The 115,343-nt window shown below is 65.2% G+C and carries 82 protein-coding genes (1 of these 82 running past the window's edge); 24 read left to right on the top strand and 58 right to left on the bottom strand.

What is annotated here, in order from left to right; genetic code table 11:
* Positions 1–393, top strand: the end of a protein-coding gene (locus HV773_RS16980) for an NAD-dependent succinate-semialdehyde dehydrogenase (protein WP_175195729.1). Its footprint begins 1,050 nt before the window's first position; only the last 393 of its 1,443 coding nucleotides appear in the window; the start codon falls outside the window, past its left edge; its stop codon occupies positions 391–393.
* A 78-nt stretch (positions 394–471) separates the two neighbouring features.
* On the opposite strand, the gene HV773_RS16975 is transcribed toward HV773_RS16980, so the two are convergent.
* The 3 genes from HV773_RS16975 to HV773_RS16965 are packed head-to-tail and all read right to left on the bottom strand — an operon-like array spanning position 472 to position 4,693.
* On the bottom strand, positions 472–1,950 hold the full coding sequence (locus HV773_RS16975; protein ID WP_175195727.1) for an efflux transporter outer membrane subunit: 1,479 nt from the start codon (positions 1,948–1,950) through the stop codon (positions 472–474).
* Between the two features lie 18 nt (positions 1,951–1,968).
* Positions 1,969–3,564, bottom strand: a complete 1,596-nt coding sequence (locus tag HV773_RS16970) for an MDR family MFS transporter (protein ID WP_246282302.1) — start codon at positions 3,562–3,564, stop codon at positions 1,969–1,971.
* Complete coding sequence (locus HV773_RS16965; RefSeq protein WP_175195726.1) at positions 3,557–4,693, bottom strand: HlyD family secretion protein; 1,137 nt, start codon at positions 4,691–4,693, stop codon at positions 3,557–3,559. The genes HV773_RS16970 and HV773_RS16965 overlap by 8 nt, the downstream gene beginning before the upstream one ends.
* A gap of 112 nt (positions 4,694–4,805) precedes the next feature.
* Here HV773_RS16965 and HV773_RS16960 point away from each other — a divergent pair, with 112 nt between their 5' ends.
* From HV773_RS16960 to HV773_RS16945, 4 genes are all read left to right on the top strand, one after another.
* Positions 4,806–5,522 carry a CerR family C-terminal domain-containing protein gene (locus HV773_RS16960; RefSeq protein ID WP_175195724.1) on the top strand — a complete coding sequence of 239 codons (717 nt, stop codon included), beginning with the start codon at positions 4,806–4,808 and terminating at the stop codon, positions 5,520–5,522.
* Positions 5,523–5,717: 195 nt separating this feature from the next.
* Positions 5,718–6,353 carry a LysE family translocator gene (locus HV773_RS16955; RefSeq protein WP_175195722.1) on the top strand — a complete coding sequence of 212 codons (636 nt, stop codon included), beginning with the start codon at positions 5,718–5,720 and terminating at the stop codon, positions 6,351–6,353.
* 113 nt (positions 6,354–6,466) lie between these two features.
* Positions 6,467–7,033: a TetR/AcrR family transcriptional regulator gene (locus tag HV773_RS16950; RefSeq protein WP_175195720.1), complete on the top strand. Its 567-nt coding sequence runs from the start codon at positions 6,467–6,469 to the stop codon at positions 7,031–7,033.
* A gap of 257 nt (positions 7,034–7,290) precedes the next feature.
* A complete protein-coding gene (locus HV773_RS16945) occupies positions 7,291–7,716 on the top strand; it encodes an organic hydroperoxide resistance protein (protein WP_175195718.1) in 426 nt (141 codons plus the stop codon).
* Between the two features lie 127 nt (positions 7,717–7,843).
* Here the strand turns inward: HV773_RS16945 and recD are convergent, their stop codons facing one another.
* From recD to HV773_RS16915, 6 genes are all read right to left on the bottom strand, one after another.
* Positions 7,844–10,129 (bottom strand): exodeoxyribonuclease V subunit alpha, encoded by a 2,286-nt coding sequence (gene recD, locus HV773_RS16940; protein WP_246282301.1) that lies wholly within the window; start codon positions 10,127–10,129, stop codon positions 7,844–7,846.
* A complete protein-coding gene (gene recB, locus HV773_RS16935; protein WP_246282300.1) occupies positions 10,126–13,977 on the bottom strand; it encodes an exodeoxyribonuclease V subunit beta in 3,852 nt (1,283 codons plus the stop codon). Before recB ends, recD begins: the two co-directional genes overlap by 4 nt.
* Positions 13,974–17,579, bottom strand: a complete 3,606-nt coding sequence (recC, locus tag HV773_RS16930; RefSeq protein ID WP_246282299.1) for an exodeoxyribonuclease V subunit gamma — start codon at positions 17,577–17,579, stop codon at positions 13,974–13,976. The genes recB and recC overlap by 4 nt, the downstream gene beginning before the upstream one ends.
* 220 nt (positions 17,580–17,799) lie before the next feature.
* Positions 17,800–19,041, bottom strand: coding sequence for an NAD(P)/FAD-dependent oxidoreductase (locus HV773_RS16925; RefSeq protein WP_175195716.1), 1,242 nt, complete (start codon positions 19,039–19,041; stop codon positions 17,800–17,802).
* Positions 19,042–19,232: 191 nt separating this feature from the next.
* The gene (locus HV773_RS16920; protein ID WP_175195714.1) at positions 19,233–20,174 is read right to left on the bottom strand and encodes a transporter substrate-binding domain-containing protein; all 942 of its coding nucleotides are present in this window, start codon (positions 20,172–20,174) and stop codon (positions 19,233–19,235) included.
* Between the two features lie 86 nt (positions 20,175–20,260).
* Positions 20,261–21,568, bottom strand: coding sequence for an MFS transporter (locus HV773_RS16915; protein ID WP_175195713.1), 1,308 nt, complete (start codon positions 21,566–21,568; stop codon positions 20,261–20,263).
* Positions 21,569–21,835: 267 nt separating this feature from the next.
* Between HV773_RS16915 and HV773_RS16910 the strand changes: the two genes are divergently transcribed.
* Positions 21,836–22,360, top strand: a complete 525-nt coding sequence (locus tag HV773_RS16910; protein ID WP_175195711.1) for a nucleoside 2-deoxyribosyltransferase — start codon at positions 21,836–21,838, stop codon at positions 22,358–22,360.
* A gap of 30 nt (positions 22,361–22,390) precedes the next feature.
* On the opposite strand, the gene HV773_RS16905 is transcribed toward HV773_RS16910, so the two are convergent.
* The 5 genes from HV773_RS16905 to HV773_RS16885 form a co-directional block, all read right to left on the bottom strand.
* Positions 22,391–24,070, bottom strand: a complete 1,680-nt coding sequence (locus HV773_RS16905; RefSeq protein ID WP_175195709.1) for a S10 family peptidase — start codon at positions 24,068–24,070, stop codon at positions 22,391–22,393.
* A gap of 29 nt (positions 24,071–24,099) precedes the next feature.
* A complete protein-coding gene (locus tag HV773_RS16900; RefSeq protein WP_175195707.1) occupies positions 24,100–25,746 on the bottom strand; it encodes a S53 family peptidase in 1,647 nt (548 codons plus the stop codon).
* 249 nt (positions 25,747–25,995) lie between these two features.
* Entirely contained in the window at positions 25,996–27,192 is a 1,197-nt protein-coding gene (locus tag HV773_RS16895; RefSeq protein WP_175195705.1) for an NnrS family protein, read from the bottom strand.
* 193 nt (positions 27,193–27,385) lie between these two features.
* Positions 27,386–28,276, bottom strand: a complete 891-nt coding sequence (gene galU, locus HV773_RS16890; RefSeq protein ID WP_175195703.1) for a UTP--glucose-1-phosphate uridylyltransferase GalU — start codon at positions 28,274–28,276, stop codon at positions 27,386–27,388.
* A gap of 326 nt (positions 28,277–28,602) precedes the next feature.
* Entirely contained in the window at positions 28,603–28,746 is a 144-nt protein-coding gene (locus tag HV773_RS16885; protein WP_165976468.1) for a hypothetical protein, read from the bottom strand.
* A gap of 241 nt (positions 28,747–28,987) precedes the next feature.
* Here HV773_RS16885 and HV773_RS16880 point away from each other — a divergent pair, with 241 nt between their 5' ends.
* Complete coding sequence (locus HV773_RS16880) at positions 28,988–30,148, top strand: acyltransferase family protein (protein ID WP_175195700.1); 1,161 nt, start codon at positions 28,988–28,990, stop codon at positions 30,146–30,148.
* Positions 30,149–30,181: 33 nt separating this feature from the next.
* Here the strand turns inward: HV773_RS16880 and HV773_RS16875 are convergent, their stop codons facing one another.
* From HV773_RS16875 to HV773_RS16860, 4 genes are all read right to left on the bottom strand, one after another.
* Positions 30,182–30,793 (bottom strand): LysE family translocator, encoded by a 612-nt coding sequence (locus HV773_RS16875; RefSeq protein ID WP_377730181.1) that lies wholly within the window; start codon positions 30,791–30,793, stop codon positions 30,182–30,184.
* Positions 30,794–30,989: 196 nt separating this feature from the next.
* The gene (locus HV773_RS16870; RefSeq protein WP_175195698.1) at positions 30,990–33,608 is read right to left on the bottom strand and encodes a glycosyltransferase family 4 protein; all 2,619 of its coding nucleotides are present in this window, start codon (positions 33,606–33,608) and stop codon (positions 30,990–30,992) included.
* On the bottom strand, positions 33,605–35,071 hold the full coding sequence (locus tag HV773_RS16865; protein WP_175195696.1) for a flippase: 1,467 nt from the start codon (positions 35,069–35,071) through the stop codon (positions 33,605–33,607). Before HV773_RS16865 ends, HV773_RS16870 begins: the two co-directional genes overlap by 4 nt.
* A 53-nt stretch (positions 35,072–35,124) precedes the next feature.
* Positions 35,125–37,335 carry an NHL repeat-containing protein gene (locus HV773_RS16860; RefSeq protein WP_175195694.1) on the bottom strand — a complete coding sequence of 737 codons (2,211 nt, stop codon included), beginning with the start codon at positions 37,333–37,335 and terminating at the stop codon, positions 35,125–35,127.
* A gap of 75 nt (positions 37,336–37,410) precedes the next feature.
* On the opposite strand from HV773_RS16860, the gene HV773_RS16855 reads away from it, so the two are divergent.
* The 6 genes from HV773_RS16855 (at position 37,411) to HV773_RS16830 (ending at position 43,148) form a co-directional block, all read left to right on the top strand.
* Entirely contained in the window at positions 37,411–37,692 is a 282-nt protein-coding gene (locus HV773_RS16855; RefSeq protein ID WP_175195692.1) for a hypothetical protein, read from the top strand.
* 59 nt (positions 37,693–37,751) lie between these two features.
* Complete coding sequence (locus HV773_RS16850) at positions 37,752–38,849, top strand: acyltransferase family protein (RefSeq protein WP_175195690.1); 1,098 nt, start codon at positions 37,752–37,754, stop codon at positions 38,847–38,849.
* A gap of 58 nt (positions 38,850–38,907) precedes the next feature.
* Complete coding sequence (gmd, locus tag HV773_RS16845; protein ID WP_175195688.1) at positions 38,908–39,951, top strand: GDP-mannose 4,6-dehydratase; 1,044 nt, start codon at positions 38,908–38,910, stop codon at positions 39,949–39,951.
* Positions 39,938–40,894 (top strand): NAD-dependent epimerase/dehydratase family protein, encoded by a 957-nt coding sequence (locus HV773_RS16840; protein WP_175195686.1) that lies wholly within the window; start codon positions 39,938–39,940, stop codon positions 40,892–40,894. The genes gmd and HV773_RS16840 overlap by 14 nt, the downstream gene beginning before the upstream one ends.
* Positions 40,895–41,171: 277 nt before the next feature.
* The gene (locus HV773_RS16835) at positions 41,172–41,801 is read left to right on the top strand and encodes a hypothetical protein (RefSeq protein ID WP_175195684.1); all 630 of its coding nucleotides are present in this window, start codon (positions 41,172–41,174) and stop codon (positions 41,799–41,801) included.
* A 33-nt stretch (positions 41,802–41,834) separates the two neighbouring features.
* On the top strand, positions 41,835–43,148 hold the full coding sequence (locus HV773_RS16830; protein WP_175195682.1) for a hypothetical protein: 1,314 nt from the start codon (positions 41,835–41,837) through the stop codon (positions 43,146–43,148).
* A gap of 101 nt (positions 43,149–43,249) precedes the next feature.
* Here the strand turns inward: HV773_RS16830 and HV773_RS16825 are convergent, their stop codons facing one another.
* The 10 genes from HV773_RS16825 to HV773_RS16780 form a co-directional block, all read right to left on the bottom strand.
* On the bottom strand, positions 43,250–44,422 hold the full coding sequence (locus tag HV773_RS16825) for a glycosyltransferase family 4 protein (protein ID WP_175195680.1): 1,173 nt from the start codon (positions 44,420–44,422) through the stop codon (positions 43,250–43,252).
* A gap of 49 nt (positions 44,423–44,471) precedes the next feature.
* Positions 44,472–45,722, bottom strand: a complete 1,251-nt coding sequence (locus tag HV773_RS16820) for a glycosyltransferase family 4 protein (protein WP_175195678.1) — start codon at positions 45,720–45,722, stop codon at positions 44,472–44,474.
* A complete protein-coding gene (locus HV773_RS16815; RefSeq protein WP_377730176.1) occupies positions 45,719–47,257 on the bottom strand; it encodes a glucose-6-phosphate isomerase in 1,539 nt (512 codons plus the stop codon). The genes HV773_RS16820 and HV773_RS16815 overlap by 4 nt, the downstream gene beginning before the upstream one ends.
* Positions 47,258–47,259: 2 nt before the next feature.
* Entirely contained in the window at positions 47,260–48,441 is a 1,182-nt protein-coding gene (locus HV773_RS16810) for a glycosyltransferase (protein WP_175195676.1), read from the bottom strand.
* A gap of 75 nt (positions 48,442–48,516) precedes the next feature.
* Positions 48,517–49,443, bottom strand: a complete 927-nt coding sequence (locus HV773_RS16805) for a glycosyltransferase family 2 protein (RefSeq protein WP_175195675.1) — start codon at positions 49,441–49,443, stop codon at positions 48,517–48,519.
* Positions 49,444–49,477: 34 nt separating this feature from the next.
* Positions 49,478–51,712, bottom strand: a complete 2,235-nt coding sequence (locus HV773_RS16800) for a polysaccharide biosynthesis tyrosine autokinase (protein WP_377730223.1) — start codon at positions 51,710–51,712, stop codon at positions 49,478–49,480.
* 48 nt (positions 51,713–51,760) lie between these two features.
* Positions 51,761–52,933, bottom strand: a complete 1,173-nt coding sequence (locus HV773_RS16795; protein ID WP_175195674.1) for a polysaccharide biosynthesis/export family protein — start codon at positions 52,931–52,933, stop codon at positions 51,761–51,763.
* The gene (locus HV773_RS16790) at positions 52,930–53,391 is read right to left on the bottom strand and encodes an arsenate reductase/protein-tyrosine-phosphatase family protein (protein WP_175195673.1); all 462 of its coding nucleotides are present in this window, start codon (positions 53,389–53,391) and stop codon (positions 52,930–52,932) included. Before HV773_RS16790 ends, HV773_RS16795 begins: the two co-directional genes overlap by 4 nt.
* A gap of 58 nt (positions 53,392–53,449) precedes the next feature.
* Positions 53,450–54,868: a UDP-glucose dehydrogenase family protein gene (locus HV773_RS16785; protein WP_175195672.1), complete on the bottom strand. Its 1,419-nt coding sequence runs from the start codon at positions 54,866–54,868 to the stop codon at positions 53,450–53,452.
* A gap of 100 nt (positions 54,869–54,968) precedes the next feature.
* The gene (locus tag HV773_RS16780) at positions 54,969–56,348 is read right to left on the bottom strand and encodes an undecaprenyl-phosphate glucose phosphotransferase (protein ID WP_175195671.1); all 1,380 of its coding nucleotides are present in this window, start codon (positions 56,346–56,348) and stop codon (positions 54,969–54,971) included.
* Positions 56,349–56,862: 514 nt separating this feature from the next.
* Between HV773_RS16780 and HV773_RS16775 the strand changes: the two genes are divergently transcribed.
* The gene (locus HV773_RS16775) at positions 56,863–58,383 is read left to right on the top strand and encodes a mannose-1-phosphate guanylyltransferase/mannose-6-phosphate isomerase (RefSeq protein WP_175195670.1); all 1,521 of its coding nucleotides are present in this window, start codon (positions 56,863–56,865) and stop codon (positions 58,381–58,383) included.
* A 346-nt stretch (positions 58,384–58,729) separates the two neighbouring features.
* Here the strand turns inward: HV773_RS16775 and HV773_RS16770 are convergent, their stop codons facing one another.
* Positions 58,730–59,980 (bottom strand): transposase, encoded by a 1,251-nt coding sequence (locus HV773_RS16770; RefSeq protein ID WP_175195669.1) that lies wholly within the window; start codon positions 59,978–59,980, stop codon positions 58,730–58,732.
* An 844-nt stretch (positions 59,981–60,824) separates the two neighbouring features.
* On the opposite strand from HV773_RS16770, the gene HV773_RS16765 reads away from it, so the two are divergent.
* Together HV773_RS16765 and HV773_RS16760 are read left to right on the top strand one after the other, a co-directional pair.
* Positions 60,825–61,310, top strand: a complete 486-nt coding sequence (locus HV773_RS16765; protein ID WP_175195667.1) for a DUF2501 domain-containing protein — start codon at positions 60,825–60,827, stop codon at positions 61,308–61,310.
* Between the two features lie 200 nt (positions 61,311–61,510).
* On the top strand, positions 61,511–62,005 hold the full coding sequence (locus HV773_RS16760; protein ID WP_175195665.1) for a hypothetical protein: 495 nt from the start codon (positions 61,511–61,513) through the stop codon (positions 62,003–62,005).
* A gap of 37 nt (positions 62,006–62,042) precedes the next feature.
* Here the strand turns inward: HV773_RS16760 and HV773_RS16755 are convergent, their stop codons facing one another.
* The 6 genes from HV773_RS16755 to HV773_RS16730 all read right to left on the bottom strand — a co-directional run bounded on the left by HV773_RS16755 (position 62,043) and on the right by HV773_RS16730 (position 67,913).
* Entirely contained in the window at positions 62,043–62,657 is a 615-nt protein-coding gene (locus HV773_RS16755) for a DUF4337 domain-containing protein (RefSeq protein WP_175195663.1), read from the bottom strand.
* Between the two features lie 286 nt (positions 62,658–62,943).
* Entirely contained in the window at positions 62,944–63,645 is a 702-nt protein-coding gene (locus HV773_RS16750; RefSeq protein WP_175195661.1) for an ABC transporter ATP-binding protein, read from the bottom strand.
* Entirely contained in the window at positions 63,645–64,415 is a 771-nt protein-coding gene (livG, locus tag HV773_RS16745; protein WP_175195659.1) for a high-affinity branched-chain amino acid ABC transporter ATP-binding protein LivG, read from the bottom strand. The genes HV773_RS16750 and livG overlap by 1 nt, the downstream gene beginning before the upstream one ends.
* The gene (locus HV773_RS16740) at positions 64,412–65,692 is read right to left on the bottom strand and encodes a high-affinity branched-chain amino acid ABC transporter permease LivM (RefSeq protein WP_175195657.1); all 1,281 of its coding nucleotides are present in this window, start codon (positions 65,690–65,692) and stop codon (positions 64,412–64,414) included. The genes livG and HV773_RS16740 overlap by 4 nt, the downstream gene beginning before the upstream one ends.
* Before the next feature lie 11 nt (positions 65,693–65,703).
* Positions 65,704–66,630 (bottom strand): high-affinity branched-chain amino acid ABC transporter permease LivH, encoded by a 927-nt coding sequence (gene livH / locus HV773_RS16735; protein WP_175195655.1) that lies wholly within the window; start codon positions 66,628–66,630, stop codon positions 65,704–65,706.
* Positions 66,631–66,785: 155 nt separating this feature from the next.
* The gene (locus HV773_RS16730; RefSeq protein ID WP_175195653.1) at positions 66,786–67,913 is read right to left on the bottom strand and encodes a branched-chain amino acid ABC transporter substrate-binding protein; all 1,128 of its coding nucleotides are present in this window, start codon (positions 67,911–67,913) and stop codon (positions 66,786–66,788) included.
* Between the two features lie 930 nt (positions 67,914–68,843).
* Here HV773_RS16730 and HV773_RS16725 point away from each other — a divergent pair.
* The 3 genes from HV773_RS16725 (at position 68,844) to HV773_RS16715 (ending at position 71,800) form a co-directional block, all read left to right on the top strand.
* Positions 68,844–69,833, top strand: coding sequence for an ABC transporter substrate-binding protein (locus HV773_RS16725; RefSeq protein WP_175195651.1), 990 nt, complete (start codon positions 68,844–68,846; stop codon positions 69,831–69,833).
* 272 nt (positions 69,834–70,105) lie between these two features.
* A complete protein-coding gene (locus HV773_RS16720; protein ID WP_175195649.1) occupies positions 70,106–71,002 on the top strand; it encodes an ABC transporter permease in 897 nt (298 codons plus the stop codon).
* Positions 71,003–71,005: 3 nt separating this feature from the next.
* A complete protein-coding gene (locus HV773_RS16715) occupies positions 71,006–71,800 on the top strand; it encodes an ABC transporter ATP-binding protein (RefSeq protein WP_175195647.1) in 795 nt (264 codons plus the stop codon).
* Between the two features lie 128 nt (positions 71,801–71,928).
* Here the strand turns inward: HV773_RS16715 and HV773_RS16710 are convergent, their stop codons facing one another.
* Positions 71,929–72,324 (bottom strand): PaaI family thioesterase, encoded by a 396-nt coding sequence (locus tag HV773_RS16710; protein ID WP_175195645.1) that lies wholly within the window; start codon positions 72,322–72,324, stop codon positions 71,929–71,931.
* Between the two features lie 350 nt (positions 72,325–72,674).
* Here HV773_RS16710 and HV773_RS16705 point away from each other — a divergent pair, with 350 nt between their 5' ends.
* A complete protein-coding gene (locus HV773_RS16705; protein ID WP_246282309.1) occupies positions 72,675–73,811 on the top strand; it encodes a pyridoxal-phosphate-dependent aminotransferase family protein in 1,137 nt (378 codons plus the stop codon).
* An 18-nt stretch (positions 73,812–73,829) separates the two neighbouring features.
* Here HV773_RS16705 and HV773_RS16700 read toward each other — a convergent pair whose 3' ends face one another.
* The 19 genes from HV773_RS16700 to tssA all read right to left on the bottom strand — a co-directional run bounded on the left by HV773_RS16700 (position 73,830) and on the right by tssA (position 98,775).
* Positions 73,830–74,630, bottom strand: a complete 801-nt coding sequence (locus tag HV773_RS16700; protein WP_175195641.1) for a class I SAM-dependent methyltransferase — start codon at positions 74,628–74,630, stop codon at positions 73,830–73,832.
* 39 nt (positions 74,631–74,669) lie between these two features.
* Positions 74,670–75,608 carry a hypothetical protein gene (locus tag HV773_RS16695; RefSeq protein ID WP_175195639.1) on the bottom strand — a complete coding sequence of 313 codons (939 nt, stop codon included), beginning with the start codon at positions 75,606–75,608 and terminating at the stop codon, positions 74,670–74,672.
* Between the two features lie 98 nt (positions 75,609–75,706).
* A complete protein-coding gene (locus HV773_RS16690; RefSeq protein ID WP_246282297.1) occupies positions 75,707–76,315 on the bottom strand; it encodes an OmpA family protein in 609 nt (202 codons plus the stop codon).
* A gap of 43 nt (positions 76,316–76,358) precedes the next feature.
* On the bottom strand, positions 76,359–77,030 hold the full coding sequence (gene tagF, locus HV773_RS16685) for a type VI secretion system-associated protein TagF (protein ID WP_175195637.1): 672 nt from the start codon (positions 77,028–77,030) through the stop codon (positions 76,359–76,361).
* Positions 77,027–80,602 carry a type VI secretion system membrane subunit TssM gene (gene tssM, locus HV773_RS16680; protein WP_175195635.1) on the bottom strand — a complete coding sequence of 1,192 codons (3,576 nt, stop codon included), beginning with the start codon at positions 80,600–80,602 and terminating at the stop codon, positions 77,027–77,029. Before tssM ends, tagF begins: the two co-directional genes overlap by 4 nt.
* Entirely contained in the window at positions 80,599–81,885 is a 1,287-nt protein-coding gene (locus HV773_RS16675) for a DotU family type VI secretion system protein (RefSeq protein WP_217481917.1), read from the bottom strand. The genes tssM and HV773_RS16675 overlap by 4 nt, the downstream gene beginning before the upstream one ends.
* A gap of 62 nt (positions 81,886–81,947) precedes the next feature.
* Positions 81,948–83,282 carry a type VI secretion system baseplate subunit TssK gene (tssK, locus tag HV773_RS16670; RefSeq protein WP_175195633.1) on the bottom strand — a complete coding sequence of 445 codons (1,335 nt, stop codon included), beginning with the start codon at positions 83,280–83,282 and terminating at the stop codon, positions 81,948–81,950.
* A 49-nt stretch (positions 83,283–83,331) separates the two neighbouring features.
* Positions 83,332–85,227 (bottom strand): type VI secretion system-associated FHA domain protein TagH, encoded by a 1,896-nt coding sequence (gene tagH, locus HV773_RS16665; protein ID WP_246282296.1) that lies wholly within the window; start codon positions 85,225–85,227, stop codon positions 83,332–83,334.
* 68 nt (positions 85,228–85,295) lie between these two features.
* The gene (locus tag HV773_RS16660) at positions 85,296–87,296 is read right to left on the bottom strand and encodes a type VI secretion system Vgr family protein (protein WP_175195631.1); all 2,001 of its coding nucleotides are present in this window, start codon (positions 87,294–87,296) and stop codon (positions 85,296–85,298) included.
* Positions 87,297–87,322: 26 nt separating this feature from the next.
* Positions 87,323–87,712 carry a DUF4280 domain-containing protein gene (locus HV773_RS16655; RefSeq protein ID WP_175195629.1) on the bottom strand — a complete coding sequence of 130 codons (390 nt, stop codon included), beginning with the start codon at positions 87,710–87,712 and terminating at the stop codon, positions 87,323–87,325.
* Positions 87,713–87,733: 21 nt separating this feature from the next.
* Positions 87,734–90,487: a type VI secretion system ATPase TssH gene (tssH, locus tag HV773_RS16650; RefSeq protein ID WP_175195627.1), complete on the bottom strand. Its 2,754-nt coding sequence runs from the start codon at positions 90,485–90,487 to the stop codon at positions 87,734–87,736.
* A 4-nt stretch (positions 90,488–90,491) separates the two neighbouring features.
* Positions 90,492–91,586 (bottom strand): type VI secretion system baseplate subunit TssG, encoded by a 1,095-nt coding sequence (gene tssG / locus HV773_RS16645; RefSeq protein ID WP_175195625.1) that lies wholly within the window; start codon positions 91,584–91,586, stop codon positions 90,492–90,494.
* Entirely contained in the window at positions 91,571–93,448 is a 1,878-nt protein-coding gene (gene tssF / locus HV773_RS16640; RefSeq protein ID WP_175195623.1) for a type VI secretion system baseplate subunit TssF, read from the bottom strand. The genes tssG and tssF overlap by 16 nt, the downstream gene beginning before the upstream one ends.
* A gap of 56 nt (positions 93,449–93,504) precedes the next feature.
* Entirely contained in the window at positions 93,505–94,017 is a 513-nt protein-coding gene (gene tssE, locus HV773_RS16635) for a type VI secretion system baseplate subunit TssE (protein WP_175195621.1), read from the bottom strand.
* Positions 94,010–94,873 carry a type VI secretion system accessory protein TagJ gene (locus HV773_RS16630; protein WP_175195619.1) on the bottom strand — a complete coding sequence of 288 codons (864 nt, stop codon included), beginning with the start codon at positions 94,871–94,873 and terminating at the stop codon, positions 94,010–94,012. Before HV773_RS16630 ends, tssE begins: the two co-directional genes overlap by 8 nt.
* 104 nt (positions 94,874–94,977) lie before the next feature.
* Positions 94,978–95,466, bottom strand: coding sequence for an Hcp family type VI secretion system effector (locus tag HV773_RS16625; RefSeq protein WP_175195617.1), 489 nt, complete (start codon positions 95,464–95,466; stop codon positions 94,978–94,980).
* Between the two features lie 73 nt (positions 95,467–95,539).
* Positions 95,540–97,039: a type VI secretion system contractile sheath large subunit gene (tssC, locus tag HV773_RS16620; protein WP_175195615.1), complete on the bottom strand. Its 1,500-nt coding sequence runs from the start codon at positions 97,037–97,039 to the stop codon at positions 95,540–95,542.
* Between the two features lie 93 nt (positions 97,040–97,132).
* The gene (gene tssB / locus HV773_RS16615) at positions 97,133–97,633 is read right to left on the bottom strand and encodes a type VI secretion system contractile sheath small subunit (RefSeq protein ID WP_175195613.1); all 501 of its coding nucleotides are present in this window, start codon (positions 97,631–97,633) and stop codon (positions 97,133–97,135) included.
* Positions 97,634–97,728: 95 nt separating this feature from the next.
* A complete protein-coding gene (tssA, locus tag HV773_RS16610; RefSeq protein WP_175195611.1) occupies positions 97,729–98,775 on the bottom strand; it encodes a type VI secretion system protein TssA in 1,047 nt (348 codons plus the stop codon).
* 892 nt (positions 98,776–99,667) lie between these two features.
* Here tssA and HV773_RS16605 point away from each other — a divergent pair.
* The 3 genes from HV773_RS16605 (at position 99,668) to HV773_RS16595 (ending at position 102,384) form a co-directional block, all read left to right on the top strand.
* Positions 99,668–100,441: a hypothetical protein gene (locus tag HV773_RS16605; protein ID WP_377730221.1), complete on the top strand. Its 774-nt coding sequence runs from the start codon at positions 99,668–99,670 to the stop codon at positions 100,439–100,441.
* Positions 100,442–100,475: 34 nt separating this feature from the next.
* Positions 100,476–101,291, top strand: a complete 816-nt coding sequence (locus tag HV773_RS16600; protein WP_175195609.1) for a PP2C family protein-serine/threonine phosphatase — start codon at positions 100,476–100,478, stop codon at positions 101,289–101,291.
* 85 nt (positions 101,292–101,376) lie between these two features.
* Positions 101,377–102,384, top strand: a complete 1,008-nt coding sequence (locus tag HV773_RS16595) for a LirA/MavJ family T4SS effector (protein ID WP_175195607.1) — start codon at positions 101,377–101,379, stop codon at positions 102,382–102,384.
* Here the strand turns inward: HV773_RS16595 and HV773_RS16590 are convergent.
* The 3 genes from HV773_RS16590 to HV773_RS16580 all read right to left on the bottom strand — a co-directional run bounded on the left by HV773_RS16590 (position 102,381) and on the right by HV773_RS16580 (position 113,513).
* Positions 102,381–109,364, bottom strand: a complete 6,984-nt coding sequence (locus HV773_RS16590) for a two-partner secretion domain-containing protein (RefSeq protein ID WP_175195605.1) — start codon at positions 109,362–109,364, stop codon at positions 102,381–102,383. The two genes, HV773_RS16595 and HV773_RS16590, sit on opposite strands and share 4 nt — an antisense overlap.
* Positions 109,365–109,471: 107 nt before the next feature.
* Positions 109,472–111,220 carry a ShlB/FhaC/HecB family hemolysin secretion/activation protein gene (locus HV773_RS16585; protein ID WP_175195603.1) on the bottom strand — a complete coding sequence of 583 codons (1,749 nt, stop codon included), beginning with the start codon at positions 111,218–111,220 and terminating at the stop codon, positions 109,472–109,474.
* 1 nt (position 111,221) lies between these two features.
* A complete protein-coding gene (locus tag HV773_RS16580) occupies positions 111,222–113,513 on the bottom strand; it encodes a CHAT domain-containing protein (protein ID WP_246282295.1) in 2,292 nt (763 codons plus the stop codon).
* Between the two features lie 264 nt (positions 113,514–113,777).
* On the opposite strand from HV773_RS16580, the gene HV773_RS16575 reads away from it, so the two are divergent.
* Positions 113,778–115,343, top strand: a 1,566-nt coding sequence (locus tag HV773_RS16575; protein WP_246282294.1) for a serine/threonine-protein kinase, incomplete at its 3' end; no start/stop codon positions are given.

Raw genomic sequence — 115,343 nt, 5'->3', positions numbered from 1 at the left:
AAAGTGCTGACCGGCGGCGAGCGCGTGGGCCGCGAAGGTTACTTCTTCGCGCCCACCGTGCTGACCGACGTGCCGCTCTCCGCGCGCATCATGAATGAAGAGCCGTTCGGCCCGCTCGCGCCCGTGACGCGTTTCTCGCGCTACGAAGACGCCGTGGCCGAAGCGAATCGCCTGCCCTTCGGCCTCGCCGCGTATGCCTATACGCGTTCGAGCGCGACCTCGGCGGCGCTTTCGGAAGACATCGAAACGGGCATGCTGTCCATCAACCACCATGGGCTCGCCCTGCCCGAAGTGCCGTTCGGCGGCGTGAAGGACTCGGGCTACGGCTCGGAAGGCGGCACCGAGGCCATGGAAGCGTATCTCGTGACCAAGTTCGTCACCGAGCATCGTTGATAGACGAACGCGCCGCGCGCGAAAGGGTTTCGCGCGCGGCGCGCTTTGGTTGATCAGAGAAAGCGAGATTCCACGCGCTCAACTGGCGTTGCTGCGCCAGCCGAGCCCCAGGCTTTTCTGAAGCGAAACAAAGTCCTTGAGCAACTGCGCCTGCCCCGCAATCACGTCTTGCTGCGCGAGGAATTCGGCGCGCTGCGTGTCGAGCAGATCGACGAGAGTCGACGCCCCGGCGCGATAGCGCGCGCGCATTAGCGTGGCCGAACGCTGCGCCGAGTTCTGCACCTTTTGCAGCGTCAGCAGATGCTCGCGCTGATAGCCATAGCGCGAAAGCGCGCCGTTCGCGTCCTGCAGCGCCGCGAGTACAGATTTTTCGTAGCGCGCCTCCGCTTCGTCACGCGCGGCCTCGGCGCCATGCACGGCGCTCAGTGTGCGACCGAAGTCGAAGACGTTCCATTGCAGATACGGCACCCCCGCCCAGCTGAAATTGTTCTTGCGCATCAGATGGCCCGGGTCGGCCGCGGTGAAGCCCAAGCTGCCGAACAGCGTTAGCTTGGGCAAAAAGTCGGCCACATGTTCGCCAATCTGCGCATTGCTCGATGCCAGCCGGCGCTCGGCCGCGCGAATGTCGGGACGCTGCGCGAGCATCGTCGTGGGGTCGCTCACCGGCACCGAGGCCGGCAGCGTCGGCAGCGCGCGCGGTGCGGCCAGTTCGGCATCGAGCGCTCCCGGCGCCTTGCCGGTGAGCACCGCCAACTGGTCGAGCGACATTTCCACCTGTGCCGCGAGCGGCGCGAGCGTCGAGCGCGTGGTCTCTACCTGCGTGGTCAATCGCTCGACATCCACGTCCGCCGCCGTTCCGCCCGCGCGCCGCTGCTCAGTCAACGTCAGCATCTGTTGCTGCAAATCGGCATTGTGCTGCGCAATCGCGAGGCGCTGCTGTTCGTCGCGCAAATCGACGTAGGCCTGAGCCACTTCAGCGGCGAGCGAGACTTGCACATCGGCGAGATCGGCCTGAACCGCATCGGCTTCGTCGCTTGCCGCCTCGACCGCACGGCGCGTGCCGCCGAACAGATCGATCTCCCACGATGCGTCGAAGCTGGCGGTGTAAAACTGCAACGGACCGCGCCCCGCCCCGGAACTGCCGGGCTGCTGCGAGAATGCGTTGAGATTGGGCTCGCGCAAGCGCGGCGCGGCGGCGTTGGCCGAGATCTTGGGCAGCTCTGCTGCGCGCTGCTGCTGCAACTGCGCGCGCGATTGGCGCAGCCGCGCCTGGGCGGCGCGCAGATCGGGGTTGTGCTCGAATGCAGCGGCAACCAGCGCATTCAACTGCGGGTCGTCGAACGCGAGCCACCATTCACTGGGCGCGCGTTCGGGCGTCACGCCCTGCGCGGGCGTGCGAACGAAGGTCGCGGCGCTGGCCGCCTCCGGCGCGACCGCCGGTGCGCCGCGATAGTCGGGGCCCACGGTGCAGGCTACGAGCGCACATGCGGCGGCCAGCACCGTCAGTACCGTAAGCGGCGCGATTGCCGCGGATCGGAAAGAACGAATTGCCGTCATGAGTCAGAAGTCAAAGCGTCAGTGGCCGGCCGACGACGTATCCACGCCGGGCTGCGGTTTCTTGAGCAGGAGCGCCAGCGGCACGCATGCCGCCAGCGCGATGCCGAGCACCCAGAATGTTTCGGAGAACGTGATAACCAGTGCTTGCTGCTGGATCTGCAACGCGATCTGGCCAAGCGAGCGCATCTGCGAGTAAGCCATGTCGCCGGTTTGCGTGAACCAGTTCGCCGCGCCCGCCGCCAGGCGTTCCTGACCGATCAGCGAATTGGCGCTGACCGACTCGCGCAGCACGGCCACGTGATAGGTCTCGCGGCGGTCGATGAGCGTGCCGATGATCGCAAGCCCCACCGACCCGCCCAGATTGCGCGCCATGTTATAGAGCCCTGCCGCGTCGCCGGAATCTTCGCGCGAAACAGCGGCCATCGAAGCCTGATTGAGCGGCATCATCGCGAGCATCTGGGCGGTGCCGCGCACCAGTTGCGACCAGACGAAATCGTGACCCACGCTCTGTGCGGTAAGCGAAATATCGAGCATGCAACTCAGCGTGAACAGCAATAGCCCGCTTACCACCAGCACACGAAAATCCACTTTGCCCAGCAGGCGCGGCAGCACCGGCATCATCGCGAACGCGGGCAAGCCAGAAAGCAGCATGATCGCGCCCGACTGCTCCGCGTTATAGCCCGCGACCAGTGCCAGGAACTGCGGCAGCAAATAGGAAATGCCGTAAAGCCCCGCGCCCACTGCGAACACGATCACAATCACACTCGCATAGCGCGGATTGCGCATGAGCGAAAGGCGCAGAATCGGCTTTTTTGCCGTGAATTGCGAAAGCGCGATGAGCGCCATCCCCGCGATCGTCACCCACGTGAGCGTGACGATCATGTTCGATTCGAACCAGCGCTCGCGCTGCCCCTCTTCGAGCACGACCGTGAGCGAGCTCAGGCCCACGGCCAGCCCGACGATGCCTATCCAGTCAGCCTTGAAAAACGCTTCCCAATGCGGGCGATCGGGCTCGAGCCCGACGATCAGCAGCGTGATGAGCGCAAGACACACGGGCAGGTTGATGAAGAAGCACCAGCTCCAGCTGATGTTCTCCGCGAGCCAGCCGCCCACGACCGGTCCGAGCAGCGGCCCGAGCAACACGATGAGGCCAAACACCGTCATGCCGATCGGCAACTGCGAGAGCGGCAGACGCGTGCGAATGATGGTCTGACCCGTGGGGATCATCGCACCGCCCGTGAAGCCCTGGCCGATGCGCCCCGCAATCATCAGTCCAAGCGAATTCGACCAGCCGCACATCATAGAAAAACCGATGAAAAGCGCGGAGTTGACGAGCAGAAACTTTCGCAGTCCGAAGACCCGCGTGAGCCACGCAGCAAGCGGAATCATCACGATTTCGGACATCAGATAGCCCGTGGAAATCCACGTGCCCTCGGTGCCGGTCGCGCCAATTTCGCCCTGAATCTGCGGCAGCGCCGAGTTCGTGATGGAGATGTCGAGCGTCGCCATCAGCGCGCCGAGCGCGCCGGCCGCCACCGCGACCCAGTCGGCCACGCTCGCGCGCTCGCCGTGCGGATGCGCCCCGCCCGCCTGTCCCGCCGCGTGTTCAGCCACGATGATTCTCGGCGTCGATGCGGCGGTCGTCCTCGCGGGCGGAGCGCGTGTCGACGTCCACAGTCACGGACATGCCGGGCAGCAGCACGCCGCGCGTTTCGGGGCCGGTGTCGACACGGATGCGTACCGGCACACGCTGCACGATCTTCGTGAAGTTGCCAGTAGCGTTCTCGGGCGGCAGCAACGCGAACTGCGCGCCGGTGCCCGGCGAGAAGCTGTCCACCACACCATGCAGCGTATGGCCCGGCAGTGCGTCGACATGCATCTCGACGGGTTGGCCCACACGCATGCGGCCAATCTGCGTTTCCTTGAAATTCGCGGTGAGGTAAGTCTGCTGCACGGGCACCACGGTGAGCATGCGCGTACCGGGCTGCACATACTGGCCCACGCGTACCGTGCGATCGCCCACGCGGCCCGCGAGCGCGCTCTTCACCACGGTGTTATCCAGATCGAGTTGCGCCTGAGCGGCGTTGGCGCGTGCCGCCTCGAGTTGCGCGCGTGCCTGCGCGATCTGTGCGGTGAGCGCTGCAATCTGCGAGCGCGCGGCTTCCACAGCGGCGGTGTCGGCGGCCAGCTTGGCCTGGGCCTGATCGCGCTGGCTCTTGAGTTCCGCGAGACGATCTGCAGTTTCCGCGCCGATGGCAGTAAGCGGCGCATAGCGCGCAACTTCGTCTTGCGCATGGCGCAGGCTCACGCGCGCCACTTCCTGCTGCGCCTGGGTCTGGGCAATGTTGGCATGCTGCTGCGCGAGCTGCGCCTCGGCATGCTGGATGTCCGCGTTGCGTGCGTCCACAGTCGCGTTCGCCTGATCGAGCGCCACCTGATACTGGCGTGCGTCGAGCTTCACGAGCGGGTCGCCGACCTTCACCGCCTGGTTGTCGGCCACATAAACATCGGTGATGTAACCATTCACCTTCGGCGCGATCGTCACGCTATCGGCCTTCAAATAGGCGTCGTCGGTGCTCTCGATGAAGCGGCCGACCAACCACCAGTGGCCGCCCCATGCCACCGCGGCAACGAGCGCCACAAGCCCGAGCCCCACCAGCACGATGCGCTTCGTGCCGCGCTTTTCAGCCGAAACGGCATCGCTCGACGCTTCGCGCCCCGATGTCCCCGCAGTCGTAGACATGTTTGCCTGAACCTCAAATGATCGGAATTATTCCAGTTGGCAAAATTATTCCATTCGGAAAAATTGTGTCAAGTGATATATTTCCGTAAGCGTGGGCGCTAACCGGATGCTTATGAACGAACCAAAACGACTGCGCCGCCCGGCGGCGGGCGGCTATGCGCGCGGCGACGAAACGCGCCGCAAGATCATCGAAGCCGCCATCAGCCTGTTCGGGCAGCACGGCTTCGAGGGCGCCTCGACACGGGACATCGCAGCGCGTGCCGGCGTCAATGCACCGGCGCTGCAGTACTACTTCGAGAACAAGGAAGGGCTTTACCGCGCGTGCGCCGAGTCGCTCGCCGACGCTTCGTGGGAGGCCTTCGAGCCCGCCGTGCTGCGCGCCCGCGCGGCGCTGGAACAAGACGCCGACACCGCCGTGCTCATCGAAGCGTTTCTCGACATCCAGCGCACGGTAGCCGACCGCACCTTTGTGAAGCACTGCGAGCCGGACCAGCGGCTCTTTTTCGCGCGCGAGCAAGGCGGCGGTGAGCCCGAAATCGGCACCGAGGTGCTGCGCGAGCGCGTGCGCATGCCACTGAACGAAGTGAACTCGGCACTGCTGGCCCGTATCACGGGCCTGAGCGCCGACGATCCGCTCACCATCGTGCGCATGTTCAGTCTCTACGGGCAGTTTCTGCTTTTCTATGTTGCGCGCCGCTCGACGCTCTCGATGCTCGAATGGAACGACATCGACGCAGCGAAAGCCGAGTTCCTCAAGGCGAACATTGGCGAGCAAACACGTGTGCTGCTCGAACACTGGAGCCGGGAGCGCGACGCACGCGAGGCTTGAGGCCTGCTTGATCCCCGCAAAGCAGCGGGCGCTTGCGCGAGTTTCCGATCCGGTACCAAGCCGGCATTTCGATTCGCTTCGGAAACGCCGAACCGCATGGACACTTTCGCACTCGAGCATCGCCAATTGGCCCGTGCGAAGTGCCTATGTGCGTGCTAGTGTTAAAAATTCATTCCCCGCGCAACCGGCCTTGCCATGTCCCCCACTACCGCTGTCCTCAGCATTCTCGCCGCCGTCCTGCTCGGCGCGATGAGCCCCGGCCCCAGCTTCGTGATGGTCGCGCGCAACGCGATCGGCCTGTCGCGCCGGGACGGCGTGGCCACTGCTTTCGGCATGGGCATCGGCGCGATCTGCTTTGCAGGCATTGCGCTCGCGGGGCTCTATACGCTCCTCTCCACCGTCGCCTGGCTCTATGCCGGGCTCAAGATCGCAGGCGGCCTCTATCTCCTCTACATTGCCTCGCGCATCTGGCGCGGTGCGGGTCAGCCCGTGACGATGGACAAGAGCGAGGCGCAGGACGCGCGCCCGGGCAAATCGTTCTGGACCGGCCTGACGACTCAACTGAGTAATCCGAAAACGGCCGTGGCTTACGGCAGCATCTTCGTGGCGCTGCTCCCGCAGCATCCGCCGCTCTGGTGCTATTTCGCGTTGCCGCCGCTCGTGTTCGCGATCGAAACCGGCTGGTACACCGTGGTCGCGCTCTGCTTTTCGAGCCAGCGCCCGCGCGATCTCTATCTGCGCGCGAAGCACTGGATCGACCGCATTGCGGCGGGCGCGATCGCCGCACTCGGCTTGCGGCTGATCCTCAGCGCGGGCCGGCGGGGGCTCTGAAGCACGGCTGTTCACGGAGCAGCGTGGAGCGCCACAGAGCGCCGGCGAGCAAAGGAAACTAAATTTCGTTTCGGCACTTGACAATCTACCTTCCAGTAGATAAATTGAAGCCCATGGAAACGAAGTTGACAGTACGCGAGCAGGTGTTGGACCACGCCATCACGTTGATGATGCTGCGCGGCTACAACGGCTTCAGCTATCGCGACCTTTCGGAACTCGTGGGCGTGAAAACGTCGAGCATTCACTATTACTTCCCGTCGAAAGACGACCTGGTGCTCGAAGCGGTGAATCAGTACAGCGGCGAAGTCATGCGTGCCTTGCAGACCGTGGACCCAGCGCTACCCGCAAACGAGAAACTCACGAGATATACGCGGATGTTCGGCAAGACGCTTGGTGACGGCGACCAGATCTGCTTGTGCGGCATGCTGGCCGCCGACATCGGAACGCTGCCCGAGACGGTGCGTGAGGCCGTGCAAGCGTTTTTCCGCGCCAACGAATCGTGGCTCGCGAAAGTGCTGGCACAAGGCGTAGAGGAAGGCACGCTGGTCGCGCGCGGCAAGCCCGAAAGCGCGGCGCGCACATTGTTCGCGGCGCTGCAGGGCAGCGTACTGGCAAGCCGACTGTTTCATACGAAGGCGCGGCTCGAAGACGTGGAAGCAACGTGGAAAGCCGTTCCCTGATAGGGACGATCGGAAATATTTGTACGAAGGCGGCTTGCCGCCTTTTTGCAGCACCATTTGTCTATCTATTAATAGATAGCACTAAGGCGACGATGATCACGCGAACGCCACGTATGATCGTTATCGTCGCTGTAGCGCCGTAGCACGGTTCGTCGCGAAGACCGCGTCCGGTCTGGACGACTAATGATTCAGCCGATTTTCAACCGCTTCACACCCGCAGCGCTACCTGCTGCATCGCTCACCCAGGAGAGTCAGTCATGTCGATCGAACAAGTTCTCTACACCGCCGAAGCAACCGCAACCGGTGGCCGCGATGGCCGCGCCGTGGTGCCCGCAAGCAATCTCGAGTTCAAGCTCACCACGCCGCGCGAACTGGGCGGCGCGGGCGGCGACGGCGCCAACCCCGAGCAACTGTTTGCGGCTGGCTATAGCGCCTGCTTCATCGGTGCGATGAAGTTCGTCGCGGCGCGCGACAAGATCGCCATTCCGGCCGACGCTTCCATCACTGGCCGCGTGGGCATCGGCGCGATCCCCAACGGTTTCGGCATTGAAGTCGAATTGCGCATCTCCCTGCCCGGCATGGATCGTGCCGCCGCTCAGGCGCTCGTCGAAAAGGCCCATATCGTGTGCCCGTACTCGAACGCCACGCGCAACAACATCGACGTCACGCTGACGATCGTTTAACGACGCGCCGGATATTTTCTCGATTTCCGATCGGAACGGTCGAGCCGCGCAGGCCTGCGCGGCTCGACCGTTTTATTTTCTCGCTATCGGATGAGAAACTCCGGCCCGGCGATACAGCCATCCGGCCTCAGGCAGCAGCGGCATCGCGGGCAAGACCCGCCATCAAGCCGCTCGCACGCTGGACCTTCGCCTGCACCGCGCGGTCGAGCACCGAACGCCCTTCGGGAAGCGCCAGCGTGAGAAACGCGCGCGCACGGGTGATGCCGGTGTAGACGAGTTCGCGCGTGAGAATCGGACTGTAGGTATCGGGCAGCACGAGCGCCGCGTGCGTAAACTCCGAGCCCTGGGACTTGTGGACGGTCAGGGCGAATACGGTCTCGACACCCTGCAAGCGGCTCGGCGACACCCATTTCACGCCGCCCGTGCCGTCGCCGGCCGGAAACGCCACGCGCAGCACCGGGGGCGCGCCAGCCTCCACCGGCAAATCCAGCGCGATGCCGATATCGCCATTCATCAAGCCCAGTTCGTAGTCGTTATGCGTGACGAGCACCGGACGGCCCGCGTACCAGTCACCGAGCGGATCGATCAGCCCTTCTTCCTGCAGAATCCGCGCGACGCGCCGGTTGAGCCCGTCCACGCCCCATGCACCACGTCGCAGCGCGCACAGCAACTGGAACTCCGTGTGCGCCTTCAGCACCGCCGCCGCCCATTCGGACAACGCCTCGGGCGATGCACCCGGCGCGGGACGCAAAGCGCCCATCGTGACCAGGTAATGCCGGTAGCCGCGCCGCTGCGCGGTGTCCGCATGCCGCTCGCGTGCATCTTGTTCGGCGCGGGTTTCGCTCATGACGCCATCGACGATCAGCGCGCGCAGCGGCGCGTCGTCGTGCGCGGGGCAGATGAGCCGTGCAAGATCCGCGTAACCGTGTCGCCAGATTTTCGCCACGCCCGTGGCATCGCCCACATTGACGAGTTCGGCAAGCGCGCCGATCCCGCTTTCCGATGCGAAACGGTGGCTCTCGCGCAGCATCGCCACCGCCTGATCGAGCGGCGTGCCGTGCGCGTCGAGCATCCCGGCATCGATTCGTTCGCCCGTCGCGGCTTCGAGCCAGGCACACGAGGCTTGCGTATAGTGGCCTTCACGCGCGCGGTTGCAGAGCTCGCCCAGCACCGCGCCGGCCTCCACCGAGGCCAATTGGTCCTTGTCGCCGAGCAGGACGAGACGCGCCGTGGGCGGCAAGGCGTCGAGCACGGCCGCCATCATCTCGAGATCGACCATCGAGGCCTCGTCGATCACGAGCACGTCCACGGGCAGCGGATTACCGGCATCGTGACGAAAGCGCCGGCTGCCCGGCCGCGTGCCGAGCACGCGGTGCAAGGTGGTCACCGTGGTGGGAATCGCACTGCGCAGCATGGCGGCATCCACCTGCTGTGTGCCCACCTGCTGCGCAAGCGCCTCGAACGGCAGCCGTGCGACGGCCCCGGCGATCGATTCATTCAGGCGCGCCGCCGCCTTGCCGGTAGGCGCCGCGAGGCGAATCCGCAGCGGCCGCCCGCCCTCTGCCGCCTGGCCGAGCGCAAGCGTCTGCAATAGCGCGAGCAATTTCACAACCGTAGTGGTTTTGCCCGTGCCGGGGCCGCCGGTGATGATGCCGAAGGCGCTGCGCGCTGCGAGCGCACAAGCGAGCTTCTGCCAGTCCGCGCCTTTCGCATCGGCGCGGCGCGGCTCGAACAGAATGTCGAGCGCCGAGCGCGCGCGCGATGCGGGCAACCCAGCCTCGAGCCGTGCGCCCAGCGCGAGCCGCGCCTCGATGCCCGCGCGCACGTCCTGCTCGTACTGCCAGTAGCGCCGCAGATAGAGACGCGTGCCCGCCAGCACGAGCGGCGTGGTGCCGTGGTCGCGCCCGGCCAGGTCGGGTGCGTCGAGTGCGCCCAGCCACTGCGTGAGCGTCACGCCAGCCAGCACCTCGGCGGGCGGCAGCGGCGGCTCGTCGGTGGGCAACTGCGGGCCGTCGGGCGGCAAGGAAAGCGCGAACGCCGGATCGTCGAGCGTCGCCTGCAAGTCGAGACAAACATGCCCACGTCCCAATTGATGACTCGCAAGCGCAGCGGCCAGCAACAAGAGCGGCGGCGCGTCGGGCGCTTCGTCGAGCAGAAAGCGGGCAAAGGCGCCATCGAGCGTGCGCAGCCAGCCGCGCTCGACCCAACGGCCGAGCGTGCCGAGCATCTGCGCCGACGATTCGATTGATGTTGCACGCACAACCCTATCGGACTGAACAGTGCTGCCTACCGGCTCATTCGCCGTCTCGTCCTGCCCGGCATCGAGCGGCTCGTCGAACTGCGCGAACAGATCGCCAGTCACGCCTATGCCGTCCTTCGGCTCGCGCGCCCCCGTGGTACGTCGCTTCGTCATGCTGCGTTCTCCTGCGCGCCGTGATGCGCGAACAACGCATCGAGTTGCTCGATCAGTTCGCGCGGCGGGCGTTCGCAATGCAAGCCCTGGCTCGGCGAGTGGCCGCCGCGCAGGAACATATAGACCGCGCCGCCCACGTGGCGGTCGTAGTCGTAGTCAGGCAGCCGCGACTTGAGCAAGCGGTGAAGCGCAAACAGATACAACACGTATTGCAATTCATAGCGCGAGTGGAGGATTTGCGAACGCATTCTTGCAGGTGTATAGGAAGCGTCGTCGGGGCCGAGCCAGTTTGATTTGTAATCAGCCACGTAATAGCGGCCCTCGTGAATGAACACGAGGTCGATAAAGCCCTTTAGCATGCCGTTCAGCCGCGTCGCATCGAGCGGCGGGCGGGCCGCGCCGTCGAGTGTCATTTCCGTGACCAACGCATCGAGTTCCTGCGTGGCCACCTTGTGCACCGCGACCCAGAACTCCATTTCGGCCATATACGACGGCTTGTCGAGCGACGAGAGCTGGACGGGCGGCACGGCCTCGCCGTCGATCGGCGGCAAATGCAAAGGCATGCTGATGAATTCCAGCATCCACTGTGTGAGCGTGTCGATCCAGCGATCCCAGCCGCGCACGCTGCAACGGCGCGCGATCATATCGCGCAAACGCGCCGTGTCGGGCTCTAGCGCGATTTCCGCGAAGCCCTCGTTCGCGACCCACTCCATCAGTTCATGCAGGAAGCTGCCTGCATCCGCGCCACGCTCAAAGCCGTGCATCGGTGCGATCGCGCTGGCCTCAGTCACGACCAGTTCGGCATCTTCGCCAATGGGCGCGCTTGCGCCCAGCAGTTCGAGGAACACGTCTTCGCCACGCGTGTCAGGGGCCGTGCGCGCCTCCTCTTCCACGCGCGCCGCGTAGGCATCTTGTGCACCCTCCACCGTCTTCAGGCTCGAATAGCTCGCGACCCACCAGGGCGTGCGTGCGCGGCGCGGGAACATGCGGGCGCGCCCGCGCACCGCGTCCGGTCCCTGCAGGGCGAACATTTCGTTGCCAGGCTCGGGCGCGTGCGCCACGGCAATGTCCGCGCACGATCCACGCAATGTTTCGAGCAGTGTCTCGCTCTGGTCCGCCGGCAACGCCGCCCCGCCCCCCACGAGGTAGCCGAACGCGCTCGCTTCCACGCTTTGCACCGGGGCGTAGCCGATCCACGTCGCGTAACGCGCACGCGTGAGCGCGACGTACAGCTTGCGCAGATCCTCGCCAAGCCGCTCGCGGTCGGCCTGTACGAGCACGCGTGGTTCCGCTTCGAGCGTGACATGCAGATCGCCGTTTTCATCGTGCCATTTGAACGGCACGTCGTCGTCCTTTACGGCGCGATGCGCACATGCGAACGGCAAAAACACGAGCGGGTATTCAAGCCCCTTCGACTTGTGGATCGTCACCACCTGAACGAGTCCCGCATCGCTTTCGAGGCGCAGCTGGCGCGCGTCGCCTCCACCGCCTGCGCTTTCGTCGTCGCGCTGCTCGTCGAGATAGCGAATCAGTGCGTGCTCGCCATCGAGCTGCGTGCTGGCCTGCTGAAGCAGTTCGGCCAGATGCAGCAGATTCGTGAGCGCGCGTTCGCCATTGAGGCCCGAAGCCGCGCTCAGCCCAAGCAAACGCTGCGGCACATGAAAGTCGTTGAGCAAACGCCGCAGCATCGGCAGCACGCCCTTCTTGCGCCACACCTCGCGATAGCCACGGAATTGCAGCACGCGCGCTTCCCACGCGATTTCATCGCGGCCGAGCGCGTCGAGCTCGCCCCACACGAGCCCGAGCGAAGCCGTGGCGAGCGCGCTGCGCACGAGGCGGCCGTCGTCGGGTTCCGCGCAAGCGCCCAGCCAGTAGCGCAACTCCTCGGCCTGCGCCGTTTGATAAACGGAATCGCGATCGGACAGATAAACGCTGCGCACGCCACGCTGCGCGAGCGCCTCACGAATCGCGCGCGCTTCGTCGCGATTGTTCACGAGCACGGCCATGTCGGAGGGCCGCAAGGGCTTCATTCCATGCTCGCCTGCGAAGCCTGCTGCCTGCGCCTGGCCCAGATTGAGCAGACGCACCATTTCACTCGCACAGCTCGCAGCCATGCTGGCGAAATACGCGGTCTTGCTCAACGGCTTGCCGTCTTCCGGGGCCGGCAACCACCATATGTTCAGCGCCGCGAGTGCGCTGTCGCCCGCAACCAGTTCGTCGGCACGGCCATGCGCCTGAGCCGCGACGAACGGCAACGCATTCGTCTCGCCTTGCGCGCCGCGAAACAGAAACGCACCGCTGCCTTCCGGGCGTGATTCCGCGGCTTCGAAGCACCGGTTCACCGCATCGACCATCGCGCGCGTGGAGCGGAAATTCTTCTTCAACGTATAAAGACGCCCCGCGCACGCGCGCCGCGCGCGCAAGTAGGTATAAATATCGGCGCCGCGAAACGCATAGATCGCTTGCTTGGGATCGCCGATCAAGACGATGGCCGTCTCGCTGCGACTCGCTTCGATGTCGTAGACCGAATCGAAGATCTGATACTGCACCGGATCGGTGTCCTGGAACTCGTCGATCAGCGCAACCGGATATTGCTTGCGAATGATCTCGGCAAGACGCGGCCCGTTGGGCTTCTTCAACGCGGCAAGCAAACGCGTGAGCAAGTCGTCGAAACCCATTTGCGAACGACGGGCTTCTTCCTGCTCGAAGCGCTGCGCAATCCAGCGCGCGGCGTGGCACAGAATGGGCAGCTTCGCCTCGGGGCGAGCAGCGAGCGCCTCGCGCAACGTCGCCATCGCAGCGAAGCACGCGTGAGCGGGCGGCTCGCCGTCCTTCCAGATTTCGGCAAGCCCGGCTGGCGTGAGACGCGTCCACACTGCTGCATCGTCCTTGAAGCCGGGATGAGTGCTCAGCGGATCGTTCGCCCACTCACGCAGCTTTTCGAACCACATTTCGCAGTACCGGGTATTCAGCTTCTTCGCGTCGAACTGCTTCTTTGCGCGCGCTGCTGCGATCAGCGCCTGCGCTTCGTCGACGCCGGCACGCCACGGTTCCTTGAGCGCTTCAAGCGCTTGTTGGGCCCGCTCGCGGGCATCGCGCAATGCTACCTCGGGCGCCGGCGCATCGGGCAGCAGATCCGTGTGCGCAAGCAAGCCGCGAATCGCGCCATGCAAGTCATCGGGACTCGCGAACCATTCCCGCACTTCCCCCGCGCCCTGCGCATCGAGCGCCGCCATGAAAGTGCGCCAATAGTCTCGCACCACCTCGGCCCGCAATTCGGTCTGATCGGTCTCCAGCGTCTGCGAGAAAAGGCTGTCGCTATCGAACGCATGCTCACTAAGCATGCGATTGCACCAGCCGTGGATCGTAGAAACGGCGGCCTCGTCCATCCATTCGGCGGCGAGCTGGAGGCGTCGCGCGCATGCGGGCCACCGCTCGGGCGCGTACTCCACACGCAGATCGTGCAACAGATCGCTGCCGGGCGAACGCAGCCCAATGTCTTCGGGCAGCGCGCGAAAATACTCGGCCGCTTCGATCAATCGTGCGCGAATGCGTTCGCGCAGCTCCTTCGTGGCGGCGTCCGTGAAGGTCACCACAAGAATCTCGGGTGGCGTCAAAGGGCGCATGCCCTCGTGCGCGCCCGCCGTTTCGTCATGTTCAGCGTCTGCGTCTTGCCCGCTGTGACCAAGCACGAGCCGCACGTACAGCATCGCAATCGTGAACGTCTTGCCGGTGCCCGCGCTCGCTTCGATCAGGCGGCTGCCATGAAGCGGAAAGCGCAACGGCTCCAGCACGTCGGCAACCATGTCGTCCGCCGGGGTCATGTGCGGGGTCACGTGCGGGGTCATTCGGCTTCTCCAGCGGTATCGGCAACATTCGGCGCGGCACGCTCGGGCTTCGACGAGGCAAGCGGGGCCCGCTGCACCGGCATCAGCAATGAAGTTGCCAGCGCAACGAATTCATCGTCTTCCGCGAGCCGATCGAAATCGGCAAACGCCCTGCGCAGATAGGGGTTGGTATCACGCTCGCCGGTCACACGCACGGCTCCCTCATACGCCGTGCGCGCAGCATCCCACGCCTCTGGCGGCGCCGCTGAAGACGCCGGATCGAATTCCGCCGGCAGCTTGCGCAGCCACGCAAACGCGGTCTTCACCGCAAGCGGCAACGGCCTGCGCCCGCCTTCGTCCCAGGCCGCGAGCAATGCGAGCAGCCACGGGCGCGCGACTTCCGGCGCGACGGGCGCGAACTCCACCACGCCCACCTTGCTCACGATCACCGTGGTCACCGCACCCGCCGCGAGTTGCGCGGCGACATGCGCGACCCAATAAGCGACGAGACGATCGCCGCGATATTTGTTGTCCTTCACGAGCGTTCCAGCATCGAGAATGACGCGCCCCAGTGCACCGCCCTCGCCTTCGCGCACGTCGTCAATCCAGTCCTGAAGCACTATCGCGCGGCCATCGATCTGCACATCGAGACGAATTTCGTATTGGCGCGCAAGCGGCGTGGGCCAGCGCGCGAGCGCCTTGCGCCATGCGTCGAACAGGTCCTGCATCGGTGCGAGCAATTCCTCGCCGATGACCTCGCCGAAGCCGCCCGCCGCCAGATCGCCGCTGCGGTGCATGCGATCGAGCCGCGCGCGCGCCACGGCTTCGAGATCTTCCTCGCCGCGCTCCAGCGCCGTCATCTGCGCGCGAATCAATTCGTCCTGCAGTTGCCACGCCTGCAAGGCATCCACTGCAAAGGGCTCGTGATTCTCGCTCGCCTCGTCCTGCATTTCGAGCCCCACGCGCAAGCGTTGACGAAAGAAGGCGCGCACCGGATCGCGCAGAAATTCGCCGAGTTCACGCACGGAAAGCGGCTCATCGCGCTCGGACGCGGGCAATGGCGCATCCGCCTGCGCCGCGCCGGCCAGCGGTGCGGGACGGCTCCATTCGTGCGCATAGGTATAGAGCGTTGCGCTGTTCTGGTCAGCGGGGAAATAGTCCGGGCTGAATGGTTGCAGACGATGCTCGATCGTCAGCGCATCGAGCAGCGCCTGCGGTGCTTGAGACGCATCGTCCTCGTCGTGCTCGAGCCGCCAGCCAGTCTTCAGATGATCGCGCAACTGGCCGACGAGCACCGAGGGCGGACGTGGCGTGTTATCGGTCACGCTGCGGCCCACCCACGAAATATGCAGATGATCGCGTGCAGAAAGTAGCGCTTCGAGAAACAGATAACGATCGTCTTCGCGGCGCGAGCGGTCCCCGGGCCGGTAGTCGCGCCGCATCAGGTCGAAATCGAGCGGCGTGCGGCTGCGCGGGTAGTCGCCGTCGTTCATGCCGAGCAGGCAGACGTAGCGAAACGGAATCGCACGCATCGGCATGAGCGTCGCGAACGTTACCGCGCCCGCGAAAAAGCGCTGCGCGAGGCCGCCGCCGTCGAGCTGCCCGAGCCAGTTCTCCGCAACGATCGCAAGCGGCAACGCATTCGTGAGCGCGGCCTCGTCACACGCTTCGCGCCACGTATCGAGCGCGCTCGCGAGACGTTCGAGCGTATAGGCATCCTCGCCTTCGTCAGCGGCAAAGAACGTGGCCATCAATGCGCGCAGGCGCTCGCACCAGACGTCCACGCTGGCCGGATCGCGCAGCGTGCGCCATGCGTGATCGAGTGCATCGACGAGACGCGTGAGCGGCCCGAGCAGCGCGGCATCGAGCCCGCCGATTTCCGCATACGGCTCGATGCCGCGCCACGTGCCCGAGCGATCGCCCGCCGCATAGCCGAGCAGCATGCGCCGCAGCCCGAAGGCCCAGCTATTGGGCGCGCTCGCGTCTTCGCCCGGGGGCAGCCCGAGGCTCGCGCGCTGCTCGCCGTGCAGGCCCCAACGAATGTTCGCGCCATCGATCCAGTTGCGCAGCGTAGGCACATCCTCGGCCTCGATGTCGAAGCGCGCACGCACGGTCGGCACTTCTAGCAGGTCGAGCACGTCGCTGACCGTCACGCGCGCGTGCGGCAGCGAGAGCAGCATTTCCAGCGCGCCGATCAGCGGATCGAACGCGCGCTGCGCGCGGTCCGCGATGCTGAACGGGATATAGCGCGGGTCGTCGCTATCGACGAGGCCGAACACGGCCTGAATATGCGGCGTGTAGACCTCGATATCGGGCACCATGACGATCACGTCGCGCGGCCGCAAAGCCGGGTCCGACGCGAACGCCGCGAGCAGCCGGTCGTGCAGGATCTCCACTTCGCGCTGGGCGCTATGCGCGACGTGAAAACGGATCGACTCGTCCACTTGCGGATCGACGGCGGGCCAATGCTCGCGCGTTTCCGTGAGCGGCCGCAAATCGCGAATGTCGTCCTGCAATTGCTGAAGCAGCGTGTGCGCATCGCCGCCATCGAACAGATCGATGCGCTGGCCGATGCGCGTGAAATGCGGCGCGTAGGTCTCGCGCGCTTCGTCGCTGTCGTATTCATCGAGCAGGCCGATGAAGTCGCGCCCCTGCTTGCCCCACGCCGCCAGCAAAGGCTGCGCGTGCAGATGCAGTTGTGATTCGTCGAGCACCGCGGGCGCGCCCGCACGGCGGCGCTGGCGCGCGTGCCGGGCGCGCAGCAGATCCTGGTCGGCGACGATATCGGCCCAATAATGCATGCACGGGTTGTGCACGCACAGCAGCACCTGGCTCCAGCGCGCGAGCGCCGCGAGCACTTCGAGCGACTGGCGCGGCAGGCTCGAAATGCCGAACACCACGAGGCGGCGCGGCAGCCCCCGCGGGCGCGTATCGCCTTCCTGCCATGCCTGCGCGCGCTGCATGAAAAGCTCATGCACGGCGGCGCGGCCTGTGAGCGCCGCCGTGCTGCCTTGAGGCGCGCTCGCGCTCACGTCGTCGAGCAGCGCCCGCCAGAGCGCGGCCTGCCAGCGCGCATCGTCGGCCAGCGGCACACGGTTGTTGCGCGCGTCGATCACCACGTCGTCGTGCGCGGCCCACGCAGCGAGCCAGTCGGCGCGATAAACCTGGTACTGGTCGAACAAATCGGCTACGCGCTGCGCGAGCTGGAAACACTTGCGCTGCTCCTCGTCGTTCGCCATGAAGCGCTTGAGCGGCTCATAGCCGGGCGTATCGAGCAGCGCGGGCAACATGCGCATGAGACGCCAGACGAGGCGCGACTTGTCGAACGGCGAAACCGGCGGCACCGCGTCCTCGCCCAGCACGGCGCGGTAGACCGCCCAGAGAAAGCGCGACGGCAGCGACATTTCGAGCGCGGCCGCAATGCCACAGCCGCCGTCCTCGGGGTCGGCCGCAAAGGCAAGCTTGAGCCATTGCGCGATGCCGTTGCTTTGCACCAGCAACATTTCCTTTTCGAGCGGCGCGATCGGGTGCTGGTTGATCCATTGCACGATCAGGTCGCGCAACCGCTCAGGCTCGTTGCCGTGGACGAGCATCAGCCCCGCGGGCAATTCACGCGCGCTCAAACGCGGCCTCCGTGAGCCATGGTGGAAATTACAGCGGGAGAGGAGCAGGGTCCGGGGCGGAGTCGATGCGTAAGAAATGCGGCCATGTCGCCTGGTGGTGTTTGTTGCTGCTTGTTACTGCTTGTTGCCGATAGGAAACACTGTGCGGGCCGGCTCTGTGGGCCGGCCCGAAGCAACATGTTACGACATTGGCATTTCTGCCGAGGCGCAATGCCAGCGGTTATGCCAGCGCCGCCGCCGCGAACTTGCCGAGGTCCGTGGCCGGATCGCGCAGCGCGTCCACGTCGAGCGACTTGCCCGAGCCCACGAGCTTCTTGCCGAACAGGAAATCCGGCATCGAGCTCACCGCATCGACCGCCAACAGCGCGCCGTTTTTCAGGTAGTAGACCGCGAAGCGGCGCGCAGCCGGGTCGCCGCGCACGACCGTCTCGTCATAGCCTTCGATCAGGCCCACGGTTTGCAGCTTGAGGTCGTACTGATCGGACCAGAACCACGGCGCATCGCACGCGGGCCGGGCCTTGCCGACGATGGCCGAGGCGGCGAGCTTCGCCTGCTCGACGGCGTTGTGCACGCTCTCGAGACGCCCCGTGCGGCTGTAGTGCGCAAGCGGCCGGCTCGCGCAGTCGCCAATGGCGAACACGTCGGCGTCGGAGGTGCGCGCGTCCTCATCGACCTGAATGCCGTTGACGCACGCAATGCCCGCCGCCTGCGCGAGCGCGACATTCGGCGTAATGCCGATGCCGATCAGCGCGAGCGTGGCCGGCACGATCTCACCGTCTGCGAGCTTCACGCCCGTGAGCTTGCCCTGCTCGCCCACGAACGCCTCGATCTTCGCGTTCAGGCGCAGATCGACGCCTTGCGCACGATGTTCGTTCTCATAGAACGTGGAAACGGTCTCGCCGGTCACGCGTCCCAGCACGCGCGGCGCGGCCTCCAGCACGGTCACCTCGTGTCCCAGCTGGCGCGCTGCGGCGGCGGCCTCCAGGCCGATATAGCCCGCGCCGATCACCACGAGCCGCTCGCCGGGCTTCACGCGCTCGCGCAGCACGTCGGCGTCGGCGAGCGAGCGCAGCGCCATGACGCCCGTGAGCTCGTGCCCCGGCAACGGCAGCGCGCGCGGCGTCGAGCCGGTCGCAAGAATGAGTTTGCTGTAGTGCAGCGTGGTGCCGTCACTGAGTGCGAGCGTGTGGTTCGCGCAATCGAGCGACTGGGCGCTCGCGCCGAGCTTCAGCTCGATGCGCTGATCGTCGTAAAACTGGCGCGGCTTGAGCCAGAGCCGCTCGAGTTCCTGCTCGCCCTTCAGGTAGGTCTTGCTCAGCGGCGGCCGATGATACGGCGGCACCGGTTCTTCGCCCACCAGTACGATGCGCCCCTCGAAACCATACTGCCGCAGCAGCGCGGCCGCGTTGCCACCCGCATGCCCTGCCCCGACGATCACTACCGTATTGCCTGCTTCCTGCATGTCCGCTCCCGTTCATTGATTCGCCGCGCGCATGGGCCATGGTCATTGAGCACGGCGCCTTGCCAATCTGGGCTTGCCGCCGCACGCGGCCTGCGCGCCGGGACCGGAATCATCTCACGTCCGCGCGGCGAGCGGCAAAGCCCCTGTTCGCGTCTGTCGCGCAAACGGCAAGCCCGTGCGGCAGCAACGCGTCAATCGAGCGCGCGATCGTTCGGCGCCGCGTACAGCGCGCGCAGCGTGTCGCTCATCGGAAAACCGAAGTTCACGCCTTTGGGCGGCACCGGCTCGTTGAACCACTTGGTGTAGAGCGCATCGATCTCGCCGCTTTTCATGAGGGCGCTCATCGTGTCGTTCACGAGCTGCTGGAAAGCCGGATCGCCGTTGCGCAGCATGAATGCATAGGCTTCCCTGGATTGCGGCGTGCCTACAATCACCCAGTCCGATGGATGCTCGGTCAACGATCTCGTGCCCGCGAGCAGCACGTCGTCCATCATGTACGCAACCGCGCGGCCCGACTCGAGTATCGCGCGCCCCTGCCGGTAATCCTTCGCGCTGATCACCTGCATGTTCATATGCTTCTCGAGATTCATGCGACGCAGGATGCGCTCGGACGTCGTGCCCTGATTGGTGAGCACGGTCTTGCCCGCGAGGTCCGGAAAATCGTGAATGCCGGAATCCTTGCGCGTCAACAGCCGCGTGGTGGCCACGAAGAACGTATCGGAAAACGTCACCTGGCTATGGCGTGCCTGGAGATTGGTGGTGACGCCGCACTCGAGATCGACGGTGCCGTTCTGCACGAGCGGAATGCGGTTCTGCGAAGTCACGGGAACGAAGCGCACTGCCAGTTTCGGGCGATGCGTTTTCGCCTTCACGGCATCGATGACACGATTGCAGATGTCCTGCGAAAAACCGGTCACGTTGCCGTTCGCATCCACATACGAGAACGGCACGGAGGTCTCGCGATAGCCGATCGCCATCGCGTTCGCGGCCTGGATCTTTTCGAGCGTGGGTTGCGCCACCTGGGCGTGCGCCGCTTGCGCCAGCAACAACGGCAGCGCGAGCGTTGCGGCGCTGACCAGGCCGATGCGCCACACCCAACCCCACCGCTGCGCGCCACGCTTGAACCGGTTCATGACTCGCTCTCCCCTGCCCGATGCTCGTTCCGATGCGGTTTCGATGATAAGCGAAGTCAAGCGCAATGCACGGCGCATGCGCAGGTTCAGCCGTTGACGATCTCTTTCGGCTGCAACAGCGAGAGCGCCGCGCCGAGGATCATCGCCGCCACCACGCAGTACATGCCCGCGTTGGTGCTATGCGTGACGTCCTTCATCCAGCCGATGATCGTCGGGCTCACGAAGCCCGCCAGGTTGCCGATCGAATTGATCATGCCGATGGCCGCCGCAGCCGAGCCGCCTGCGAGGATCGCGCTCGGCCAGGTCCAGAAGACCGGCATGGTCGCGAGCATGCCGGCGGCGCCAACCGACAGCGCAAGCATCGCGAGCGGCACGTTGTGGCCGAACACCGTGCTGAAGTAAAGCCCGAGCGCGGAGGCAAGCGAGGCGATCGCGAAATGCCAGCGGCGTTCGCCGTGACGGTCCGCGCTTTTGGCCACCAGCAGCATGCTGGCCACGGCGCAGGCGTAGGGAATGGCGGTAAGCAGGCCCACGTCGAGCGCGTCCTTCACGCCGCTCGCCTTAATGAGCGTGGGCAGATAGAAGCTGATGCCGTAGAGGCCCATCATGCAGCAGAAATAAATGATGGACATGAGCCACACGCGGCCATTGCCGAACACCGAGGCAATCGACGCATGGCCCTTGCCGGCCTGATCGTGCTCGATGTTTTCCTCGAGCACGGCGCGCTCTTCGTTGGACAGCCATTTCGCCGCGCGAATGCTGTTGGGCAAATAGAACAGCGTGATTACGCCCAGCACGAGCGAAGGCAGTGCCTCGATGAAGAACAGCCATTGCCAGCTCGCCCAGCCGCCCTTGCCGTCGAAGGCCGCGAGGATCCACCCGGAAAGCGGGCCGCCGAACACGCCGGCAACCGGAATGCCGATCATGAAGAGCGCGTTCATGCGGCCGCGCCGCGCGGCGGGAAACCAGTAGGTGAGATAGAGCACGATGCCGGGAAAGAAGCCGGCTTCGGCCACGCCCAGCAGGAAACGCACGACGTAGAACTGGGTGGGCGTCTTCACTAGCAGCGAGGCCGCCGAGATGACCGCCCACGTGAGCATGATGCGCGCGATCCACCTGCGCGCGCCCACGCGGTGCATAAGAATATTGCTTGGGACTTCGAAGAAGAAATAGCCGATAAAAAAGATGCCCGCGCCAAGACCGTAAACCGTCTCGCTGAATTGCAGGTCGCTCAGCATTTGCAGCTTGGCGAAGCCAACGTTTACGCGGTCCAGATAGGCGGCAACGTAGCAAAGAAAAAGAAAGGGCAGCAAGCGCAGGGTGGCTTTCGCATAGGCCCGTGCTTCGATATTTTGTCGTTCGGCGCTCGCAAGGCCGCTGGTAATCGTATTCATGGTCTCCACTTCGTCGGGTGGTGTGCGCGGGCGGCTCAAACTCTTTCAAGCGGCACCGGCCGAAAATCGGGTCTTATACCCAGCGTTTCCGGTTCGAAACTTATCGGTCACGCCTCACGCCACGCAACACACGCAAGGCGCATAATCGTAGCGGCGCGCAATCGGCACTGTCAACTTTGTGTAAGCATCTCGAATCTGCAGTCTAGCCCGGCACCTGGCTAGAATCGTCAATCGAGTTTCGTATCGGACACATTGCATGGAGGAGCCATGTCTCATGCCGCCTCGCCTCGTCGCCCGCGCGTCTATCTCGCCGGCTTCGACGTGTTTCGCCCTGACGCACTCGCGCACGGCGCCCATCTCGTCGCCACGTGCAGCGAATTCGGCTTCGAAGGGCTTTATCCGCTCGACGTTCAAGTGCCCGAGAATCTCGACGGTCCGCGCCAGGCCGCGTGGATTTACCGCGCCAATATCGACGCGATCCGCAGCGCGGACATCGTGATGGCCAATGTCAACGATTTTCGCGGCCCGGGCGAGCCCGACTCGGGCACCGCATTCGAGATTGGCTTTGCCGCCGCATTGGGCAAGGAAATCTGGGCCTACACGGCCGACACCCGCACACTGATCGAGCGTGTGCCTTCGCAACCGGGCGCACAGGGCCGACTCTGCGAGCGCGGTTTTCTCGTAGAGGATTTCGGCCTGTCGAAAAACCTCATGATCGCGTGCGCGGCGCGCATCGTGCAGGGCGATGCGCGCGCGTGCCTCACTGCCATGGCGCGAGGGCGCGTGGACTAGCCACGCTGGCCCTGCCCCCTGCATCGCCCGTCAGTGGTGCATCGTGCCCATCGTCTTTACGTGCTGCAACGCACGAATGCGGGCGATCGCCGGCCGGTCTGCCGCCGCGCTCTGGTAGAGCTTCGCAAGATCGGCCTTGAGCGCCGTGCGTGAAGCGCCGTCGAGATACACCATGTGTCCCGAGGGATAAAAGCGTGCGCTCAGGTTGTTGCGCACCTTCTGGTCCACGAGCGGCATCATTTGCAGATCGATCACGGTCTGGTAGAACGGCGTGACGAAATCGTAAAAGCCGTTCGCCGACAGCACGCGCAAATCCGGATTCAGCGCCATCACCGCGGCCAGATCGCCGGCCGTGTAGAGCACGATATTGCCCTGCGCGTCGACGCCCTTTTGCGCACCCGTCGGGTCGATGTGGCTGAAGTCCCAGTTCTTGAACGCCTGGTCGTTGAGGTCCGTGAACGACGAGTTGGTGCGGAACTTGAGCGTCTCGTTCAGATAGCTGTTCCACATGGCCGTGTACACGCCGCTCACCGCCGTCATGGTGGGGTCGTTGCCGCCCGCATTCGGGTCGATGTTGCCGGCAATGCCCGTGTCGATCGCGCTCACGCGGCCGTCGTACGAGCCGAGCGCCACGCCCTTGTCCTTGAGCAGCGTGGTGAGAAACAGCGAGTTGCCCCGGCTGTCGTAGGCGGCGATGTCGAGATTCCACGCTTCGAGCGTCTGCGTGTCGATGCCCGTGAATTGCGAAAGTTTCTTGAGCGCGGCGGGAATCGCCGAGTTTTTCGGATCGGGGAATTTTTCCAGCGCCACGCGGTAGTCCGTGCGTGAGAACTGCGCGACCTGGGCCACGAACGTCTGCAGGTCCTTGGGCGCGGGCTTCACGCTCAATCGCTTGTGGTACCAGGCGTCGGCCGCCGCGGTGGGCAGCGCGCCCACCGGATTGCCGCTTTGCGTGTAGTCCAGGATGGAAGACTGCAAAGTGATGCCATTCAGGTCCACGCCGTCTTCGTGAAGGCGATACGCGAGCACGCAGCTGCGCGCCGTGCCATACGACTCTCCGAAAAGAAACTTCGGGGAATTCCAGCGGTCGTTCGCGCTCAGGTAGCGCTTGATGAACTGCTTGAGCGACTCGGCGTCCTGGTCCACGCCCCAGAAGTCGCGGTTGTGATGCGGCGCGATGGCCGCCGAATAGCCCGTGCCCACCGGATTGATGAACACCAGGTCGCTCTTGTCGAGCAGGCTGTCCGGGTTGTCTTCGAGCGTGTACGGCGCGGGCGGCGTAAAGCCCGGCATCGAGGTCTTGATGCGCTTGGGCGCGAACGAGCCGAGCAGCACGAACACCGAGGAAGAACCCGGTCCGCCGTTGTAGAAGAACGTGACGGCGCGGTCCTGCGCCTGCACGCCGTCCTTCGTGAACGCCACGTAGAAGATCTTCGCGTTGGGCTGCGAACTGCTCGGGTCGACCGTGACGAGATGGCCCGCGGTTGCGGTATAGGCAATCGCCGCGCCGCCGATCTGGATCGCATGATGCGTGATCGCGGCGTTCTCGGTCATGTCGGTCACGAAGTCGTCGGGACCGTTGCCATAGGCAGTGGGATCGAAGCACGGCTGGTCGTTCGGGCTGCGGTGCTTGCCATTGCCGCTTTTGCTTTTTTTGCCGCTCGCAGCCGGCTTGCTTTTACCGCCGTTGGACTGAGTCTTGTCGTTCATATCGTCTCCTTGCCCGTGGAACGTCGATGCTACGCCGAGCCGAGCGCAGCCGCCACCCGGATGCCCACAGGCGTGCCCAGCCCCGTGCATGCGTCCCAGCCGGGCCGTGCCGAGTAGTCGCCGTTGCTGCCGCTCGTAATGTCGTTGAACGCGCCAGGCTGCGCGTAAAGCTTCGCGTTGATGAAGCCTGCAGCCTTGCCACTACCCGCGTTGATGCGCGCGATCAGCGCGGCCCAGAGCGGCGCGACGGCGCTCGTGCCGCCGACCACGGTGTCCATCCCGCCGATATGCACCTCGTAGCCGGTGGCGGGGTCTGCGTCGGCGGCCACGTCGGGCACGCCGCGTTGCGCGAGCGCGAGTGCCGTCCCGCTGGCGCGCGCGACCGTCAAGCCCTTCTGCCACGCCGGCAGCGCGAAGGTCGCGCTCACGCCGCCGCCGGTCGCGCCATTCGAGCCACTGCTCCATACCGTCTCACGCGTGATCTGACCGTTCGCGGCAGTGAGCTGCGTGCCGCCGCAACCGAGCGCATAGGGGCTGGACGCGGGAAAGTCGACGTGGTCCGCGCCATCGGCCACGCCGTCCGAAGAGCCGCTGTCGCCCGACGCACAGCACACCGTCACGCCCAGCGCCACGGCCGTTTGCAATGCGTCGTTGAGCGCGCCCAGCGTCTGCTGCGACCAGACCGATTCAGGCGCGCCCCAACTAATCGAAATGACCGAGGCCTTGCGCTGGCTGTCGTGCAAGGCCGCGCTCACAGCATCGACGAAACCGGCTTCGCTGTTCGGCGCGAAGTAGACGGCAATCAGCGCCCCGGGTGCGAGCGCGCCGGCAATCTCCACGTCGAGCGTGACCTCGGCATCGGGTCCATTGGGGTCGCCGCTCGGCGCGTTGGTCGCCTGATCCACCGACACGGCTTCCACGCGCGGCGGCGTCAAGCCCAGCGCGCTGAAATACGCGTCGAGGTCGGATTGCGCATAGCCGCCGCCCATTTCGATCAGCGCGATGCATTGGCCCTTGCCGTCGCCGGCCGGAAAATCGTAAAGCTCGGCGAGTTGCAGCGGCGTGAACGAGCGGCTCACCGCGCGCGCGGCGCGGATCGGCGCATGCACCGCGCCGTCGGCCGGTTGCGCGGTTTTCGCGGGAGTCGTCGCGGGCGTTTGGGATTCAATGCGGAAATGCGGCTGCACCTTGGCGCGGCTGTCGAGACCGACAACGGCCGTGACCACCTCATGCAGGTCATCGGGAAGATGCACGGGGCCGGTGGGCTGGCGAAAGTGCTGCTTGAGCGCGCCGACCTGATGCTCGAAGCGCTGCAAGTCCACGCCGAACGCCGCGTTGTACTGCTGCACGGTCCCGGACAGCACGACACGGCGCGTATCGCGATCGGCCTTCACGACCGCGAGCCCATGCGTCTTCGCGAATGCCTCCACGCGCGCGACGTCGGCGGCATCGGCGCTGAAGCGCTGCTCGTATTGCTCGCGGGAAATCGGCTGCGCGCCGGGCGCACCCGCCGCGATCCGTTCGACCAGTTCGCGAAAGGCGCGCTCGGACTGGCGGCGCACGATCACGACGACGTTGAAATGTTCCGTGGGATCGCAAGCACCAACGCATTGCGCGCCGGTGGGCACCGGATGTTCATTGCCTGCGCCGGAATCTGATACGGGATGCCTGGTCATGGGTGGATCTCCTCGATGAACACGTAATCGTTCGCGTTCGGACACGCAATCGATTATGCGAGTTCCACGCGCCGCGCGCATCGCCAACGCCCATGCCGGGGTTACCGATGCATCACGCATCCTCCGGGGAGAGTCGCACGCACATGCGGCGCGCATGTGAAAGCGTTTCGCCCAGCATGCCGCGTGCCCATGCCCATCGCTCGGGATAGGCGCGCCATGATCAGTCTATTCTCGTTCAAGCGAACTTCCTTAGCCTTCCTTACCATCAAGACGCGGACTCCAGAGCCAGCCTGCGTAGCGTCCGCAATACACGGCAAACGCAGCGATCCAGCAAACACCTGAAATTTCGATAGCCACCAGCATCTGCTGCGGCCACAGCGCGGGAACCAGCACGCGCAAGATCGCGGCAAGCACGAGCAAGCCGTAACAAATGTGCTCGGCGCGTCCCGTTTTCAGCGGCCGGCCGGTATGGCCGCGCGCGGTGCGCGTGATCATCGCCACGATGGCGCAGCCGACCGCGCCCACCGTGAACGCATGAATCGCCAGCGAATGCCCGACGAGACCCAGCGCCGCGAGCGCGAGCATCGCAAAGCCGAGCGGTATCCACGCATAGGCGATGTGCAGGATGGCAAGAATGGGACGATTGCCGACGCGCCACGAACGCCAGCCAAAGATGCGCACGCCTTGCGCACACGCGGCGAGTGCGGCGGCGACTGCAATCGCGGGCCCCGGCGCGCCGAAGCCGTCGAGCACGAACGCAAGCGCGGTCAACGGCAGCACGGCTGCTTCGACAAAACGCCAGCGCCGGAAGGCATAACCAGGAACGGCGTTCACGGTAAAAGACGGAATGATGCGCCCGCCGATGATCGTGACGAACATCACCAGCAATCCGACCGCGATATACGCGCTATGCAGGGCCCAGTCGGGACGCTCCAGGATTGCAGCCAGATGAAAGGCCAGGTTGGTCAGCGCAAGCAACCCCAACGCAACGGGCAGAAAGATGTTGTGGCGGTTCTTCGCATGCACGAGCACGCGCAGCAACACCAGCGCGCAAACCGGCAAAAACGCCACATCGACAACCGTGGCAACCACCGGCGGCGCATACCCCACCGCCAAGCGCCCGGCGAGCCACAACAGCCACAACGCCGCGAGCGACTTGCCCTGCGCTGGCGTAATGGCCGTCCATGCGCGTACCGCGGTCAGCAGAAAACCGGCCACGATTGCGGCGGCGAAACCGAAGATCATTTCATGGACATGCCAGAGCATGCCCGGCAAATACGGATGTAGATTCGGCAGCGGATGCCCGCCGAGCTCCGCCAGCCAGGCCAGCATGGCCGCACTGCCGAAGAGCGCGCCGCCCAGGTAAAACGGGCGAAAGCCGAGCGCCCACAATGCGAAGCCACGCGGCGCACGCGCCGGCGGCTCTCCGATCTGGTACAGATTCATGTTCGCTCTCCGGCACAAAGATGTATTTTAATTGCATCTTATATGCGCCGGCACTCCCGTGGTGATGCGGCATTTCCTCGCAGCGGGACCGGAAAGCGTGCTAACCCGCGCAAACATGCGAAAAAAGCACGCTGTGCGCCTCGGCGCACAGCGTGCTTTTTCTAAGGATAGCTAACGTCAAGCCAGGCAGGGTTCAGGCGGCCGCGGCCAGTGCCAGCGGCAGATGATTCTGCAAATAGGCCTCGAACTCGTCCTTCACCTCGGGGTGGCGCAGCGCGAATTCAACGGTGGCCTTCAGATAGCCGATCTTGCTGCCGCAATCGAAACGCGTGCCCATGTAGCGATACGCGAGCACCTGCTCTTCCGTGAGGAGCGATTGCAGCGCATCGGTGAGCTGAAGCTCGCCGCCCGCGCCCGGCTTGAGTGCACGCAGGTGATTGAAGATCGTCGGCATCAGCACATAGCGGCCAACCACGCCGAGATTCGACGGCGCGACTTCCGGCGCGGGCTTTTCCACGATGCCCGAAAGCTTGAACACGTCTTCTTCCCACTCGCGGCCATCGACGATGCCATACGAGGCGCTGTTTTCGCGCGCGATCGATTCCACGCCCACGATCGAGCTGTGATAGTGGTTGAAGGTGTCCACAAGCTGCCTCATGACCGGCTTGGGGCTATAAAGCAAGTCGTCGGCGAGAATCACGGCGAACGGCTGGCCGCCCACGAGCTTTTCGGCGCACATGACCGCGTGGCCGAGGCCCAGCGCTTCAGCCTGGCGCACGTAGAAGCAGTCCACGTTGGCCGGCTTGATGCTGCGCACCAGATCGAGCAGCTTCTGCTTGTTGCGCGCTTCGAGCTCGGCTTCGATCTCGTACGACTTGTCGAAATGATCTTCGATCGCGCGCTTGCTGCGGCCGGTCACGAAAATCATTTCGGTGATTCCCGCAGCAATCGCCTCTTCCACCGCGTATTGAATGAGCGGCTTGTCGACGATCGGCAGCATCTCCTTGGGGCTGGCCTTGGTGGCAGGCAAGAAGCGCGTACCGAGACCCGCAACAGGAAATACCGCTTTGGTAACTTTGAGCATGATGTTCATTCCCACTTCGATCGTTTGAGTAACGGTCTCGCAGCAAGGCAAGCCGGCGTCCCCGAGGGGTCTATGGGGTAGTTTTTATTTTCAAAAGGGTCGGGTCCGTCCAGCACGAAAAAAATTGGACGAAATTCCGATTGTGAAGGTCAAGCAGACCAGCGGAAATTATTGCCTGATTGATTGCCATGCGCCCCGGATAATCGGCATGAATTTCCTGATCCGGTTTCCCATTATTTCCAAATGGCAAGCAAGCAGGTTTCAAGCTGACTTGCAATCGTGGCGCTATATGGCGACGCAATTCAGATATTGCATGGCCGCGCAGTCTACTCGACTTCGTCGGCGGGCGGCAAGCCGCCCGTTTGCGTGCGCGAACGCCGGATAGGCTCATTGCGAAGCGCCTCGCGATACGCCGACACCGCGACGAGAATCAACAGCACGGCAATGCCGGCCAGCAAATGCAGGTTCATCGAAATCTCCATCGACCTAAGGCGATCCCCATCAAATTAGCATTTCAAATCACACAAATAAATCGCTTTCGCGTTACAAGATTTTATTTTTCGATTTCGGCGAAATTACGGATTTTTTACGCCATCGCCCGCTATTGCAAATAATTGCCCTGAATACTTTTTGAAAAACTTTCGCATAATTTCCTCGCGCGAGACTCCTATGATCGCCGGGTAGCCTCCCATCATCACGCACGCCCCCCCAATGAGCGATCCCGCACTCGAAACCGTCCTGCCCCGAGCAACCGCCATGCCCGCCGCCGCGCGGCCCGCAGCGGCCAGCATCGCAAGCGATCACCTGATCGACGCGCTGCGCGGCTTCGCCGCCCTGCTGGTTGCGTATTTCCATTGCCGCCAGGTCACCTGGATCGGCATGGGCGCCTTCCACCAGATCCACGCGAGCCTCGCGAACCCCGGTACGATTGCCGCGTGGCTCACATTTCCCGTCGCATGGGGATCGGCCGGCGTGCCGATCTTTTTCGTCATCAGCGGCTATTGCATTCACCGTAGCGGCGCGGCGCGTCTGCTGAAAAACCCCGATTTCCGGCTCGACGCCGGACAATTCTGGCTGCGCCGCCTCGTGCGGATCTATCCGGTGCTGCTTGCCGCGCTCGTGCTCACCTTCGTGGCCGATTCGTTCAGCCTCACGATGACGCCCGTGAGCCACAAGATTCTCGATATCGGGCCGCGCGCGTTCCTCGTCAATCTGTTCTCGCTGCAAGGCGTGGCGGGCCCGACCTACGGCTCGAACGGCGCGCTCTGGACGCTCTCGCTCGAAGTGCAGTTTTATCTGCTCTATCCGCTGCTTTTCGCCGTGCGGCGCCGCGTCGGGTTCAATACGGTGCTCCTCGGCATTGCCGCCATCAACGTGGTTTCCGCGCTCACGCTCGCACGGCACGACATCGTTCTCTTCACGTCGTACTGGTTCTCGTGGATGCTCGGCGCGTGGATTGCCGAAGCGCGTCTGCGTGGCTCGGAGGGTTTTCGCTTCGCCTATGTGGCCTCGGCGCTTTTCGCGGTGGCCGGTTGCGTGGCGTTTCACTTCGGGCAGTACGGCGCATTTCAGCTCTGGGCCTGCTCTTTCGCGTGCTATCTCGTGAAGGCGCTCGCGCGGCCGCCCGCTACCGGCGGCGTGATCATGCAGGCGTTTTCGAAGCTCGGCGCGTTCAGCTATTCGCTCTACCTGATCCACCTGCCGCTGTTCGTGCTGCTCGGCTCGCTGCTGTTCCGTTCGACCCTGCAGACCTCGATCTGGGCTTCGTTCGGCTTCACGCTCGCCGTGCTGCCCATTGCGTGGGTGTTTTATCGGCTCTTTGAGTTGCCGGCGCTTAATGTTGCTGCGCGGTTGCGCAAGCGGGCGGCGTGAGGGGCGGAGGAAGTGTGCCTTCGGATACGACGCTTAGCGCGTGACGAGCATGCGGCTGCCAAGCGCCACCAACACCACGCCGGCCGTGGAGTCGAGCACCGCTTTGCGGCGAATCAGTGTCAGCCTGATGGCGGGGTGGGACGCGAGCAGGGCCATGGCGCAGTACCAGCCGCAGGAGATGCCAACCGCAAGGCCTACCACCGCTACGCCCAGCCATGTGGGCGCGTGCGCGGGTACCAGCAGCGCAAACACACTCCCGTAGAACGCAACGGATTTCGGGTTTGTCATGCTCACCAGATAGCCCTTTTTCGCGGCGCTCCAATCTGAAGTGGTGGACCTGTCCTGATCGGGTAACGGTTGGCGCGCGGTCCGAATCATTTTGATGCCGAGCCAGATCAGATAGACCGCACCCGCAAATCGCAGCGCCGCCTCGATCCAGGTGGTGTGCGAGAAAACAAGGCGGAGCCCGGTGATAGCGATCAATGCCCACGTGCCCGAGGCCGCAGCAAGCCCGATCCCGGTCGCCATGCCGGCACGCCGTGATACCGCAGCGCTGGATGTCACGATCACAAAGTTAGGACCTGGACTGGCCACGCTCAGCAGTAGCACCCCGGCAAGCGTAAGCAATGTCGAAATGTAGTCCATGATGAGCCGCCGAATGAAAACGCAATTGTCGACGATCTTGAGCGCCCCGTCGACCGGCCTTCCAGGGCGACCGCAGCCTGATCGCAATCGGTCTCCCTGAAATCCGCGACGCCCCCATCAAGAAAAAGCGGGGCCACTTGCATGGCCCCGCCCTCGCCGTCGTGCTTCAACGGCCCTGCACCTCTTTCGCGAAGCCCTATCGCGCGCGCATTACCACTCCATCCAGCACGCGCCCAACCGCTTCCACGTACTGCTCCTTGCCAAAGCGCTCACGCGCCACAGCAAGCCCATTTTCCGCGAGCCGTTCGCGCAATGTTTCGTCATCGCACAGAGCGGAAATGGTGCGCGCAAGCTCCTGCGCGTCGCCCGGCGTACAGAGCAAGCCGCTCTTGCCATGCTCGACGATCTCCTTCACGCCACCGTCGCGCGAAGCCACCACGGGCCGCTGCGCGAGCATGCCTTCCACCACCACGCGCCCAAACGGCTCCGGCGTGATCGAGGTATGCGCGATCACGTCCATCGCGCGCATGCAGGCCGCGATGTCGTGCCGGAAGCCGAGAAAATGGACACGGTCCGCAAGCCCGCGCGCGGCCACGAATTCGCGCAATTCCTGCGCGTAGGCGTCTTCGCCGAACAACGGCGCGCCGACGAACACGGCATGCGCGCGCGGCTCGAGCAGCAGCGCCTCGAGCAGCACGTGCTGCCCCTTCCAGCGGGCGAGCCGGCTGAACGCGCCCACCAGAAACGCGTCCTCCGGCAGACCGATCTGGGCGCGCAACTGCGCCTGCGGCACGCGCGCGAGCGCGCGGAACGGCGACTCGTCCACGCCGTTGTGCACGACGTCGATGCGCCGCGAGTCGAAGTTCGTGAGTTCCGAAAACACCTGCGCCGAAGCGTGCGAGTTCGCGATCACATGCGCGAGGCCGAGTTTCGCGCAGCCCTTGATGACGGCGCGCTGCACGCGCCCGAAATGCTCGTCGCTCACGATATCGCGCAGATGCCAGACCACCGGCTTGCGCGCGAGCTTGCCTGCCAGCACGCCGATCACCATCGCGCGCTGCGTGTTTGCGTAGAGCACGTCGGCGCCACGCGCGCGGCGACGCGTCTCGCGCACCAGCGCGGCAATGCCCGCCAGCACGCCAAGTTTCGGCACCGCGCCGCCATCGCGGCGCACGTTGCGCAGCGCGCCCGAATCGAGCACGTCCACGCGCGCGCCCGCGGCGTCCAGCGCTTCGCGAAACGGCCCGTCGTTGAACAGCAGCACTTCGATGCGCGCCCGCAGCCCCTTCACCACTTCCAGCAGCGAAAGCTCCGCGCCGCCCAGCACGCCGCTCTGGTCGATCGCCAGCACACGGGGCGCGTTTTGGGTCGCGGGGTGTCCGCCTTCGTCATCGTCACCGCCCGCACTGGACGTCCCGTGCGTATCGGAAACTTTCGGCGCGCGAGCGCGCGGCAGCCCGACCTCGGCGATAGCCGGCACGGCCCGCGCCACACGCGCGAAGAATTGCTCGCGGAAATGCGTCGCGGAAAACTGCTCGGCATTGGCGCGGCAATCCTCGGCGCGAAAGCGCTTCGGATCGCGCTCGAACGACTCGACCGCCGCGATGATGGACTCGGCGCGCTGCTCCTCGAAGAACAGCCCCGTGGGGTGCGGACCCGAATCGCGCACGGTTTCGAGCGCCCCGCCCTTGCCGTAGGCGATCACGGGTGTGCCGCACGCCTGCGCTTCCACGACCGAGATGCCGAAGTCCTCTTCAGCCGCGAATACAAATGCCTTCGCGCGGCGCATGCGATCGTGCAGCACCGAGAACGGCTGATAGCCCATCACCTCGACATTCGGGCCGGCTTTCGCACGCACCTTCTGCATGTCGGGACCGTCGCCGATCACCACGAGGCGCTTGCCCGGCATGCGCGAGAACGCCTCCACGATGAGGTCGATCTTCTTGTACGGCACGAGCCGCGAAGCGGTCAGATAAAAATCTTCCTTGCTCGTCTCGAGTTCGAACGAATCGACGTCGACGGGCGGATACACCACCTCGGCCTCGCGCTGATACACCTTGTGAATGCGCCGCGCGATGAACGACGAGTTCGCCACGAACTGATCGACCGAATTGGCCGTGCGCACGTCCCAGTTGCGGATGTAGTGAAGAATCAGGCGCGCGAGCATCGACTTCGGCCCGCGCGTGAGTTGCGACTCCTGCAGATACTGGTGCTGGAGATCCCACGCGTAGCGGATCGGCGAATGCACGTAGCTGATGTGAAACTGGTCGGGGCCGGTCAGCACGCCCTTGGCCACCGCATGCGAGCTCGAAATGACCACGTCGTAGCCCGAAACGTCGAGCTGCTCGATCGCGAGCGGCATGAATGGCAGATACGCGCGGTACTTCGTGCGCGCCTTCGGCAGGCGCTGAATGAACGAGGTGGTCGCGCGCTTGCCGCGCAGGAACTTGCGGTCCTTTTCCTCGACGAAATCGACCACCGAGAACAGGTCCGCGTCGGGGAAGCAATCGATGATCTGCTCGAGCACGCGCTCTGCGCCCGCGTAGGTAACGAGCCAGTCGTGCACGATGGCCACGCGCGGCTTGCGGTTCGCGGCACGCGTCGGATGCACGTGACGCACGGAGCTCGCTTCGTACGGCGGCCGCGGCGCGGTGGCCGTGGATTCGCTGCGGACATCGGCGTGGACATCGGCGTGGACATCGGCGTGGACATCGGCGTGGACATCGGCGTGGATATCGGTGTGGGTATTGCGCCGTTGAACGGGCGCGGCAGCGCTTTCGGACGGCGCCACTTCGTCGATCAATTCGTGACTCATGCGCTTTTCCGTAGGTTCAGACGAAACAGGAGAGAGCGGGCGTAGCCGCGCAGCAGCGGCGTGGTCGCCACCGACCACACGCAGTTGGCCAGCGCCAGCACGACGCCCGCGCCGATCGCATAGATCGCGTCGGGCAGCCACCACGCAATCGCGAGCGCGGCGGCCAGAAAGCTCAGGTGTGCGAACATGTCGACTACGATCGTGCGGCTGTGAATACGCGAGAGCCACAGCAACACGACGTAATCGAAGAGCGCGCGGAACAGCACCGCCGCAGCGGCGCCGGGCAGGCCGAAACGCGAAATGCCCAGCCACAGCAGGCCGGCGTAAAGCGGCAGTTCGACAAGACCCACGCGCGCGGCGGCGGCCGGATTGTTCTGCGACTGGATCAGGATGCGCGTGACGCCCGCCTGCCCGATCAGCCAGACGGCGACGATCAGGAAGCGGCCGACCGGCGCGCCATGCCCGGCGATAACGGGGCCCACCCACACGCGCAGGAAGGGCTCGAGCACCACGATCGCGCCAATCGCGACCGGCGTGAAAACCGCGTTGAGAAACTGCAGCGACTGCGCCGCGATTTCATCGGCATGCTCGCGGTGCAGCGCGGAAAGACGCGGAAACAGCGTGCGCCCGAGCGCGTTGGGCACCAGGTTCAGGCGCGTCACGAGGTTCTGCGGCACCGTGTAATAGGTGACGAAACGCGCGCCCATGCCCGCGCCCAGCATCATGCGGTCGAGCGAATCGGCAACCGTCATCGTGAGGCTGGAAACCAGCATCCAGCCGCCGAAATTGAACAGCGCCTTCGAGGTGTCGAAGCGCGGCCCGCGCACGTGCTTGATGCCGAGCACGCGCAGCGCGGCGCGCCCGAGCAGCAGGCCCGCCAGCAGGCGCGCCAGCACGGCGGCGGCAATCACGGTTTGCAGGTTCGGCGCAATCGCCCATGCCGCGCCGAGCGGCAGCAGCTGGAACAGGAACGTGCCCAGCGTCTGGTTCGTGTTGTAGATGCCAAAGCGTTCCGCGCCGTTGATCGCGCCCGCGAACACCCACGAGACATTCGCGATGGGAATCGCCACCGCGAGCCACGGCAGCGCGAGATAGACCTCGTGGCGCAGCTCGGGCGTCACGTGCGTGAAGTACGCGGTATAGAGCGCGCCGCCCGAGTAGATCAAGAGCCCGCCCACCGCGCCGGTGATGAAGTTGAGCCAGAACGCGCTCCAGAACACGCGCTCGCAGGCTTCGGCGTCCTTCGATGCATAGGCCTTCGAAATCTGGTTCTGCGCGGCCATGCTCATGCCCAGATCGAGCACGCTGAAATAGCCGATCAGCGTCCACACGAGCGCGATCACGCCGTAGCGGTCGACGCCGAGCATCTTGATGTACGGCGGCACCGTGACCAGCGACACGAAGGTCGGCAGCACGAGGCCAAACAAATTGATCGCGACGTTGCGCAGTATTCCCTTATCCATATGTATTCCGTAGCGTGCGGCGCGGCTTGCAATGCTCAGTCCGCGGGCGACCCTCAGGCCGGCTTCCAGCGGTACATCATCACTTTGCCGCGCGCGTCTTCTTCAACGAAGATCAGGTATTCGCCATTGGGCTGACGGTTCGCGGTAATGCCGAAGGGCACGTCCACCCAGCCCGAGGTATTGCCGACTTCCGGGCCTGGACCGAAGGTCCCGATCTCCTTCGCGCTGTCCTTGTCGAAAACGTGGACGTTGCCCGCGGGCTCAACCATGAATACGTACTGCCCTTCCACGGTGACGCCCGCCGGCGTGACCGGCGGCTTGGCCTTGGGGTCCCAGGGCAGATGCAGCAGCCAGGCCTGCTGCGGGTTGCCGCTCGACCACTTGTCGTAGCGCACCAGCACGCGGCCCGCTTCCTTCACGAAGCCCGGATCGTGCGGCGCGTCGGCGGTGTAGCCCGCCACGTAGAGCGAGTCGGTCTTCGGGTCGTAGATCGCGCGATGCACCTCGGTAAACGGCGCGGGCATCGGGTACTGATCAGCCTTGTCGTACGAGTAGATCGGGTTGCCCTTCGCGTCGATGCCGCCAAAGCGGAAGCGCGTGATGCCCTTGTTGTCGCGCGCGCGCCAGATGTCGCCGCGCGTATCGATCCACCAGCCCCAGCCGCCGGCCAGGTGACCGGGACCCGGATAGCGGGTGAATTCGTTGGCGTCGAACGCACCGTTGCCGTTGGCGTCGCGCCAGATCCAGTCGCCGCCCGGCGGTGCATTCGGCACTTTTTGCACGGGCCGCGCGCGCCCCGCGATGAAGCCCGATGGAATCGCGGTCTCGCCGTCACGCTGCGGATCGAAGCGGTAGATCTTCAGGTGATCCGCATACATGTCGGTGAGATAGAGGAACGTGTGACCGTTCAACTCGCGTGCGGTGGGCAAGCCCGGCCACATGTCGCCGTTAAACACCGGGTCCTGCGGATACTTGAAGCGATTAGACAGGAACCCTACGTATTTCCAGTCCTGCCCCGGCGGCTTCGACAGATCGAGTTCGAAGCGCTTGTTGCCGGTATAAACGCTGTTGGGCCGCGAAGGGTCCACCCATGCGCCGTCCACGAACAGCAGTCCTTCCACGTTCCAGAGGCGCTTGCCGGCAGGCGTATAGCTTTCGAGCGTCGCGCCCAACCCCGCGCCGATGGTGCCGTGGCGCGGGCCGATACCGTTGGTCGACACGTAGATGTTGCCCTTCGCATCCGTGCCCACGCCGGTCAGACCGTTGAAACGGCCCGGCCCCGGCCGGCCCACAACGTTCGACGGGCCCGAGAAAATGCCGCCGCGCTCGCCGAGCGTGCCGCTCTGCTTGTAGCCACCGCCCTCACGCGAGTAGATGAGGATCTGCTGGCGCGGGCCATTGTCCGCCACCAGAACGCGCTGCGAAGGATCCACGGCCACGTCCACGGGCACCGAATCGGCGGGCAGCTCGATCGTGTTCGAGAGCAACTTGCCCTCGGCGGAATAGTGCGCGATGCGCGGCTTCGAATCGGTCACGCTGCCCGTGATCACCCACAGCGAGCCGTCGCCCGCAATCGCGATCTTGCCCGGCTCGTGCACGTCGAATTGCGACTTGCGCTGCATGGCGTTCGCGTCGTACACCTCGATGCGATTCGCCGTGGTGTGGCTCACGTAAAGCAGCGAATCGGTGGCCGCGAGTCCGCCTACATCGGCAGGCGCGCCCAGATCGGGATGCGAAACAGCCGGCAGGTCAGCGATCTTGAGGAATGCGCCCGCGAGTTGCGCGTGCGGATTGGTCGGATCCGGCGAAGGCTGGAAGGCCGCCGCGCGCTTCGGTTCATCGATCGGACGGCGCGTGACGCCGAACCACTGGCGCCCCTTTTCGGGCCAGATACCTGGTCCGATCAGATGCCCGCGTTCATTGCCCACCGCCACGGCCGCGTACAGAAAGCGGCTATTCACGGCCACGGCGTTGCCGCCGTATCCGCCCCAACCATGGGTGCCGCCGGCAAAGCCCAGCATCTTGCCGTCCTGATACGCGCTGATTTCAGCGCCGCTCTCGTCCCAGGGGGCGTCGGTGTAGACCTTGCCCTCCGGCGTCACGGCGATGGCGGTGATGTTGATCTGCGTCCACGTCCCTTGGCCATTGCCAAACGTGTTGCCGATCCACGATGTCGTTACATTGAGTTGCGGCGCGGCGAGGGTCTGTACCGAAGAGGTGCAAACGAACGCACTGAGTGCTGCGAGCGCCAGCGTCCTGCGCATACGGCGGTCGGGAATCGGAAACGGCAAAGCAATTCCTCCGGTCGGGTGAATCCGACTGGATCATGCCGTACATTCATGAAGAAAAATCGTTCCACAAAAAGCGAAAATAATTCAAAAAAATTCAGCATTCACCAGACCCGCCTGTGCGGATGCGAAATAAATCGCCGCACCGCGCGCCAAGCCCCGTGCGGCGGGCCTCGCGTGATCTTGTCCCGTTTTCCGAAAGGAAACGGCAATGCCGCTGCAATGAAATTGTCGCCACATCGACGCGGCATTGTCGCAATAGCGCGAAATATATTCGATCAATCAAATCGCTTTCATTTTAAAAATACCCATCAATATATTTCGGCTTTTTGACCATTTAATTCTTTTTAGAATGATCCGGACTATGCATGCCTGAAACAACCGGATAGCCGATGACCGTAAACAGCCTCGCCAGCACCCCGCAGCATTCCCACCGTATCGTCCAGCTCGACGGCCTGCGCGCCTTCGCCGTACTCGCCGTGTTCGCGCAGCACGCGCTCAAAGCGCCGCTCTGGATGGGTGTCGATCTGTTCTTCGTGCTGAGCGGCTTTCTCATCACCGGCATCCTGCTCGAACGCAAGGCGCGCGGCCAGTCGTACTTCAGCTACTTCTACGCACGCCGCGTGCGCCGCATCCTGCCGCCGTACATCCTGTTGATGATCGTCTCGTCGCTGCTGTTCGGTTTCGGCTGGGCCCACTACTGGCCGTGGTACGCGTTCTTCGCGACCAATATCGGCGATGCGCTGGGCCAAAGCGGCCACGACAGTCTCAACATCCTCTGGTCGCTCGCGGTGGAAGAGCAGTTCTACATCTTCTGGCCCTTCGTGGTGCTGCTGCTGCCGCAGCGCACGCTCGCCGTGGTGGCCGGCGCGCTCGTGCTCATCGTGCCGGTGCTGCGCGCCATCGCGACGCCGTGGTTCGATTCGTTCTGGCCCATTTACTACCTCACGCCGTTCCGCATGGACCTGCTCGCGATGGGCGCGCTGCTCGCCGTGCTCGTGCGGCGCGACCGCAATGCGCTCGAGCCCTTCAAGGTGCCGGCGGCCATCTTGTTCTTTGCCGCGCTCGCCGTGCTCGCGTGGCTGCATCTGCATTACCCGCGCTTTCGCGCCGCCAACACGCCGCTCTCGAACGCCATGCTCTACAGCGTTTCGCTCGTGCTGTGCACGTCGACGGTGGTGTTCGCGCTGCAGTCCAAGGGCTTCGTCAAGCGCTTGCTCTGCAATCCGGTGCTGGTCTACATCGGCACCATCAGCTACACGATCTACCTGATTCACCTCACGATTCTCTACGCGGTGTGGCCGCTCCATTACAGCCGCCCCGTGAGCGCCGCGATCGCGCTCGCCCTCACGCTCGCCTATGCGAGCGCCAGCTGGTTTCTCTTCGAAAAACGTCTCACGCGCGGCCCGAGCCGCCAGCGACTGCCCGCTCGCACCCGCACCCATGACGACATGAGCGCCAAAGTGAGCACCCCTACCTCGCAGTCCTGAATCCCGATCAGACAAACAGGTTCCGAATTCACGTTCGCTATTTCAAAGGTACTGACACATGAACGAACGACGCAAAGCGATCATCACCGGCGTATCCGGCCAGGACGGCGCGTATCTGACCAAACTGCTGCTCGACAAGGGCTATCAGGTGGTCGGCACCTACCGGCGCACCAGTTCGGTCAACTTCTGGCGCATGAACGAACTCGGCGTCACGGATCATCCCTCGCTCGAACTCGTCGAGCACGATCTGACCGACGCGGGTTCGACGCTGCGCCTGCTCGAGCGCGCCCAGGCCAGCGAGGTCTACAACCTCGCCGCACAAAGCTTCGTGGGCGTGTCGTTCGACCAGCCCGTGACCACGGCCGAAGTAACCGGCATCGGCGCGCTGAACCTGCTCGAAGGCATTCGCGTGATCAACCCGAAAATGCGCTTCTACCAGGCTTCGACCTCCGAAATGTTCGGCAAGGTGCAGGCCGTGCCGCAGCGCGAGGACACCCCGTTCTACCCGCGCAGCCCGTATGGCATCGCCAAGCTGTTCGCGCACTGGTCCACGGTCAACTACCGCGAGTCCTATGACATCTTCGCGACCAGCGGCATTCTCTTCAATCACGAGTCGCCGCTGCGCGGCCGCGAGTTCGTGACGCGCAAGATCACCGACGCTGTCGCGAAGATCAAGCTCGGCAAGCAGAACGTGCTCGAACTGGGCAACATGGACGCCAAGCGCGACTGGGGCTATGCCTCCGAATACGTGGAAGGCATGTGGCGCATGCTGCAAGCCGACGATCCCGACACCTACGTGCTCGCCACGGGCCGCACCGAAACCGTGCGCGACTTCGTGACGATGGCGTTTGCCGCAGCGGGCTTCCAGCTCGAATGGCAAGGCCGCGCCGAGCGCGAAACCGCCGTGGACATCTCCACGGGCCGCACGCTGGTGCGCGTGAGCCCGCGCTTCTACCGCCCCGCCGAAGTCGATCTGCTGATCGGCGACGCGAGCAAGGCGCACAGCAAGCTCGGCTGGAAGCCGCAGACCTCGCTTGAGCAACTGTGCCAGATGATGGTCACCGCCGACCTCACGCGCAACGAGCGACATGACACGTTCTAACGATCGACTGCGCGCGCCACGCGCGCTCATCACGGGCGTGGGCGGCTTCACGGGCCGCTACATGGCCGCGCGCCTGGCCGCGGATGGCTACCGCATCTGGGGCACCGCGCGCGCCGGCGAAGCCGTCGACGATGCCAACGTGGCGGGCGGCATCACGCTGCTCCCCGCCGACCTGCTCGACCCCGAAGCGCTTGCGCATGCAGTGGAAACGGTGCAGCCCGACGTGGTCGTGCATCTCGCGGCCGTGGCGAACGTCGCCAACGGCGACGTTGCGCGCACCTATGTCGTCAACGTGGTCGGCACGCGCAATCTGCTCGACGTGCTCGCGCGCCAGCGTCATGTGCCGCGCGCCGTGCTGCTCGCGAGCAGCGCGAACATCTATGGCAACGCCACGTCCGGCGTCATCAACGAGGCCGTGCCGCCGCAGCCTTCGAACGACTACGCCGTGAGCAAGCTCGCGATGGAATACGTCGCGAAGCGCTGGAATGCGCAGTTGCCGCTGGTGATCGCCCGGCCGTTCAATTACACGGGCGTGGGCCAGAGCACGGACTTTCTACTGCCGAAGATCGTCGAGCATTACGCGCGCGGCGACCGGACGATCTCGCTCGGCAACACCGAGGTGAGCCGCGACTTCTCCGATGTGCGCGACGTGGTGGATGCGTACGCGAAACTCATTGCGGCGGCACCTCGCGGCGAGACCGTCAATGTCTGCTCGGGTACTGGCTGGACGCTCGACGAAGTGCTTGCGATGCTTTCGCGTATCGCGGGCTACGAGATTGAAGTCAAGGTCGATCCGCGGTTCGTGCGTGCGAACGAGGTGCGTCATCTGGTGGGATCGAACGCGAAGCTGCGCTCGATTGTGGGCGATGCGGCGCGTACGCCTATCGAGGGGACGTTGCGGTGGATGTTCGATGAAGCGCGTAAGCGGCTGAATACGGCCTGATTCCCGCCCCTGGAGCCTCCCACACTTTTGCACACTCTTGTGCTGAATGTGCGCCGCGGCTTCCTGGACGTGGCATTCAAAAAGCGCGTCGAGGCGCGCTACAAGATTCCGTTCGAGTGCAGCGAGGAGGTGCTAAGCTAATAACCAGCCGTTGCCCCTAAAGCGAATCGGCCGAGGCCATTGAGCGTGTGCGGGTCGGCGTGATGAAAGCGAACTTCCGCTACTAGTTCGATGTGGCAGGTTGATGCCGTACCGTCGGATGCGTTGGAGGAAAACCATGACGCTCCAGAAGTTCTTCGCCACGGATTTCGCCCACTCGGGGACTGACGATACCCTTCCCTCGCTATTGTCGAAAGGCTGCCCGGGCGGCCATGTGCTGTCGATCGCCAACAGCCTGGTCCTCAACCTCGTCGCGACCGAGTGGTTTCAGAAAACCCAATATCAGCTGATCGTGGTCGACAAGAATGAAGACCACCTGTACGAGATCAGGAAGCTGAGCAAGATGGCGGTCAAAAGCGAGACAGTCGAAGACTTCAAGACGAGGATCGAGGACAAATTCGGTGAGGTCTCGGTCAAGGGCCTCGAGAAAAGGAAGTTGCTCACCGACGAGGTGATGAAGGGCTTGCGACTCTTCCAGAGAATAAATCTCATCCACGAAGATCTGAGTTCTAGCACGGTGATCGAGAAGATCAACGCAGCCAAGGCGAACGGCCAGTTTTCAGTGCTGTATCTCAGCAACGTCGAGTTCTATGTCGGCACATCGTTGTTCGGGGCCTCGGCGGGCTCCAAGAGCGATTACGGGAAGAACATCAGGTCACTCATCTCGCCAGGGACTCGGGTGTTCCGCGGAGCATCGGTCGTGATGTCCGAGCACGTGGGAGAGGTTCCTGAAACCTGGTGCATTTGATCTTCGGCAAGTGGGTGAACGGCGAGGCACACCATGGCGAACGATAGTCATCCTTGGCGCGACATCTATTCTCCCCAAGCGATCGAGAAGCTGGAAACCCTCATCGGCGAGGCGAGCCTTCCGAAAACCTGGGTAACCATACGCAAACTGGTTCTCGAGTATCAGGCCTGCGACAAATCCGATTTGAGGAGTATCCCGCGGCGGCGGGAACTGCTGGGCCAGATCGCGGTGGCCTGCGCGCAGACCGACGGCATGGCGCCAGCCAAGGCATTGCGCCCGGGCGCCTTGCCCAAGAGTGGCGAGAAGGGCGCGCAATCGAAAGATGCAGGCGTGTGGATCGGCTCGCTTCACCGGCGGTGCGAGAAGAAGAGCCGCTATCTCGCGGAGCTGGAACGATTTCACGCGGGGACTGGCTCCAACCTCGCCGCCTCGTCGCCGGCAAATTTCCTGGAATTCCTGAACAAGAAGGCGGCGAAGGAGAAAAGCGCGGAGTTTCTGAAGCTCAACGTCACGAATCGGATGGAGAAGATGGATCCGTTTCACCGCGGCGCGGAGGTTCACGTCAATGCGGGGGGGATATCGGCGATCGACGGAAACCCGATGTCCGAGGCGCTGTGTTTGTGGCTTTCGGGCGCAAGCGGTACGCAAATGCCGTTTTTCATGTGGCTGGAAAAACAGCCGATATGCACCGCAACGCCCGGCCTCGACGACAACTATTCAGACCTGTTCAAGAACCGGGTTCGCAAAGTCAGTTACGACTGCCTTGTCGGGGCGGTAAGCTTCATCAACGAGACCGTCGTGGTGACGAACCTCGACAATTCCGTTGCATTGGATACGAGTGCGGCATTCGGAAAGCAGGCAGCGGAAATGGCGTATGTATGGGCCGAGGATCGGCAAGTCTATACGGCTGCTCACAAGCCACAGCAGTTTCATCATTCTTCGTTCACGGGCGGAAAGAAGGTCAGATGCGCTGGCATGTGGCGGGTCATCAAAGGCAAAGTTCACTATATCGATGACAACTCGGGGCACTATCGGCCCCAGCCGATTCATCTTCAGAACTTCGCCCGCTTCCTGGACCAGAAGGGGGTCTTCGTGGCGGAGGCGAAGGTGTGTCCTCACAGCATGAAGAGCGATCCGGTCGCCGACTATCTCACGCGCAACCTGCTACTCGAATCGCTGCCCGCGACGCCGCTGACGGTCGGGGCCGCATTTTCCAAGGCCATAAAAGAAGTGCCGGAGGCCATGAAGGTTTCCACCACTAAGGCCTGCGTTTGCGGAAAGTACACATGGTTCGGGAAGAAGCTGGGGAAGAATTGCCCGAAGTGCGGTGAGCCGGATCCGCGCTAACCGGCCGCGCCCGATTTGGAGAAACATCCTATCCGGCTTCCCTGCTCTACCTGTAACCGCCGCCCTTCCGGGCGGCGGCTTCGTTTCAGCGCTTCAACGCCTCAGTGCACGCCGCTGTTAGCAGCCGCAATCGCCTCCGCATAAACATCGGCGACACGCTTCGCAATCACAGCATTGTCGAAGTTCTCACGCGCATAGGTCTTGCACGCCTCCTCATCGGGCAGCTTGATACGCCCCGAGAACGCGGCGTCAATCCCCTCCGCAATCGCAGCCGCCCCCGTTTCCGGCAGCACGAGATCCTGCGAAAGCCCGGCCACGGCTTCAGGCAACCCGCCCACCGGCGTAACCAGCACCGGCGTGCCAGCCGAAAGCGACTCCACGGTGATCAAGCCAAAGCCTTCAAGCGCCACCGTAGGCACGATGCTCAGCGTGGCCGCACGATAAAGCGAAGGCAACTGCGCATCGGGCACGAAACCCAGCAGCCTGACGTTATCGGTCAACCCCGCTTCATCGATACGCTGTTGCAGTTCAGCTTCCAGACGCCCGCGCCCGGCAATCAGCAGCAGCACATCGGGATGACGCTGCTTCACCACTTTGATTGCATCGATCAAATCTTCCAGACCCATACGTCGCACGAGACGGCGCACCGCCAGCACGATCGGACGATTCTGCGGCAACTGCAAACGCAGACGCGCCTCGGCGCGCGTGCAAGCAGGATCGAAATGCGCGGTATCCACGCACCCCGGCACGATACGCACACGGTCCGGCGAAATCGCATAACGCTTCGTGAGAATGTCACCAAACGCTTTCGACAGCACGATAAGCCGCGACGATCGTTCGTACACCGATTGTTCGAGCGAATGCTTGATACGCTGGCTCAACGTGGCCGCGCCTTCAACGAAGCTCTCATCGGCCCAGGGTCCCTGAAAATGCGAGACCTGCGGAATACCGCGCGTCACATCGAGACCCGGAAAGGTATACAGCGCGAAGTGCGAAGAAATCACATCGGGACGATGGCTTCGAATCTCGCGACGCAGCGCACGGCGCGCGTCCATCAAGCGAAACGGCAGCGCACGCGCAGCCGACCCGAAGCCCTGGATCGCGCCGTTGCTGTCTTCGGCCACCTTGGGGGAGCCGGCCACCACGCCGCGCACCTGCACGCCCGCGCCAGGCAGCGCCCCCACGAGCGAGTAATACATGCGGTCGAGTCCGCCTGCACGCTCCGGAAACCAGTGCATGCCGATCTGTAGCGATTGGATGGAATGTTTTGTCATTTCGTGTCCTTATCGTGTCCTTGCCGTGCCCGCGTTGGGCATCAAGGCGTCAGGGATTCTCGGCGCGCTGCAGCGGCGCCGCCGCGAAGCCGCGTTCCGCGCCTCGCTGTGAGTCCCGTGCTTCGTTATGCATGTCGCTGCGCACCTCATTGCGCACTACCGCGCCCGCGTCGCCCGCCAGTTGGCGATAGAGCGCGATGTATTGCGCGGCCATGCGCGCCCAGCCGAATTCGCCCGCGAGGTTTGCGGCGGCCTCGCCCATCGCGAGACGGCGCGGCGTGTCGTCCGCGAGTTGCAGGATCGCGTTGGCGAGCGCCGGCGCGTCGTCCGGATCGTCAAGCACGATGCCGCAATCGGGTGTGATGATTTCGGCCCCGCCCGCCGTCTGCGCGGTGACCACGGGCAGGCCCGCCGCCATCGCCTCCAGCAGCGAGAGGCTCATTGCTTCGTAGCGCGAAGGAAATACATAGGCATCGACGCTGCGCATCAGCACCGGCATCTCGCGCACGAGGCCGAGAAAATGCACGCGCGAGGCAATGCCCAGTTCGCGCGCCATCTCGGGGTACGGGCTGCCGGGCAGGTAGCCCGCCACCGCCAGATGCACGCGCTCGGGGAGTTGCTTGAGCGCCTGTAGCACGGTGCCGAGGTTCTTGCGCGGCGTGCGCAGATCGCCCACGAACAGCAGGAAGAACTTGTCTTCCGGCAGCTCGAATTTCGCGCGGTCGGCGCTGGCCGAGGCGAAGCCGCGCGTGTCCACGCCGTTGTAGATCACGTCGAGCCGCTCGACCGGATTGCCGCCCGAAGCGACGATCTCGTCGGCGACCTTGCGCGAGACGGCTGCGATCACGCGCGAGCGCCGGTAGGCCCAGCGCTCGAGCACCGCATTCGCACGCGTATAGATGAACTGGTACGCCGACCACACGCCGCGCGTGAGCCCGAATGGGTAATACTTGCTGCGCCCCCAGCCGCCGTGCACGAAGTGCGCGGTGTTGACGTCGGCGTGGGCCCAGGTAATGAAGCCGTTCACATGCAGCACGTCGTATTCGCGGCGATGGCGGCGCAGCCACAGCGCGCTCTTGAGCGCGAACACCTGCTGGCGCAGCAGATTGGTGGGCCACAGGCGCGAAGGCTGCACCGGCACCCACTTCACTTTCGGATGCGCAGCCAGTTCCGGCGCGACATGCGAAGCCACCAGCGTGACCTCGAACCCTTCGTCGAGGGCCGCGCGCGCGATTTCATGATTGACGCGCCCCTGGCCGTCGTTGTGGCGCACCACATGCGTGACGATTGCGACTCTCAATCGGAGACCTCCATGTTGCGGGCCTGGAGGCGAGTCAGCTTGCTCCAGTGTCCCGCGCTGAGAATGGAAAACACACTCGAAAACAGCAGCAGACCGCCCGTGCCGACCAGCGAGTTGGTGAACACGAGCATGGCGAAGATCGACACCGTGAGGCTCAGGCACGCGCACACATAGCGGTCGTCAGGCATGCGCAGCGCGATGCGCAGCGCGCGCACAATGAGCCACAGCACGCCGGACAAGTACATCAGCGTGCCGGGCCAGCCGAGCACGAACGGAATGTTCATCACGCCGCTGTCGAAACTGCCGTACTGGCCGAGCTGGCCGTTATTGCTGGAAAGCTTGGTCGACGCGCCGGTGGCGCCGAGACCCTCGCCCGTCACATCGGTGAAGGCCTTTTTCGCGAAGTCGGCGTAGAACTGGTTACGCGCCGCGTAGCTCTGGTCGTCCTTGAGGTTCACGAGCGAATCCAGACGCTGCTGCATGCGGTCGGCCACCGGGCCGAAGGTGAGCAGCGGCACGCACACGCCCGCGAGCACCAGCGCGCTCACAATGATGCGGATGCGCACCTTGTTGCTCGACTTCGCCAGCTGGATCACCATCGCGATCGCCCAGCCGCCCCAGGTCGAGCGCACCAGCGAGAGCGCGAACGAGAAGAAGCCGAACGCCGCCGCAATCCAGCGCACGCGATGCTTCGCGGCCATCACGAGCACCATCGCGCCCATCATCGCGAAGGCGAACGGGCCCGAGGAATTCATCGTGCTGAACACGCGCACGCCGAGCGGCACCGGATCGCCCTGCGAGTTCATGTCGGAGCCGATCATCCACATGGCGTCCCACGGCGGCATGATGAAGAACTGGATGAGGCCGTAGGCGCCCATCACGAGCATGCCGTAGATGAAGGTGTTCACAATGGTGTCGCGCGTCTCGGGATACTGACGCGTGAGCACCATGATGTGAAAGCCGATCAGGATCGGATAGATCCAGTTCGCAAGGTCATAGACAGCGGCGGCCGGGCCGCTCGCGACCACGCCCACCACGAATGCATAGCCGATGCCGAGCAGCGTGAGCACGATCGGCAATCCACGGCGCTGCGCGAGCACCGGGTAGTAGCGCAGCAGCGACAGCCCGCTGATCATCGTGACCGCGAGCGGCGCGACCTGAATCAGGCTGGTGGGCGTGAAGCCGCCCTTGCCGAAGTCGGCGAGGCGGCGCACTTCGGGGCTCAGGAACCACAGCCACCACATGAAGCCGATATAGCGGACCGGATTCACGAAGTAGAGCCAAAAGCCCACGGCGATGGCGAGCACCGGAAACGCGAGCGTGAGCACCGTGCCCTGGTGCGCGAGAATCAGCAGCGTGGTGAAGGCCCACAGCGCGATCACGGGCAGCGTGTCGCGGCCCATCGCGCGGCGCAGCGCCGAACGCTGGCGCGGCGCTGGCGCAGCGGGCGCCGCCGGCATGACCGGCGCGTTGAAGCGCGGGACAGGCTGGCGCGGAGCCGGTGCGGGTGCGGGAGCAGCGGACGGAATACGCATGATTACACCCGGCCCGCAGTCTGATTCGCCGCTTGCCCAGCGGTTTGCCCCGCGGTTTGTCCCACCGGGCGCGCACCCGCATGCGCGGGCCGCGCCACGCGCGGATCGCGCTCGCGCAGCATCTCGCGCGTGAGTTGCGCATGCTGGCGCGCGAAATTCTCGGTCGTGAGATCGCGCGTGCACAGTTGCTCGCAGGCCTCGCGCGCCTGGGCGAGCGCGCGTTTGGGATCGTCGACGAGCGCGTTCACGGCTTCGCGCAGTTGCTCGGCGTTGAACGGCTCGACGTAGAACGCGGCCTGTTCGTCGAAGTAATCTTCGAGCGCGCCTACCTTCGTCACGATCATCGGCTTGCCGAGCGCCGCCGCTTCGAGCATCACGGTGATGCCCGACGCGTGCGTATTGGGCCGCAGCGGCACGACGATGATGTCCGCCCACTCATACAGCGCGTGCTGCTGCTGGATGCCGGACACGCTCACGATCTCCACGTTAGACGCGCGCACCGACGCCGGCATGCGTCTGCGCGTGGCGATGCGCACCTGATAGCGCGCGTCGTTGCCGAGCGCGCCCACCAGCGTGGTCCAGTCGCGGTCGCGATCGTTGCCGATGCCGGCCACGCGCACAGGCGTATTCGGCTTCCAGTGCGAAGGCGGACGCAGCGGAAAGTCCTTGGTGTTCAGGCCATACAGCACGTGACGCGCGCTGCGGCCGAAAAAATCACCGCACAGCGCGGCGTTCTCGCTCGCGAGCGTGGTCAGCAGGTCCGCGCGCTTGAGCAAGCGCTGATAGAGCGCGCGGCGCAGCGCGCCGTAGCCGGGCCAGCGGTCGAGCAGCCACACGCTCTGCGCAAGCAGCAGCGGACGCGCGCCGCCCTTCTTCGCGTGCATGAGCAGCACCATCGCCACGGCCAGGTGCTCTTGTTCCGTGTGCGTCCAGATCACGTCCGAATCGAGAATCGCACGGCGATTGCGCCATGCGTGAATGAAGTCGAAGCCAAGCGCTGCCTTCAGCGCGCGGCGCACGAGGCGCACGGGCGCGCCTTCGCTCGCATCCTTGGCGTAGTTGAGCGCGAATTCCTCGGACTCAGCGTGGTGATAGCCGTAAAGGGAGCCAATGTTCTCACCCTTGCGGTAACGGCGCGGATCGGCGCCATAAAAGAGGTGAACGTGGACTTGCGTACCGCTCATTCGAGGTCCTCCGTTGAATCGATTACAAAATGCGCCAGAAGCACCCCAAACTACACAAGCGGTACTTCAGATGCTTCAGGCGATTGCGCGGCGCGCCTCGCGTGCGCCGCCGCGCACCGCGCGCCAGCGCGCGAACGCAACCGCGGGCGAGCCGGCGCGCAATGCGCCGATACCCGTATGCAGCAGGCCCGGATACACCCGGGTGCCAATCAGCGCCCACCACCACCATGCGGTCTCGCGATGCATCGGCGAGAGATTGCCGCGCAGGATCAGGTGGAAATTGAAGGCGGCGTTGCGGATCGAGGCGAGCGTCTGCGCGTTGCGCGGATCTTCGCCGGGCCTCGGCGCGGGAAAATGGTCGACAGCCACGCGCGGGTCGTACACGAGCTTCCAGCCCGCGCGCTTCACGCCCATGCTGAACGCCATGTCGTTGTGCGTCTGCGCACCGGTGCCGCGCAAGCGGCGGTCGAAGCGCAGCTCGCCAATCGCGGCGCGCCGGTAGCTCATGTTCGCGCCCTTGAGCAGATCGACTTCGCGCGCTTCGCCCACGCCCAGGTGATGATTGCCGACGATGCGGCCCGTCGGTTGCACGCGCCCCACGAGTTCGCGCTCGCCGTCGAGCACGCGGCCTTCTTCATGCACCCAGTCGCGGCCGCCGAGCGCGCCCAGCGTCTCATCGGCTTCGAAATGCGCGGCGATGCGCGCGACCCAATCGGCGTGCGGCGCGGCATCGTCGTCGGTGATGGCGATCACGTCGCCCGTCGCCGCTTCGATGCCGCAGTTGAGCGCGGCCACCTGCCCCGGCTCATCCACGGTCGCGACCACCACGTTGAGCACGCGAGGCGTCACGTGCTCCGCGAGGCAGGCGTGCGTGGCTTCGTCGTCCGCGCGCGCCACCACCACGATCTCATCGGGCGTGCGCTCCTGGCGCAGCAGCGCGGAGAGGCAGCGCGCCAGATCTTCAGGACGCCGATACGTTGGCACGAGCACGGTCACTTTCATCGCGCTTTTCTCCATTGTTATCAGGCGCAAACCATCAGGCGCTCAGGTATTCCTGCACGGCATCGTAGCCGTAGGCGTACTTGCCGTGCGCGCGCGCCGACACCCCGTTGAAGACCCCGCCGGTCACGTGCACGCCCGCATTGCGCAGACGCTTGAGCGTATCGGCAATCTCGGCTTCCGTATGGATGCCCGAGCGCAGCACGAGGAACGTCGATCCCGCATGGCTGCTCAGAATCGCGGCATCGGTCACGGCGAGCACCGGCGGCGTGTCCACCAGCAAGATGTCGTAGCGCTTCGCGAGCCCTTCGAGATACTGGTTCAGGCGCGGCGACATCAGCAGCTCGGACGGGTTCGGCGGACGGCGGCCGCACGAGATGAAGTGCAGGTTGTCCACTTCGGTCGCGCGAACCGCTTCGTCCAGCGAGATCTGGCCCGAGAGCAGTTCCGAGAAACCATTGGCCTGCGAGCCGCCCAAATAGCGCTCGAGTGCGCCGCGGCGCATGTCGCCGTCGATCATCAGCACGCGCTTGCCCGAGTGAGCGAGCAGCACGGCCAGGTTCGCGGTAAGAAAGCTCTTGCCCACGCCCGGCACCGAACCGGTCAGGACAACGACGCGATTGTGCGCGTCCGCCACGCTGAACTGCAGCGAGGTGCGCAGCGAGCGCAGACTTTCGACCGTGAGGTCCTTGGGCGACGCGTTCGCGAGCACTTCACGCAGACGCGTACCGCCACGCGTCGGAGCGCGTTTTTCGAGTGCGGCCTGCTCCGCCGAGAGCGGCACGAGGCCGTAGACGGGCAGATTGAAGGTGCGCTCGATGTGGTCCGGATCGACGATGCCCTTGAACATGTTCCGGCGCATCAGCACGAAGCCGGTGCCGAGAATAAGGCCGAGCATCGTGGCAGCCGAAATGATGAGCAACTTCTTCGGCTTCGCAGGCGCGCCCGGACGCATCGCGACGTCGACAATATGGACGTTGCCGCCCGTGCCCACGCGCTGCACCGAAAGCTCCTGAATACGGTTGAGCAGCAGCACGTAGATGTCTTCCGCCACCTTCGCGTCACGCTGGAGCTGCACGGCCTTCACTTCGGTGCCCGGCAGGTCGCGGAACTTGGTGTCGTACTTCGCGCGCTCGCCTTGCAGTTGCGCGAGCTGCTGGCGCGCCGCGATCAGCACCGGGTGCTGGTCGCCAAAGCGCTGCTGGAGCGAAGCGATCTGCAGTTGCAGCGCGGAAATCTGCTGTTCGTACTGCACGCTGCCGTCGAGGTAGATCTTCGCTTCGTCGCTGGCGTTGATCGAGCCCGACTTGCTCTGATACGCGGTGAGCGCGGCTTCGGCACGCTCGAGATCAGCCTTCAGGCGCGGCTGCTCGCTGCGCAGGAAGTCGAGCATCTTGCTTGCGTCGGCTTGCTTGCTGGCCACGTGCTCGCGCAGATACGACTGTGCAATCGCGTTGGCGATATCGGCTGCAGCCTGCGGGTCCTTGCCTTCGAGCGAGATGTCGATCACGCCCGTCTGCTTGCCCTGCTCCTGCACCTTGACGGCGCTCTGGAAGGCCGCGACGGCGTCCAGATCGTTCAGGCGCATGACCTTGAAGCGCTCGCCCGGACGCGCCTTCAGTTCGTTCACGAGCAGCGTGACGCCGCCGCCCTGCACGCGCTGGCCCACCGTGCCTTCGAGCAGGCGGCCGCCGTCGGGCCCGGAAATCACGTAGCGGTTGTCGTCGAGCGCGGTCAGCGTGAGCTTCTTGCTTTCGAGCTCGGGCGCCACCTGAATCGAGTCGATGTTGAGCACCTCGCCGCCCCACGCGTAGTCCTTGAGGCCGAACCACGGATGCGCGGGCTCGCCCGGCGTCGCGAGACGCGCGGCGAGGCTGCCGATCACCGGCAGCGTGACCGGCGCGGCCGAGAAGTTCAGCTTGAACTGCTTGACGACCGGCTCGAGCACGCTGCGGCTCTGGATCATCTGGATTTCGGCGTCGGTCGGCAGGCTACCCTGCTGGCCGCTCGTGACGTTCGCGCCGGACTGCGTCTGCGTGAGCGCCTGGGACGTGTAGTCCTGCTGCTCGACGCGGACCTGCGTGTCGGCCGTATAAACCGGCTTGGCCACGAAGCAATAGAACACGGCAGCGCCAATTACCACTGCCGCGATCATGACGAGCCAGCCGATGTCGTCGAAAATGACGCGCAGCAACTGACCGAGGACGACGTCCTCTTCCTCTGTGCGGGCCGCCGGGGCCGGCTGACTGATGACTTGTTGCGTACTCACGATTCGATCCCGTTTTGATTCATGTTGCGAGAAAAGATGGCTCGCGCGCTTTTAGCGCGTGAGCTGCTTCAGGTAGAAGACCGTCTGGATGGTCGGCAATACCTGCTGCAACACACGGTTGAAGGTGGCCGAGGCGGCGGTGCCGACGTACACGACATCCAGCGGCTTGAGCTGGAATTGCGACGACAGCATGATCGCGTCGGGCTTGGTCATATCGAGTCGGTAAATCTCCGGCTGGGTTGGGTTGTCTTTCATGCCGCGCATCACGAAGATCTGGCGCGGGTTCGCATCGGTGTCGAGAATGCCGCCGGCCGTCGTGAGCGCGTCGGCAATGGTGAGCTTGCCGCGCACGAGCGTGGTCTGGGTCGGCGTCTTCACTTCGCCCATCACGAACACGCGACTGTCGTTGCGGTCCGGGATGTTGACAATGTCACCGTCCTGCAGCACCACGTTCTGGGTCGTGTCGCCGCCGTCGAGCAAGGCGTTCGCATCGAGCACGTAGAGCTTGCCGTTGCGCGTGAGGCGCACGCGGTTGATATCGGCGCCGTCAGTGGTGCCGCCCGAGCGCGTGATCGCGTCGACAAGCGTAAGCGGCACGTCGCTCATCGCGAGCGGGCCCGGCGTCTTCACGTCGCCGGTGACCTGCACTTTCTGGCTGCGGTAGGCGAGCACGCGCACGTCCACCTGCGGGTTCTTGATGTACGGCCCGAGCCCCGAAGCGAGCTGATCGCGCAGCTGGCCGGGCGTCTTGCCCGCCGCCTTCACGCGGCCCACGAACGGGAAGTAGATCGTGCCGTCCTTGGCCACGGTCTGCCCGTATGGGTCGGCCTCGCCCGGCAGCGCGTTGGTGTACGGCTGCGTGAGCGCCTGACCCACCGTCTGCGTAGTGTTGCCGCCCGACGAGAAAGTCGAGCCCTGCGGCGTCGAAAGCTCGGGGTGGTCGTAGACCGTCACGCCGAGAATGTCCTGCGGCGCGATGTGATACGTGTAGTCGGCCGTGTTTGCGTACTTGCTCGGCGGCAGCGGGGCCTTCTGGCTCATCGCGGCCTGCGCCTGATCCATGACGAGCTGCGAAGTAATCAGATGCACGTCGTACTGCTTCTGCGGCTGATTGTTCTGCTCTTCCTTCAGGTTCGAGGTGTCGAGGTAGTTGCCTGGCGCCGTGGAACACGCAGCAACGAAGGCGCTCAACGCAAGAGCAGTCATTAGATTGAGTTTTCTCATTGGCATATTCGGCTCAGCCATCCCTTAACCAGTCGATCCATCAACTCCAGACTCTCGCGATACGCGACCTCGTCGAGGCCATGCGGATCAACGACATCCGAGTTTTCCCAATTACCGAGCGCGTACACTTTGCCGCGCGCGGACGGCTCAATTCGCTCGACGGCGCTCACCTGATGGCGCTCCGTCACGAGCACGAGGTCGGCGCGGCGCACGAGGCGCGACGTGAGGCGGCGCGAGCGATGCTCACCCACTTCCACGCCGCGCTCCGTGAGCAAGCGCTGCATCACCGGGTCCATGTCGTCGCCGTTGCGAGCGCGCAGGCCCGCCGAATGAAATGCGCCCGCATGCTTTCCCGAGTGCTCGCGAATTTGTTCACGAAAGCGTGCGCGGAACAGCTGCTCCGCAGCGGGCGAACGGCAGACATTCGCATGGCAGACGATCAATACGTCCTTGATCATGACCCGGTGGCTCCTCGGTTTTGCTTATTGCTTCATCAAACGCAGGGCTTGATGCGGCTTATGCCGGAACACGCGTCTGCGTAGCGGCTTCGGCGCGTGCACGGCTCGATAGCGTGGCGCTCGCGCGGCCCACCGCGTGATATTCGATGCCGATCTCCTGCATCGCGGGCGGGTCGTAGAGGTTGCGCCCGTCGAACACGATCGGCGTCTTCAGTTGCTGCTTGAGCGTCTCGAAGTCCGGCGCCTTGAACACCTTCCATTCGGTGGCGACCACCAGCGCGTCCGCGCCGCTCGCGACTTCCATCGCGTCCTGCACGTAGACGAGGCGTTCGAGCTGCTCGGGCGTCTTCGCCAGATCGAGCGCAAGCACGCGCTGCGCTTCGGCAATGGCAACCGGGTCATGGGCCACCACGCGCGCGCCGCGCGCGAGCAGTTCAGCGATCAGCGTGCGGCTCGGCGCTTCGCGCATGTCGTCGGTATTCGGCTTGAACGCGAGGCCCCAGAGACCGAAGGTGCGGCCCGTGAGGTCGGAGCCGAAGCGCGTGACGATCTTCTGCGCGAGCACTTCCTTCTGCGTGTCGTTCACCGCTTCCACCGCGCTCAGGATCCGCAGCGGCTCGCCGAAATCCTCGGCAGTGCGCATCAATGCCTTCACGTCCTTCGGGAAGCACGAGCCGCCATAGCCGCAGCCTGCGTAGAGGAAGTCGTAGCCGATGCGCGGGTCGGAGCCGATGCCGCGGCGCACCGCTTCAATATCGGCGCCCACGCGGTCGGCCAGATTCGCGAGCTCGTTCATGAACGAGATACGCGTGGCGAGCATGGCGTTGGCCGCGTACTTCGTGAATTCGGCCGATTGCACGTCCATGTAGAGCGTGCGTTCGCGATTGCGATTGAACGGCGCGTACAGGCGCTTCATCAGCTCGCGCGCACGCTCGCCGGGCACGTCTTCATCGCAGCCCAGCACGATGCGGTCGGGGCGCGCGAAGTCTTCCACAGCGGCGCCTTCCTTCAGGAACTCGGGGTTCGAGACTACCGAGAACATATGATCTTCACCGCGCTTACGCAGCTCGGACGCAATCGCGTCGCGCACGAGCGCGGCCGTGCCCACCGGCACCGTCGACTTATCGACGATCACCTTGAAGCCCTTCATATGGCGGCCGATGTTGCGCGCGGCGGCCAGCACGTATTGCAGGTCGGCGGAGCCGTCTTCATCGGGAGGCGTGCCCACCGCGATGAACTGCACGTCGCCGTGCGCGACCGCCGCTTCCACGTCCGTCGAGAACGTGAGCCGGCGCGCGCGCCGGTTGCGCTCGATGATTTCCTGCAGGCCCGGCTCGTGAATCGGTACGACGCCTTGATTGAGCAGGTCGATCTTGCGCTGGTCGACGTCGAGACAGAACACGTCGTTGCCGATGTCGGCCAGGCACGCGCCCGTTACGAGACCCACATAACCGCTGCCAATGATCGTTATATTCATGCCCACCTCAAAAGTAATTGCCTGTTGGTGCCCACCCGGGCCGCGCTATTCATGCGAAATGCATGGGCGCGGCATGCGCACATTGCGCGCCCGGTCCGCTTCAATATGCGTTCTGGCCTGCGAAGCCTTTCCACATGGTCATCGCCACGATCCGCAGATCGAGACCGAAGCTCCAGTGCTGCATGTAGTGCAGGTCGAAGCGCACACGGTCGCGCATTTTTTCCACGCGGTCGGTTTCGCCGCGATAGCCGTTGACCTGTGCCCAGCCGGTAATACCCGGCTTGATGCGATAGCGAGCCATGTAGCCGCGCACGAGGTCCTTGTAGATGTCGTCGTGCGCAAGCGCGTGCGGGCGCGGACCCACCACCGACATCTCGCCCTTGAGCACGTTGATGAATTGCGGCAGTTCGTCGAGACTCGTGCGGCGCAGGAAAGCGCCCACGCGCGTGACACGCGGATCGTTGCGGCGCGCCTGGGTGATTTGCCCCGCCACTTCCGCATGCATCTTCATCGACCGGAACTTGTAGATCTCGAACTCGTTGCCGTCGAGCCCCTTGCGGCGCTGCTTGAAAAACACCGGGCCGTGCGAGGTCAGCTTCACGGCGAGCGAAATAGCCGCCAGCAACGGCGCGAGCGCCACCAGCACCGCGCCTGCAAACGCAATGTCGAACACGCGCTTGGGCAGCACACGCAGATCCGTGACCGGCGAAGCCGCCAGGTTGATGGCCGGCACGCCCAGCAAGTCCACCACGGGCTGACTGAAGAACGACAGGCTGCGCACGTCCGGAATGAAGCGGATGTTCACGAAATCGTTGCGCAGCGCCATGACGATGCGATGAATCGTGCGCTCCTTCGTGATCGGCAGCGCGAGCCACAGTTCGCGCACGCCGTGTTCACGCACGTATTCGAGCGTGGCCTGCAGATCGCGCTCGACCTTCACGCCATCCAGATGCGCATCGCCATCGGCATCGCTGTTCTCGTCGAACACGAGCGCGGGATGAAAGCCCGCCTCGGGGTGACTCTTCATCTGCTCGATCAGGAAACGCGAGCAGCGATGATCGCCCACCACGGCCACCGCCTTCTGGTTGTAGCCTTCGCGGCGCAGGCCGCGCAGCACCATATGCACCATCGTCTTCGAAACGATCAGGAACGCCACCGACGCCACCACCCAGTAAGCGAGCCAGATGCGTGAAAGCGAATCGGCGCGGTGCACGCTGAACGAAAGCAGAATGCCGGTGCACTCCACCGCGATCCACGCGGCGCACACGCGGGCCGCCAGCACGTAGAGCGACTTGCCGCGCCACGACTGGTAAATGCCGAATGCCGGGAACATCCAGATCGCGAGCACGCAGTTGAATGCGAGCGCCACGCTCTCCATATCGGAAAGCGCGGTGAATTTACCGTGGTGCAAGGCAGCCGCCACCAGGGCACCGGCGGCGATGGCGGCAACATCGATAATTCTCGCTAGAACGCTCAGCATGTCCGGCACCTCGGTTTAGAAAAAAAGGAATCGCAGCCACGCGCGATGCATCATGGCCGCCGCTAACAGGAAATTCAGGAATCAGGGAAAGTTGCTACCAGGCTCGCCCGGCACGGATGAAGCGTATCCGAATAAACCCTAATAAAGCACGATAAAAATTGATAGCGCAACGCCCAAAAGTATCTCCAAATGTTTCGTTGCTAACTGTCTATTTTTTGTGTGATTTTTTCGGCAACGTTTGCCGGAAATCGCGCCCGCCGGGCCATCGGCGGCGCCACCGGAGCGGCAAAATTTTCCGCATCAAACGCACCGGACCCCGATTAATTTTTATGCCTCCCGATTCGCCACGATGTCGACACCCTATTTTTATTCGATTTTTTATTCAGGCCCATTGTGACGGATTCATTATTTTCCATTTGATTAGAATATTTTTCGTTTTCTTCTTTACGATTCTATTTATATCGATTTTAAGCGTGCTACAAATCTCGTAACCGAAACCCCTTTGGAGAATGAGATGACGGATACGGGTTCCGCAACGACATCGGCACGCGCAACCGATGCGCGCGCCGAATCGCGCAATGCGCTGCAAGTCTGCCCCGTGGTGCTTGCGGGCGGCGCGGGTTCGCGGCTGTGGCCACTGTCGCGCGAACAGTACCCGAAGCAGATGATCAACCTCGTCGGCGAGCATTCGCTGCTCGCGGATACGGCAGGCCGTCTCGACGCGCTCGCCGAACGCGTCGCCCTCGCCGACAAGCTGATGATCGTCTGCAATGAGGAACACCGCTTCACCACTGCCGACCAGGTTCGCGCGGCAGGCAAGGAAGCGCGCCTCATTCTCGAACCGCTCGCGCGCGACACCGCGCCCGCGCTCACCATCGCCGCGCTGTCCGTGGTCGCCGAACGTCAGGACGGCATTATGGTGGTGATGCCCGCGGACCACGCGCTCGCCGACCTCGAAGCCTTCCAGGCCGCCGTGGCCGAAGGCGTGCATCACGCGGCCAACGGCCAGATCGTGACGATGGGCATCGTGCCCACGCGCCCCGAAACGGGCTATGGCTACATTCACGTGGGCGAGCCGCTCGCCGCCGACGACGAGGCCGGCGCACGACGCCTGAACGGTTTTGTCGAGAAACCCTACTTCGAACTCGCTCAGCAGTACGTCGCTTCGCAGCGCTACTGGTGGAACAGCGGCATCTTCATCATGCGCGCGAGCACGTGGCTCAAGGCGATTCGCCATTTCGAGCCCGAGATTTACGAAGCCTGCTCGGCCGCCGTACAGAACGGCAAGGAAGATGGCGACTTCTTCCGCGTGGACAGCGAAGCATTCGCGCGCTCGCCGTCCAACTCGATCGACTATGCCGTGATGGAGCCGCTCTCGGGCGACACGACCGTGGCCGGCGGCGTGGTGGTGCCGCTCGCGGCAGGCTGGACCGATCTCGGTTCGTGGGACACCGTGTGGCAAGTCGCTACGAAGGATGAGGCCGGCAACGTGGCCCAGGGCGAAGTCATGTTCGAAGGCGCGAACGATACCTTCGCACACTCGGATGGACGCCTGATCGCCTGCCTCGGCACCGAGAATCTGGTGGTGGTCGAAACGGCCGACGCCGTGCTCGTGGCCGACCGCTCGCGCGCCCAGGACGTGAAGAAGATTGTCCAGCGCCTGAAGTCGCAACGCCGCAGCGAAGCGGTCACGCATCGTCTCGTGCATCGCCCGTGGGGCCACTACGACAGCGTCGACAGCGGCGAGCGCTTCCAGGTGAAACGTATCGTGGTGGAACCGGGCGCACGCCTGTCGCTGCAAATGCATCATCATCGCGCCGAGCACTGGGTCGTCGTGCGCGGCACGGCACTCGTCACGCGTGGCGACGAACGCTTCATCGTGTCGGAAAACGAATCGGCCTACATTCCGCTGGGCGTCTCGCATCGACTCGAAAACCCCGGCAAGATGCCGCTCGAAATCATCGAGGTGCAGTCGGGTTCGTATCTCGGCGAAGACGATATCGTGCGTCTGGACGATCAGTACGGCCGGCAGTAACGCAGGTTAATGCAGTAAAGGCAAGTCAATGCAGGTAAAGGGGCGCCGCAGAGCGCCCCGCTGCACAAGCAGAAAACAGATGAGCAATGTGGACGGAGACAACACGAGCGGCTGTAGCGGCGATCGAAGATCCAACCGCTACGGCCGTTAGTGCATGCAAGAGTATGAGATGGCCATGCTGAACGCGGATAACGCAGCGCTGATTGCACGAGCTAATGCACGGGTATGTGCCGTGGCTTTTGCAAGGATCAATGCGCGTGCAACGAACGCGAAAACCGCTGCAAAAGCAGCGGCGGATTCAGCAATGAAGATGGCGAAGGGAATGGACGCCGGCGAGCGCCGGCTCCTAGCCCAGATGCGTTCTGTAACGCGAGATATGGTGACGGCGTTCGGCGCCCGCACCGTTTGCGGAGGACGTGTCGCGTGCCTCGCCACCATTACGCAGCACGGTGCTCGACGCGTAGCGCTGCAGCGCCGCGATACGCACGTTGTTCGCCACATTGGACGACACCTTGCCCACCGCGTTGGCCGCGACTGCGGGCATGGCGCGCGTGACCACACTGCTGGCTGCGAGATGCGTTGCGTGGCTCGGCGGCACGGCGAGAGCGGGACCATTGGCGGACGCGCTAGCGCCGCCAGCAGACGAGCCCCCTGCGGACGCAGGCACCTCACGCTCGATCCATTGGCACGCCCAGTCGAACGCGTAGTGGCGCGCCGCTTCGCAATCCTCGAACGGCGGGCCGATCAGACCCGAACGCTCGAGACGCTTGCCGTCCTTGAGAATTTCCACGGCCGCGCGATACAGGTCGTTGCGCGCGGGTTCAACGCTCAACTGGATCTCGCAGCCGCGCCACTCCACGACCTGCACGGCCGGCGGTGTGGCGCTCGTCCACGGCGCGTCGCCCTCGGGCTCCGAGGGTTCGGCCGCGACCGGCACGACCGTGCGGCCGACAACAGGCGCGCTCACGCTCGCATCGGCCGGACGCGGCACGGCGCCCGAGTGCATCGGTTGCGAACGATGCGGCACCTGCTTGTGCGTCTGATGCGTATGGGACGGCGCGCGGCCCTCATCGTCCTGGCTCACGAGTTGCCGGGTCATGCTCTCGATGGGGTCGGCCAGCGGCGTATCGGTCACCAACGCGGCCACCGACGCGGGCGCCTGCCATGCCTCAGGGCTCTTCCAGTAGACCGCGGGCAGGCCGTCGTCTTCGACGACTTCCTCGGTCACGGACGCACCGGACGCCACCGCGGCCACGGACTGCGAAGCGTGCGCGTGGTTCGCCGGCGCCTGGGCCTGCACGGGCTCAGGCACGTAGACGAAGCTGCGGCCGCGCTCAACGAGCAGCCTGACCAGTTCATTGAGTGTGCCGCTCACGTGCCATTCCTCGAAACGGCGCCGGCAGGTCGGGCCGGACGGATAGCGCGCGGGCAGACGCGACCAGGATTCACCGGTCGTCAAGATCCACAGCACGGCATTGGCCACGACACGTGGCTCCGCGCGCGGGCGACCGCGGCGGTTCAGGCGTATGGGTGGTTCATCGGATACGAGCGAGGACACTAGCACCCACTCGTCGTCGCTCAGTTCTTCGAAATTCATGCTGTTCTCCACGCAGCCGGACCGGGGCTGCTGTGACGGAGCCTTCGCTCGCGGGTCTTGCTGCCCGCGTTGGCGTGCTCGGTTGCACCATATGTTTATATGACATGTTCATTGGCATCCCCGGCTGCACATTGACAGTGCGCGTATTCACGGAAATGACGCAAGGAACGTGGTCTCACTCGTGCAAGGGAGAAATTGTGCAGGAAGCATACCACCTGAGACCAGCTGATGAGGAGGGCCGTAATAAGTGTTACGGTTAGAAACAAAGTCACGCATTTCATGGCCCGATTTATGCGCGTTCGTACTTGCAAACGCGCCTTCGAGCCCCCTTCCCGACCGCGAAAAGCCCTTGCAGCAAGGGCTTTTTCGCCCTTTCGCAAAGCCTTCGCGAGGTCCTTCGCCAAGTCCTTCGCTTTCCAGCCCCGCACTTCGATACCCATGCAAATGCATATCGAAGTGCCCGACCCCGTGACGATTCATGCGACTGACTGCTTCATTGAGCGTTTTGCAGAACGCTGCATTTATCAGCTCGATCTATCAACTCGATTTCCGGGGCCCCTATCCTCTTTCATCGATTCATCGCGGTTCGTCTTTTACTAAAGCTCAGTTGTGCCCGCAACAAATGACATGATAATGAAATCCCCCTCCGAACGGGCCTGCCCGCTGCATTTCATGCCTCGCGCATGGTAACTGTAGCGATGAACACACACCTGAACGCACCCGCTAACAGACGCGCGAAAAGCTGTTTTTATGCCGCAGCCACTCAGCATAGTTCGCACGCCGATTACGTTTATAGTACGAGAGCTTCAATCATTAAATGGCCAGTTATCCAGGAGATTCGTGTATGCATACTTCCGCATTGCGCAGCACTCGCGCCCTGATCGCCGTGGCGGGTGTCGCCGCCGCCCTGCTCGCGCCGTGGAATGCCGCGCAGGCCCAGCTCGGCAACTTGCTCAACCAGGTAGGCGGCAGTGGTTCAACCTCGGCCACGGGCGCGGCCGGCAGTCTGGGGAGCCTCGGCAACCTCGGCAGCGCACTCTCGGGTTCCTCGCTCACCTCGGGTGGCCTCGGCAATGTCACGGGCCTGATCCAGTACTGCGTCCAGAACAACTTCCTCAATGCCGATACCGCCAGCAGCGTGCAGAACTCGCTGCTCGGCAAGCTGCCCGGCGGCGCGTCGAGCACGGACCCCGGCTACAAGCAGGGCTCCAACGGCATCCTCCAGACCGGCAACGGCCAGCAGCTCGACCTTTCGAGCGCCGGCCTCCAGGAAGCCGCCAAGAAGAAGGTTTGCGACACGATCCTGACTCAGGCGAAATCCATGCTTTAACGGACGTTGCGGGACGGCCATGCGCGCGAGGTGGCCGTCTTGCGCACGCCATTATTCGGTTTGAATGTGCGGCGCGGCGCAGAACTGCGCAATTTTCATGCCGCGCCACTTGAACACCGGTGGCGTTTGGGTGTCGAATGTGATCAAGCGAAACACAAGTGATTGTCCCGTCACTCATGAAAGCGCGCCCAGTCACCGTAATGCCCTTATTCGTCGTGCTTTGCGCGCTGTGCGCGGGGCTTGCGGCTCTTGCCATGCCGCGCATCGCGAAGGCGCAATCGCAATCGCAGGGCTCGGTACACGACCAGGTGCGCGACCAGGTGCGCGACCAGGCGCGCGACCAGCAGTTCGACTGCAAGTCGAACCCGCATGAGTTCATTTCGGCGCTGATAGAAGAAAAATCCATCGACCCGAAGCCGAGCCGGGTGGAAGCGAATTCGGTCAATGCCTTTCGCCCCGTGCACGGTAGCCGCCTGAGCGCATTCGGCTTTCCCATTTACGTCGTGCTCGGCTACGCACACGACGACACCCTCTTTCATCGCGGCGCGGGCAAGGAAATCGATGCGCCTCTCTATGGCGTGGTAGTTTCCGCGCCCGCGGAATCGGTCCGCACGCGCGTGCGCGAGGCCAATAGCGACGCCACCGTGCACTCGGTCGTGCCGCTGCTGCTCACAGCCATCGTTTGCGGCGGCTGAGCCGCGCGCATGAACGGTTGCGGCCCGCGTGCCCGCGTTATGCGAAGAACGCCAGCGCGCCCAGCACCACGCCGGTCGCGCCCACGCCGAGCGATGCCCACATCAGCCATTTGCTCCGCGTGAGCAGCGTAATCGCCGTGAGCGCGATGGAAATCTGGATCAGCGTGGTCGCCTGCGCCCACCGATGGTGGCCATGCAGCAGTTCCTCCGCTTGAGCGTCGTCCTGCGCCACCTGCTTTTCCAGCGACTCCGCCTGGGTGCGAATCGGCTCCTTCTCCTTGCTATAGCGATCGGCTTCGGTGCTGAAGCGGCGCTGCGCTTGCGTCGAGCCCGGCGTGAGCGCCGCCAGCGCAGCGCCTAGTTCGGCAAGGTGCTGCTTCTCGCCCTTGGCCTGGTACCAGGCCCATTGATTCGCCGCCTCGGTCTTGCGAATGGCTGCTTCGTTCTTATAGTAGAGCGCGAGATTCTCGCTGTTGCCGCTCTGGTAGGCGAGGATCGCACCAATCGAGGCGAGAATGGCGGTCACCACCGCCATGCGCCCCGCAAACGGATCACGCGCGCCATCGCCGTGGCCACCATGGGCTCCATGGCCCGCCGCCGCGTGCTCGACCGCGTGATCGTGCGGACCGTGCACTTCATAATCTTCAGACATCCAACCACTCCCCGGTGTGACTCGAATACCCCGCGCACTGCGCATGACGTGTGCCGCCGCGCTCGCGGGACGCTCAATTATCGTGAGCGCGGCCCGCTTGTCCAGCCTTCGTAACGCCTGTCACAACCCGAAAACAACCCGAAAGAGAATCGCAGAAAACCGAAACTGAATTGAAAGTTTGCAGTGAAAGCTTGAATGAAAACGGCCCGCGCAACCGCCGCACGAGTGCGGTGGATTGCGCGGGCCGGAATACCCGATGAGCAGAAAAAGCGCTACGCGCGAACGCTTAACCGCCCAAGTAGGCGCGCTTGATATTGTCGTTCGCGAGCAGGTTCTCGGCACTATCCGCGAGCACCACGCGCCCCGTTTCGAGCACGTAGCCGCGATCGGCCACGTGCAGCGCCTTGTTGGCGTTCTGCTCGACGAGGAACACCGTCACGCCCTCCTGGCGGATCGCGCGGATGATGTCGAAGATCTGCGCGATCACGAGCGGCGCGAGGCCGAGCGTGGGCTCGTCGAGCAGCAGCAGGCGCGGCTTGCTCATCAGCGCGCGGCCGATGGCGAGCATCTGTTGCTCGCCGCCCGACATCGTGCCGGCACGCTGCTTCGCGCGCTGATTCAGACGCGGAAACAGCTTGAACACGTGCTCGATGCCCGCCTCGATCTCCTGCGGCGAGGCGAAGAAGCCGCCCATCTGCAGGTTTTCGAGCACCGTGAGGCTCGGAAACACGCGACGGCCTTCGGGCGAAATCGCCATGCCCATGCGCATGATTTCGTGCGTGGACTTGCGCGTGATGTCCTCGCCCTCGAACGTCACGCGCCCCGACGAGGCGCGCGGCGTGCCGCACACCGTCATCATGAGCGTGGTCTTGCCGGCGCCGTTGCTGCCGATCAGCGTGACGATCTCACCTTTGTTCACTTCGATCGACACGCCCGCCAGCGCTTCAACTGCGCCATAGTGGGTATGGACCTTTTCCAGCTTCAGCATCAGTCCTCTCCGAGATAGGCCTTGATCACGCGCGGGTCATTGCGCACTTCGTCGGGCAGGCCGATCATGATCGGCTTGCCATGCTCCATCACGAGGATGCGGTCCGATACGCCCATCACGAGACTCATGTCGTGTTCGATCAGGAGTACCGAGATTCCGAACTCGTTGCGCAAGCCGTCCACCATTTGCTGGAGCTCGATCTTCTCCTGCGGGTTCAGGCCCGCGGCGGGTTCGTCGAGCATCAACAGACGCGGATCGGTGATCATGCAGCGCGCGATTTCAAGGCGGCGCTGGTGACCGTACGAAAGCGTGCCCGCCTCGCGGTTGGCCACCTGCTTCAGGCCCACGCGATCGAGCCAGTACGCCGCGCGCTCGAGCGCGGCGCGTTCGGCGCGGCGATACGCGGGCGTCGCGAACAGGCCGCTCAGCATGTTGCGGTTCACCTTCAGGTGCTGCGCGACCATGAGGTTTTCCAGCACCGTGAGCTGCCTGAACAGGCGAATGTTCTGGAAGGTGCGCACGAGGCCGCGGCGCGCGACCTGATGGCTCGGCTGGCCCGTGATGGCGTGGCCGTCCAGCACGATGTCGCCCGCGGTCGGCTTGTAGAAGCCGCCGACGCAGTTGAACACCGTGGTCTTGCCCGCGCCGTTCGGCCCGATGATGGCGAACACTTCATTCGGACGCACATCGAAGTCGATGCCGTCCACGGCCAGCAGACCGCCGAAGCGCATCTGCAGGCCCGCTACTTTCAACAACGCTTGTGCGCTCATTGCGGCAACTCCACATGCGGACGGCTTGCGGGCAACAGGCCCTGCGGACGCCACATCATCATCAGCACCATCACCAGACCGAAAATCAGCATGCGATATTCGGCAAAGCCGCGCGCGACTTCAGGCAGCGCCGTGAGCAGAATCGCCGCGAGCACCACGCCCAACTGCGAGCCCATGCCGCCCAGCACCACCACGGCGAGAATCAGCGCCGACTCGATGAAGGTGAACGACTCGGGCGTGACGAGCCCCTGGCGCGCCGCGAAGAACGCACCCGCGAGGCCCGCGAACGACGCGCCCAGCGTGAACGCCGAGAGCTTGATGCGGGTGGGATTGAGGCCGAGCGAGCGGCACGCGATTTCGTCTTCGCGCAGCGCTTCCCACGCGCGCCCCATCGGCATGCGCAGCAGACGGCTCGTGACGAACAGCGTGAACGCCACCAGCACCAGCGCGAGCAGGTACAGGAAGATCACCATGTGCATGCCGCTGTACTCAATGCCGATCAGCTCGTTGAACGTCTTCGCGCCTTCCACGCTTGCGTGGCGAGCGAGTTCGAAGCCGAACACGGTGGGCTTGGCGATGCCGGAAATGCCATCCGGGCCGCCCGTGATGCTCGTGAGGTTATTGAGCAGCAGGCGGATGATCTCGCCAAAGCCAAGCGTCACGATCGCAAGATAGTCGCCGCGCAGGCGCAGCACCGGAAAGCCGAGCAGGAAACCGAACGTGGCCGAGGCGAGCGCCGCGAGCGGCAGGCATTCCCAGAACGTGAAGCCGAAGTACTGGTTGAGCAGCGCATAGGTATAGCCGCCCACCGCGTAGAAGCCCACATAGCCGAGATCGAGCAAGCCCGCGAAGCCCACCACGATATTCAGGCCCAAGCCCAGAATCACGTAGATGAGCGCGAGCGTCGCCACGTCCACCGCGCCGCGCGAGCCCATGAACGGGAACACCGCGCCGAACGCGAGCAGCACCCAGATCGCCGCGCGCTGCTGGCGCGCGCCGAGCGCAGGTGCTTTAGGCAGCCGCACCGAACTCGTTGCTCGCACAAACATCGGCTTTACGAGCTGGAATACGAACACGATAGCGGCGGCGATCCACACGGGACGCCAGTGCTGCTGCAACACGACCTGATAGCCGTCGAGCGTGAGCTGCAGGCCCAGGATGGGGGCGGTGAGGATGAACGTCGCGACGGCCGCGGCGAGCGCGCCCTTCACGGTCTGCGACGACGACGGGCTTGACGTCGCTTTTGCGGCCGCGCGAACCGAAACAGTCTGATTCATGGCAGTTGACCTCACACCTTTTCGACGTCCGGCTTGCCGAGCAGGCCGGTGGGACGGAACAGCAGTACAAGCACGAGCAGACCGAACGCCACGACGTCCTTGTACTCGGACGGCATGTAGGCCGACGCAAACGTTTCGGCGAGGCCGAGCAGCACGCCGCCGAGCATCGCGCCCGGAATGCTGCCGATGCCGCCGAGCACGGCGGCGGTGAACGCCTTGATGCCCGCGATGAAGCCGATATACGGATTGAGCTTGCCGATCGTGAGACCGATCAGCACGCCACCCACGGCCGCCAGCATCGCGCCGAGCACGAACGTGAACGAGATCACGCGGTTCGTGTCGATGCCGAGCAGGTTGGCCATCTTCATGTCCTCGGCGCAGGCGCGGCAGGCGCGGCCCATGCGCGAGCGCGAGATGAAGAGCGTGAGCGCGATCATCAGCACGACGGTCACGCCAACAATCAGCATGCGCGCGTACGGAATCGTCACTTCGAAGTTGCCGCCCATGTTGAAGTCGAGCGCGCCGGAGATCAGCTGCGGCACGGACACGTCGCGTGCGCCCTGCCCGATCTGCACGTAGTTCTGCAGAAAGATCGACATGCCGATGGCGGAAATCAACGGCACGAGGCGCGGCCCGCCGCGCAGCGGCCGATACGCCACGCGCTCGACCGCGAAACCGTAGAGCCCGGTGACCAGCACCGAAACAATGAGCGCCGCGCCCAGCACGAGCGGCAGCGGATAGCCCGCCGAGGTGCCGATCGCCGTGAGCGTGACGAGGCCCACATAGGCGCCGATCATGTAGATCTCGCCGTGAGCGAAGTTGATCATGCCGATGATGCCGTAGACCATCGTGTAGCCGATGGCGATCAGCGCATAGATCGCGCCCAGCGTGAGCCCGTTGACGAGCTGCTGGGTGAACTGCGGAAGAAAATCATTCATGCGTAAGCCCCGCGGCCGTGAAGCCGATAAGAGACCTTTAAAGCGGTGTCGACCCGAGTTTTATATTTCGTTGCGCATGCAGGCGCTGCAAGAACGCCTGCCCTCCGTGGCGGAAAGCGAGGCGTTCGCGCCGCGCCCGAAGCGCAGCGCCAGGATCAGTTCGCGGCGGTCTTGGTGGCGTCCTTGTGCCACGTGTAGACGACGAAGCGGAACGACTTCAGGTCGCCCTGAGCGTCGTACTCCACCTTGCCGATCGGCGTGTTCATGGCGTTCTTGTGCATCCAGGCCGCGACCTTGGTCGGGTCGGTGCTCTTGGCGCCCGCGATGCCGTCGGCGATCACTTCGACCGCAGCGTAAGCCGGCATCTGGAACGGACCATTCGCGTCGCGCTTGGCGTCGGCGAACGCCTTCACGAGCTTGGCGTTGGCCGGATCCGCAGCGAAGTCGGCCGGCAGCGTGACGAGCATGCCTTCCGAAGCGGCGCCGGCGATGGCCGTCACGTCCTTGTTGCCCACGCCTTCCGGTCCCATGAACATGGCCTTCACGCCCTGCTCACGCGACTGGCGCATCAAGAGACCCATTTCCGGGTGGTAGCCGCCGAAGTAGACGAAGTCCACGCCCTGCGCCTTGAGCTTGGTGACGACTGCCGAGTAGTCCGAATCGCCTGCGTTGATGCCTTCGAACACGACGACCTGGATGTGCGCCTTGTCGAGCGCGGCCTTGACCGAGGTGGCGATGCCCTGACCGTACGACTGCTTGTCGTGCAGGATCGCGACCTTCTTCGGCTTGACGTTGTTGATGATGTACGCGGCGGCGGCGGGACCTTGCTGGTCGTCGCGGCCGATGGTGCGGAAGATGTACTGGCGCTTCTTGCCTTCGGTGAGCTGGGGCGCGGTCGCCGACGGCGTGACCATCACCACGCCTTCGTTTTCATAGATGTCCGAAGCGGGGATCGTCGAGCCCGAGCACACGTGGCCGATCACATAGTGGATGTGCTGCGAAACGATCTTGTTGGCAACGGCGACAGCCTGCTTCGGCTCGCATGCGTCGTCCATCATGACGGCTTCGAGCTTGTTGCCGTTCGCGCCGCCAGCGGCGTTGATCTGCTCGATTGCGGTCAGGGCGCCTGCCTTGACCATGTCGCCGTACTGGGCGACCGGGCCGCTGAACGGGCCGGCAATGGCGATCTTCACGGTTTCGCCGTTCGCGGCGGCGCCAAAGGCCAGCAGCGCGGCGGCCACGGAAAAGGAGGTAAGGCGGTTAAGGCGGGACAACGGCGTCATCAGGAGCTCCTCGATTGTTTTCGGGTCAACCGGGCAAGCGGCATGACCTGCGCAAACGAACAGCACCCCGAGAATGTGGCCAGGGAGGACAACAAGGACGGGCCAAAAAGACAAAAGACGCAACGGGGCCCGGCATGTATCGGCCGCCTGGTAGCGGCTTCAGTTCGGAGGGGCCGTGGGTACGGCCCCTATTGCGCAAGCGATCCGCCTGCCCCGTCCGCTGCATTTCAAACCTGGAAGGTGATCCGGTCAAAATCAGCGACCCGCGGATGCTATCAATAAACCTACCCATTCCGCAACCGAGGGTTTTTTCGGATATCGATGACTATATTGATGCAAGTCAATTGATGAAAACAACCCAGAGGGCGCGGAAAACCCTTGAAATATCGGCGAACTGGGGGATCGAAAGGGGCCGAGGGCCGCCGGACGCCTGCCTGGCGGCAGTGTGGGGAAACGGGTTTCCAATCAGAAAATCTGGCTTTCTCGAAAAAATCGCCGCAGCGCCTTATCGATTATATTTATTATCTTCGCAAATTATTTTAACGGACTACCCAATCACCTCGACAGTCACTCCACATCACTAGTACAAACCCTAAATACAAATCACGGCAACTCGTTGATTTTACAAAGGAAAATTACATTTTCATTTCAATGAAAAATTACACCACTTAAGCATCAAAACCATAAATAAGCAGCACGCACCGAACCATTATTTCCAATCGGAAATCGGGAAAACTTCCGGCAATCCGCCGATTTTTCCTGAAAATCGCGTGGGTGGTTTACCACCCTTCGTCACCGCACCGTCGCATCCGGGCACCACCGGCCCCGCGCACGTTCCGGACACGTGCGGGGCGGTGGTATGCTCGCTGCCTCGCCGCACACACCCGTCCTGAATTGAAAGAACCGAGCATTCGGGGGAGATCACAGACAATGAAAAGCTTCACGCAAGCCGCCAAGGCCGCCACCTTTACCCTGATCGCCGGCGCTGCCGCGCTCACGTTCGCCACCGGCGCAGCGCACGCGGCCGAAACCGCCACTGTGGAAGTGCTGTCGATCGTCGAGCACCCCGCCCTTGACGCGATCCGCGACGGTGTGCGCGACGAACTGAAGGCTGCCGGCTACGACGCCGGCAAGAACCTCAAGTGGGAATACCAGAGCGCGCAGGGCAACACCGGCACGGCCGCGCAAATCGCCCGCAAGTTCGTGGGCGACAACCCGAGCGCGATCGTCGCGATCGCCACGCCTTCGGCACAGGCTGTTGTTGCCGCAACGAAAACGGTGCCCGTGGTCTACTCGGGCGTAACCGATCCGGTCGCCGCACAGCTCGTGAAGACGTGGGCGCCGAGCGGCACCAACGTGACCGGCGTGTCCGACAAGCTCCCGCTCGACAAGCAAATCGCGCTCATCAAGCGCGTGGTGCCGAATGCGAAGAACGTGGGCATGGTCTACAACCCTGGCGAAGCCAACTCGGTCGTGGTCGTGAAGCAGCTCAAGACCTTGCTCGCGCAGCAAGGCCTGACGCTCAAGGAAGCGGCCGCGCCGCGCACCGTGGACATCGGCCCGGCGGCGAAGAGCCTGATCGGCAAGGTCGACGTGATCTATACGAACACCGACAACAACGTGGTCTCGGCCTACGAGGCGCTGGTGAAAGTGGCCAACGACGCGAAGATTCCGCTCGTCGCCGCCGATACGGACAGCGTGAAGCGCGGCGCCGTCGCGGCGCTCGGCATCGACTACAGCGACCTTGGTCACCAGACCGGCAAGGTGGTCGTGCGCATCCTGAAGGGCGAAAATCCCGGCGCGATCGCATCGGAAACCAGCAACAAGCTGCAGTTGTACGTGAACCCGGCCGCAGCACAGAAGCAAGGCGTGAAGCTCTCCGACGATCTGCTCAAGGACGCCACCACGGTCGTGAAGTAACTTGCGGTAAGCCGCGCCGCTGCATCGGCCAACGCCATCGGCCCGCCCGCCCCGCGCGCGGCGCGTTGCTGATTGGAAACTCGCGGATATGGCGTGGAATTACCGCAAGAAAACCGCACGCAACACCGCAGTCGAGCCGTAAAAAACGTACTGGCCCAGAACGGGCCTCCGCGCCCGCCGGCGTGCCGCCTCACCCGGGCTGCGCGCCGGCGGCGACCGATCCGGCGCAGCCACCACCATCCGCGCGCCGCAGACCGCAACAGGATTTCCCCATGTCCCTCTACTCGCTACTGGGCGCGCTCGAGATCGGCCTGATCTTCAGCCTCGTCGCCCTCGGGGTGCTGATCTCGTTTCGCATCCTCAACTTCCCCGATCTCACTGTCGATGGCAGCTTTCCGCTCGGCGGCGCCGTAGCGGCGACGCTGATCGCGAGCGGCCACGATCCGTTTCTCGCCACCCTCTGCGCGATGATCGCGGGCGCGCTCGCAGGCTTCATCACCGGCTGGCTCAACGTGCGCCTGAAGATCATGGATTTGCTCGCGAGCATTCTCATGATGATCGCGCTCTATTCGATCAACCTGCGCGTGATGGGCGCGCCCAACGTGCCGCTCATCTCCGAAGCCACCGTCTTCACGATGATTCAGCCCACGTGGCTGCCCGACTACGTGCTGCGCCCGCTCGCGCTGTTCGTCGTGGTGCTCGCGGCCAAGTTCGGCGTGGACTGGTTCTTCTCCTCGCAGTACGGCCTCGCGCTGCGCGCGACCGGCGCGAACCCGCGCATGGCGCGCGCCCAGGGCATCGCCACGGGCCGCGCGACGCTCGCGGGCATGGCGCTCTCGAATGCGCTGGTGGCGCTCGCGGGCTCGCTGTTCGCGCAGACCCAGGGCGGCTCGGACATCTCGATGGGCATCGGCACCATCGTGATCGGGCTTGCGGCGGTCATCATCGGCGAAAGCATTCTGCCCGCGCGACGCCTCGTGCTCACGACGCTCGCGGCCGTGCTCGGCGCGATTCTCTACCGCTTCTTCATTGCGCTCGCGCTCAATAGCGACTTCATCGGCTTGAAGGCGCAGGACCTGAACCTCGTTACCGCCGTGCTCGTGACGATCGCGCTCGTGCTGCCGGCCACCCGCAAGAAACTATTCGCCCGCAAGAACGGGAGGGCCTAAGCGATGCTCAGCGCACAAGACCTCAGACTCACTTTCAATCCCGGCACGCCGATCGAAACGCGCGCGCTGCGCGGGCTCACGCTCGACATCCCCACCGGCGAATTCGTGGCCGTGATTGGCTCGAACGGCGCGGGCAAGTCCACCTTCCTGAACGCCATCAGCGGCGACCAGATGGTCGATGGCGGCAAGATCACCATCGACGGCCAGGACGTCACGAAGAAACAGGCGTGGGACCGCGCGCATCTCGTCGCGCGCGTGTTTCAGGACCCGATGGCGGGCACCTGCGAGGCGCTCACGATCGAAGAGAACATGGCGCTCGCGATGGCGCGCGGCAAACGCCGCGGCTTCGGCCCCGCGCTCAGGAAGCAGGACCGCGAACTCTTTCGCGCCAAGCTGAGTCTGCTGAACCTCGGCCTGGAGAATCGACTGACCGACCGCATCGGCTTGCTCTCGGGCGGCCAGCGCCAGGCGGTGAGCCTCCTGATGGCCTCGCTCCAGCCCTCGCGCATCCTGCTGCTCGACGAGCACACGGCCGCACTCGATCCGAAGACGGCCGCGTTCGTGCTGGAGTTGACCGCGCGCATCGTCGAGGAAGCAAAGCTCACGACCATGATGGTCACGCACAGCATGCGCCAGGCGCTGGACTACGGTCAGCGCACCGTGATGCTGCACCAGGGGCAAGTGGTACTGGACGTGTCCGGCGATAAGCGCCGGGGACTCGACGTGCCGGACCTGCTGCACATGTTCGAGCAGACGCGCCACGAGAAGCTCGACGACGACGCGCTGCTGCTGGGCTGAACCCCGGCTACACGCCGCGCGCGCCATAAACGCAAAAACCCGCCAGCCTCACGGTTAGCGGGTTTTTCTATCCGCGGCAATTAACACAGGAATCCGAATCAAGCGCGCTGCCGCGCCGGGGCCGCACCTCAAGCCGTTTTCGCATACTTGAACGTGCCCTGCGCGCTCGCAATCAGCAAGCGGTCGTCCACCCACGCCTCGGCGCGCGCGAAAAACACCGAACGGCCGCCACGCTCGAGAAAGCCCTTGGCCCGCACGAACTGCCCAAGCCCCTTGTCGAGGTAGTTGGTTGTGAGCGAGAGCGTGAAGCCGTGCCTCAGCGGCTGCCCCGGCTCCGCGAACAGGCCTGCGTAGCCCGCCGCCGCGTCGAGCAACGTGGCGATCGCGCCGCCTTGCAGCACGCCCTGGCGGTTGAGCTTCGATGCGTCGATCGGCATGAGCAGTTCCGCATAGCCCTCGCGCCACTGCGCGACGCTCACGCCGAGTGTTTCGAGAAATGGATTGTCGACGGCGAATTGCGGCATGCCATGGTCTCCTTCATGATGTCAATGAGTGATGCCGGGGTGCCGCGCCATTATAGGCCGCAGCCCCCGGGCCTCCCTGCGGACTCGGACAGCCGCTGTGCACTGTTCAGAAGAATTCCGCCCAACTGTATATGGTTTTATAAGCGCCCACGGAAAACACTGTACTCTTTCCAACCGCGCGCACGCGCGCGTTTCCTCCCAGCACTGCAAAGGACCTCGACATGACCGACACCACGCGCCCCACCGACACCCTGACCCAGCAACGGGCGGCGGCGGCCGCCGCCGTGTTGCCGGTCCCCTGCCCGGGCGTCGATCCGCTCACCAGCATCCTGCCCGACGAGCCGCTCCTCATGATGGGCGCGGGCCCCGTGCCCATTCCCGACGCGGTGGCAAAGGCCAACTCGGTCGTCATCAACCACCTCGGCGACACCATGGCGCGCGTGATCGACCAGGTGAAGTCGATGGCGCGCTACGTGTTCCAGACGCGCTCGAACTGGGTGCTCGGCGTGGCCGGCCCCGGCTCGGCGGCCATGGAAATGGCGGTGTCGAATCTCGCGTGGCCGGGCACGCGCGTCCTCTCCATCGTGAACGGCTTCTTCAGCGGCCGGATGGCCGAAATGGCGCGGCGCGTGGGCGCCGACGTCACGACGCTCGACGTAGCCGACCGCGAGATCGTCTCGCTCGACGCGCTCGCGCAGGTCATCGAGCGCACGCGTCCCGAGGTCGTCACCGTGGTGCACGGCGAGACCTCCAACACGGTCTGGAACCGCCAGTTGCAGGACATCGTGCGCATCGCCAAGGCCGCGGGCGCGCTGGTTGTCGTCGATGCGGTCTGCACGCTGAGCACGATGCCGCTGGAGATGGACGCATGGGGCATCGACGTGGTCATCACGGGTGGCCAGAAAGGGCTTTCGTCGATCCCCGGTGTTTCGCTGATCGCGTTCTCCAATGCCGCCTGGGAGCGCGTGCGCACGCGCACCGCGCCCAACACGCATTGGTGCCTCGATGCCATGCTCGCCGAGAACTTCTGGCACAACGCGGGCTATCACTACACCGCGCCGGTTTCGGGCGTGCTCGCGCTGCACGAGGCGCTGCGGCTCGTCTGCACGGAGACGCTCGAAAAGCGCTTCGCGCGGCATCAGCGCTGCTCGCTCGCCCTGCAGAGCGGCGTGACGGCACTTGGCCTCGAACTCTATACGCCCGAAGCGTGCCGCTTGAACTCCGTGGTCGGCATCGCGCTGCCCGCGAGCGTCACGCCGCGCGACGTGTGCAACCATATTTCGCAGCAGTACCAAGTGGAGATCGCGGGATCGTTCGGACTCCCTATCGTGCGCATCGGGCAGATGGGCGAGCAATGTCGCGAGCACCATCTGTTCCGCACCGTGCACGCGCTAGGCCGCACGATGTGCGACCTGGGCGCGAACGTCGACCTGCCTGCCGGCGTGGCCGCGCTAGAAGAGTCGCTTTCGGCGGCTGGGCGCCGCTGAAACGGGCAAGGCGCGCCACTACGCGCGCCGCGCCCGCACACACATAAACGCGGGCGCAAGCGCCAGCTCCGCATGGAGCCTCGGCGCCACCGCCTTCATCTCCGGCTGCGGCTGCGGCTCGACCAGTTGCTCGATCGTCCAGCCGCTCGCGACCAGCGCATTGACGATATCGGCCAGCGGCCGGCGATACGCCTCCACATAAGGCTTCGGCTCACCAAATCCCGCCCAGTGCAGGCCAAAGCGCGTGGTATCGAAGTACGAGCGACCGCCGCGCGTGCGCGTGTCGATCCAGTCGCGCATCGGATGCGCCATCGAGAACACCAGCAGCGCGCCGGGCCGCGCCACGCGCCGGAACTCCGCGAAAGTGGGCGCGAGATGCTCCACATAATCGAGTGCAAGCGAGCACACGATGCGGTCGAACTGCTCATCGGCGAGCCACGCGAGCGGCTGGCCCAAATCGCCTTGCGCGACCTCCACCGGCAGGCCCGCGCAATGCGATTGCGCGAGTTCGACCATGGCGGGCGTCACGTCGAATGCATGCACCTGCGCGCCCGCGCGCGCGAGTTCGGCGCTGACAATGCCTGGGCCGCAGCCCGCGTCGAGCACCCGCAGCCCCGCCACATCGCCGAGCAGCGCGGCCGTGGCCGGGCGCTCGTAGAGCGCGTTGTGCGGCTTTTCCGGGGCCATTTGCGCATAGCGCTGCGCGAACTGCGTATAGTTCGCGCGGCCCGGAAACTCGGGCGCGGCGTTCGCGTCGCGGGGCGAATCGGAGTGAGCGCCGGGTGTCGAAGCGTCGTTGGCGTGGGAGTCGTTCTGCATGCTGGCGTGACGGCGGTAGCGCCGAAATAGGCAAAAGCGCTATTGTCCCGCGTTTTGTCCAGCATTGCGCACGCTCAGTTCGAGCCCGCGCTTCACGCGCGCGATGTCCACACCGCCTGCGCCCGGCAGATCGGCGAGCGGCATGTAGCGCGCGGGCGTATGCAGCAAATAGGCCTGCAATTCGTCGATCACGATGCGGTCCGACGGGTCGTAACCCATGCCCGCTAGTTCCTCGGTCAGCGCCTCGCGTTCGGTGTACGTCAGTTGATGCCACCAGAACGCGCGGCACGCATGGGCATAGGCCGGGTCGGAGAAATAGCGCCAATGGCCGAGCTCGTGGCTCAGGATCGCCGCGCGCACCTCGGCGTCGATCATTTCGCCCGCCGGTCCCTTGCCCAAGCCCGGAATCGTCACGAGAAAATCGCGTGAGGACGCAGCGCGCCACGTCATGCCGCCCTCGCCGCCCGCTCCCGCTTCCTGGCGGATGAGCCCCCATTGCACGAGCAGCGTCTGCAACGCGCGCTCGCCCTCGGTCAGGTTCGCGTGCTGCCGCTGCGCGACCTCAAAAAACTGCGCGATCTGCGCTGCACTGAAGTTGTTGCCCGCCGTGAGCCCGGCGGGATCTTCGCCGAAGCGCCGCGCGTTCGCGGCGACGGCGCTCATCGACACCACCCGGTCGTGCGGCATGTCGCGCCGTTCGATCAACGCGACGACGCGCGAGAACATCGCGCCCTGCGCCGCGAGGCTCGGCGCGTGCAACACGTAGAGGCCGGGCTGGTCCGTGATGGCGTAGAGCCGCAGCGTTGGGCCTGGCGGCAATGCGCCGGCAAGTTGCGCGAGCGGCAGGCGCACGACCTCGGGGTTCGGCGCGAAGGCGCTGGCTAGCTCGGCGCTCAGCGTGGAGGTCGCCGCCAGTCCGCCAGCAGCGCTCGAGGTACCGGAGGCAAAAACGCCCGGTCCGGAAAAACCGGCGCACACGCACACTAACGTTGCGCACGCAACGTTAGTGATGCCGGCTCGCGCGCGCGAAGCCACGCGCCGCCGCCCGCTTGAAACGCGCAAGAACGCCACGCCGTTCAATCGGCAACGGTCACGATGGTCACGCGGCGGTTTTCCGGCGCGGCCGGATTGCGCGTGTTGAGCGGCTCGCTCGAACCCTTGCCCACCGCGGTCAAGCGCTCCGCGGCAATGCCGTCCTGCTGCGTGAGGTAGTCCACCACGGCCTGGGCGCGCCCCTGCGAGAGCGTCATATTCGCGTCAGCGTTGCCGCGCGGATCGGCGTGCCCCTCCACGCGGAATTTGTACGCTGCGAGCTTGTCGGACTGCAACGCACGCGCGACCTTGTCGAGCGCCCCGCGCGCGGTGCTCGTGAGATCGGTCGAGTTGGTGGCGAAGGTAATCAGCATTTGCGCCGATGGCGCCTTTGCGGGCCCTTTCGCCTTCGCCGACATTGCACCGGGCTGCTGGTTCGACAGCACGAAGCCGCGCGTGAGCACGTCGCCGGTGGTCTCGCTCGGCGTGAGCGCCTTGGTGACGGATTGCTCGGTGATGTCCTTCTCCTTCATCACCTGGGCGTGGGCCGGGGTTTGCATCGCCCCGGCGAGCACGATAGCGCAGCACGCCAGCGCGGCGGGCCACGCATGCCGCAGCCGCACTTGCGAAAGGTTCTTCACGATAGCCGACATGTCATCTCTCCATTGAATGCAATCTTGCGCGTGGGTGGGCATCTCAAGCGCGATGCAACGCGATGGCCGCCTTCCACGGCGCTCGCGCCGCGTCGAGCAAATCCGCGAAACGCGGCCCGTCGAGCAGTCCTGTGGCCACGCGCAGCGTGGGCTCCACCGCCGCCGACCCTTCGCTCCACCACAGGCTGTCACCCACCGCCGTGTACGTGGCCAGGCACTCGCCCAGCCCAACGCCGTTGTTTTCGCCCTCGCACGCACAAGCATAACGCCAGGGCGCGCGCCTTTCTCCATCAAGTCCGTCGAGCATGCGCACCTGATCGCCGAAACCTTCGAGATCGAACGATGGCGCAAGCGTCGACAGCGCAAGTTCCACCGCCATTTCGAACCATGGCTGCGCGCCACGGAGCCAGTTCGCGAGCAACCCGGGCGCCACCGGCCGCGCGAGCGTGAACGGGAAATAGCGGCCCACGCGGTCCACGCCCGGCATCAGCACGCCCGCCCAGGCCGCCGCGCCGCACAGCGTCTCGCCCAGCGCGAAACACCATACCGGCGCGTTCAGATAGAGCGTCAGCCACTGTGCGCCGTAACGCGCGCGCGCCTCCAGCATGCCCGCCTGGACGCTGCGGTCCCACGGCTCGATAAACGCCGCCGGCAGCCGCCGCGCGACAAAGTCGCCGTGCGTGCGCACCTTGCCGAAGAAGCCCGTCTCGCTCATAGATGATCAGGACACCGGAACTGATCGATCATGCCGCGCCGGAACGGATTCGTCACGCTGCTCGCGTCCAGTTCCAGTTGAACGTGGCGGCCGTCCGAGACGAAGTCGATCTTGAAGCGGTCGGGCTGACCCATCTGCTGCATCTGCGCCTTGTCCATCAGATGGAGCAGCGCCCACGGGCCATCGGCGCGCGGCGCGTCGCCACCGCCGGGCGGCGCGAATTCCACGTGCGCCTGCCCCGTGCCTTTGCCGCTCGGCCACTGGAAGCCCATGCCCTCGTTCGCGCCCGGCTTGACGACCCACTGCTGCCCATCCACGTCGAGCGTGAACTGCGTGATGGACGGATCGATCGAGATCGGCTTGACCGTGAAGCGCACCGAGACATCACGTCCGCCCGCGCGGAACAGGGCATCGCGAATCTGCGCGGCGCGCTGGAACTGCACCAGCACATCGTCTGGAATGCCAGGCGATTCCGTTCCTGCCCGCCAGCGCCACACCGGCCCCGACATGTCGACGAAGTTCTGCAAATTCTTCTGGAAGAAGTCGTCGATCAAGCCGCCCGGCGCGAGCAGGCGGCCGAAGTCGTCGGGCGCGGCGTCGCGCGTGGAGGAGCGCACGAGCGGGTAGCGCCCGTCGAGCGCCTGCTTGCACAGTTGCCCGACATTCGCCATCCAGAGCGCATTCAGACGCGCGCGCTCGCCGCCCGCCATCAGCGCGGTGGCGCCGTTCGACACGTCGTTCACGACTGCCGCGAGCGGCGCGGGCGCGCCCTGCGAGGCGAGCTTGAGCTTGCCGATGGCATCGCCGGGCGGCGGCGCGAGGCCCTGGCGGCGCGCGGTGTCGGCGGCCTGAAGATACGTGGCCGCGTCCTTGAGCGCCGCGAGTTGCGTATCGAGCGGCGACGGCGCACCTGGCTTGCCCACGAGGTCATGCAATGGCTGAAAATGCGCATCGACGGGATTGACCTGCGCGGGCGCTCCGTTCGCATTGTCTTCTGGGGCGTTGCCGAGCGCACTCTCCAGCTTCTTCTTCATCGCCTCGATCTTGCCGTTGATGAGCGCCCCCGCCTGCGCGCCAATCGTTCCGCCCATGCTGACCTTGCCGAGCGTGGTCTCGCGCGCCGCCGCGACCATCACCGCGCGCAGCGGCGAATCGGCATTGCCGAGCGCATAGGCCACGCGCGCGCCCTTGTCCACGCCGTCGAACGGCACCACGGCGATATCGCCGAGCAGCGCATCCCATTGACGAATGTATTCGTCGTAGTAGAGCTGCGTCATCGCGGCCTTGAGATCGCTGGCCGCCGCGGGCGTGAGCACTTGTTCGTCGCGGCCCAGCACCCAGTTGTCGCGCGCCACGTCGAGCACGGCCGCATCGCGCGCCGCGAGGAACTTCTCGTAGCCCGCGAGCGTAAACGCGCCCGGCACACCGCGCGTGAGCGGCGCGCCGCTCTTGCGCACCAGCACGAGCGCGGCGTTCGGGCCGCCTGCACCCGCCACGCTGAAATCGGGCAGATGCTGGGCGTCGAGATCGCGCCGCACGCTCTCGAACATGCGCTGCGCGAGCGGCATCTTCGCGAGATTCGTGCGCGCCTGCTGGATCAGGTTCTTGTCGAGCGGCAGCGAGGGATCGAAGAACGCGGGCTCGAACAGCGCCGCCAGATGGCCGTCGAGGTCGTTGCGCTGCGCATCGCTCGCATCGCGCAACGGGCCGCGCTGCCAGTCGACGTCTGCCCACAGACGCACCGAGTCGGCGTCGTAATGCGACGGGTCGCCGAGCATCAGATACGCGCGCAGCACTGCGTACTGGAATTCGCCGTTGTTCGCATCGCCGCGCCGCAGTTCTTCCTCCATGCGCCGCACCACGAGCGGCAGCAGCGTTTGCCCGAGCAGCCGGCGGTAGGTCGCCTGCGCTTCGAGCCCGAGCTTGTCGCCCTGGTAGAGACCGAGGCGCGAAAGCCACGGCGCGCTCGCGTTGCGCTGCGCATAGCCGCCGGGCAAGTCGCGCGCGGCGTTCAGGAGCGGCAGCAAGGCGAGCGGATTGTCGGTGGCGGGCGTGGCCTGCGCGAGCTGCTTGAGCGCATCGACCTGCTGCGCCGCGCGGGCCACGTACGCTTCGTTGCGTTGATAGCTGATGAAGAACGCGCCCAGCGCCAGCACCGTGACCAGCGCAATCGCGCCGAGCGCGATGCGCTGAATCCACGCGCGCCGCCGCTCGAGCCCGCGATTGGTGCCCGCGAGCCCGGCTTCGTGAAAGATCACGTCGCGCATGAGTCGCGTGATGAAGTACGCGCGGCCCGCCGAGGCGTCGGGCAGCAGGACCTGCTGCTGCAGGCCGAGCGCGGCGGCCACCGCGCTCATCACGCGGTCGATCGGACGCCCTTCCTGAGTGCCGCTCGTGAAATAGACCCCGCGCAGCAGCACCGGTTTTTCGTAGCGCGACGCGCTGAACGCATCGTTCAAGAACGACTGCAAGACGCCTTCGAGCCCCGCGAACTGCTGCGGGAAACCATAGACGAGCGCGCGCCGCCGCGTGTCCGTTTCCTGCTGCATGCGATGCAGCACGCGCGCCTGCAAGCGCTGCGCGAGCGCGCCGAACTCGGCCGGGAACTGGGTCGAAATCTGCGCGGCGACATCGTTCGGATTGCCTGGTTTATCCGGACTTCCAGCCTCGTCGAATGCGAACGTCATGCCCCAGACCTGCTCGCGTTCGTCGCGGCCCAGATCGTCGAAGAACTCGGCGAAGCCGGCCAGCAGATCGCACTTCGTCACCAGCACATAGACCGGAAAATGCGTGCCGAGCCGCTCATAAAGCTCCTTCAGGCGCTCATGCACGGCCTGGGCCTGCAACGCGCGCTGCGTGTCCGAGAGTTGCAGCAGATCCTGCGCCGATACCGCGACGATCACGCCATTGAGCGGGCGGCGCGGCCGGTATTTGCGCAGCAGTTGCAGGAAGCCGCCCCATGCGGCCTGGTCAGCAGCCGCGAAGCTGTCCTGGGTCGTGAAACGGCCAGCGGTGTCCAGCAGCACCGCGTCGTCGGTGAACCACCAGTCGCAGTTGCGCGTGCCGCCCACGCCGCCCACGGCCTGATCGCCGAGTTGCGCCGAAAGCGGGAATTTCAGGCCCGAATGCGTGAGCGCGGTGGTCTTGCCAGTGCCGGGCGCGCCCACGAACATGTACCACGGCAGCTGATACACGTACTGGCTGCCGAAACGCCCTTTCACGCGCGACTTGCGCAGAATGGCCATGGCCTCTTCGAAGCGCTTGCGCAGCGCATTCACGTCGGCGTCCGATTGTTCCTTGCCGGGCGGCATGTCGCCCATGCGCTCGGCCACCACGCGCGTGAACTTCACGTTGGCGAGGCGCGCGCGCAGCCAGCGCGCGAACCAGTAGAGCGCCCACAGCAGGAACAGCACCGCGATCACGATCCAGCGGCTCGTGCTCGTTTCGAGCGGCGCACTGCCCGCCCACGCGAACAGCGGCCCCTCGATCCAGACGATCAGCGCGAGCGCGAGCACGCCGAGAAACGACAGCGCGATCGTGCGCCGCAGCCAGTCCACTAGCTTCTTGATCATGGCGTGGCTCCCGGTGCCAGCACGGCAATGTCCACGCGGCGGTTGCGCGCGCGGTTGGCCGCGCTGTCGTTCGGCGCGATGGGCTCGGTGTCGCCGCGCCCTTCGGCGGTGAAGCGCGCGGGCGTGCCGGTGCGTGCGACCAGCAGGTCCTTCACGGTTTCCGCGCGCGCCTGCGAGAGGTGCCAGTTCGACGGGAACCGCGCGGAAATGAGCCGCTGATTGTCGGTATGCCCGGTGACCACGACGTTGCCCCGCACGTCCTTCAACGCATCGCCGATGCGCTGGACGATCGGCAGGTACGTCGATGTAAGCTCGGCGCTGCCCGAGGCGAAGAGGCCATCGCCATTCACCTCGACGATCGTGCGGTCGGGCTGCTCGGTCACGCGCACGAGGCCCTGCGCGATCTCAGGCGCGAGGAACTTCGACAGCTGCGGCGCGGGCTTGGGCGCGGCTTCCATTTTCGCGACCAGCACAGGCGGCGGCGCGACGCGTACGCCGTGCAGCGCCTGGAACACCGCGTCCGAGGCATCGTTGAGCCGGAAGCTCAGCACGAGATGCGCGACCACCAGCACGACGCAAGCCACCGCCGCCGCCACCCACAACGGCACCAGTTGCAATAACGGCTTGCGCTCCGCGTTCACGGGTTGCCAGTGCGGCGAGAGCTCGCGCTCGACCGCGCCGCGCTGCGCGCGGATCATCTGTTCGAGCCGCTCGCGCACCGCATCGAGTTGCGTGCGCCCGCCGTCGATGAGGCGGTAGCGCCCTTCAAAGCCCAGGCCGAGTATCACGTATATGAGTTCGAGTACGTCCACGTTCGCGCCGGGATTTTGCGCGAGCCGCTGGAGAATCAGGAAGAAGCGCTCGCCGCCCGAGGCCTCGTTATGGAAGGTCACGAGCAGGCTGCGGCTGGCCCATGCGCCCGCGCCCCAAGGCGTGCTGGAGATCGCCTCGTCGAGGAAGGTGCACAGGCAATAGCGCGATGCGCCGAGCTTTTCGTCGTCGTAGCCGCCCGCGCGCCCTTGCGTCTCGAACGCGCGCAACATCTGAATAAGTTGTGTGCGCAACTGTTCGATATCGGGGTGCGTGGGCAACTGGCGCAACGGCAGCGCGAGGTCGATCAGCGGATTGGCCGCGCGCAGCAGCGGATTCAAGCCGCCCGCACCGGCGGGAATCGGCGCGACCGAGGTGGCCGCCGCCACGAACGGCGCGCGCGCGCCGCCCGGCGTCGGGATCAGAATGGTGGCGCCCGGATCGGCGCTCATGGGTGGGTCGTCGGGTGACACGGTGCACGTCCTCCTCAATCGATGGCGCTGCTCGCGCTAGACGTCATTCGACATAAACGCCGTCAGCGGCGGATCGCCCAGAATTCCATCGCGAGGCCGGGGAATTCGCCCGCGACGTGCAATGCCATGCCCGCCGAGGCCGCGAACTGTTTCCACAGTTCGTTGCCGCGGTCGAGCTCGAAATACGTGAATCCCGCATGGAACGGCAACTGGCGCGGCGCCACCGGCAGCGCGCGCAGGCCGATGCCGGGCAATTGCAGATTCACGAGGTCGCGAATGCGCTCGATCGGCCCGATCTTCACTTGCGGCGCGAAGCCAGTGAGGATGGCCTCGGCCGGCATCTGCGCACGCACGGCCAGCACGAAAGTGGCCGAGGCGAACAGGTTCTTGTCGGGCACCAGTGCAACGCGCAGGCCGAACTTGCGCTCTTCGAGCGGAATGGGCACGGCGTGCGGGTCCATCACCATGCTCAGTGCCGCGCGCAAATCGTCGATCACGGGCGCGAAGGTTTCGCGCAAGCGGTCGTGCCGGTAAACCGGGTACGCGTTGGGGCGCTTGTTCTTCTGGCTGAACGTGGAAAGTTCGCCCGCGAGCTGCACCACCATGCAATAGAGCGACTCGGGATGCAGACCCGTCATGGTGGAGAAATGCGCCGCGAGCGGCTCCGCGCGGTTGATGAGTTCGAGCAGCAGGAAGTCGGAGACCTCGGCCACGCCCGTCACGCCCGGTTGCACGAGGCGCACGGCCAGCGCTTCGCCGCGCTGGTGCAGCAGGCCCACGAGGTCGTCGGCGAAGGCGCGCAGGCGCGGCGCCACGCGATAGTCCATGCACGGCGGGCTGTAGTCGGCTTCGAGCACGACGCGGTTGTCGGGCTGCCGCTCGATCACGCGCGCCACGCCTAGCGTGGCGTAGGCGTTCGCCACGTCGGGCTCCAGCGCGAGGCGCACGCGCAGCTTGCCGATTTCCACGAGCGCCGCGCTCGCATTCGGGTCGTTGCTGTCGGCCACTTCGGCTTCCGCGCGGCGATGGCGCGCAAAATTTTCTTCGCTATCCTCATTGCCGGTTTCCGGCACGCCGGGCCGGCGCACCGGCAACGCGAGCGTCACGAGCACGCCGCGCGTGCCCTCGGGAATATCGAGCGGTTCGGGCAGATCGTCGTCGCCGGGCAGGTTGAACGGCGTGCCGTCGGGGAACACGCCCGAGCACGACAGCAGGGCGAGCTTGCCGAGCTTGAGCAGTTGCTCGTCGATTTCCAGCGACGCGAAACCCCATGCATAAGGGCGCAGGCCGCCCGCGCGCGTTTCCAGCTGCGCCTGCAAATAGCGGTCATGCTGCTGCAGATGATGCGGCTGCAGAAACATGCCTTCCGACCAGATGACTTTGCTGTTCCAGGACACGTTGTTCTCGTCGTCGTGTGTATCGTCTAGGTTTAAAGGGGCCGCCGCTTCAGGCGGACCCCGTTTCCGATTTCTTCTTTGCGTCCTCGCGCGCGCGTTGCAGCGCGTCCACCTGCGCTTCGTACGCGTCGTTGAACGCCTTGCCGAAGAGCTTCTGGAAGTCGTCCTCCGCTTCGCGCGCGATGCCTGCGCGCAGTTCCACGAAGCGGTCCCAGAGCTTCGCCTTGCGGTTCGAGAGCACGCGGTCGAGCACGCCCTGCTCGCTCAACTGCGCTTCGAGCGTGGCCGGGTCGAAGCGCGCAAGCACATGCGCGAGCGCCGCGCGCATGCCCACGAGCACGGCCAGTTCATGCGATTCGATGTCGACGAACGCGCGCGCGACCGCCTCGGCCGGCGGCAGATAACCTTGCGCGCGTCCCGTGAGCATTTGCGCGAGCGCGCTGTCCACGTCGGGGAAGAACTTGAGCGGGTTGTTGTCGCGCGCGACGATGAGCGTGGTGTCGAGCCGCGCTTCGCGCTTGGTCATCGAACGCGCGCGCAGCACCGACATGGTCCCGCGCAGCGAGTCGCGCAGCATCGTGCCGGCGAGCCGCGCGAGATCGGCGGCGGGGAGATTCGGCACGCGGCCGGGTTCGAGGCCCAGGCCTTCGAGCAACGCGGCGAGCACGGCTTCGTCTTGCGGCGACGCGGGTGCCGTGGGCGCGGCGGGCGCGGCGGGCGCTGGAGCCGGCGCGGGAATCGGCGCGACGGCGGGCGCGGCTTGTTGCGGCTGCTGCTGTTGCGGCTGTTGTTGCGGCTGCTCTTGCGGCTCAGGCGGTTCTTCGGCCTTCGCCTGCACGGGCAGCGGCAATTCAGGCGGCGTTGTGGTGGCAGGCGTGGCGGGCGCGAAGATCTGCGTCACGGATGGCAGCATCTGGTGCGCTTGCGGCGGCTGCGACGCTTGTGGTGCGAAGCTGCCTGAAACGGCGGGATTAGCCGGAGCAGCCGGCGCAAAGAGATCGTCGAACGGCGTCGCGCCGAGCGGCCCCGCGTCGCCAAGCAGGCTCGCGGGCAGGCCGGTCGGCCCTTGCGCGCCAAGACCAAGCGGATCGGCGGCGCCAGGCATGGCGGCAAACGCCTGCGAAGGTGCAAATGCAGGCGCGGGCATCGGCGGCGCCACCGGCGTCATTGCCGGCGCAGCATGCTGGGAAAAAGCGCCGGGCGTCGCTACGCCGGGCGTCGCCGCGCCGTGCACGTCGGCTAACGGATCGTAGTCGTCGGGAATACCGCCTGCCGAGCCGAACGCAGCGGGCGCAAGCGTGGGCGGCGCGAGCGCCTGCGACTCGGGCGATACATGGTCGCCCTCCGACCCCGCAAAGCCGGGCTGCGCGGCCACGCGCTCACCCGCGCCCAAAGCCGCACCGAGCGCATCGAGCCCGCCGGCCCCCACGCCGCCCATGCCGCTCATGCTGCCCGTCCCACCCGTACCGCCCACGCCGCCCATGTAGCTGCTTGCGCCAGGCGCGAACGGATTGTCAGGCAACGCCGCGCCCTCAGCCAGCGGACCGCCGCGCAGCACCTGAACGCCCGCGAGCGGATCGTGCCCGAACGGCCGCGCTTCCTGCTGCGCCGTGGCCTCGGCCAGCTCGACCTCCAGCAGATACGCGCCGATCATCAACTGATCGCCGTGCGCAAGCCGCGCCTCGCGCGTACCGCCCAGCGCGCGCTGGTTCAGCACACTCGGATTCGCGCCGAGGTCGCACAGCAGATACTCGCCGCCCCGGCACTCCACGCGCGCATGCACGCGCGAGATCGCGCGCTGCTGGTCGGGCAGCACGAGCGTGCAAGTGGTGGCGCGGCCGATCGTGCCACCATCCGGGCCGAAGCGCACGGCGATGGGCTCGGCGAGCGGTTCCTCGTTGTACTTCGCCACGCGCAACGTGAGGATCGGATTGGTCAGTTGCATCGCATTACCCTGTATTCCCCCGTCGTTTCATCAGGATTGCAGATCACTTGCTAACGCCACCAGACGCGTCAGGACTCGACTTTCTTGGTGCCATCGTCGGCGTCCGTGGGGTCGTCGGGCGCGGTGGGCGACGACCCCGCGCCCGAGCCCGCCGAGCCGCCCGAATTAAGCTGGATCGGCATGCCCGACACCGCGACCGCGCTTGGCCCGATCACCACGAACGCGCCGCCCGCCTTCAAGGTGATGCTCATGCCCGCCTCGATCACCACATTCATGCCCGCCTTGATATGGATGTTGCTGCCCGCGTCGATGGCGTAGTCGGTGCCCACCTTCTCCTGGAGCTTCGCGCCCACATCAAGCGAGGCCGTGCCGTCGACCTTGGCGTTCTGCGCGCCGGCCACGTGGTCGTGGCGGTCGCCGCTCACCTTCACATACTCTTTGCCGGTGACCGACAAGTGGCGGTCTTTGCCCACGTTCATCAGCGCGTCGTTGATCACCCAGGTCTCGTGGTCCTTCTGCGCATGAAAGAACAGTTGCTCGGCGCCCGCCTTGTCCTGAAAGCGCACCTCGTTGCTGCCCGAGGCATTGGGCGTGGAGCTGCTCTTGATGGTGGCCACGGACGAATTGGCCGGCAACTTGTATGGCGGCATCAGGCTCGCGTTGTAGACGCTGCCCGTGACGAGCGGCCGGTCGGGGTCGCCCTCGATGAACTCGACGATCACCTCCTGACCCACGCGCGGCAAGAAGAACGAGCCCCATGTCTTGCCCGCCCAGCCCTGCGAGACGCGCGCCCAGCAGCGGTCCGTGACCGCGCCGCTCTCGTTCTGGAAAAGCTGCTCCCAGTGGAACTGCACCTTGATGCGGCCGTAGTCGTCGGTGAAGATCTCCGTGCCGCTGTCGCCTACCACCACCGCGGTCTGCAAGCCGCCCACCACCGCGCGCGGCGTGAGCCGATCGGTGCGGAACTGGTTGTCCTTGCGCAGTGCCGCAAACGCGCAGTCGAACAGGGGCAGCTTGCTTTGCCCTTGCGCCACCCGGCTCGACACATAGGCATCCGAATTGATTTCATAGGTCGCGCGCACGACCAGATAACCGTCGTTCCAGCTATCCACGGGATGCTCGCTCAGTTGCAGCAAGCCGCCCGGCCAGATGCCGCGCATCGTCGAACGGCCCTCGATGCTGTCGTTGCGCGCCTGGCGGATCTCCACGCCCACGCGCGCATAGCGGTCGCCGTCCGCCGGTGCGATATGCCCGGTCAGATGCTCCTGCATCGTGTAGCTCGGCGCGTCGTAAGGCTGCGCGCGCGTGGCGCGCGAGCGCAGGCCCCCTTGCAGGCTCGACGAGGGCTTTTCGAAATCGTAATCGTTGGTTTCGTAGTAGCCGGTCTGAAGCTCCCCGCCCGCGAACCACTCGTAGACGCACTCCATGTTCTCGCGCGCAGCCTTGTCGCGGTCGCGGTACGGCATGCCGCCGCTGTAGTTCGGGATCGGGCCGTGCACATCGCCGGCATCGGCGAGCACCAGCGTGTGGCGGCCGCGCGCGTGCTCGAAATAGTAGTAGATGCCCTCGTGCTCCATGAGCCGGCTCACGAAGTCGAAATCGGTCTCGCGGTACTGCGCGCAGTGCTCGCGCTTCGAATAGCTCGCCGTGCACTCGTTCGTCACGTCCACGCCGTAGTCGTCGAGCACGCTCATCACGATCTCGGGCACCGTCTTCTGGTAGTAGAAGCGGCAGTGCGAGCCGCGCGTGAGCAGCCACAGGCGCGGGCGCACGATGGCCTGGTAACAGGCCATGCTGCCGTACTGCTGGTTGCCCGGCGAGGTCATGCGGAACACCGTCACGATGCCGTTGAACTGGCGCTCGCCGCCAGCCGGCAGCGCAAGCGCGATCGACAGGTCCTGGCCGAGCACCTGGGCGGGCGTGACGGTGTTCTGCTCGCACAGCAGGTCCACGCGGTATTCGCTCAGGCGGCCCAGTTCGTCGCTGCCGGTCATGTGCAGGAACAGCAGGTTCGCCCCGGTTCCCTTGCAGCTCACCGTTACGTTGCGGTTCGAATCTTGCGAGGTCATGTCAGAAAATCAGTCCAGGGAAGCGGTCAGGGAATCATCGTGTTGACGGTGGCCGGGTTCACGATCGACACCACGCCGCCCCAGTTGCACATGCACTTCGAGACGTTGTCGAGCGAAGGCTGGTTGCCGAGCAGCACGGTTGGCGCACCGGGCGCCCACGGCGAGAAAGTCGCGGGAATGCACGGCATGGGCGTGAGCACGCCGAGCGCCGCCGCCGTGGCCGAGGCCACGACCGGATTGGCCAGCGACGAGCACACGCCGAACGGCATGATGTTGACCATCGGAATGTGGTCCATGATGTTCGCGGCGGGCGGACCCTCGCCCATCACCTGATTGACGGGCAGCACCACGAGGCTCGACGGCGCGGCGCCGAACGAGCATTGCAGTGTGGCCCCCATGCTGACCTGTTGAGGCATGGTCTTTCTCCCAGCGCCGGTTCAGTCGTACGTGTAGACAAACTCGCCATCGCGCGCGCCCACCTGCACCTTCGTCACGCTGCCGCCATTCATCATGCGCGTGAGGAACTCGGTGGATACGCGCGGCAGCAAGGTGTTGGTCAGGATCGCGTCGATCATGCGCCCGCCGCTCTCCAGTTCCGTGCAGCGGCTCGCGATGAGCTTGACCACGTCGTCGTCGTAGATAAACGGGACCTTGTGCGACACGCGCAGCCGCTTCTCGATGCGCGAGAGCTGCAGGCGGATGATCGCGCCCAGCATCTCGTCGGAGAGCGGGTAATACGGGATCGTCACCACGCGCCCGAGCAGCGCGGGCGGGAACACCTTGAGCAGCGGCTCGCGCAGCGCCTTCGCGATGCCCTCGGGCTCGGGCATCAGTTCGGGGTCCTTGCAAAGATTCGTGATGAGGTCGGTGCCCGCGTTGGTGGTCAGCAGGATCAGCGTGTTCTTGAAGTCGATCACGCGGCCCTCGCCGTCTTCCATCCAGCCCTTGTCGAACACCTGGAAGAAGATCTCGTGCACGTCGGGGTGGGCCTTTTCCACCTCGTCGAGCAGCACCACGCTATAGGGACGCCGGCGCACGGCCTCGGTCAGCACACCGCCCTCGCCGTAGCCTACGTATCCCGGCGGCGCGCCCTTGAGCGAGGACACCGTGTGCGCCTCCTGGTACTCGCTCATGTTGATCGTGATGACGTTCTGCTCGCCGCCGTAGAGCACCTCGGCCAGCGCGAGCGCGGTCTCGGTCTTGCCCACGCCCGAGGTGCCCGCGAGCATGAACACGCCGATCGGCTTGTTCGGATTGTCGAGGCCCGCGCGCGAAGTCTGGATGCGCTTCGCGATCATCTCAGTGGCGTGGCCCTGGCCGATGATGCGCTTGTTGAGATTTTCGGCGAGCTTGAGCACGCTCTCGATCTCGTTGCGCACCATGCGGCCCACGGGAATGCCGGTCCAGTCCTGCACGACCGAGGCCACGGCCTGGCGGTCCACGGTGGGCAGGATCAGCGGATCGTCGCCCTGATGGCTCGCGAGTTGCGCCTGCAATTCGCGCAGTTCGGCGCGCAGCGCCTCGGGGTCGATCTGCGCGGCGGCTGCGCTCGCGGTGTTCTCCGCACTTGCAGCATCTGCCGCCGCTGGCGCGGCGGCTGCACTCGCGGCTTTCGCACCGCCCTCGACCTTGCCGGTCTTCTCGCGAAGTTGCGCCCGCAACGAAAGAATGCGCTCGACCAGCGCCTTCTCCGTCTCCCAGCGCGCATCGAGTTCCGCGAGGCGTTCGCGTTCCACCGCGAGCTTTTCGCTGGCCGCCGCTTCGCGCTCGCGTGTCTCGATGCCCACGGCCGTCTCGCGGCCGATGATCTCCAGCTCCGTCTCCAGCGCGGAAATGCGCTTGCGCGCATCGTCCACCGACGGCGGCGTGGCGTGCTGGCTCACGGCCACGCGCGCGCATGCCGTGTCGAGCAGGCTCACCGACTTGTCGGGCAACTGGCGCGCCGGAATGTAGCGGTGCGAAAGCCGCACGGCGGCCTCGAGCGCCTCGTCGAGCACCTGCACCTTGTGATGCTGCTCCATCGTGGAGGCCACGCCGCGCATCATGCGGATGGCCTTCTCTTCATCGGGCTCGCCCACCTGCACCACCTGGAAGCGCCGCGTAAGCGCGGGATCCTTCTCGATGTGCTTCTTGTACTCGGCCCACGTGGTAGCCGCCACGGTGCGCAGCGTACCGCGCGCGAGCGCGGGCTTGAGCAGATTCGCGGCGTCGCCCGTGCCGGCCGCGCCGCCCGCGCCCACCAGCGTATGGGCTTCGTCGATAAACAGAATCACGGGCTTTTCCGAAGCCTGCACCTCTTCGATCACCTGGCGCAGCCGGTTCTCGAATTCGCCCTTCATACTCGCACCGGCCTGCAACAGGCCCACGTCGAGCGCACGCAGTTGGACGTCGCGCAGCGAGGGCGGCACGTCGCCCGCCACGATGCGCTGCGCGAAGCCCTCCACCACCGCCGTCTTGCCCACGCCGGCTTCGCCCGTGAGGATCGGGTTGTTCTGGCGGCGGCGCATGAGGATGTCCACCACCTGGCGGATTTCCTCGTCGCGGCCCACGATGGGGTCGAGCTTGCCGTTGCGCGCCTGCTCGGTGAGATCGGTCGTGAAGCGGCGCAGCGCTTCCTGCTTGCCCATGGCCGCCGGCGGCATCCCCGCGGCGTCGGTTCCGTCGCCCGCCGCGCCCGCGTTCGCATTGAAGCCGTCACTCGCGCCCATCGCCGCTTCGGGCGAATCGCGCAACAGGCGGTCGAACTCCTCGCACAGCGCATCGAGCTTGATCTGCTCGAACTGTCGCGAGATGCCATAAAGCGTATTGCGCAGCGAGGGCGTCTTCAGGAGTCCGACAATCAGATGCCCGGTGCGAACCTGCGATTCGCCGAACATCAGCGAGCCGAACACCCAGCCGCGCTCGACGGCCTCTTCCACCTGCGAGGAAATATCCGTGACCGACCCCGCGCCGCGCGGCAACCGGTCGAGCGCCGCCGTGAGATCGCTTGCGAGCCGCGCGGGATCGATCCCGTAGTGGCGCGCGAGCCGGTGCAGGTCCGAGTCCTGCAACTGGAGGACCTGATGGAACCAGTGCACGAGTTCGATATAAGGATTGCCGCGCAAACGGCAAAACATGTTTGCGCTTTCGAGCGCGCGAAAGCCTAGCTGGTTGAGCTTGCCAAAGAGCGCTGCACGCTTGATTTCGGCCATGTCTTCATTCTCCCGGGTGAATGTCGAGCGCTGCTGCGTGTTCCGTCGCTCGTTGCGCGTCTTCGTGTTTCCGCTCGCGCGCGGCCGCGCCGCTTGCGGGGTTGAGTTTCAGTTGCCTCTGGTCACCAAGCGCCGCGCCGCTGAGCACCCAGCTCGTGAGCCCGAGCCGCGCGTGGCGGCCGAGCTTCAGACGCGGCACCTCGGCCTCGCGCAATTGCAGGTTCACGTCCCAGTCGAGACCGTCGCGCACGTAGTTGCGGACCCAGTCGGCGAGCCGCTTGAGGCTGTCGCCGCCGGGCAGGAAACGTTCGTAGTCGGCCATCGAAAGCGGGCCGATCACGATACGAAACTTGTGCTGGCAATCCCATACGCGCGCGCCGAGCAGCGTGGAAACCCCGAGCGCCGACGAGCCGTCGCGCAGGCCCATGCGTGTGCGCGTCTCGGCCGGCAGCGGCATCCAGTGGCCCACCCATTCCTCGATCGACACGGGCAGATTGAAAAAGCGCGTGAGGATCAGCGCGAGGCCCGCGGCCGGGCGCGTGCGCGCGCCGAGCAGCCCCGCGAAATGAAGCTTCGCGAAATCGGGCACGGTGTCGCGTTCGCGCAGCCCCTCCTCGCCCATGCCGAAGGTCGAACCCACATACATCGCGAAACGGTCGCGCCCCGGGCGCTCGAGACTCACCGCGGGCTGCGCATTGGCCCACGCGCGGTAGAAAAGACTCGTCATGCGGTGCTGGAACAGGTCCAGAAAACGCGCGAAGGTGGGGTCGTCCGCGTTGCGTTCGCGGTCGCGGATATATTCGGTCAGATGCGTGGGCAACGCGCCATGCGGCCCAAGCAGGCCGAAGAAGTTCACCGCGAGGCGCGGCGCCATGCCGCCCTCTCCATGATGGTGCTGCGAGAACTCCGCCAGCGTAGTCGGATGGAATACGAGTTCGGGCCGCTGCGTAAAGCGCACGGCGTCGTCGCGCGGGCGCAGCGACTCCCCCACGCGCGGCTGCGTGGGCCAGGCGTTTTCGATCAGGCGCACCGCCTGGTAGAAGTCGAAGCGCCGGGCCTCGTCTTCGAGCAGCCTCAGCACGGTCAGAGCGTCACGCATTGTCCCGCCCTCGCAGGCCAGCGCATGATCTCGCCGCGCGCCGTGGTGCGCACCACGGTCTCGGTGAACGAATTCATCGAGACGTACAGTGAAAAATACCGCGCTAGCACCGCGCCCAGCACGAAGGCTCCCGAGCCCTCAAAGGCCGTTTCGTCGAACGTCACGCTCACCTGCTGACCGCGCCCGAACACGATCGGTCCCGGCACCGGCAGCCGCCGCGTGACGGACTTGGCCTCGACCGAGCGCACGCCTTCGATCTGCCGCTGCGCGGCCGGATCGTCGACGGGGCAATAAAGGCTCAGCAAATCGCGCAGCGCCCGCGCACCCGTGGACGCGTCCGAGTCGATCAGCGACTCGTAGTTCAACGACAGATGGCTCAAGAGCCGCCACGCCACCGCGCCGTGCGCGAACGACGGCAAGGGCCGGCTCGGCCCGCTCACGCAACGCACGCTCTCAACGGGCGCTTCCACGCCGAGCGTGAAATCCGATGCGCCGGTGCCAGTGGCCAGCGTGAGCGGCAAATCGCGGTTAGTGCACAGCACCTTGAGGCCGAGCTGGCGCAGGTCCGCGCGGTACGGCGCATTGGATGCATCGACGAGCGCGATGAAGGTTTCGCTGCCGAGGTAGCTCGTGCGCTGGCCGCGTTCGCGTGCGCGCGAGGACTGCAAGCGCCGCTCGCGGCGCACCTGGTAATACGCGCTGCCCTGCTCGGCGGCCGACAAATCGCGCGCGTGATAGAAGGGCTCGAAGCGTTGCTCCTCATTCGATCCCGCGCCGTGTCCCGTGACTTCCTCGATCCGATAAATCTCGAAGTCGAGTGGCCGCGTGCGGTCCGCGATCACCTGATACTCGAATTGCGTGGGATCGAAGGCGATGCGGTCGGCGCGGCGCGCGAACAGATTGATCGCGGGTGTGCAGTGGAGCGAGAAGTGGCTCGCGTCGAGCGTCTGTTCGAGCAGCGGGTCCGCGCGGTCGAGCAGCACGATCACTTCCACTTCGTTTTCGGCGCATGCGCGCAGCGCGCTCTGCAAACCGTCGATGGCGACGAACAGAAAGCGCTGCGGAAACGCGAAATATTCCTGCAGCAAGCGGAAGCCCTGAAACGACTGGCCGCTCACGGGCAGCAGCGCCTCGCTGTCGTCGAAGCCGACTGGCTTGACGGCGCTCTTCGGCAACAGCCGGTGCCATGTCGCGGGCCGCGCGACCGGCAGCACCGCCACGCCCACGGCGCTCGCGAGCAGGCGCTCGTAAATTCGGGCGGGCAGCGAATCCGCGCCGCGCAAATAGAGCGTGAGCGTATCGAGCGCGAGTTGGCTGAACTTCACGCCGCCCGTGGTGCGCAAGCGCAGGCGCACGCCGGCTTTCACGCCGGGCGGCAGCGCCATGTCCACGCCGCCAAGCGCGCCGGTATGCGTAAAGAACTTGGCTTCGGCGATCTCCACGGGCCACAGCGTGAGCGCATGCGCCGTGCGGTATTCGCAGCGCGTCGAGCCGTTCTTGTCGAGCACGGCGTGCAGCGCGCTGCCGCGCGGCACGGTCACGCCGCCCGCGAGCGCCGGATGCGCGAGATCGGGCTGCATGCGCACCACCGTCATCGATGGGGTGGGCGCAAGGTAGTGCGGATACACGAGCTCCGCGAGATGCTGCGTGAAGCGCGGAAACTCGGCGTCGATCTTCAACTGCACGCGCGCGGCGAGAAAACTGAAACCTTCGAGCAGGCGCTCGACATACGGGTCGGCGCATTCGAGCCCTTCGAGACCCAGGCGCGCCGCCACTTTCGGAAACTCGCGCGCGAATTCGCTGCCCATCTCGCGCAAATGTGCGAGTTCCTGGTTGTAGTAGCGGATCAGGTCGGGATTCATCGTCGCTTGGTCGTCACTTCGTCGTCGCTTCGTCGTTGCTTATGCGTTGTTGTTATTCAGCGCGCCGCGCCCTGATCGATCACGCGCACCTCACCGCCTTCGAGATCGAGCTCGGTACGAAAGTAAAGCCGCTCAGGATATGGCTGCGCCCACAGGTCCCCTTCGATCGCGAACGCCACCGTGTTGTGATGCCCGGTCGTTTCCTCCGTGAGCACCGCAGTCACCTTCACCGTGTCGCGCAGGATGCGCGGCTCGAACGCCACGATCACGTCGCGGATCTGCCGTTCGAGGCGCGCGATGTTCATGCCCGATGCCGTCTTGCCCGCGATATCGGGAAAACCGTAGTTGAGCACCGAGCGCTCGACGAGCGGCCACGCCGAGAGATCCTGCACGCTGCCAAGCCCGCTCGCGTTGAGCAGCCACGCCAGATCGCGCTGCACGCCCTGGCGCAGCGCGCGCATCGAGAGCACGCGGCGCTCGCGGCTCTCGACCTTCGTGCCGGGCTCGAGATCGGTCAGGCGGTCGAGCAGCGAGGGCTGCAACCGGTCGCGGCCCGTCAGCTCAGCCATGGTCTTGCGCACCGTCTTGCGACACTTCGCCCGCGGGCGCCTCTGCATCGAGCACGAGCGTGCGCACGTCGAACAGCGCGTAGTCGTTCTCGTCGGTCGTGAACATGCGCTGCCCGAACGGGCGCGCCTCGTCGAATTCGCCGCCGCCCGCTTCGACCCATTCGGTCGCGCGTGCGAGCGCCAGCGCGTTGGCGTTGCCACCGTGCGTTACGGCGGCGGAGAGCGTGCCGGGATAGCGCACCGGAATCAGACCCGCCGCCTGGCCTTCGTTGGCCCACGTGAAAATGGCCGGCATCCACACGCGGTCACGCAGGTCGTCCGGCGCTTCGAGCTCGATGCGGCGGATGCGCTCGAACGGCACCCAGTAATAACGGCCGTTGAGGATCACTTCGAGCGTAGGGCCAAGGCGCGCGTCGGCGTCGGCGATCCACGCGAACGGCTCGCTGTTGAGCGTGCCCGCCGTGGGACGCGCCTGCTCCAGCGCATTGGCGCGGCACGCGGCCGCCGCCTTGAAGTCACCCGAGCCGTCGAGGCGCAGCGCTTCAATCAGGAGTGCGAGCCATGCAGTGGGCTCGCCAAAAATGAGCGGCGCGCGCCGCCCGGCGAATACGTCCTCGCGCAGCGCCTCGCACTGGAGCGCGTCGCGATAGAGCTGCACCATCGGCAGCGCGGCGGCGTCGAGATCGCCCACCACGTTGAGTTGCGTGAGCGCGCGCTCCCACGCGCCCTGGACGGCGAGCAGCTGAAACAGGAACACGCGGTACGACGCGTTGGCCGGGTCGCCGCGCACCTGGTCTTGCAACTGCTTCAGGCACGCGTCGAGGTCACCGGCGCGCAAGCTCTCTTCTGCTGTCATTGTCGATTGGCTCCGTCACAATCCAGCAATCATGGGCGTCGGTCGGGGACTGCAAGTCAAGCAGCGGCGCGCGCCCCTCGCGCGCGCCGCCACCGTCCAGCGGCTTACTCCGCGACGTTCTTCGCGATGTCCCACTTGGTCTCGACCACGCCGCCTTCCTTCTCGCCCGTGGCGCTTTGCGGCTGGTATTCCACGTGGTACTTCTCGAAGTTAATCGAGATGTTCTCCGTGAAGCGGTCCTCGCCGCCCGAGCCGCCTTCGCTGATCGACGAAATCAGCACCTTCGTGAATGTGATCTTGAAGTACTCGAGCGGAGCCTTGCCGCCGGCCTTACGCACCGTGAGGACCGCGGTAGGGTAATGGCTGCCGAGCGCGCACGCGCCCATCAGCACCGGCGTGGCCTTGTCGAGATATTTCGTGAACGACAGGTCCTGGATGCTCACCTTGCCCGCGCCGCCGCCCGTGCCCATGTGCATGGTGCCGCTTTGCGCCATGCCCCAGCTCCATGCCAGCACATCGATTTCTCCCGTATGCGACTTGTCCTGCGACTCGCCCGCCACGTCGCCGATCTTGATGAAAATATCAACGGCCATTTCTGTTCTCCATTCACTTTAGAAGGTAAGCGCCGGTTCGCGCCGGTTTGCGCAAAGTTCACTCTGACTCGGGTTATGCCGCCTTCGCGGACGGCAACTTGGATACCAGCCGCAACGAAACCGTCAGGCCCTCGAGCTGGTAATGCGGACGCAGGAAGAACTTGGACGTGTAATAACCCGGATTGCCCTCGACTTCCTCGATCACGACTTCGGCTGCTGCCAGCGGACGGCGCGACTTCGTTTCCTCGCTCGAATGCGCGGGGTCGCCGTCCACGTACTGCAAAATCCAGTTCTGCAGCCAGCGCTGCATGTCGTCTTTCTCCTTGAAGCTGCCGATCTTGTCGCGCACGATGCACTTGAGGTAGTGCGCGAAGCGGCTGCAAGCGAACAGATACGGCAGGCGCGCCGCGAGATTCGCATTCGCCGTGGCGTCGGGGTCCTCGTACTCGGCGGGCTTGTGCAGCGACTGCGCACCGATGAACGCTGCGAAGTCGGAGTTCTTCTTGTGCACGAGCGCCATGAAGCCGTTCTTCGCGAGCTCGGCCTCGCGGCGGTCGCTGATGGCGATCTCGGTCGGGCACTTCATGTCCACGCCACCGTCGTCGGTCGGGAACGAATGGACCGGCAGGTTCTCGACCGCGCCGCCCGACTCGATACCGCGAATGCGCGAGCACCAGCCGTATTGCTTGAACGAGCGGTTGATGTTGGTGGCCATGGCATAGGCCGCGTTGGCCCATGCGTACTTCTTGCTGTCCGCGCCCGCGGTGTCTTCCTCGAAGGCGAACTCGTCGACCGGGTTGGTCTTCGCGCCATACGGCGCGCGTGCGAGAAAACGCGGCATGGCGAGGCCGATATAGCGCGAGTCTTCCGATTCGCGCAGCGAGCGCCAGGCGGCGTGCTCGGGCGTCTGGAAGATCTTCGTGAGGTCGCGCGGATTGGCGAGCTCTTGCCACGATTCCATCAGCATGACCGAAGGATCGGCGCCCGTGATGAACGGTGCGTGCGAAGCGGCAGCCACCTTGGCGACCTGGGTGAGCAGGTCGACGTCCGGACCGCTGTTGTCGAAGTAATAGTCGGCCACCAGCGCGCCGTACGGCTCGCCGCCGAACTGGCCATACTCTTCTTCATAGAGCTTCTTGAACAGCGGGCTCTGGTCCCACGCGGTGCCCTTGTACTTCTTGAGCGTCTTGTGCAATTCGTTCTTCGAGATGTTCATCACGCGGATCTTGAGCGTCTCGTCGGTCTCGGTGTTATTCACCAGATAGTGCAGACCTCGCCACGCGCTCTCCACCTTCTGAAACTCGTCGGTGTGAATGATCAGGTTCACCTGGTCGGTGAGCTTCTGGTCGATCTGGGCGATCAGCGACTCGATGGTCGCGAGCACGTCGCCCGACACCACAGTGGTGTCGCGCAGCGCCTGCTCGGCCAGCGTACGCACGGCCGTCTCGACGGCCTCCTTCGCCTTGTCGCTGCGCGGCTTGAATTCCTTTTCAAGCAGGCTCGCGAACTCGTTCGCCTCGAGGGCTTCGCCGCCCTGCCGGGCTTCCTGCGGTTGGGTACTGGGTTCGGCCATGTCAGACTCCCTCTCGACGGATGGCTAACTAGATAGTTAACAATTAACCAACAATAGCTAACGGACGGACGCGCAAATGAAAGCGCGCGGCGCTCATTCCTGCGGCTTGGGCGCGGAGGCCAGCGCCTGCAGCAGTGCCGGATCGTTGAGCAATTTCTGGATCAGATCCTCGGCGCCCGTCTTGCCGTCCATATAGGTCAGGAGGTTCTGCAACTGGCCGCGCGCTTCCAGCAGCTTCGCCAGCGAATCCACGTTGCGCGCGACGGCGGCCGGAGAGAAGTCGTCCATGCTCTCGAAGGTCATCTCCACCGCGAGATTGCCCTCGCCCGTGAGCATGTTAGGCACCTGCACGGCCACGCGCGGCTTCATCGATTTCAGGCGCTCGTCGAAGTTGTCGACGTCGATCTCGAGGAACTTGCGCTCGGCCACGGGCGCGAGCGGCTCGGCGGGCTGTCCGGACAGATCGGACATGACGCCCATCACGAACGGCAAGTTGATCTTCTTTTCCGAGCCGTACACCTCTACGTCGTACTCGATCTGCACGCGCGGCGCCCGGTTGCGCGCGATGAACTTCTGGCTGCTTTCTTTAGCCACGGCCTTTCCCCTCGTCGATGCCGCGGCGGCGCGCTTGATGGCGCGTCGTGTGGCGGCGTTGCGGATTAACTAACGACGTCACTCACTAACGAACGTCACTCCTCGCTCTGGACGCCGCCGATCTGGCGCGCCTGCGCGAGCCCATCGGGCGCGAGATCTTCCAGAATCTCCATGAAATTCTTGTCGACGAGCCGCCGCGCCCGCTTGAGCAGCAAGGGCACCGGGCTCCCCGGCTCATACGTTTCGTAGTACTTGCAGATACGGTCGAGGGCGCGCAGCACGTCCTCGCGCGACTCGACCTCGCCCGGCGGCCGCGCGGGCGCAGCTGCAACGGCCACCCCGCCCGCGCCAGGCGCGCCGCCCTGCGCGGCGTCTTGCGCAACTTCCGCAGCCGGCGCCTGCGCGTCGGGCACGCGCTCGCCAAGAAACGCCACAGCGTGGCGCAGCAGCCGCGTGAGCGGATCCAGGTCGATCGTCTGGGCCGCGCCCACGGTGTTCATGAGCACCGCCTCGATGCGCGTCGTGGCCTCGAGCGCGCGCCGCAAGGCGGCGAGCGACTCGCGCGCGTTCTCGCCCGCGTCGCTGATCGCGAGGTCGATCGAGCTGAGCGTGGGCGCGCTCACGCCCGCCGGCACCGCAATCTCGCCGGTTGCGTATTCGACATCGCGCAGCGTCACCTCGCCGTGCGCACGCGAAATGGCGAGCGGCGCTTCGCGCACCTCGGCCAGCGTGGTGCTGGAGTCGACGAGACCCGCGAGCGCATTCACGCGTGCGGTGGGATCGTTACCGTCGTCGGGATCGAGCTGCGGATACAGATGCGCCCAGCGTTGTTCGAGCATGCCGGCGATCAGGTCGAGGCCTTCGCTAAAGCCGCCAAAGCCGGTGCGATTGAGCAGCGCGCGCGCAAGATGCGCGACCACGCGCAGATCGCGGCTTTTCTCCAACAGGGACAGCGCAAGCGTCTGCGCCTCCTTCCAGTCGGGCGGCACGGCTTCGACCACGGTGCTGCCATACTGCACGTCGGGCTTGCCATGCACAACGCGCTCGAGCTCGAGAAACGCCGGGTCGTATTCGACGTCCTCGCCGCAGGGCGACGCGGAGGAAACCTCCGCGAGCAGCGCCCCGGCATCTAGCATGGCCATGGTCCGTGGTCCGTGTGGAATTGGTTATGTTCTGGTTACTGCCCAGGCAAGCGCATTAAGGCGGATAGCAATTGCGTGGCGCGCAGCCGAACCAATTTCCGATATCCCCTGGTTCAACCGGAGCCGAATTCGTAAGCGCGGGCGGTGTTCGCAGTCTAACGATTCGCTATCAGAATAGCACGACGAGTGCAAAAGAAAAGTGCACCCCGGTGCAAACAATGTTCCCGATTTTTCATAAATTCGCCACGCATTTAATCTAGCTGTCTTTTAAGTAGTCGTTGTGCTATGCAGGCAATCGTCCAAACCCCGATCTCAGCCTTGTCCGGCATGTCTGAGCTCGCGATCGGGACGCATCTTACCGCAGTGGAATCGCTCCCACAATGACTCGTTTAGCCCTTATTTTCCAGGGGTTAACCATCATGCCGGATGGCTAGAAAAGTGGCTTTCGCCCAGTGATCTTCCCTGCCCTCGCGTGCGCGATGTTCGCTAACGATAGTGACCGAACGATCGTCTTTCCCGCCTCACATGTTCGATAACGCGCGTAAGGTTTTATCGGCAAGGTATCCGAATTCTTTATTACGATCACGTAAACCACTAGCGCCGCCCTTTTAGCATTTTTATTCCCCGACCGGTTAGACGTTTTAAAACGCGCCATTACGGATTTTCACGCTTGTCAGACGCCCGGCCAGCTAATAGACTCGACGTGAACGCCGCTACAGCCAATCCAACGATTCATGCACGCTGGGCGTGCGTCACGCGAAGCGAGCCTAAAAACGCGATACGAGGGGAAAACGTGTCGAACATCGAAAGCGCAGCGCTCATGGAGGGCATGGACAATCCGTGCACGCTGCCCGATCTCTGGCAGCGGCGCACCGCTCTGAACCATGCCGAAATGGCTTCGCTCTACACCATCGTGCGGCGCGCGCTAACCGGCTATCACCCGTTCGAGCTGCAAGCGCTGGCTGAAGACAAGGAAGAACTCATCTCGCAGTTTCTCTTCAGCAAGGTCTTTCGCCTCGAAACGCCCGCTGCCGAATTAATGAGTTTTCCTGCACATAGCGCGCCCTCGAACAGCCATGCTGTGTGCAGTTATTTCCGCCGCTACCTGATCGACTGCCTGCGCAGCGCGAGCCACCGGCGCAACGTCTCGATCGACGAGAACGAGGTGCTGGCCGAGCTCGATCAGCGCAGTGCGATGCACGCCGATCCGGTCAGCGCCGCACTGTTCCAGTACGGCCTCGATGAAGACAGCGTGCGTGCCTCGGCCGTGCGCTTCATCGGCAGCCTCGACGAAGCCGCGCGGCTGCTGCTCGCCGGCACGCTCGGCTGGCTCTCCGCCGAAAAGGGCGGCCTTGCGCAAATCGCCGCCAGCTATGGCATCGCCTCGTATCACCATCGCGCGCGCAAGCTGGGCGTCACCGTGCGCCGTGGTGCGATGCCCGCCGACTTTGCGCGCACCGGCATCGGCCGCTGGATCGAAGAAACGCTGGGCATCGAGATCGCGGTCGAGAACCGCATCGCGCTGCTCGCGGTGCTCGGAATTCTCGCGGAGCAATCGCAACTCGCGCAGAGCGCGCCGCGCGCGCGGCACGAGCAAGGCGCGTGCGTGGCATCCGAGCCCGCACCGCACTGCGTTCAACATCGCGACCACGAACTTCACGAGTGACCACGGGGAAGCCCGCAACGAGACGGGAGCGCACGTGCAACTGGCCTTCGCAAGCCTGACCGATCCGGGCGGGCGGCAGCGCAACGAGGACTCGCTTGGCGACTGGTCGAGCGGGCGTCTGTTCTACTGCGTGGTCGCCGATGGTGCGGGCGGCCACGGCGGCGGCGACACCGCATCGGCCATCGTGGTCGACACGGTGCTCGCCGACCTGCGCTACCTCACGCTTGCCGAGTTGCCGCCCACCGGCGAGCGCCTCGCCAACGCGCTCGCGCATGCGAACGCCAACATCGTCGAGGAACAGGCGCACGGCGGCACCGCGCTGCGCGACATGCGCTCCACGGCCACGCTGCTCGCGATCGACCGCGAGCGGCGCACCGCGGCCTGGGCGCATTGCGGCGACACGCGGCTCTATTGCTTCCGCGCGGGCGAGATCGTCGCGCAGACGCGCGACCACAGCATGGTGCAGGACATGGTGGACGCGCGCCTCATCAGCGCCGAGGCGGCGCGCCATCATCCGCGCCGCAACGTGCTGTTCTCGGCGCTTGGCACGCTCGAAGGACTGAATATCGCGGCGCGGCCGGGCACGTTCGAACTATGCGCGCGCGACGCGTTCCTGATTTGCACCGACGGTCTTTGGGAGTACGTAGAAGAAGCCACCATGCTCGCGGCGCTCGCGCAGGCCGCGAGCCCGCGCGCGTGGCTGGAGGCGCTGGCCGCACATGTTCGCGCTCACGCGCGAGCGGGCAACGACAACTTCAGCGCGAGTGCGGTGTGGGTAGAGGCCGATGAAGCTGGCGACGTGCCGCACCCTAAGGATAACGACGCAACCCTGTTGATCGCACCATCCTGAACATCGCAACAGCCCTCACATTGAAAACCGATGCTGCGCCGGCAACGCCGGCGCGATGGCTGCGGCCATCCCTTGGAGAATCAAGATGAAATCGCTGGAAGAGATTCGTGCAGAATTGATAGCGGCCTTCGACGACAAGGAGATCGAGAGCAAGAAGCCGGAGTCCGGCCTCAAGGACCAAAAGGCCCCTGTCAAGGGCTTGAGGGTAGACGGCAAGCTGTTGAGCCAGTCTCCCCATTTCAATGACTATCTGAGGATAGGCCACTATCTGTCCTATGGCCCGCGCGCGCCGATCAGCGGCGAACCGGTCATACGGAATGCCTTGATCAAACTGGATGAGGACATGACGCAGCGGATAAACAAATACTATTCCGCCAAATCGCGGGCGATCGATTACTTCCAGAAACAGGAGGCCGCCTACAAGGCGAAGGCTCCGCCGGAGAAGGACAGTGACTACTCCAAGCTTCTGACGGCCTCGCTGGACGAGTTCGAGCGCGCCCACGGGTTCATGGTCGTCGGCGAGCGGCTCCCGAACTATGCCGGCTTCGTCTTTGGGAATGTGTTCAAGGAGTCGCTGGCGCTGAAGCAGCACTGGAAGGACGTCGGCGCGGGCGAGAAGCACGGCGAATACACCCATCGCCTGCAGTGGTACATCCTGATCCGGGCGGGCGCAATCAAGACCGTTCCGGTGAACCAGGAAGCAACGATATTCGCAAGCATCGCCCCGTGGCAAAAGGGCAGGACCTGTAATCTGTGGACCTTCCTTCTAGATCTACTGGTCACGGATACCTCGATTGGCAACGACGCGCTCGACTTCCGCTCTCCGGAAAATCTCAACATGTGGCTGGTTGGCGACTCGTCGCCGGAATTTTGCCCGGTCCTGCGAGCATTTCTACGTGCCCGCATGGCCAAGCGCAAATCCTTGTACAACATGCGCGATTATCTCGTCAAGAAGCTGAAGAAATCGGAAAAGGAAGTGGACGAGATCATGACCTTCATGCAAACCGAGAGCATGGAGAACCGTAATGCATCGGCGCGCATCGCCTTCCCGAAGGGCGCCAATCCCAAGTTCGATCCCTATGTGAAAACCTAAAAATCGCCGCAGCCATGCTGCCCGTTCAACAGCATGCAGCTATTCAAATTCGGTTGCGAGCGCACGCGTTTCCACTCGACCGCGAGCAGATCCTGATCGCTGCCGGGCGGCGTGGTCGTGAAGAGCGGCTGATTCGAGCCCACGCAGATATTGGTGCCCTGCAGGTTGTTCTCGTACACGAAGGTCTTCTCGCTCATGCCGAAGAACGACTGCATCGCGCTCACCGCCAGCGGCAGATCCTGAGCGTAGCGCGGCGCCGTCGACGGCGGTGCGGGTGGCGGGGGCGGCAACGACACCGTGAGCGTGCCCGGCGCGTTTTGCACGATATAGCCCACGCTCGAGAAGAACGCCGGGTCGATCGGATATTGCCCGGTCGGCGAATTGGTTGTCGCGCTGGTCGAGAACGTGCCGTTCAGCGTGGCGGTGGTGTCGCCGTTGATGAGGCCACTCGTGGTAAAGCCGAAGTTCGGATTCGGCGCGCCCACGAGTTTCGTCGCGCCATTGGCGGTCACGATCACCGTGGGCCGCGCGATGTACACGAAGTGGTCGCCCGTGAGCGGCACCACGCCGCCCCAACTGCATCCCGCACCGTACGCGCAGCCGTAGAAGTTCGGCTGCGAGGTGTTGGGCTGCACGTTGCCGCGCGTCTCGCCCATCCATGTCGAAGCCCAGATGCGCCAATTGTTGGTCGCGCTCACGTTGCCCGTGCCGTTGTTGGTGAATACGCCGTTCTCCATCACGAGATCGATCGTGCCGCCCGCGCTCAGGTTGGTATTCTTGCCGCCGGTCGGGCCGTTGGCCGACGCCGTGCCGCCGCCCAGCCCCACCCCGCCCGTCGCGGCTTGGGCGAGCAGGTTCCCGGTAAGACTGGAGTTGGTTGCGTCGATCGTGGTGGCGGTGTTCGATGCCGCGTCGAAGGAACGGCTCACGATCGGGCCGATCACGAAGCTCGTCGAATTCAGGAAGTTCACATTGCCGGCGTTGAGCATGGCCAGCACGCCCACGTCGTTCTCGGGATCGTTCAGCGTGAAGTTGCCGGGCCCCTGTAGCAGCAGCCCGGCTGCCTGGATGCCGCCCGGGTCCGTGACCGCGCCCGCCGAGGCCAGCGTGAGCGTATTGTTGCCGAGCGAAATGCCGTAGAGCAGTTGAATGCCGTGGCTGCCGCTGCCGGTATTCATCAGCGTGAGGCTCTGGTTCAGGGTCGGCTTGACGAGCGACGTGCAGGCGCCTTGCGAGGGGCAGACGCCGCTCACGGTGATGAGGCCCGTCTGCGTGCTCGAACCGAGCGCGAGCGCCGAGAAGCCGGAGAACATCGAGTACAGGCCCGCGTCGATGCTCAAGCCCGCCGCGCCGGTGCCGAACAGCGTAATCGGCGTGCTGTCCGAGGCGATGAAGGCGAAGGTCGTGGGGTTGACGCTCGCGGGCAGGATCGCGAGCGTGCCACCCGAGGACGTGATGGGCGCGCCGCTGTCGGCGAGGCTCGTCGTGGTGCCGTCGTTGGCGGAGCGCAGCGCGACGGTGCCGTTGGGGCCCGCGTTTACCTGCACAGGGCCCGAGGCGTAGTTGAAGGAGGCCGGTACCGCAACGGCGCCGAAGGCCAAGCCGGCATCCGACGTGTTGGTCGAACCTGCGATCGAGATCACGGTGTTGGGCTGCGTGGCCGCGATCGTTCCGCTGTATACGAGCGTTCCGTAGTCATACTGAATATTGCCGCCGCTCGCGCTAGTGGTCGGACTCGTTGCCACGCCACGGATGTCGATGGTCCCGCCGTTGTTCGAAACGATTTGCGAGCCGTCGGCCACGAGCACGCCTTGCACGCCGTTGCCTGAGCCGCTGCCGCGGATCGCGAGCGTGCCGCTGCCGGTGGTGAGCGTCGTGCCCGGAGCGCTCGATACGCTCACCAGGCCCACCGAGCTGGAATCCGAATTGGCCGCGCCAAGCACCACGCCCGTCGACGAAAGGCCCGTCGTGGGCGTGCCCGTGGTGAGGCCCGTGAGCGTGATCGTGCCGCTGGTCGACGCAATGCCCGCGCCGACGAGATCGATGCCCACGCTGCCATAGGTTGTTGCGGGAACGCTGCCGTTGACCGTGATCGCCCCACTGCCGGTCTGAATCGCGGGCTGCGCGGTGGTAGAGCCGGTGGCGAGGTAGCCGCCGGAAAGGAAGGTGCCATACGCATAGTCCGTCGCGCCGGTGGCCGCGCCGCTCAACGTCACGCTGCCGCTGGTGGTCTGGATCGAACTGCCGTAGGCCGAGATGCCAAAGCCGTCCGTATGCGACTGGCCTGGTGCGTCGTTCGTCGTTCCGGAGATCTGCACGTTGCCGGCCGCGCCATTGATCAGCGTGTTCGAAAGCACCACGCCAGTGCCGCTGGAGTTGACGTTCGCGGTGCCGCTCACCGTGAGCGGGCCAGCCAACGTCGCCAGGTTCGACTGCGAAATTTCGACTCCGTACCCGTAGTAGCCCGACGCCGTCCCCGTGATGCCGATCGCGCCGCTGCCGCCCGCCGAAAGCACGGCATTCGACGTGCCTGCCGACACCTCCGAGTTCTGCCCCTGGAGCAACACGCCGAAGGTGAAGGCCTGCGAACTGCTCTGCGCGGTGCCGTTGAAGGAGATATTGCCGCCGCTGGTGCTGAGCGCGCCGCCCGTCATCTGGACGCCATACGCTGTGTAGTTCCCCGTCGCCGTGCCGGTCACCCCAATCGTTCCCGTGGTGGTCTGCATGGTCGTGCCCGCGAGCACCACGCCGGTCGCGTACGCGGGAGCCGCCGTGGCCGATTGCGCCGTCCCGAGCGGCACGGTTCCGCTCACCTGAATCCCCCCCGCCTGGGCGTCGAGCGTGGCCGTGTTGATCGACACGCCATAGGCCGTCCCCGCCGAATTGCTCGCCGTGCCGCTGATGCCGATCGCGCCGCTACCCGTGGCGCTAAACGCCGCGCCGCCAGCCGAACCGCCCTGGCCGCTCACATAATCGCCCTGCACCTGCACGCCATAATTTGCTCCGCTCCCCGACGAACTCGACGCGCCCGCCACGGAGATCGCGCCGCCCGCCGTATGGACGCCGCTGTCGAACAGATAAACACCCGGGCCCAGGCCCGACGTGGTTCCGTTGATCGTCGCATTCCCCGTGCCGGTGGCAATCAGCGAATAGTTCAGCACGACGCCGTTGCTCGCGCCGTTGCTGATGCTGTTGCCCGTGAGCGTGACCGCGCCGCTGGTATTGCTGATGATGGACGAGTCGAGTTCGATGCCGGTCGAGGCGGACGACGTCGAATCCGTGCTGCTCAGCTTGATCGCGCCGCCGTTCGCGGCAATCGACGCATTCGTGAGCTTGATTCCGGACCCGAAATTGAATCCCATCCTGCCCGTGAGCGTGACCGCGCCGCTGCCCGTCACATTGATGGCGCTCACGCCGCCCGAGCCCGCGCCCGAGATCGAGATGCCGCTATAGGTGGCCGCCGAACTGGCGAGGGTGGCGTCGCCCGATCCGCTCAACGTCACTGCACCATTCGTAGTCCCAATCGAACTCTGATTCAGGGTGATGCCGTTGCCGTCATAGAGCGAAGTGCCACTGATCGACACGCCGCCGCCCGCTGCGGCGATGGTCGAATAACCGAGCGCAACGCCATCGCCGAATCCGCTGGTGCCCGTGATGCTCACCGCGCCGCCCTGGGTGGCGATCGTCGAGTTCGTGATGCTGACCGCGCTGCTGGCCGTATCGCCGATCGTGAACGTGCCGCCGTTGGTATTGAAGGTCGTGTTGGCGATCGTCACGCCGGTAGAGCCGGGCTCGCCGTACGCCTGGGCGTCGAGCGTGACGTTCAGCGGGCCGGCGCCTGACGCCGCGCCGATCGTTGCATTGCCGGATGGATTCGTACTGGCGTCGACATTCACGTAGCCCTCCGCGTTCAACGAGAGCGTCGTGGCGCCGCTCGCCGTGCTCACGATGGGCGTGTTGACGTTGATATCGCCCTCGCCGGTCGTTACAACCAGATCGCCGGCAATCGAGATCGCCGAGATGGAGCCAAGGCTGGTGAAGGTGCCCGACGCCGCGTCGTAGCTGTTCGCGCCGGTGGCCGCGAGCGTCAAGGTTTGCGAATCGACGAAATTCACGTTGCCCGTGCCATAGAGCGACAAGGTGCCGACCGCATTGCCCGTGTTGTTCAGCGTGAAGGTGCCCGGCCCGCCCAGCACCACGGTGACGGCCTGGATCGCGCCGCCCTGCGTGACCGGTCCCGCCGAGATCAGCGTCAGGGTGTTTTCCGGCATGAATATACCGCCCGACAGATCAATGCCCTTGCTGCCCGAGCCGTTGTTCTCCAGCGTCAGATTGGTCGAGACCGAGGTCTCGGGGGCGACGGAGATGCTGCCCGTTTGCGTCGCGCTGCCGATCACCACGTTGGCGAAGCTGGACAGCATGGCCATGGCGTAGGTGTTGATGCCGAAGGCCGCTGCGCCATCGCCCAAGGCGATCGGCGTGGCGTCCGAATTGCCGATGCTGAAGTCCGCATTGACGACGCCCGGCAGCAGGATGAGCGTGCCGCCCGGCGACGAAACGTTAGGTGTCCCGTAGAAATACAGACCGCTGGTGCTGCCGTCGTTTGCCGCGCGTATCGTGACGATGCCGTTCGTGCCGGTCTGGATGCTGGGGACGGCGGTGAGCTGTCCGTCCAGGTAGCTCGAAACCGTGACACCGGGGCTCGCCGAGTTGCTGGACCCGGTAATGGCGATCGTCCCGCCCGCGCCCTGCGCGTACAGCGTCGCCCCGGTGGCGATCAACACGCCCTGATCGAGGTTCGTGGTCGTGCTCTGATCGGTTCTCGCACCCGTCACCTGCCCGCGAATGTCGATCGAGCCGCCGTTGGTCTGGATCGTCGAGGCGTCGTCGATGGCGACGCCCGACACCTGGTAAGGCTCGTTGCCGAGCGAATCCGCCCCAATGCCATAGATGCGCACCGAGCCGCTGCCCGTGGTCACCGTCGAGCCGCCCGTCGGCAGTATGCTCGGCTCGGGCTGGATAGCCGAGCTGATGTACACGCCGCCCACCGGAGTCGTGGTGCCGCTGCCCTGGGTCCCTTCGATTTCGATGTCGCCCGTGGACGTCGCGATGCTCGAACTGTAGATGCCCACCGCGTCCAGATGGCTCTGCCCGCTGAGCGCGACGGCGGCCGGCGCCTGGCCGTGGATCGTGACCGAGCCGCTCGAATTCGCTGCGGACTGGCCCACGCGCGCGTCGATGTTCGCGTACGAGAGCAGCACCGCCGCGCCGTCGAAAGTGGCCGGCAGCCCCGCCTGGGTGCCGATCGTGATGTCGCCGCCATTCGAGAACAGCTGGACCGGCGCCTCCGGTCCGCCCCGCACGGTAATGACGCCGGCACTGGTCGAATTGCCCACGTTGGCGTCCAGCACGATCCCGAGCGGTCCGCCGGTCGAGGTGATGTTGTTGGTGACGGTGATCGAACCCGAAGCGCTCAATGTGAGCGTGGCGGGCGAGGCGCCCGTCATCACGATCGGCGCCTGAACATTAATGTTGCCGAGCCCGTTGGCGGAAACCGGCGAATTGACCGTCGACACCGTCACCGAAGTGCCGGCATTCAGTTCGTCCTGGATCGCCGTAAACATCACCACCGAAGTGCTGGAGGCGGGGCCGAACATCACGCTCGGCGGGGTCCCGGTCGGACTCAAAATCGTGCCCGTGGGCTGGGCCACGATATCGATCTCGAACGGGTCGAGCTCCCACATCCCGCCCGTGCCCTTCGGTGCCAGCGCCTGTACCGTGGCGCCATTCGTGTCGAGGTAATGCGCGGAAGTCTCGACATAACCGCCGTTGCCACCCTGCGCGCCGCCGTTCGCGCTCAGCGTGCCGTAAAGCCGCGCAGCGGTCGTCCCGTACGCCACGATATGCCCGCCGTTGCCGTTCGTAAGCGCATCGGCATGGATCTGCGCATTCGGGTCCATCCACACCGCATCCGCATTGCGAATAGTTGGGTCCGCGCCCGCCGCGCCGCCACCCACGCGCACGCTGCCGCCGCCCGCCGCGCCGCTCGCGTTCAAATTCGCGCCCGCGAGCAGGCCCACGTCGTAGCCCGTCACGTCGATCTGTCCGCCCGTGAGCCCCGCGCCGCCCGAGGCGTCGAGCGTGCCCGACACATAGGTCTCGCCGCTGGTGCCGCCATCCAGCACGATATGGCCGTCGCGCGCAGCGAGGCTTTGCGCGCGCACGATGCCCTGCTGGTTGATGACCGTGCCCGCCAGCGCGTCGGCGGTTTGCGCGCTCATGACCACGGTGCCGCCGTCGGCGGCAAGCGTGCCCGCGTTGCCGATCAGTGCGCCCGCCGTGCCCGCGTTGATCTTCAGCGTGGTAAGCCCGTCACCGGCGAAGTCGAGCGTAACGTCGCTGCCCGCGCCCAGCGCGACCGTGCCGAGCTTCGCGGCCACGACGCCGGTATTGCTCACGGTGCCGCCGAGCAGCGCGATGGTGCCGCCGTCCGCCGCCGTGATCGACCCCGCGTTGACTACCGCGCCCGGCGCCTTGCCGATGAAATGGAAGTTGCCCGCAAGGAAGTCCGCGTTCGAGATGCCTAGCGTAGACGCCACGAGCGAGCCCACGTTCACGGAAGACCCCGGCGCGAAGATCACGCCTGCCGGATTGACGAGAAAGACGCGGCCGTTCGCGGAGAGACGCCCGGCGATGTCGCTGGGGTTGTTGCCCACCACGCGATTGAGCAGCGCCGACGATACCGAAGGCTGCGCAATATTCACCGCCTCGCCCGCGCCGATCGAGAACGTGTTCCAGTTCACGATGGCGTTCGGCGTGCTTTGCGTGATGTTCATCTGCGAGGCGCTGGGCGAGCTCACCGTCACGCCGCCGGCCACCACCTGCGCGCCGGTGGGATTGGCGAGCAGCGAAGTGGCCCAGGTGGCTTCGAACAGCGCCGCCACCACGCTCGCAATCGCCTTGGCCTGAAGCGGGCGCACGTTTGCCTTGCGTCCCGGGCGCTCTGTGACCCGCCCAGACGCCCTGTCGGTTGCCCCACCCGCCCGATTGCCGCCCCGCTTGTTCATCGCACACCTCGCCGGCATCTTCAAAACGTCTTGCTCAACTGCATATAGAACGTCGGCAGCTTGTCGTTGCCGGTCGTGTCGGGCGAGGTCGTGCGCCACGCCACGGTGCCCTGCCATGCGAATCCATATGGCAGCGCGAGGTACGCCCCCAAGCCCGCGCCGCTGCGCGTGATGTTGTTCGGCCCCTGGTTCGGGCGCGGATTTGCGTTGTACCAGCCAGTGCCGAAATCGAAGAACGTGAACGCGGTGATCTTCGAGGTCACCGCGTAGCGCGCTTCGGCGGTCGCCACGAAGCCTTCGTCGACCAGGCCTTCGGAGGGCGAATAAGCGCGCACCGCGTGCGGGCCGCCCAGCAGGAAGCGCGAGGAGTTGTCGAGGTTGGTCGCCGCCCATTGCCCCGAGAAGCCGAAAAACAGGCTCACTTTCTCGGTCACCGCGTTGAGCCGGTTCGCGAAGAAAGTCGCGCGCACTTCGTTGCCTGCGGTGTTGCGCCCGAACTGCGACTGGTCGATCGCGTAGTTCGCGGCGTCCTTGAAATGCAGGCTGCCGATCAGCAGTTCGATGTCCGCGCTGTTGAAACCGCCGCCGAACAGCCCGTCGCGGCTTTCGTAGGTGAGCCCCACACTGCCTTCGACCATCGAGCGCCGGTTGTGGTCGTCGACGACGCCGATGTTGTCCGAGAGATCGCGGAACTCGAGGTTCGCGCGCGCGAGCACATTCTGGTTGCGGGTGCGCAGCAGCGGATGCGTGACCGTGAGATCGACCACCGTGGCGTCGCCGGTCGCGTCGAGCGAGGAATACTGCTTGCCGAGCGTGTAGTTCAGGCGCGCCACCGCCACGCCCACGCGCGTGCCGTAGGCGTTCACCGGCGCTTCGTAACCCACGCGGCCATACGCGGTGTCGAGCCGCTCCGCGCCGAGGATGCGCAAATCGAGGTTGTCGCCGATGCCGAACGGCGAGTTCAGCCGCGCGAGGCCGCCCAACCGCCAGGTGCCGCTGGTGGCCGCGCCGTAGTTGTCGAGATCGGCGGCGAAGGTCCAGCGTTTGGCGGGCGCGACGTTGATCGTGAGATCCACGGTGCCGGGCTCGTTGCCCGACTCGATGGACGACGTCACCGTAATGCCGGGCAGATCGGAAAGCAGCAGCATGGTGCGTTCGAGCACCTGCTGCTGGAGCGGCGCGCCCACCGGAATCTGCTCCACGCGCGCGCGCAGCAGCGACTCCTTGATCGGCGTGCCGGCAGCCACGTCGAGGCGCACATGGCCCACGCGTCCTTCGAGCACGCTCATCGTCACCTGGCCCGAGGTCACATCCTGCGGCGGGATCACCACTTGTGCGAGCACGTAGCCGCGCGCGCGGTAAACCTGGGTGATCTGCGCGGCGATGGCCTGCAAGCCGGTGAAGTTCACCTCGCTGCCGATCTTGCTTTGGACCGGCGCGAGCAGCTCGTCGGCGGGAATCGTGTCGTTGCCTTTGAGCGTGATGCCTTTGAGCACGAAGCTCGCGCCGCCCGGCTGCACGGTCGGCGCGCCCGGCACGGGCTCCGCCGGGAGCGCGGGCGCGCCGCCCAGCGGCGCGGGGCGCGTGTCGCGCGGCGCGGTCTGCTGCAGGATGCTGCCCGAGTTCGGCGGCGCCTGGTTCAGCACGTTGCCCACGTCCGGCCGGGTCTGGATCGGGGGGATGCTGCCCGCGCCCGGCGGCGTCTGCCCCCAGGCGAGCGCGCTGCCCGAGCAGGCGAGCGCGGCAATCGTTCGGATTCCTCTTTTCATGTCATGATCCGCGCGCGATGGAAAGACGCCAGCCGCCCATCAGGTCGAACGGCGCCCAGAAGAACGGATGCGCGAAGCGCGGCTCCTTCATGACGGCGAGCTGCGCGGCGCGCATGGCGTCGATCGCTTCCTGGCCCTGCGAAAGCTGCGAATAGAACGTGCGCATGGTGATGGCCGTGGATTCGTCGGCCACCGGCCACATCGACACGATCAGGCTGGTTGCGCCCGCATAGAAGAACGCGCGCGTGAAGCCGAGGATTTCGTCGCCGCGCGCGATGCGCCCGAGCCCGGTCTCGCAGGCCGAGAGCGTGACGAGCGAGACGTCGTTGAGCTTGAGGTTGTAGACGTCGAGCGCGAGCAGCGAGTCGGGGCCGTCGGCGGGCTGGGTGGCGGGCGCGAGCAGGATGCGCGAGTGCAGCGGGTCGATGGTGTCGGCCTGGGCGTGCGTGGCGACGTGCAGAACGCGCCCGTCCGGCGCGCTCTCGCGGAACTGCGCGCGGGTGGCGGCGCCTTGCAGGAACAGCGCCTTGGTCGCGAACAGCGGCGCGATGCCCTCCACCTCGGCCTGCGCGCCGGGCAGCGCATAGGCGGGCGCGATGCGCGGATTGCCGAACGCCACGAGGTTGCTGGCCACTTTCTGGCGGCGCGCTTCGAGCTGCATCGCGACGCTCGCCGAAGGTTCGAGCGCGATCGGGTGCTGCTCGATCAGGAAGCCGCCGGGGCCGTGCAGCGCCTGGAACGGCAGATAGTGCAGCGCGCCGTGCGGCACGATGATGAGCCGCTCGCCGGGCTGCAGCGCGAGCGGCGCGATGAGCAGCGCATAGAGCTTGTCGCCGTAAGTGATCGCGTTCTTGCTCCGGTGCACGATGGCGTTGCGCACGTCGGTCACAGCCGTGTCGATGTCGGCGCGCTTGAGCGGCAGCGTGTGGCCCGACAGGCCGCTCTTGCGGATCACCCACACCACGAGCGTGTCCTTCAGGCTGTGGTACTCGACGATGGCCTCGTTGGGGCGCAGCGCGTCGCGCACCGTCTGGAGCGTCGGCACGGTGCCGTTCAACTGCTGGTCGTTCACACCCGCTTCCACGCGGTTGCGCACCACGTCGAGCAGCGCGCGCGCCCGGCTGCGCTCGGAAAGATTCCATGCGCCCTCGTAGTCGCCCGCATCGACGGTCAACTTGATCGCCTCTTCGAACACCGACTGCGTGTCGCCGAAGAGGCCCGTCTTGAACTCGTCGCTGCGAAAGCGCGAGCGGATTTTTTCGGAGTCGTCCACGGCGGCCATGTAGGCCTCACGCGCGTGGTCCTTGTCGCCGAGCGCGAGATAGGCGCGGCCGATGCCTTCGTGCACCCAGAGGTTGTCGTAGCTGGCTTCGCTCGCGCCGCCCGCGCCGGCGCTGGCGAGCTGTGCCTGGTAGACCTTGAGCGCCTCGGCGGGCTTGCCCTCGGCGAGCAGCAGCTTGCCTTCGATGCGGCCGCGCGCGGGCGCGAGTTCGCCGCTCACCTCAGTCGAGTCGAGCGTCTGGCGCGCGGCCCCCGTGTCGCCGATGGCGATCTGCGCGTTCGTGATCGAGAGCTGCACGAGCGGCCTGAAGCGCGGCGAGGCCGTGAGCATCGATTCGTCGTAGGCCGCGAGCGCGGCCTGCGCATCGCCGCGCCGCAGCGCCACGTCGCCGAGCACCTTGTTGGCGGGCGCGAACACCTGGTCGGGCGCCTTCGGGTGCGAGGCCAGCGCTTCCTTCGCGTATTTGTCGGCGTCGTCGAGGTCGCCCGCGTAGCTGTAGGCAATCGCGAGATCGCGCTTGGAGAGCGCGACGAGGTCTGCGTTGTCGGTACGCTGCGCCACCACGAGCGCGCGCGCCGCCGCGTTGATGCTGTCGCGGAAGTCGCCCCGCTCCGCCGCCGCCACCGACATGCTGCAGTAGTCGTAAGCCGGCAGTTCGACGCGGTCGCGCGAGAGCAGCAGCCGGCCTTCGTCAGTGAGCGACTTGAGCGTTTCGGCGTCGCGCTCGCGCTCGGCGGCCTCACGGAAGCCCTGCGATTCGGGCGCGAGGCCCGACGCTGGCGCGTCCGCGGCGGATTTCGCAGTGCTGCCCGGCGCGGCTGCGGCGGGTTTCGTTGCGCTGCTCGCGCCACTGCCGGTCCCGCTGCCCGCCGCGCTTGCAGCACGCGGCGCCGCTACGCCGAGCAACAACGCACAGAGCAGCGCGCCCAGCGGCGCACGCAGCGCCGCTGTCGTCCGGGCAAGCGGCGCGCCAGCCTGCCCGGAGGCCAACCGATGTTCGAGTTCGTCCACTTCGCTTTCCTGCAGGAAAGAAACATCACGCGACCGGGCCCAGAGCGCGCAACCGGAGCGGAGTCCGGCGGGCCATTTCCTATGTCTTAAGACGAAGTGGGGCGAAGGTTTTTGAAAGCGCGCGAAAAAATCCATGTGGGCTAACGTAGACAGGTCAGCGCGCACCATCGCGACACGTTCAAAATCGGCCATGCCGATTCGTCTAGGTGTTGGATGGGCGTGCGTCCAGCCTCGCCCGACACGGAACTCCGCTAGATGAGCAGCATGAGCAGCAGCCCTGACGACAAGACGGTCATCGTGTCCCCGCCCAGCGGACAGGACGCGCCACGCGTAGACGACGCAACGATGATTCAGGACGCATCGGCGCACGCGCCGCCGGCCAGCGAAGATGAGGCCGCGCAGGCGCAAACGCAGATGCAAACGCAGTTGCAGCCGCAGCCTGCGGAGACGGGCCCGAACGACCCGGCGGGATCAACACCCGCCACGCCCGAAGCCGCCCACCAGGCGCTGCCGATCAACACGCGCATCGCCGAGTTCGAGATCGTCGGGCTGATCGGCGAAGGCGGCTTCGGCATCGTCTATCTCGCCTGGGACACGCTGCTGCGCCGCCACGTGGCGCTCAAGGAGTACATCCCGGCCGCGCTCGCCGCGCGCGTGGCCGGCAGCGCCAATGTCACGGTGCGCTCGCAGCGCCACGAGGACACCTTCCGCGCCGGGCTCAAGAGCTTCATCAACGAAGCGCAGCTGCTCGCGCAGTTCGACCATCACTCGCTCGTCAAGGTCTACCGCTTCTGGGAGGCCAACGGCACCGCCTATATGGTGATGCCGTACTACGAAGGCGTGACGCTCAAGGAGACGCTGCGCCAGCTCGGCATGCCGCCCACCGAGGCCTGGCTGCGCGGGCTGCTCGCGCCGCTCATCGACGCGCTCGCGGTGCTGCACGGCGCGCAGTGCTTCCATCGCGACATCGCGCCCGACAACATCATGCTGCTCAAGGGCAGCCAGCGTCCGCTGCTGCTCGACTTCGGCGCGGCGCGGCGCGTGATTGGCGACATGACCCAGGCGCTCACGGTGATCCTCAAGCCGGGCTATGCGCCGGTCGAGCAGTACGCCGAGGTGCCGTCGATGAAGCAGGGCCCGTGGACCGACATCTACGCGCTCGCGGCCGTGGTCTATTACGCCATCGAGGGCAAGACGCCGCCCGCCTCCGTCGGCCGGCTGATGGGCGACACCTATGCGCCGCTCGCCACCACGGCGGCGGGACGCTATGGCGACGAATTCCTGCGCGCCATCGACCACGCGCTCGCCGTGCGGCCCGAGGAGCGTCCGCAGGACGTGCGCGCGCTCGCGGCGGAGCTGGGCATCATGGCAGGCGGCGATGCCGCGAGCGGACACGCAGGCGCGGGGCAGGAATTCGCGCAGCCTTATGCGTTGCGCGAAAGGGAAAGTGCGCTGCCGTTGCCGGGGGCGGCGGCACCGGCGGCATCATCGGCATCATCGGCATCATCGGCCTCGGCAGCTTCAACGCCGGCTGCGTCTCCTGCCGTAGCGCGAGCGGCAACGCCCACGCCGCCCACGACAGCCACGGCCGCCACGAAATCCACGCCAGCGCCCGCTCGCCGCAAACGCACCATGCCGCTGGTGATCGGCGCGGGGGTCGTCATCGTCGCCGCCGTGGGGGCTTGGGTCGCGCTGCAGCCATCCGATCAGATGCCGCGCGTAACCCTGCATATCACGCCGGCAGGCCAGGCCCCGGCCTCAGCCAGCGCGCCGACCGCCGCGGCGCTCGCGACCGCAAGCGCCGCCGCCACCCTGCCTCCCGTGCCGCCG

The sequence above is a fragment of the Paraburkholderia caffeinitolerans genome (genome assembly GCF_902859945.1).
GTDB classification, from domain to species: Bacteria; Pseudomonadota; Gammaproteobacteria; order Burkholderiales; family Burkholderiaceae; genus Paraburkholderia; species Paraburkholderia caffeinitolerans.
This window is presented reverse-complemented; position numbering and strand designations above follow the sequence as displayed.

Bases quoted from the DNA above. Each gene is read 5' to 3' on its own strand.
- HV773_RS16975 (WP_175195727.1), bottom strand. From the start codon at position 1,950: ATGACGGCAATTCGTTCTTTCCGATCCGCGGCAATCGCGCCGCTTACG.
- HV773_RS16965 (WP_175195726.1), bottom strand. From the start codon at position 4,693: ATGTCTACGACTGCGGGGACATCGGGGCGCGAAGCGTCGAGCGATGCC.
- HV773_RS16960 (WP_175195724.1), top strand. From the start codon at position 4,806: ATGAACGAACCAAAACGACTGCGCCGCCCGGCGGCGGGCGGCTATGCG.
- HV773_RS16955 (WP_175195722.1), top strand. From the start codon at position 5,718: ATGTCCCCCACTACCGCTGTCCTCAGCATTCTCGCCGCCGTCCTGCTC.
- HV773_RS16950 (WP_175195720.1), top strand. From the start codon at position 6,467: ATGGAAACGAAGTTGACAGTACGCGAGCAGGTGTTGGACCACGCCATC.
- HV773_RS16945 (WP_175195718.1), top strand. From the start codon at position 7,291: ATGTCGATCGAACAAGTTCTCTACACCGCCGAAGCAACCGCAACCGGT.
- recD (WP_246282301.1), bottom strand. From the start codon at position 10,129: ATGACGAAGCGACGTACCACGGGGGCGCGCGAGCCGAAGGACGGCATA.
- recB (WP_246282300.1), bottom strand. From the start codon at position 13,977: ATGACCCCGCACGTGACCCCGCACATGACCCCGGCGGACGACATGGTT.
- HV773_RS16925 (WP_175195716.1), bottom strand. From the start codon at position 19,041: ATGCAGGAAGCAGGCAATACGGTAGTGATCGTCGGGGCAGGGCATGCG.
- HV773_RS16920 (WP_175195714.1), bottom strand. From the start codon at position 20,174: ATGAACCGGTTCAAGCGTGGCGCGCAGCGGTGGGGTTGGGTGTGGCGC.
- HV773_RS16915 (WP_175195713.1), bottom strand. From the start codon at position 21,568: ATGAATACGATTACCAGCGGCCTTGCGAGCGCCGAACGACAAAATATC.
- HV773_RS16910 (WP_175195711.1), top strand. From the start codon at position 21,836: ATGTCTCATGCCGCCTCGCCTCGTCGCCCGCGCGTCTATCTCGCCGGC.
- HV773_RS16905 (WP_175195709.1), bottom strand. From the start codon at position 24,070: ATGAACGACAAGACTCAGTCCAACGGCGGTAAAAGCAAGCCGGCTGCG.
- HV773_RS16900 (WP_175195707.1), bottom strand. From the start codon at position 25,746: ATGACCAGGCATCCCGTATCAGATTCCGGCGCAGGCAATGAACATCCG.
- HV773_RS16895 (WP_175195705.1), bottom strand. From the start codon at position 27,192: ATGAATCTGTACCAGATCGGAGAGCCGCCGGCGCGTGCGCCGCGTGGC.
- galU (WP_175195703.1), bottom strand. From the start codon at position 28,276: ATGCTCAAAGTTACCAAAGCGGTATTTCCTGTTGCGGGTCTCGGTACG.
- HV773_RS16885 (WP_165976468.1), bottom strand. From the start codon at position 28,746: ATGAACCTGCATTTGCTGGCCGGCATTGCCGTGCTGTTGATTCTCGTC.
- HV773_RS16880 (WP_175195700.1), top strand. From the start codon at position 28,988: ATGAGCGATCCCGCACTCGAAACCGTCCTGCCCCGAGCAACCGCCATG.
- HV773_RS16875 (WP_377730181.1), bottom strand. From the start codon at position 30,793: ATGGACTACATTTCGACATTGCTTACGCTTGCCGGGGTGCTACTGCTG.
- HV773_RS16870 (WP_175195698.1), bottom strand. From the start codon at position 33,608: ATGAGTCACGAATTGATCGACGAAGTGGCGCCGTCCGAAAGCGCTGCC.
- HV773_RS16865 (WP_175195696.1), bottom strand. From the start codon at position 35,071: ATGGATAAGGGAATACTGCGCAACGTCGCGATCAATTTGTTTGGCCTC.
- HV773_RS16860 (WP_175195694.1), bottom strand. From the start codon at position 37,335: ATGCGCAGGACGCTGGCGCTCGCAGCACTCAGTGCGTTCGTTTGCACC.
- HV773_RS16855 (WP_175195692.1), top strand. From the start codon at position 37,411: ATGAAGAAAAATCGTTCCACAAAAAGCGAAAATAATTCAAAAAAATTC.
- HV773_RS16850 (WP_175195690.1), top strand. From the start codon at position 37,752: ATGACCGTAAACAGCCTCGCCAGCACCCCGCAGCATTCCCACCGTATC.
- gmd (WP_175195688.1), top strand. From the start codon at position 38,908: ATGAACGAACGACGCAAAGCGATCATCACCGGCGTATCCGGCCAGGAC.
- HV773_RS16840 (WP_175195686.1), top strand. From the start codon at position 39,938: ATGACACGTTCTAACGATCGACTGCGCGCGCCACGCGCGCTCATCACG.
- HV773_RS16835 (WP_175195684.1), top strand. From the start codon at position 41,172: ATGACGCTCCAGAAGTTCTTCGCCACGGATTTCGCCCACTCGGGGACT.
- HV773_RS16830 (WP_175195682.1), top strand. From the start codon at position 41,835: ATGGCGAACGATAGTCATCCTTGGCGCGACATCTATTCTCCCCAAGCG.
- HV773_RS16825 (WP_175195680.1), bottom strand. From the start codon at position 44,422: ATGACAAAACATTCCATCCAATCGCTACAGATCGGCATGCACTGGTTT.
- HV773_RS16815 (WP_377730176.1), bottom strand. From the start codon at position 47,257: ATGCGTATTCCGTCCGCTGCTCCCGCACCCGCACCGGCTCCGCGCCAG.
- HV773_RS16810 (WP_175195676.1), bottom strand. From the start codon at position 48,441: ATGAGCGGTACGCAAGTCCACGTTCACCTCTTTTATGGCGCCGATCCG.
- HV773_RS16805 (WP_175195675.1), bottom strand. From the start codon at position 49,443: ATGAAAGTGACCGTGCTCGTGCCAACGTATCGGCGTCCTGAAGATCTG.
- HV773_RS16795 (WP_175195674.1), bottom strand. From the start codon at position 52,933: ATGAGAAAACTCAATCTAATGACTGCTCTTGCGTTGAGCGCCTTCGTT.
- HV773_RS16790 (WP_175195673.1), bottom strand. From the start codon at position 53,391: ATGATCAAGGACGTATTGATCGTCTGCCATGCGAATGTCTGCCGTTCG.
- HV773_RS16785 (WP_175195672.1), bottom strand. From the start codon at position 54,868: ATGAATATAACGATCATTGGCAGCGGTTATGTGGGTCTCGTAACGGGC.
- HV773_RS16780 (WP_175195671.1), bottom strand. From the start codon at position 56,348: ATGCTGAGCGTTCTAGCGAGAATTATCGATGTTGCCGCCATCGCCGCC.
- HV773_RS16775 (WP_175195670.1), top strand. From the start codon at position 56,863: ATGACGGATACGGGTTCCGCAACGACATCGGCACGCGCAACCGATGCG.
- HV773_RS16770 (WP_175195669.1), bottom strand. From the start codon at position 59,980: ATGAATTTCGAAGAACTGAGCGACGACGAGTGGGTGCTAGTGTCCTCG.
- HV773_RS16765 (WP_175195667.1), top strand. From the start codon at position 60,825: ATGCATACTTCCGCATTGCGCAGCACTCGCGCCCTGATCGCCGTGGCG.
- HV773_RS16760 (WP_175195665.1), top strand. From the start codon at position 61,511: ATGCCCTTATTCGTCGTGCTTTGCGCGCTGTGCGCGGGGCTTGCGGCT.
- HV773_RS16755 (WP_175195663.1), bottom strand. From the start codon at position 62,657: ATGTCTGAAGATTATGAAGTGCACGGTCCGCACGATCACGCGGTCGAG.
- HV773_RS16750 (WP_175195661.1), bottom strand. From the start codon at position 63,645: ATGCTGAAGCTGGAAAAGGTCCATACCCACTATGGCGCAGTTGAAGCG.
- livG (WP_175195659.1), bottom strand. From the start codon at position 64,415: ATGAGCGCACAAGCGTTGTTGAAAGTAGCGGGCCTGCAGATGCGCTTC.
- HV773_RS16740 (WP_175195657.1), bottom strand. From the start codon at position 65,692: ATGAATCAGACTGTTTCGGTTCGCGCGGCCGCAAAAGCGACGTCAAGC.
- livH (WP_175195655.1), bottom strand. From the start codon at position 66,630: ATGAATGATTTTCTTCCGCAGTTCACCCAGCAGCTCGTCAACGGGCTC.
- HV773_RS16730 (WP_175195653.1), bottom strand. From the start codon at position 67,913: ATGACGCCGTTGTCCCGCCTTAACCGCCTTACCTCCTTTTCCGTGGCC.
- HV773_RS16725 (WP_175195651.1), top strand. From the start codon at position 68,844: ATGAAAAGCTTCACGCAAGCCGCCAAGGCCGCCACCTTTACCCTGATC.
- HV773_RS16720 (WP_175195649.1), top strand. From the start codon at position 70,106: ATGTCCCTCTACTCGCTACTGGGCGCGCTCGAGATCGGCCTGATCTTC.
- HV773_RS16715 (WP_175195647.1), top strand. From the start codon at position 71,006: ATGCTCAGCGCACAAGACCTCAGACTCACTTTCAATCCCGGCACGCCG.
- HV773_RS16710 (WP_175195645.1), bottom strand. From the start codon at position 72,324: ATGCCGCAATTCGCCGTCGACAATCCATTTCTCGAAACACTCGGCGTG.
- HV773_RS16705 (WP_246282309.1), top strand. From the start codon at position 72,675: ATGATGGGCGCGGGCCCCGTGCCCATTCCCGACGCGGTGGCAAAGGCC.
- HV773_RS16700 (WP_175195641.1), bottom strand. From the start codon at position 74,630: ATGCAGAACGACTCCCACGCCAACGACGCTTCGACACCCGGCGCTCAC.
- HV773_RS16690 (WP_246282297.1), bottom strand. From the start codon at position 76,315: ATGTCGGCTATCGTGAAGAACCTTTCGCAAGTGCGGCTGCGGCATGCG.
- tagF (WP_175195637.1), bottom strand. From the start codon at position 77,030: ATGAGCGAGACGGGCTTCTTCGGCAAGGTGCGCACGCACGGCGACTTT.
- tssM (WP_175195635.1), bottom strand. From the start codon at position 80,602: ATGATCAAGAAGCTAGTGGACTGGCTGCGGCGCACGATCGCGCTGTCG.
- tagH (WP_246282296.1), bottom strand. From the start codon at position 85,227: ATGCAACTGACCAATCCGATCCTCACGTTGCGCGTGGCGAAGTACAAC.
- HV773_RS16660 (WP_175195631.1), bottom strand. From the start codon at position 87,296: ATGACCTCGCAAGATTCGAACCGCAACGTAACGGTGAGCTGCAAGGGA.
- HV773_RS16655 (WP_175195629.1), bottom strand. From the start codon at position 87,712: ATGCCTCAACAGGTCAGCATGGGGGCCACACTGCAATGCTCGTTCGGC.
- tssH (WP_175195627.1), bottom strand. From the start codon at position 90,487: ATGGCCGAAATCAAGCGTGCAGCGCTCTTTGGCAAGCTCAACCAGCTA.
- tssG (WP_175195625.1), bottom strand. From the start codon at position 91,586: ATGCGTGACGCTCTGACCGTGCTGAGGCTGCTCGAAGACGAGGCCCGG.
- tssF (WP_175195623.1), bottom strand. From the start codon at position 93,448: ATGAATCCCGACCTGATCCGCTACTACAACCAGGAACTCGCACATTTG.
- tssE (WP_175195621.1), bottom strand. From the start codon at position 94,017: ATGGCTGAGCTGACGGGCCGCGACCGGTTGCAGCCCTCGCTGCTCGAC.
- HV773_RS16630 (WP_175195619.1), bottom strand. From the start codon at position 94,873: ATGACAGCAGAAGAGAGCTTGCGCGCCGGTGACCTCGACGCGTGCCTG.
- HV773_RS16625 (WP_175195617.1), bottom strand. From the start codon at position 95,466: ATGGCCGTTGATATTTTCATCAAGATCGGCGACGTGGCGGGCGAGTCG.
- tssC (WP_175195615.1), bottom strand. From the start codon at position 97,039: ATGGCCGAACCCAGTACCCAACCGCAGGAAGCCCGGCAGGGCGGCGAA.
- tssA (WP_175195611.1), bottom strand. From the start codon at position 98,775: ATGGCCATGCTAGATGCCGGGGCGCTGCTCGCGGAGGTTTCCTCCGCG.
- HV773_RS16605 (WP_377730221.1), top strand. From the start codon at position 99,668: ATGGCTTCGCTCTACACCATCGTGCGGCGCGCGCTAACCGGCTATCAC.
- HV773_RS16595 (WP_175195607.1), top strand. From the start codon at position 101,377: ATGAAATCGCTGGAAGAGATTCGTGCAGAATTGATAGCGGCCTTCGAC.
- HV773_RS16585 (WP_175195603.1), bottom strand. From the start codon at position 111,220: ATGAAAAGAGGAATCCGAACGATTGCCGCGCTCGCCTGCTCGGGCAGC.